We start from the raw sequence: 109455 nt of genomic DNA, 5'->3' as shown, positions 1-109455 counted from the left end.
CGGGCGTCGCTGCGCGACGCGAGGGACAGGCCGACCACCGCCAGCTTTTTGGGTTAGCGCGGCGGTCGGCCTGCCCCTCATCGCGAGCAAAGGATACAGTCTGGCCAGGCGGACCTAACCGCTGCTTCGTCCCCTCGAAGATCGAGAGCGCGGCGGACTTGGCCCCGCTGTTGAGCGTGCCCCCACCGTCGCTGTCGACGATGCGCGTCGCTTCGAGGGCTTCGCGCAGGTTCGCATGGATCACCGCCCAGGCATCGGCATAGACGTCGTAGATGGCGACCTGATCGGGCGTCAGCGCATGTTCGAGGATCTCGTACTCTACGCCCGCGAAGGAAAGGGCGCGCGCGGTGTAGAGACCCAGTGCCTTCAGGTCGCGCGCGACAAGTTCCATGGCCGCGATCCCGCCCTCGCGGATGTCGGCGACGAAGGCCTCGCGGTTGGCGAACGCGGTTTCGGGTCCCCACAGACCCAGCCTTGTTGCATAGGCGAGGTTGTTGACGTCCGAAGCGCCGGTGGCCGAGGCATAGAGCACACGGGCACGCGGCAGGAGATTTTGCAGGCGAACCCCGGCCACGCCCTGTTCCGATCCCTTGACCTTGCCTCGCGAGCCTTCGCCACCGGCCGCGTTGGCCATGGCGTGCGCTTCATCGAAGACCAGCACGCCGGAGAAATCTTCACCCGCCCACGCGAGAATCTGATCAAGTCGCGTCGCATCGTTCCGGCCTGATCGCAGCGTCGGATAGGTGACGAAGAGAATACCATCGCCCATCGCCACCGGGGCGCCCAGTTTCCAGGTGGCCAGAGGCTGGATGTCGATGGGAAGGCCCCCCAACGCGGTCCAGTCCCGCCGCGCATCCTCGAGCAGTGCCTCGTTCTTCGATACCCAGATATGCCTGCGCTCGCCGCTTAGCCAGCGGTCGAGGATGACGCTGGCAACCTGCCTGCCCTTCCCCGCGCCGGTGCCATCGCCCAGAAAGTAGCCCATGCGGTAGGCCGCGCCCTCGGCATCGGAGGCGAGTGCGCAGCCCTTGTCTTCGGGGCGGAACTTGCCCGGCAGATCGCGCGCATGGGCGCTCGCAGCGTAGATCAGCGTTTCGGCCTGTGCTGCGGAGAGCCCTCCATTTTCGATCAGGCCTGCCGGCAGCTGAGGAACCTCGGTCGGAATCGGGGCGGTGATCGAACCCATCGCCACTGATTCCACCAGAGGCGTCGGATGATCGACCGCGCCGTCGATCCGGATACGGCTCGGCCTGTAGGGTAGATAATGACCAACCTGCTCCGCGATCGGGGCGGGTTCATTCAAGGCTTCGAATGCGCAGGGCGCTGCCCCCGCCTTCCCCGCGGTGCGTGCCGGTGGTGGGGCAATTGCCGTCCGGCCAGACTTGGGCAGGATCGGCAATCTCAGCGGCGTTCGCGCCGGCATCGTCCGGCTCGACTCCACGCTCTCGCGCGGGGCAATCGCCTCGACCAGTTCGGCAAGACGGGCAAGATCACCGGCCCTGGCAATGACGGGCCTGCCCTTCCCCACGACCTTGTCGATCACGACAAGGCGCGTCGCGATCGATGTGCCATGCCGGACAAAGGCGCGATCAACCCCAAGGTTGGCCCGCAACGTCGCGCCGATACCCAGGCTCGGCATGAAACGGTGAAGGTCGAACCATTCAGGAAGGATCGCGACCAGACGCCCGCCGGAGGCCAGTCGCTTCCACGCGGAACGAACATGGCGCGCCGCGGTCTGGCCATCGTGCCCGCGCTCGATCCCATGTGAATAGGGCGGATTCATTAGCACGACCGACGGCAGCAGCGCGGGATCGAGGAGATCGTCGATCAGTTCGCCATCGTGCCCGCTGATCGTGGCGTCAGGGAAGATGTACCCAAGGCACTCGCGCCGAAGCGGCGAGATTTCGTTGAGCACAAGCCGCACGCCCGCCTTTACCGCCCAGACCGCCAACATGCCCGTGCCCGCCGAAGGTTCGAGCACGCAGTCCGTCTGCTTTAGCCCCGCGACCCTCGTAGCAAGCCAGGCGAGGCGTGGCGGTGTTGCGAACTGCTGGAGTTCGATCTGCTCCTCGCTGCGCACCGTCTGGTTTGGCACCAGGCCCGCGGCGATCTCAAGCAGGCCTTCGACGACCACCGGGAGCGACGCGACATTAAGGCGCGAATTGTCCCGCAGCCACAGCACCTGCCCCAGTTCGAGCGCAGCATGGGCATCGCGCACCGACCAGCGCCCTTCGGCATCGCTGCCGCCGAACGCCGTCGCCATGATCGAATTGAGGACGCCGCGATCAACCCGCTGGATCGCGGTGAGACGTGCGGCAACCGCGCGGGCGGCGACCAGCACCAGCGGCTCGGCAGGAACATCGAAAGCAAGGGCAAGACTGGAACCGGACATGGGACCTCCTGACAAGGCCCCTGAACCTGCGAGGCCTCAGCCTCCCCTTCCCCCCTCCCCTCCCGAAGCATTGGACGCATCATCGGTTGCTGCCGCCATCAGGACATCGTTCCAGTCCTGGCCGCCAATCGGCGGGCAATGGGTGAAGATTGTCCGCCGGCTTCTGCCATGCGCAGCGCGGGCTCGAGTTTCCGCAAGCCTTCCGCCTTTGTCGGCATCGATGAACAGGTGAAGTTCTGTGACGCTGTTGGGGATCGCAACCTTGCCGAAGCGTTCGTTACCGAGCGTCGCCCAGCAGGGAATGCCGAATATCTGCGTTGCGGAGAGAGCCGTCTCGATGCCTTCCGCCAGTCCCAGCCTACAGGCGACCGTCCCGCCGAGGCGGACGGCCCCTTCCCCGAGATGTCCGAGCGCACGCTTGGGTGTATCGACCTTTGCTACCCGGTCCGTGTCCGAATCGAGGAAGGTTCGATGGATCGCGACCAGCGCGTCGTTCGCGTGCACAGCAGCAACGATCGCCGGATAAAAGACCGTCAGGGGGCGCGGGTAGAGCGGGCAGCGGGGATGAAAGCGCAGCTCTGGCGGCAGGATTGCGAGGTTCCGGGCGACGAGATACCGCTCGCCAATTGTCCCCTGCAGATGTCGCGCCTCCCGCCACAGGCGCAACCAGTTGCCCTCTCGGACCGGTTCGAACTTCAAAGGGGGTGCGTGGGAGGACAGGTGGATGCGCCGCAATTCTCGCATGATCGACCTGCGGTCACATCCCGCGAAACACGTCACAAGGATCGTGCGATCCCCTTGCCGGATCGATAGGCTTGGGGTTCGATCATCATGTGCCGGGCAGCGGCACATGGCGCATTCTCCATGCCATCGCCCATTGAGGGCTCGTACAAGATCGAGAGTGGCCTGCGTTGGTTTGTGTGCGGTCAGCGGCATGATTACGGTTCCTTCCGCTTCACGCCCCCTCCTCTGCTCTGTCCCAGTTCGGTGGAAAACTTTGCCCGCGATTTCGGGCCTTCAGTCGCAAGGGATTAGCATCGCTCGAACGCGAATCGCGCCAATCGATGTCCTGGACAAGGCGCGTCCAATTCGCTGTGTCGGCATTGAACACGGAGATTCCAGCCAAATTTGACTAACCCTCACCAATTTGCCATACCTGTCCGGGATCATAGCCAATTTCATGGCGTTTTTCACGAACCAGCGCAGTTTCTGAGCTCAAAGAGGGACACTCTCATGCTTTCGGGACAGATTCTCGATGCGATGATTACGTCTTGTGAGAATGCCAAGACCGTCTTGCGCCAGGCGGCTATCGATCCGTCTGACCGTAAGATGCTCAACATTGCCATGGGCGCTACAGTCGCGGCCGAATTCCTCGGCCGCACACCTGAAGCTTTGTCAAAAGCAGAAGCGCGCGGTCGCCTGCCTGCACCAAAAACCGCATCAAACGGGCGCCGAATTTACACTGTCGATGACCTCATCGCCATTCGCGAGGCCCTTGGCATCAAGATGGGCAAATTGCCCGACGAACGCGCGGTTGTTATGGCTGTCCAGAACTTCAAGGGCGGTGTCAGCAAGTCGACCACCGCGAAGCATCTGGCGGATTACCTCGCGCTGCGCGGGTACAAGGTGCTGGTCGTTGATTGTGATCCGCAGGCATCGATGAGCGTCATGTTCGACGTCAATCTCGAAGCCTTGGTGGAAGAGGTTCACACCCTTTCGAACTTCCTGTCCCCGCGGATCGACGAAGCGGACTCGCTTCGCAAGACGATCCGTAAGACGGCTTGGCCGAATATCGACATCTGCCCTGCCAACCTGGGTCTGCAAGATACCGAATGGGAACTGACTGCGACGATCGAGGAAGGTCCAACCGCGATTGCAGGTGCGTTCCGCATGCTGCGTGTCGGACTTGAGGAGATTCGCCTGGATTACGACGTTGTGATCCTGGATCCGCCGCCGGCCATGGGCTTTCTGGGCGTCAACACGTTGACCGCGGCGGACGGCCTGCTGATCCCAGTGCCTGCGCGCCAATTGGATTATCTCTCGACGATCCACTTCATGCAGACCTGTCGCGAGGCGATGGAACTGGTTTCGAAGTTCGACACCTCGATCGATTACGGCTTCATCCGGGTGGTCTGCACCATGTTCCAGCCCAGTCGCACCAACGAAGCGCAAATGCTCCAGGTCATGGAAAAGACGTACGCAGGGCAAATGCTCTCGACGCCCATCCTTCTGTCTGAAGAAATCAAGAATGCCGGCCTGGCAATGTCCTCGATCTACGAGGTCAACAAACCCTATGGCTCGCACCAGACCTATGTCCGTTGCCGGGATAACCTGAATATGGTGTTCCGTGAAATCGAGAAGGACATTTGCAAGCAATGGCCTTCTCGCATGGCCCAGGTCGGGACCGATCGTCTGACGGAGGCGGTATGAGCGGCGTGGGCGGCAAGCGTCGGAGCCTTTTGGCCAACGCGATCGAAAGCATTGGCACCTCCCCACCTGCGACGAGTGCATCGGTTGCAAGTGAAGACAAGGCGCCAGTTGCTGCCGACAAGCCGGTAGACGAACCAGTCACGCCGTCATTCCTTGAACGGCGCGGCCTTGCTTTTGATGAGATCGCTCGGACCGTCAAACGCCCCACTCTCCGTCTCAAGCCATCGGAGTGCTCTATCTGGCCAGGCAACGCCCGCGATCATGCTGCGTTGAACTACGACCGTTGCGCAACATTGATTGAATCCATCCGTGAGGAAGGGACCAATCGAGAGCCCGTCGTTGTGCGTCGCACGCCAAACGCCGAACGGCAGTACGAACTGATCGTTGGCACTCGACGCCACTTCTCCGTGAGCTGGTTGAATGCCAACAACCACTCCGAAATCGATCTTATCGCCCGGATCGAGAGCCTCGATGATGAGGCGGCATTTCGCCTCGCCGATCTGGAGAACCGTGAGCGCGAGGACGTCACCGATCTCGAGCGTGCGCGAAATTATCGGCACGCCATCGACGCCTACTACCACGGCGTCCGCACCAAGATGGCTGAGCGTCTGGCCATTCCGAAGCAGAACCTGCATAATCTTCTGCAATTGGCTGAATTGCCTGACGAGGTCGTCGCCGCGTTCGCGGAGCCTGGCGATCTGAAGATCCGACACGGGATGCGTCTTTCCCCCTTGCTGAAAGACGATACGCGTCGTGGGATTATTCTTGAGGAAGCACGCGCGATTTCCGAGGAGCAGCGCGCTCTCAGGGAGGCTGGGGCCGACAAAATCGAAGGCAGCAAGGTATGCGAGCGCCTCTCGAGCGCAACCTCTGCACCACGTGTCAAAGCTTCGCCGAAATCGAAGCCAGCACTCAAGTCCAGCTCCGGACATGAGGTAGGCATCATCCTCGCCGACACGCGGACCAAGGGGATCACCATCAACATCAACCCCAAGGGACGAGTGTCCGTTCAAGAGATTCTCGACAGCCTGCGGACGGCAATCGAGAATGCGAAGTTCGCACGCTGATTTGGTTATTTTCCATATTTTTCATTACCTTAGTTCTAGGTAAAACGCGTTTTACCTGTTGTGGGATGCGAGATGTCACAAGAGCAATGTGACGAAGGCCAGGTCGACCTCTTTCTGCCGCAACTGACGGCCCTTCCCCTGCGCGATCAGCGCGAAACCATGGAACGTCCGTTCTTCTCGCTCTCGAAGCGCAAGCGGCTCAAGCCCATCGATTATGTCAGCCCCGACGGCAAGATCACTGTCCATGTCTCGGCCAACTCCGAATATGGTCTTGCAACGATCTACGACCTCGACATTCTCATCTACTGTGCATCGGTGCTGATCGAGCAAAAGCGCCGTGGTTCGAACGATATTCCTCAAACGCTTCACATCGTGCCCTACGACATGCTCAAGACGCTCAAGCGCGATGTGGGCGGCAGAGCGTACGATCTGCTGGGCAACACGCTTGACCGCCTTCAGTCCACCACCGTGAAAACCAACATTCGCTCCGGAGACGCTGTCGAAACGACCTTTTCGTGGATCGACAGCTACAGCCAGATCCGGGATCGATCCGGCCAGATCCGCGGCATGCGGATCACCCTAGCCAAATGGTTTTACGACGGCGTACTCATGGATGGGGGGGTGCTCGCAATCGACCCCGCCTATTTTACGCTGACTGGTGGCCGTGAACGCTGGCTCTATCGCGTTGCCCGCAAGCACGCAGGCGGTGCGGGTGCCGATGGTTTCGCAATCTCCATGCCGACACTGTTCGAGAAGTCCGGGGCCGAGGGCGATTACCGTCGCTTTAAATTCGAGATCGCGAAGATCGCGAAAGAAAACGGGCTGCCGGGCTATTCGCTCGAACTTGAAACACGAAGCGAAGCAGAGCCCCTGTTGCGCATGACGCGGCGACCACAAGACGCGTCGAAGGAACAGGCCTCCCCCCCTCCCCTGCCCGCTTCCAAGCAGGCGGGTACGGTTGCCCCTGCGCCTGCACCTTCGATCGAATTTCCTCGAACAGGCCACATTGCGCACACCGCCTTTGGTGCAATCGCACGTGCGAACCTGCCCTCGCCTCAACGCGACCATGGCATGATCGGTGACGAATTTCGTGCCTTCTTGCGTCAGCGAGAAATCGCATTTGATGCGCCAAACATCACTCAGATCTTTGCGACCTTCTGCTCGAAGCAGCGCTCAGCGAACTGACTTGCCCCCTACCCTCGGTATTTCAGGAACGAGGGGTTTGAGGGATCTCATTCCCTACCCGAGCTGTTAGGTACGCCCCCTACCACCCGATACGCGGGCAGGGAGTGCTGCGTCGTTGGCAGGCAACAGCAGTGATCGAGACCGTTCCTAATGTACCGGGTTGTATGGCTTGGGCCGCAGCGTTGAGCTTTAGGGCGCCCAGTGCAGCCACTTTCAGCACCGGTCAGGCCGTAGTGACCCGCAATTCGTCGGGTTGAATATCTTCCGAAAGGTCCGGACATCCTGCCTATGCGGCTGCTCACTGCCGATGGCGGTACATTAGGAACGGCACGTCAAAGCGCGTTGCGTTACTTCCAACCAGATCAAACGCAGCACATTCCGTCCACTCCCAGATGAAGCCGGCCTGCGTTCCTAAAATACCGTGCCACACCTCCGCGACATCGGATGTCCTCCATCAGAGTGCCCACGGTTGGCGGTGCCAAACTCCAGAAACCCGGAATATCTAGCACTATGGGGCAGCTTCCTAGCGTTCCTAAAGTCCCGTGAGCGGCAATCTCAATCAGACGGGTGTTCACACTTAGAGAGGGGCAGGGGAGGCGGCAAAGTCCCAGCCACGAGGGGCGCTCCGCCCGTATCTCCATCCGCTAAACTAGCACAATGACGCAGATTTCGGCCAATTCTGCCGTGAGTAAAACGCGTTTTACCCAGCAGAAAGACGCTCGCTCTCGAAGAGGCGGGCACGGGACTTTAGGAACGAGGCACGGGATAATGGGAACGGCGGCACGGTTCATTAGGAACGCCAAGAGGGTACTTCAGGAACGCTTGCCCGGTATTTCAGGAACGGCACACCCTTCCCGACTCGCCAAGAGTCACCGAGTCGGGCGCGTCGCGGTCGACCTTAACTTTTTATCTCTCTGTAAAAGGATTCTAACGGCGCCTGCGGCGCATCCTTCCTTTGAATTTTCATGGGGGATTGCGATACTCGATCTTCGAATCCCAAATCTGACGATGGACCTTCCTGCCACCATCGATCCGATTTCTCGCTGCGACTAAACTACGTCTCCGATATCATGACGACCATGGCACCTATCAGTCAGCGCTGCTGCACAAGACGATGCTCCCACCTCGAACGCAAGCTTTCGACATCCGGGCCCATGGCAAGCACCATGAATCGACCAAGCCATCTGGACGGGATGCAACCGTGGGAAGGTACCCCCGCCTGATATCATCACCACGCAGCGCAATCGACCATACGCCAAAGCGAAGTCAGAAAGCGCATCTGCTTTGGGAGCAGAGGGTCGCAAACGCCATTCCTGATTCACCTACCACGACAGCGCACAACATTCCCTTGCGCAGGACATCAGCAGGGCAGGGGACCTCCGAGACAAATCTCAGCGGCCCTCGGATCGCGACCGGCCACGCAGACCAATGCCCACCCTTTCCCCGCTGAGCCTTCAGCATGCTTGGTCGTCATGGCCTTGAATGCGATCCGCCATGAACCTCGTGCGACGTGGGACATACGGTGCACGAGAGCGAAGGGCTGCATCCAGTAGCGACGTTGCTCAGCGGGCGATCGATCGCCTGGACGCCCAAAGTGAATTTCTTACCGATTTCCGGGGCTCGAAACCCCATGACGCGCCAAAATGCGCCCAAGCGACCCAAAACACCAAATTTTGCCCTCAGAAGCCCCGTGAACGCATTGGCGGCCTCTGCGCTCCCCACCCCTATCGAGGGTGCGTTTTCGCGCTGTGAGGGGCGTTTCCGGTGACGTCAATTTTCCCGCGATAAATCAGTATCTTCCGAATTTTGACCTACCGAGCTCACGCCAAGTCGCGCCAGGCGCGCATCGAGCGCGGCCATTTCGGCATCGAAGGCGGCAAGCACGGGTGCAAGGGCAGGGGAGGGGGGCGCAGGGATCGCCGGGCGGCCGAGCGGCGGAGCGATCAGCCCCAGCGTCAGCGCGACGTCGCGCGCAAGGTAGCTGCGCCAGGTGGCGCGGCCCGATGTCTCGACCAGCAAACCGAGACGGGTCGCGCGCTCGAGCAGCTTGCCCGCACCAGAAATGGTGAGCCCAAGCAAAGGGGCGAGCGTGCGCGCGGCAAGGCAAGGCTGGGCCAGGGTGAGCCGGCCGAGATCGGCGAGCAGGCCGGGCCGGCGTTCGCGCGCGATCGCGGCGGCGGTGCGGCGTGCGTGGTCCTCGAGCCGGTCGAGCCGGATGAGGCCATCCTCGGCGGCGCGACGCAGCTGCTTCAACAGCCGCTTGAGCAGGGCGGGGCGGGGGCCGATCGCAAACCGCTGTCCAGGATCGCCGAGCACGAGGCAGGGCAGGGGGCGCGTGGTCAGCCCCATGCGCGCGAGCACGACCGGGAAGGCGAGCCAGGGCGCGATGGTCTTGTCGCTGCGGACCCAGGCGTCGAGCAGCGTGAGCGCACGGACGAGGGCAGGGGCCTCGGTCCAGCCCTGGGGCGGGTCGAAGCTGAAGGACAGGTCCTCGCGCCAGTGCCGTCCCTGCTTTTCGGAGAAGCCGGCCTGCCAGGGGGCGAGGGCGGCAAAAGGATCCGCCGCTGTTTCGAGGCGGGGCCTTCCGGCCAGCTGGAGACCGCATGCGTGAGCAATAATGTCGATTTCGTCGACCGCGAAGGCTTGCAGCCGCAGCGCGGCGGCGTAGCCCGCCCAGCTGGCCCGCAGGCGCCACGCCGGGGCCAAAGAACTCGCGCAAATCCGCGCGTCGAGCCGCGCCACGGCGGCCGATGCCTCGGCCAGCGCCGCCGCCAGATCGGGCGTCCAGGCGAGCGCACAGAGGGGCAGGGGAGGGGCGTTCATGGCCAATTTATAGACGGAATGTGGTCTTATCGTCCACGTGCTTATCGCCTTAGGCATGATAATAGCTGCTTATCGCGTCTCTATACATATAAGAAGCCTTGGCCTATCCTCGCCCCGATGCCGAAAACGCCCGCCTCGACCGCGATTGTCCGCCTGAGTACCGCGCCCGAGGATCTGGTCGCGGACGTGCGCCGCATGGTTGGGGCGGGTGTTCGCATCGACGAGGCTTTGCTCGACGCGGCGATGCGGGGCTGGTCGGTCAACACGCGCCGCGCCTTCCGCTCGGACCTCGGCCTGTGGGAGCAGTGGTGCCGGAAGCGCGGCGTCTCGCCCGGCGTGGCCGCCCCCGCCGATGTCGCGGCGTGGATCCGCGCGCTCGCCGGGGTCGATCGTTCGGACCAGACTGTGCGCGCGATGGCGACGATCGAGCGCTACCTTGTCCATGTGGGGTGGGCCTATCGCATGGCGGGGCTAGCCGACCCGACCGCCGACCCGCTGGTCAAGTTCGAGCGCAAGGCCGCGCGCAATCATCTCGGCGTGCGTCAGCGGCAGGCCCGCGCGATCCGCTTCAAGGGCGACATCGCCGATCTCGACAGCCCGGCGGCGGGGGTGTGCCTCGCGCACCTGCTCAAGGCGTGCCGGCCCGATGCGCTGGGCTTGCGCGATGCGGCGCTGTTGCGGATTGCCTATGATACCGCGGCGCGGCGCTCCGAGCTGGTGGCGATCGACGTCGCGCATATCGAGGGACCCGACGCGGAAGGGGCGGGCGTGCTGCACATCCCGTCGAGCAAAACCGACCGCAAGCAGGCGGGCGCCGAGGCCTATCTCAGCCCGGCGACGATGACGGCCATCGCGCGTTGGCGCAAAGCGGCCGACATTACCCGTGGGCCGCTGTTGCGCCGGGTGGTCACGCATTTTGACGGGTCGATCGACCGCATCGGGGGCGATCGGCTGCATCCCAACAGCATCACCCCGATTGTCCAGCGGCTGATCCGGCGGGCGTGGGAGAAGGGCCTGCTTGGGACGATGGGCGAGGCCGAATTGGAGCGGTGGCTGAAGGCGGTGTCCTCGCATTCGATCCGCGTCGGCGTGGCGCAGGACAACTTCGCGGCGGGCGAGGGGCTGCCCGCGATCATGCAGGCCTATCGCTGGCGTGATGCGCGCACCGTGCTGCGCTACGGCGCGAAACTCGCCGCCAAAAGCGGCGCCAGCGCACGATTGGCGAAACGGTTTGCGGAGGAGAGTTAGGGTCCGTTGGCATGGGCGAGAGATGAAGCAATTGCGCCGTCCGGCGGCGTTCTGCACAAGGGGCCATGAAAAGGGATATCGCTCTCGCCAGGCTCAAGCCTTTTGAGCGCCGCTTGCGTGAGCGCGGCATCATCGCGCTGTACCTGTTCGGTTCGACCGCGCGCGATGAAGCCGGGAACGCGTCTGATCTCGATTTGCTGTTCGAATACGATCAGAGCCGACCGTTCAGTCTTTTCGACCAGGCGGGCGCGATGCTCGAGCTGTCCGAGGGCCTCGGCACGAGGGTCGACCTGGTGTCGAGGACCGGGTTGCGTCCCCGTGTCAGGGCGCGCGTCGAGGGCGAAATGGTGCGCGTCTTCTGATGGCCGATTTGAGCGATAGACGCCTCTTTATGCTCTCGGTCGGCAGCATCCAAACGTGCCTTGCCGGGCAGATTTCTGAGATCGGCCACAAGATCGGCCATAAATTGCTGCCAGCGTGAGACCGGTTCCTGCAGAAAGCTCGGAAAACAGCGCGAATTAGCGGCCTAAGTCCCTGTTGGAAGTGATCAGAAGATCGGCCAAATGCGTGGCATATCATGCGCTGACTGAGCTCTCCCCGAGCATGCGCACCGGGTCGCGTCAGTAAATTTCGTCGCACCATGGTGCACCCTGCCGAGTCAAAATGACCCCCAAACGGTCAGGTTATCCGGGCAGTTCAGTGATGACATTCATCTTGTCGAGCAGTGCGAGCTTGGTGCCGTTCCTTGTTTGCCGGGCTTAGCGTTGCCAGACGCACAGACCTTTGCGTGCCCCTTGGTTTACAGCCAACCGGGGGAGGGGCATGTTGCTGCCGGCACGATGGCTCAGAAGGCTTTGATGATCGTCTGTGAACATCAACCCTTCTTGATGTAGGCAAAAGCCTGTTTCACGATCATCAAATGGTGTAGCTGTCGATAGACGATCATCAAAATCGGCAGGTGACCCGCGCTCACATGTCGAAGATCGCCGGACGGAGATGCCATTGCCTGTTGCCTATCACGAAGGACGCTTTCCCTCCACCACACTCGACTTGGCCGCGCTGTTCCCGCTGGTCGGGCCAGCAAATGCCGCCATCGCGCGGTATGAGGGAGTCCTCTCCGGTATCCCCAATCCTGATATTTTGCTCTCACCGTTGACGGCCCGCGAAGCGGTACTTTCCAGTAAGATCGAGGGCACGCAAGTTACGCTGGGCGAGGTGTTGGAGTTTGAGGCGCAGGGTCATCTGTTCGATGAAAGCACGCCCAAGAAGGCCGATGCCCGCGAGGTTTTGAACTATCGCGCCGCGTTGCGCGAGGCAGATAGTCTGATGGCGCAGCTTCCGCTGTCGCAACGCCTCATCAAGGCAACCCATCGCGTGTTGATGGATGGAGTGCGCGGTCGCCACAAGGATCCAGGCGAATACCGTCGTATCCCCAACTGGATTGGACCGGAAGGCTGCACCATCGAGCAAGCGCGATTCGTGCCACCTGGCGCCGACCGCATCGAAGGCGCAATGGCGAACTGGGAGGCCTATATCCACGCTGATGCGCCGGACAGGTTGGTGCAACTGGCCATCGTTCATGCCGAGTTTGAGTCGATCCACCCGTTTCTCGATGGCAACGGACGCATTGGGCGGCTGATCATCCCGCTGTTCCTCTACACGCACGGGCTGCTCTCGCGCCCAAATTTCTATCTATCGGAATACCTCGAAGCCAATCGAGACGAATATTACGCGCGGATGCTGGCCGTTTCCCGGGACGACGATTGGAGCGGATGGGTGGCCTTTTTCCTGCGTGGCATCATTGCCCAGGCCGAAGCTAACACCGATAAGGCGCAAGCGATCCTGGCTTTGCATCAGGACAAGCGCGATTGGGTCGTAGAAATCACGCACTCGCAATATGCAGTGCGTGCGCTGGACTGGATCTTTCAGCGCCCGATCTTCCAGACGCCGGACTTCATTGCATCGGCCCAGATCCCGCCAGCGACCGCGCGTAAGATAATCCGCGACTTGCGCGACAATGGCCTGCTCCGCGAATTGGTGCCGCCCTCCGGGCGGGCACCGGCAACATTCGTGTTTGCCGAATTGTTGAACATCGCCGAGGGGCGACAAGCGTTTTGAGAATAGCGTGCCGTTGATGTCGAGCCCGTGCTTGAGGCGGCTCGGCCTTGTCGGCCGTCCACATTGGTGCAACGCTACAAGGTGCGATAATCCGACCGCGTACCCTGACTGTGAAGGGTGTGAAACCATGGTCAGAATTCTCGCCGTTGGCGCAGTAGCGGCCCTCGGTCCGCTGGGCCCCCAAGCCAGTGCACGCGAAGTAGAACTCCAGGCGTTCCCGGCTTCGCTTGACCACGGAGGCGAACAGCAGGCGGTCCGACCACCGATTGGTCCGGATGCTTTGCGCAATGTGGCCATGTCTGCACAGAACGCGGCTGTGCCGATCCTTGCTCCCAATGCGTGCCAAACGGCGCGCTGGGCGCCGCAACCGCGTCTTTCAGCAATGGTGCAGATGCGCCGCTTGGCTCTCTATCCGGCGATCACGCTGGCGGCCTGCGCAGAAGGCGTGCCGCCAGCGCTCCTCGACGCGCTGATCGCGCGCGAAAGCCGCTACAACCCGGCGGCGATCAGCCCCAAGGGCGCCATCGGGCTGACCCAGTTATTGCCCGCCACGGCATCTGCTCTCGGCACGGGCAATCCCTGGTCCACCTATGCAAACCTCAAGGGCGGCGCGCGCTACCTGCGCCAACAGCTCGACACGTTCGGCCGATACGATCTTGCCCTCGCTGCGTATAATGCAGGGCCAGGCAATGTCCGTCGCCACAAGGGCGTGCCGCCTTTTGCGGAAACGCGCGGCTATGTCGATGATGTGCTGGCCACCTTGCTGCGGGGCCGACCTTTGGCGATGCCCATGCCGAGGAGTTCGGGCGCGGCGGGACGCAGGTCGGTTTCCCTCTCCGTCTATCCTGCGCCGGTACTGCTTCCGCGCATGATCGCGCCGTGAGCGCACATGCCGATCAAAGCGATGCGGACCGGGCTTCCTCGATCCGCGCGTGGTGGATCGCGAGCGCCTGACAGATGCGGTCGGCGACGGCGGCACAGAGGGCAGGGCGCATCGGTTCGAACGCGCAGTCGAGCGCTTCGCCGTGTCGGCGCACCGCGCCTTCCAGCGCCCGGCAGACATTGGCCAGGTTGAGGCAGAGCACATCAAAATAGAAATCGGGATCGCCGAAAACCTCGACCGCGATTGCGACCCGCACGGTGTCGATCTGCAGGTGGCGGACGAGCGCCTCGACCTCGGAGGACACGAGTAGCGCGGCCTCGAGCCTTGCCAAAAAGCCCTGCCGCCTCCGGATCACGCCGGCTTCGACAAGGCGCCGTGTGCTCAGGCCCTGCTGGCGGATCTCTGCGGCAATCACGGCGCAAAGCCCCTCGGTGAGCCCCGCCCGGTCTGCCACGGCTGTGATATCGCTGTCGTTGCTGGCGCGCATGACCGGTGCCCCTTGTTGCCCCGTCGACCCTGAGCAGGCTGGGCGACGGCTCAAACGTGCCCGCGCGGCATCCGTCCGGCAATTTCCGGAAAAGGGGTATTGGCGTTGGCGCTACTGTCGCACCGACGCGAAGGGCGGTGCCGAGCGATGCTCCGCCGAGTCGCGCGCGGACCGGTCCGCGATGGATCGATCTGCGCGCACCATGGCACGGTATGTGGGCCAGCCTGGTCGTCCTTGTGGACCGGACCGGGTCTGCGGCGGTCCACCCCGGTTACGGGGCCGACCCATCCCGATACGTACCCAGGTCCAGTGCGCATGCTGCGCAGCATTTTGTTGCCTTTCCCGACCGTCACCCCTGTCGTTCGGCGCTTGCCTGCGGCCTTCTGGGGATGCGGATCAACCGCGATCACTTCCGAAGGGTTTCGCCCATGACCACTGTGAAAAAGCTGCGCGGCCGCGTGCCGCCAACTGCCCAAAGCCTTGCGCTCGCTTGCGGCATTGCCGCGGCGGCCAGCGTGCTCGGCGCCGATGCGGCCTTTGCCGGCACCGACGCCACGTTCAACACCGCGCTGACCAAGTTCACCAATTTCTTGCAAGGCTCGGGCGGCAAGATCATCACCGTGCTCAGCCTTGCCGGTGGCATCGTCGGCCTTGCCTCGGGACGTTTCAGCCTGGGCCAGGTCGCCATCCCCGTCGGCGTGGGCGTCGGCGCCGGCACCGGCATTCCGATCGTCACATCGACCGTCACAGCCACGATCTGAGACGGCAACCAACGGGCCGCGCCCTCCATCCCCCTGCGGCCCGTCAACTGACGGTGGGCAACCATGGACCGCTTCACGATCCCGAGGCATCTCGACGATCCCGAGCTGATCGGAATTTGGACACTCGACGAGTTCCTCGTTATGTTCATTCCGTTCTTCTGGGGCGTCCTGACGCAGCACGTTGTCATTGGCCTGGTAGGTGCGGTCGGAACGTGGTTCGGTTATCGCAAGGCAAGAGCCGGAAGATCGATGTCGTGGATTCTCCACGCGGGCTACTGGCATCTCCCGGGCGCGTTTTTCGGTCTCAGGGTCTGCCCACCGTCCCACTTGCGCGTGATGGCCGGCTGAGATGGACAGCGAACTCGCCCATCTCTCCGCGCAGCGCGTTCTGCGCCAGCGCAATGCCCTCGCGCTCGCTACGCTGACGCTTGCCGTCCTTGCGCTGGGGAGCGTGTCGCTGGCTTTCACCCGCGACCGCGAAGTGATCCTCGAGCCGGTCGCGCGCTCGCCGCTCGTCGTCAGCAGCGCCGGCGTTTCGAAGGAATATCTCGAAATGGTCACCCGCGATGTCGCACAGCTCGTGCTCAACCGCTCTCCGGAAACGCTCGACTACTGGATGAACGGCATCCTCGCGCTCGCCGACGAGGAGGCGCGGGGTCCCTTGAAGCGCGATCTCATGAAGGTCGTGAGCGAGCAGCAGGGCTCGCAGATCACCCAGTTCTTCACGATCGACTGGCTGCGCACCGATCCTGAAGCGCTGACCAGCGAAGTCGGTGGCGTGCTCCACACCGTTGCGGGCTCGAAGGATGTGAGCGCCGAGCATCGCGTGTTCCGCTTCACCTGGCGCTACAATGGCCTGTCGCTGCGCCTCGCCGGTTTCGGCATGGTCGAGAAGACCGCGCCCGAGACAGAAGCGAGCGCATCATGATCGGCGCCGCGCTCACGCTAGGCGCAGGCTCGGTGCTGGCCGTCCCCACCCGCTGCCATGCGCAGCGCTGGGCAGGCATCGGTCTTCTCGGCGCCGCGCTGTTGGCGCTTCCGCGCCCGGCTTTCGCCGACCAGACCTTGCTCGTTGCCGACAACGGTCTTGTCCAGTGTGAGGCCTCCCTCCGGGACCTCACGCGGATTTCGCTGAAAGACGATCAGTTCGCGTCGGTCTCGAAGATCGCCACCGGCATTCCGGCCGAGGACTTCACGGTCGTCAACGAACCGGTTCGCGGCGACATCTACCTGTCGGTCCCCGATGGCTTTGCCAGGCGGACGATCTCGTTCTTCGGGACGACCCGGCGCGGTTACGTCTACAAGTTCGCCTGCACGCTCGCCGGTGACGAGGCGCGGCAGGTCTTCATCGCCAATGCTGACATCGAACATCCAGCTGCTGCTGCCGAGGCGGTACCGGCGAACCTCTCCCAACAGGACGCCGCCACGCGGCTGGTGCGCGCCATGGCCGAGCAATTGCCGGTCGACGGCTTCGACGTCGCCTGGAAGCCGTTGGCGCCGGTCATGGCGGGAACGCTGCGCGTCCAGGCGCTCGGGGAATACCGCGGCGTCACGCTCGTCGGCAAAGTCGTGCGTCTCGAGAACCGCGGGACCAAGGCGGTCACGCTGCGCGAGGATGCGGTGGCGCCCGTCGCTGCGATCGCAGTCAGCATCGCCCATGCCGAGCTCGCGCCGGGACAAGTGACCACCGCTTATATCGTCGAGGCTGCGGGAAGTCCGGGAGGTCGGCCATGATCCGCAATCCCTTCCGGCGCGGCGAGGCGCCGTCCGACGCTGCCGAGAGCGATGCGCAGGATCTGCACCGCAATATCACGGCGGAGCGGCGACAGAAGTTGCTGTTCTACGGCGTGGGCGGCGCGCTCGCGGTGGGCGCGATGGCGTGGATCCTCCAGCCTTCGACCGATGCGACCGGCGCTGCCGACAAGGCCGGCAAGGACGGCGAGGTCAAGGTTTCGACCGACGACATGGTCAACCGCAACATGTCCGAGCGCGAATGGATGGCGCTCGCCGAAGGACAGATGGAGCAGTACGGCAATCAGATCAAAGGTCTGGAAGGCAACGCGCAGCGGATCGAACAGCTCGAGCAGCAGATCCAGTCGCTACAGGGCGAGAAGTCGGCGATGGTCGAGGACGGCACGCGCGTGCTGTCGGCCTACGAGGCCGAGAACCAGCAGTTGCGCGCACAAGTCGCCAGCGCGCAGCAGACGCCCCGTCCCGTCGCCAGCGGACCGACCGCGCTCTACGGGGCGGGATCGCCCGGCACTTATCAGCCGGTGGGAGGTGCGGCGGGGCCAGGCCAGGCCGGCGGTGGCGCGATGATCGACGCTGGCGCCGCGCCCGGACGCGAGATCAAGCTGGTCGCTTTCACCGGCGCCAGCGGTGGCACGGCCGAGCGGATCGTGCCCGGCAAGACGACGAGTTTCACCGACAGCGCCAACTACCTGCCGCCCAATTCGATCGCGCGGGCGCGCGTGGTGGTCGGCGTCGATGCGACGACCAGCGTGCGCAGCCAGGGTGATCCGTTGCCGGTGGTCTTGCGGATCACGGGGCCGGCGCGTTCGGTCTACGCCGAAGGCCGGCTGCTGCGGACGCAGATCGAAGGCTGCATGGTCAACGGTGCGGCGAGCGGGGATCTCTCGTCCGAGAAAGTCTACGTGCGCCTCCAGCGCATGACCTGTCCGCAGCCCGGCGGCCGTTTCGCGGTGAGCGAGGTCAAGGGCTTCATCGCCTTTGGCGGCAAGACCGGGGTGCGCGGGCGCGTGGTCAGCCGTGAGGGTGGGCTGGTCGGACAGGCGTTCCTGGCAGGCCTTGCCGGCGGGTTCGGCCGCGGCTTTTCGTTCAACACCGAATCCGCGCTCAATGGCTCGAACGTCAGCGTCAACGGCGAGCGGCAGAAATTGTCGCTCGGCGAGATCGCGCAAGGCGGGGTGGGTTCGGGCGTCGCGGGCTCGGCCGACCAGGTCTCGAAATACCTGATCGAGCGGGCCGAACAGTACCAGCCCGTGATCGAGATGCCGACCGGCATCGATGTGGAAATCGTCTTTCTCGACGGGGTGTTCATCCGAAACTGAAGGGGTCTTGCGCCATGGACAAACGGTTCGCTCTGACAGTCATGATCGCGTTGGGCGTTGCGGGTGGCAGCGCGATGGCCGCCGCGCTGGCGGCAACGCCCTCGGCCGAAGACCGCGTGGGCCAGGCGCTCAAGGTCCGCCTGCCACGCACGGCGCCGACCCATATTGACTGCGCCGTTGTTGCAGGGCTGTGCGAAGTCCAGGCGGGCGCCAATCTCTTCTACACTGACACCAGCGGCCGCTACCTCGTGGTCGGGCGCGTCTACGACATGGAAACGCGCCAGGACCTGACCGCGGCGCGACTGCTCGCGATCAATCCCGATCTGCTCGCGGGGACCGGAGCGCGTGCCAACCAGATGGCTGATGAGGCCGGTGCACCAGAAGGCGCGTCAGCACCACCGGTGGTACAACGCGCATCGGCTCCAGCCCCTGACAGCAAGGTGTCGCTCGCCGCGCTTGCGCCAACCGGTGCGATCGAGTGGGGCAGGGGGCGCGACCGCCTGACCGTCTTCAGCGATTTTCACTGCGGATACTGCAAGCTGCTCCACCAGCAGTTGCAGATGATGGACGTGCGCGTGACTGAGCGGCCGATTTCGCTGCTCGGCACGCGGATGATTTCCGAGGCGGTGATCTGTGCGCCTGACAGGCGCGCGGCGCTCGAGCGCGCCTATGCCGGCGAGGCACTGCCGGCCGCGCGTTGCGACACCAGCGGGCTCGATGCCAACGAGCGCTTCGCGCGCGAACACGGATTCGACGGAACGCCGGTGATCGTGCGCGGCGATGGCGCAGTGCTCCATGGCTACCGCTCCAAGGAGGTGCTGGCGACATGGCTCGCAGGAGGGAAGGTGTCGTGAGCGCAGGCCCACTTCGATCGATCCCCCTTCGATCGATCCCGCTTCGGCCGATCCCGGTTCGCAGGGCAGCGCACATCGTCGTTCCTCTGATGGCCGCGGCGCTGCTGTCGGGGTGCGCCATGCTGCGCGACAACGTCAAAGGCAGCTTCGCCTGCAAGGCGCCCGACGGGACTTGTGCCCCGTCCTCGGTGATCGATGATGCCGCGATCGCGGCGATCCGCGAAGAACCTGCTGGGGTCGCCGATCCGTCAGACGCGCCGGGGACCGTCTCCCGACGCGGCGCCACGGCGAACCATGGTTCCTGGCATCCGCGCCCGCCGATGGCAGCGGCGGAGAGCGGCACCAACACATTGCCCGGCGCTTTGCGACCGGGGACGCGGGTGCTGAGGGTCGTCTTCCCCGCATACGTGGATCACGAGGGGCAGCTTCACGAAACCGCGGGCGTGCAACTGACGCTCGATGATGGCCTGCCGGGTACGCCCGCGTCATCGGTCGCCGAGCAGGCCGCCGGTGGACAGGTGAGCGCAGATCCTCGCAGTCCTGGTGGACCGCCGGCTCTGCTCGAGCTTGCCGAACAGGCCCCCGACCTGTCGGCGATGGCACCGTCGCCGACGCCCACCGCGGTCCCTGTCCCGCACGCCGAAGCGACCATCACCGCACCGGGCACGGCCAAGCCCCTGGCGCCGTCCCCGATCGACGCGATCAAGGCGGACGTCGCTTCGGCTCTGGCGGCACCGCCGCGCAAGGCTGCCAACTTCCCGGCCACGAGCGAATAGGGAGACACGCCATGCTGGCACGCCTCATCGAACTGGTGACCGGAGATGCCGAGAGGCCCGAGCACAGCTTCACCACAGGAGACGTGCCGATGCTGGCGAACCTTCTCGGCTACCGTGCCTACAACGCCGCGAACGCGCTGTTCTACCAGACCCGCTCGCGCGGTTTCATTCTCGAGCTGGCCCCGCTTATCGGCGCCGATGAGCGCACCGCCGACATCATCGACACGGTGTTTGCGGACGTGCTGCTGCCCGGCACGCAGTTCCAGATCGTCAACTATGCCTCCCCGCGCATTGCCGAAAAGATCCAGGAATGGGTGCTGCCGCGCGTGATCGCGGGCGGCGTGTTCGAGCGCCTCGCGGGCTATCGCCTCGACCTGCTCAAATCGGGCGCCTGGACCTCGCTTGCGAGCGATGGTCCCTTTCTCCTGCGCCGCTTCCGCGTGCTGCTGGCAGTGGGCGCGCCTGAAGGGGCCGGGATCGGCGTCGAGGATCTCCTGATGATGCGCGACGGGATCGTCGCTGCGTTCGATTCGATCGCGATCCCGAGCCGCGTGCTGGGGCCGGTCGATCTCATCCGGTTCATCGACGACGTGCTGTGCCCGTCGACCGGGGCGGGCGACGATGCCGCACACTACAGCCCGCTCGATCCGATCAACGCGCAATGCGTGCGTCGTGATCTCGTCACCCGCGTCGAACGCGACCGCATCGTGCTGCACGCGCCCTCGCTGCGCGCGACGGGCGCCACGGTCGCCGATGTCCCCGAATTTGCCGACTACACGCCTGACCGGTTCGACGTCCGCACGCTGTCGGTGCGCCATTTTCCCGAACGCTGGGCGCCTTGGGACACGCAGAAGATCATCGGCGATGTGTTCAATGCCAAGCTCTGCCTGCCCTGTCCGGTGCTCCAGACGATCTGCGGGATCGTGCCGGCGACCGAGACGTCGGAGACGCGCGCCGGTTTCAAGTTCGCGCGCACGACGCAACTGGCCGACAGCAAAGCCGCGCGGCTCGTGCCCACTCTGAAGCGCCAGTCGCAGGAATGGGAACACGTTCAGGACGAGGTCCGCCACGGCCAGAAGCTGACGCGCGTCTATTACGCCGTGACGATGATCTCGCCCGAGGCCCACGGCGAACGCAACGCGCGCACGATCAAGGCGATCTACAAGGCCGCAGGCTGGGACCTGATCGACGAGACCTACCTGCAGGTTATGGGACTGCTCGCCTCGTTCCCGTTGATGCTTGCCGACGGGCTCTCCTCCGATCTCCAGCGCATGAAGCGGCTGCGCACGGTGCTGTCGGCGAACGTTGCCTCGATGGCGCCGCTCCAGGGCGAATACACCGGAGGGCACATCCCGCACCTTCTGTTCGTCGGGCGGCGCGGCCAGGCGCAGTTCTGGTCGCCATTCCAGAACGCTGCGGGCAACCACAATGTCGCGATCGCGGGCAAGTCTGGTTCGGGCAAATCGGTGCTGCTGCAGGACCTGACCGCGAGCCTTGCCGGCGTCGGCGCGCGCACGATCGTCATCGACGATGGCCGCTCGTTCGAACACATGGCCAAGGCGCTGGGCGGCACGTTCACCGAGTTTCGCCTGTCGTCGGGACTGTCACTCAATCCTTTCCGGATGATCGACCCGGTCCTCGCGCACGAGGACGAGGACTATCGCGTCGATTGCCTGGCGATGCTCAAGGCGATCGTTGCGCAGATGGCGCGATACGAGACCCGGCTCAACGATACCGAACGCGGGCTGATTGATGCCGCGGTCAATGCGGTGTGGGAGGCCGAGGCCAGCGAGGGCACGATCGACGCGGTGATCGCAGCGCTCAAGGCGTCGGGCAATCTTTTCGCCGAGGACCTGGCGACCGCGCTGCTGCCCTATGCAAGCAGCGGCACGTTCGGCCGCTTCTTTACCGGCGCCAACACGCTTGACCTTTCGGCCGAACTCACCGTGTTCGAACTGTCCGATCTCGCCGCGCGCGAGGAACTGCGCAGCGTCGTCCTGACTTCGATCATGTTCGTTGCCTCGCAGACCATGCGCAAGCTCGACCGGTCGATCCCCAAGGCGCTGATCGTCGATGAAGCCTGGCAGATGCTCAAGGGCGGGGCGATGGCCGATTTTATCGAGACCTACTCGCGCACCTGCCGCAAGTATGGCGCCGCGCTCATCACCGCGACGCAGTCGATCAACGACTACTACAAGTCCGAAGGCTCGCGTGCTGCGCTCGAGAACAGCGACTGGTTTCTCGTGCTCCAGCAGAAGGCCGAGACAATCGCGGATTTCCGCAAATCGGCGCGCTTCGAGATGGACAACCACACCGATGCGCTGCTGCGCTCTTTGAAACGCCACGGCACCGAGTATTCGGATCTGCTGATCCGTGGCCCCGAAACGCAGACGGTGTGCCGTCTCGTGCTCGATCGCTTCTCGGCAACGCTCTATTCCTCGAGTCCGGCGACCTTCGCCGAGATCGAGCAGGCGCTCCACCAGGGAAGCGCGATGGCCGATGCGATCGAGGCGGTGGCGTTCCGAACGGGTGCGCCAGTGGGGCAGGCGCGGCGCGCATGACCGGCGCCCCCTCCGACCGCGCGGGACGCTGGGCCGCCAATGGCCTGCGCGTGGTGGGCTGGCTCGCGGTCAACGCGCTGGCCGCGCTGGGCTTGATCGCGAGCCTCGCTGTGGTGCTGGGCAATTTCAGTCTCACGGGCACGCTGCTTCAGCTCGCCAACCTCGCCGCGCACTTCGTCATCGCATCGCCGCAGCGCCAGACGCAATTCGCGCAGCTGCTGCTGGCGATCTGGGCGGCCGGGTTTGTCGGGGTCGGCTTCTTCCGCCGCGCAAGCCTGCTGGACGGCCTCGAATACGAAAGGGCCAACCCATGAGCGATGCTTCCCTCGACTGCGGGGTACCCATTTCGCGAGAACCGGTGTCCGCGCCGCTCGCGCGCCGGCAGCGCCGCAAGGGGCCACCGGTGCTGGCGCTCATGGTCGTTGTCGCAGGGCTCGCCTGGGGCGCCTGGACCACGCGCGCGATCCTCGATCTGCGGCGCGCGCCTGCGCCTTTCGTCAAGGTGCAACTGGGCGGACTTGTCGCCGACTATGTCCGGGCGCAGGCGCGCTCGGCAACGCCGCCCGATCAGATGGGTGCGCAAACGCAAGCCTTCATGAAGCTGCTCGATGCCGCGCTCGCACGCGAAGCGCATGCCGGACGCGTCGTGCTGGTGAGCGAGGCGGTGGCGGGCGGGTCGGTTCCCGACATTACCGAGAGCGTGCGGCGCGAGGTCTATGCAAAAATGCCTGCGCCACGCACTGCGGTGGACGGCGGGACCGAAGCGCGCATGCGCGACTGGCTCATCCGGGACGGGGGATCCGATGGCGCGGGCCACTGACCTTCCCGCACCAGGGCCCGCGCGGTCCCAGTGGATCCGGCATGGCGGTGGCCTCGCGCTGCTGGCAGGCGCCGGACTGGGTCTCGCTGCTATCGCCCAGTGGCGCGATCATCACGTGCTGATGATCAACGTCTCGCAGTCGTTGCCCAATTGGGCGTTCCTGGTGCGCGAGGGGACCTTTCCGCGGCGTGGCGACTATGTCGTGTTTGCACCCGGCCACGCGCTGCTGGTGCGGCGGCACTTTGGCGAACGACCGCAGCCGTTCGTCAAGATCGCCTATGGCGTGCCGGGCGATCGTGTCACGCGCGAGGGCGCCACGGTCGCGGTCAACGGCACGCCGGTGGCACGGCTCAAGCTGGCAACGCGCCAGGGCGAGCCGTTGCATCCGGGGCCCCTGGGGCAAATCCCCGAGGGCTGCGTCTTTGCGGCCAGTCCTCACAAGGACGGCTTCGACAGCCGCTATGCCGAGATCGGCTTTGTCTGCCGAGACCGGCTAATCGGCACCGCGGAGGCGATCCTGTGAGGCGGGTATCGCGCACCATGGTCGCAGGTGGCTGCACCATGACCCTTCTGCTGCTGGTCGGCGCCAGCGCACCGGCCGCATCGAGCGCGGCAGGACACGATCTGGGGCGCTTCGGCGAGACCTGGCCCGTGATCGAACCCGATCTCCTCGCCACGATCGCGGAGCGGCTCGAGCGAGCGCGGGCCAGCGGCGAACTCGACCGCCTCAACCGCCAATTCGCGGCGCGCGCTACCGCGCGCGTGGCGACGCCGATGCCGGTCGCGGGGCTCAGCCCGGCCAGCGAAGATCACAGCTGGCGCTACGATCCCTCGATCGCCCTCGACAACGACGTGCGCGATGCCAAGGGGACACTGATCGCCGCGCGCGGAACCCGGGTCAATCCGCTCGATCTGGTGCAATTGCCGCGCACGCTGGTCTTCGTCGATGGCACCAGGCCTGAGGAAATTGCCTGGGCGCTGCGTCAGGGTGACGATGCGCATGTGTCGATCATCCTCGTGTCGGGTTCGCCGTTCGAGCGCATGCGCGCGCTACACCGCCGCATCTGGTTCGATCAGGGCGGGGTGCTGACCGCCCGCTTCGGCATTGCGCATACCCCGGCCTGGGTGCGCCAGCAGGGCAAGGTGCTACTCGTCGGCGAAGTCGCACTGCCGCGTGCCGGGAACGCCGCATGAGCGCCTGGACTGCACGCCTTGCCCGGCAGATCGCCGCGCTGGTCCCGGCCCCGCTCGCGGCGCCCGAGAGCAGGGCCCTTTGGCGCCAGCGCCGTGCCGTGCTGGTGGCGCTCCTGCTCCTCGCCGGTGTCTCGCTCGCCTGGCAGGGGCTGGTAATCACGCTCGGCATTTTCGCCAGTGCACTGTTCACGGGTCTACTGACCTACCTCGGCGTGCTGGTCCCGCTGTGGCTCTATGCCAAGTGGCGCGCGGACGAGGCGTGGCTGGCAGAACAGCTCGGACGTTCAGAAAAGATCGGGCGGGCCGAACGGATCGATCGGCCGGAGCATGACGATGCCTAGGCCGCTCGCGCTATTCCTCGCGCTGCTCGGCCTTGCGATCACCGGGCCGGTCGCCGCGCAAGTACCGTCGCGCTGTACGGGGAGTTTCATCAATCCCGTCACCGACGTGTGCTGGGGCTGCCTGTTTCCGTTGTCGGTCGGGTCGATGAAGATCTGGGGATCGTCGCGGGCTGACACCGACAACCCGGATTTTCCGCTCTGTGCGTGTGGCTCGCCGATCCCGCGGATCGGCGTGACGATGGGCTTCTGGGAGCCGGTGCGGCTGATCGATGTCACGACAAAGCCGTTCTGTTTTCCGAACCTTGGCGGGACCAGGCTCAATCCCGGTTTCGCTGTGGGCAACGGCTATGTGAGCCAGGGCTCGCAGATCGGCGGGCGTGGGCAGAACACCGCCAAGTACCACGTCCACTACTATGTCTATCCGCTGCTCTATTGGCTCGAGATCCTTACCGATTTCCTGTGCTTTGAAAAATCGAGTTTCGACATCGCCTATGTCACCGAACTCGATCCGACCTGGCAGGACGATGCGCTGACGACAATCCTCAACCCGGAGGCGGCGCTGTTTTCGAGCGCGATCGCGCAGGCGGCCTGCGCGGCCGATTGCGTCGCGGCGACCACGCGCCTGCCGCTCGACCAGCTGTTCTGGTGCGCGGGCTGCAACGGCTCGATGTATCCGATGAACGGCAACATCGGTGCCAATGTCGGGATGGAGCAGTCGGGCCGCCTCGCGGCCGAGCACATGCTCTACAAGATGCACCGCGAAGCCCTGGCCTGGGGCACGATGGGGTCGAAGGGCCTGTGCGGCAAGTACCCGATGCCGGTGCTCAAGAAGCAGCAGTACCGGCTGCAGATGGTCAATCCCGCGCCGATGGTCTCGGGCCGCGAGGCCTGTTCGCCGGTGGGGGCGAGCACGATCCTGCCCCATTCGGGGCGGGTCTATCCCGTGGTCGGCGAGGACATGGGCTTCCTCGTATGGCGCAAGCGCAACTGTTGCGTCATGTGATGGGGAACAGCGCATGAACCGGCATCTCATCGTCGCGCTTGGTTTGCTCACGATCGGCGGCGTCAGCGCAGGGCTTGCCCAGACCGCCCCGGGCGGGATCGATCTCGACCGGATCGAGGTGCAGCGCACAGCCGCGGAAGGCAGCGCCGAGGCCCTGGTTGCCGGCGCACTTGCACGATCGACCACCGAGCAGGATAGAGCCAGCGCGGTCGCCGCAGGGGCCGATGCCAACCTGCGCCAGGCAAGGCTGCCGCAATCAACCGGCTCCAACGGCCCCTTCGACTTCGACGCGATGCTTGCCGGTGCGCAGGGCAACCTGGTTGCTCCGCGCAGCGGGCCGATGCTGGTCGGCTTTGCCAGCCTGTCGATGCCCGAAGCCTCGCTCAAGCGCATGATCGGCGATGTCAGCCAAGCCGGCGGCGTGATTGTGTTTCGCGGCTTTCCCGCGGGCAATCCGATGCGCTTTGCAGGCGCGATGCGCCGTCTTGTCGCGCCGAACCAGGCGGCGAGCGTTCTGATCGATCCCCGGCTGTTCCGGGCGTTCGCGATCGATGCCGTCCCGACCTACGTTGCGGTCGCCAGCGACTACGTGCCCTGCGACAGCCTGACCTGCACTTCGGCGGTGCCGCCCTTCGACCGTCTTTCAGGCAACGTCACCACGCGCTTCGCGCTCGAGACCATGGCCGCGGCCGATGGTCCCGGCGCGCCGGTTGCGCACGCAGCCCTCGCGCGTTTGGAGCAGGCCCCGTGATCCGCCGTGGGCCCATCGGACGCATCGTCGCCGGGGTGGCGTCGCTTGCACTTACCGCGACGATGGGCGCTGCGCTGGCGCAATCGAGCAGGAACGCGACGGCCAGAGCCGATGGCGAGGCGCTCGGCCGGCAGGTTCAGTCCCAGGCCGGCGCCAACGTCGAAAGCGACGCGGCCGCGCGCGGTGTGCCAGGATTTGGCGGCACCGATTTTCCGCAAGGGGCGCTCGTCGACAATCCCGATGCGCTGGCCAGTGAGGGGGCGACCGCGGCCCGAAATTCGAGCGCATACCAGGTCGCCATCGACCCCCGCCGTCCCACCTACGATCCCGCGACGATCGATATGACGCGGGGCAAGGCGATCGAGGCCGCGCCTGACAGCTATGTGGGCGCGGGCGAGGGGATCGATGGCGCCAAGGGCAAGTGCCAGCCCTTGCCAGGTAGCGGCACAAGCAGCGTCACCTATTACGAGAGCTGCAACATGGGCGCCAAGTTGACCACGTCGAGCGCCAGTTGCGATGTTGCGCTCGTTCCAACCACGCAGACGCGTGTCGTCTACGAATACACCTGCGACGATTGGCCCAGCGACGGCTGCGCGCCGTTCGATCAGCCGCTAAGGCAGGGCCAGTGCCGGGTCGTCACGCATACCACCAAGCAGATCTGCCTGCAGGGTGATCCCGACCACTGCGCCGAACCCGAGACCGTCACCACCGAGACGCTCGCCTGCACGACGCCGGTCGCGGGGCTTCCCGCGCCTACGCCGCACACCGTGACCGAAGTCGTGACGACCCGCGATGAAACCGCGTGCGCAGCCCTGACCGCTGACGGCACCTGCACGCTCGAGGCCGAAACCTGCATCGACAGCGATCCGCAAACCCGCATGATCGATGGCGTGTCGATCACGCAGAGCTGCTGGAAGTGGCGGCGCGACTATAGCTGCGGCAGCATCGAGCAGGCCAACGACTGCACCGTGCTGAAGGCCAAATCGGGGTGCAGCTTCGACCACGAGGAATGTCTCGATGATCCCCGGGTCGGCGACTGCCAGGTCAAGGACGAGGTCTACCGCTGCACCGCCGATGCGGGCACGCAGGGTGGTGCGGCATCGCTCTGCGGCTCCGATCTCTACTGCCTCAATGGCGAGTGCAGCACGATCCAGCGCGAAGCATCGACCGAGTTCCGCGATGCGCTCGTAGCGGTTCACGCCATGGGCGACGTGCACGACCAGTTCGATCCTGCAGATCTCTCGCTGTTCAAGGGGGAGAAGACCGGATGCCACCGCCCGATCTTTGGCCTCGTCAACTGCTGCGCGGGGAAGACGTCGGGGCTGCTGACGACGTCGGCGGGCGCGGCAGCGATCGCGGGCGGCCCCGCGGCCATCGCCGCGCTCGCAACGCCCTTCCTCACCCAGTTCCTGTGCTCGTCGGAGGAGAAGCTTCTCGACGTCAAGGACCGCATGGGCCTGTGCCACTATGTCGGCACCTATTGCTCGCAGAAGGTGTTCTTCGTCTGCACGACCAAGCGCAAGTCCTACTGCTGCTTCCCGAGCAAGCTTTCGCGCATCTTGCAGGAACAGGGGCGGACGCAGCTGGGCAAGGGCTGGGGGAGCGCCAAGCACCCCGACTGTTCGGGGTTCAGCGCGACCGAGTTCCAGCGGCTTGATCTCGGCAAGATGGATTTCAGCGAAGTCTACGCCGAGTTCACAGAGGCGGCGAAGCTGCCCGACGAGGTGGCCGCGAGCGCCGCGATCCAGGACCGCATCCGCCAATACTACCAGCTCCACGGCGGGACGCCCCCGCCCAACCCATAGTGAGACCGTCCATGAGGAGACAGCTCATGCACAAAGCGCATCGCCACAGCCTCCGCCTTGTTCTTGCCGGCCTCGTGCTCGCGCATTGCATGGCAGCGCCGGCCGCGCTGGCCCAGTCCGAGGCGCGCGACGCAGAGCCGCATGACACCGAAGCGCGCGCAGGGCCGATCCCGCAAGGCGATGCCTTCTATTGCGCCGAGCGCCGCCTTGGCACCTGGTTCTACTGCGACGCGCCCAGGCCCGATACGGCGGCGACCGCGCCCGATCCGGTCCCGGCAGCCGCCCGGATGCAGGCGATTGCCCACCAGCTCGATGAACTGAAAGCCCGGGCCATTCTTGAGCCGACCAGCGCCAACGTGACCGCCTATATGAAATTCCAGCGCGAGCAGCTGAACCGCGCTTCGCTCTTCGCCGATGTGTGGAGCCGGTCGGTCTGGCAGAACCCCGATCTCGACTACACCCTGCAGCGCCCGATCAACACGCTCGGCAAGAAAACCTGGCTGGAGGGGCGCAAGAACGACCGCGCCGCGACAATGGCGAGCCTCGCGGCCCGCTATGGGGTCTATTACTTCTATTCCTCGTCCTGCGGCGCGTGCGATGTCTTCGCGCCGATCTTGAAAAGCCTGTCCGACCAGTATGCACTCTCGGTGCTGCCGGTCTCGATGGACGGCGGCCGCTCGAGCGCCTTCCCCGACTTCGTGGTCAACACCGGCCAGTATGAGAAAATGGGCCTGACCGGAAACCAGGTGCCGGCGCTCGTGCTGTTCGACACGCTGACGCACCATCCGGTGCCGATCGGCTACGGGGTAATGTCGGCCGACGAGGTCATGCAGCGGATCTTCACGCTGACGCGCATCGAGCCGGGGAGCGATTACTGATGGCGCGCGCGCTCACCCGCGCCATGCGCGGCCTAATGCTGCTGCTCGCGCTCAATCTCGCGCTCGCCGCGCCAGCGCAGGCCGGGGTCAATGCCGAGCTCAACAACTTCTTCAACCAGATGGGCGGTTCCGCCAACGTCACCGGGCCTTCGGCCTACCAGGGCCAGTCGGCGGGTTACTACACCGGCGGAAGCCTGTGGACGCGGTTCCCGCAGGAGTCGGTCAATCCCGTCAACCTGCAACTGCCCAATGTGAAAGCGGGCTGCGGCGGCATCGACCTCTTTGGTGGTAGCTTCTCCTTCATCAATTCGGATGAGCTGATCGCGCTGCTGAAAGCCACGGCGAGCAACGCGCTGGGCTTTGCGTTCATGCTGGCGATCAAGTCGATCAGCCCGCAGATCGCCTCGACGCTTGAAGACCTTTCGCAGAAGGTCCAGCAGCTCAATCAGTTCAACATGAACTCATGCGAGATGGCGCAGAATCTCGTGGCCGGGCTCTGGGGCAAGCAGGCCGGGCGTGAGGCCGAGATCTGCAAGTACATTGGCAATAGCCAGGGGATCTTCTCGGACTGGGCCAAGTCGCGCCACGAGTGCAACGAAGGGGGCGAGCGCAGCTCGACGCTCGCCGCCAACAGCGATCCGACGATCCCGGCCGATTCCTACAACTACACCTGGGACATGCTGAAAAAGAGCTATCCCTCGTTCGACCAGGATTTTCGCGAGTACCTGATGACGCTGGTCGGCACCGTCATCTACGTCAAGGCTGACAGCGATGCGGGCAACCCCTCTTATCGCTACCTGGGACAGGGCGACCGGGCGATACTGACCGCGCTGCTCGATGGCGGCAGTGGCGCAAAGGTCCTGCGCTGCGACAGCGCCGACAAATGCCTCAATCCCAGCCTCGGTACGTTGTCGATCGGTTCGGCGCAGGCGCTGAAGCCGCGTATCCGCGCGCTGATCGAGAGCATGAACGCCAAAGTCCGCAGCAATGCCGCGCTCAATGCGCAGGAAATCGGGTTGTTGGGGGCGACCAGCATCCCGCTCTACAAGATTGTCACCGTCAATGCCGCCGCGCAGCTGGGCGGCATGTCGCCCTCGGACATGGACAACCTTGCCGAGATCGTCGGCGTCGACATGCTCGAGACGCTCATCCGCCAGTTCTACAACCTCGTAAACCAGGGCCAGGCGAGCTTCCACAACGCCGATGCCGAGACGCTGGGGCAGTGGCGCGAGCAGTTGCGCTCCGTTTCGCAAGCAATGGACAGCGAGAGCAACGGGCTCAATGCCCGGTTGACGCGTATGCAGATGGTGCTCGATCGCACCGTGTTCCTTGAGCGCACCTTGCGCAATTCGCTCTCGCCGCAGGTTTCGGCAGCGCTTGATTTTTCGCGCGGCCTGTCGGCGCAGGGGCTTCAGTAGAGGGGCCGCGCCATGCTCGAGATCTTCACCATTGGCGGCGGCGAGAGCATGGTCAACGTGCTCAATGCGGTTGCAGCCTGGTGCGGGGGCGGGGGCTTTCGTTCGCTGATCCAGGTCGTGATGGTGATGGGGCTGGCCTATGCGTTGCTCGTCGTCGCCTTCACGCTCAACTGGCGCGTGTGGTTCAACTGGTTCCTCTCGGCAACCGTCATCTACATGTGCATGATCGTGCCGACGACGAGCGTGAAGGTTACCGACCGCATCAATCCCAGCCTCGCGCCTGCTACGGTCGACAACGTACCGATCGGCCTTGCCGCGCTCGCTTCCCTGTCGAGCCAGATCGGCGACTGGCTTACGCGGCGCGCCGAGACCGTCTTTGTCATGCCGAACCAGTTGCGGCTCTCGACCAACGGCATGCTCTATGGCGCGCGGCTCTACGACAAGACGCGTCAGTTTGCCTTCCGCGACCCGCGCGTGCGCGCCAATGTCGAGGAGTATTTCCGGCAATGCCTGTTCTACGACATCCTGCTCGGCTTCAAGACCACCGACGGAATCGCGAACTCGACCAACCTGCTCGTCGACATGGGCCCGGGCTCGCCCGCGCGCGCCATGAAATGGCTAAAGGCGCCGGCCGACGGCGGTGGCAGTGAAATCCGCACCTGTGCCGCCGCCTACACCACCTTGCGCAACGTCGACATTCCGGCGGCGACCGACAATGCGCTGACGAAGTTCGCGCCGACCGTTTTCCCAAACCTTGCCGCCAGTGCAGCCAAGGCCAAGCTCGTCGCCGACCTGCCGGTGGTATCGCGCGCGTTCCACGGGACAGCGCAGAATGCCAACGTGATCTTCCAGCAGCGCTCGCTGGTCGATGCTTTCCTCGAGGCGCGCGCCAATCTCGATGCGGCGGACGGCGATACCTTCGCGATGCTGCGCGCCGATGCACAGGCGCGCAACACCTATACCTCGATCGGGCAGCAGGCGATGACCTGGGTGCCACTGCTCAATATCGTGCTCACCGTCGTGTTCTACGCGATGTTCCCCGTGATCTTCCCGCTGTTCCTGATGCCGCAGACGGGCCCGTCGGCCTTGCGCGGCTACGTGACAGGGTTCTTCTACCTTGCGGCCTGGGGACCGCTCTACGTCGTGCTGCACATGTTCGTGATGGACCGGACGATCGCGGCGATGAACGCAGCTTCGCCCGGCGGCATGACCATGGCGGGCATGGAGGGGATCGACGCGGTCAGCGCCGATACCGCGACGATCGCGGGGTTCCTGATGATGTCGGTGCCGTTCCTTGCCGCTGGCATGGCGCGCGGCGCGATGGCGGTCGCCACTAACGCGACTTCGATGCTGGCGCCCGCGCAGAACGCCGCCGAGCAGGCCGCGACCGAGCGCACCACCGGCAACTACGCCTATGGCAATGTCAGCTACCAGAACCTGACCTCGAACACGGTGCAGCGCGACCAGTGGAACACCGCGCCCAATTTCACGGGCGGGTTCGGTTATACGAGCTACGTCAACGACAACGGTACGACGAGTGGCTGGACCGCGGACGGCACGCGCATTGAAAACGTGGCGCGCGGAATCAGCGCCTATGGTTTCAAGCCGACGGTCAGCGAGGGCTTTTTGGGCGAACTGCGCAAGTCGGCCTCGGATTACCATAGCCGGGCAAACCAGTTGCGCGAAGCTGCCAGCGAAAGCTGGCGGCAAGGTGAGCGGCTGAGTCATGGCACATCGAGCGGCACGCGCTCGGGCGCGGGCAGCGAGTCATCGAGTGGCAGCCAGCAGGGCACTTCGATTTCTGAATACGACCGGCGCTCGCGCGCGGAAGGTAGTCAGAATTCCAGCAGTCGCACCATCAGCGACACGACCTCGGCCAGCGAGGGGGCTCGCGATAATTATTCAGTGGGTACTGCGACGAACTGGAATTTGGGAACGAGCCTTGGTGGGGGCGGAGGACGCGGGGGATCTGCAAAACGCCTTGGTGGAGGTGCAGCAAACCTGACGGGCGGTTATGGAATCAATGCGCAGGATAGCGTCGTATTTGATAGCGGTTCGAACAGGGCTCGTAGCGATGGTAATTCGGAAAGTCAGAGTGAACATTATCGTGAGGACCATACTGGAGGCCGCGACGTTTCCAGCAGCGATGGTACTTATGCGCGGAGCGGGGATTTCAGCCGGAGCGAAACCTTTACGGAGGCGCGTAATGCATCGGAGCGCTATTACGAACATGCTCGTGCGCTGGAGGACCAGGCATCGCGCATGGATGAGGTCGGCAGGCGCCTCGAGGACATTGCCTCCTACAGCGAAACGCACGGCTACCAGCTAAGCGAGGACATGTCGCAATACGTGGCCAGCCGCTACTACGAACTGGCCAGCGGCCCCTATCGCGGTCTTGGTGCGCCCTCTTTGCTCGACACCACGCCTTCACCGTCCCAACGCGCCGCGCGCGATCTGGTGGTGGGCAAGATTCTCGAGGACTACGTTCGCAGCGAGGTCGAGACCGTGCAGTCACATCTGGTCGATCCGACCGTCGCCATGGGCGCGGTCGATGGTCCGGTCCGGCTGACCATGGAGCGCCCGCGTGCTTTGGTTATGGGGCGTCAGCCGACCTTGCCTGCGCAATCAACGCATCCCGCCGAGCATGGTGTGGCCAGGGAATTGCAGCAGGGCGCGACCGAACTCGATCACGCCCAACGCAACCGACAGAATGAGCACGATCAGGCCTTGCAAGGCACCCAAGGTCTGTATGAGGAACACGCTCATCGAACCAACGCAGAGTGGTTTGAGGACCGCGAGAATTAAGAGCCTGACTTCCAGGTAAGCACCACAACGACGAAGAGCGCTGACGCGCAGAGGAATGTCAGAAGCTGTCCCCAGCCCGGCGTGTCATCGCCGTCTGACGCTTCAAACTGTTCATCGAGATCGTCCATGAGCTTGCGCGCATGGATGCCGCAATCATCGACACCACCGCTTTGTGCAAGTTCACTTTGCCAAGCTGGCGCATGTTTGCGCATTGGTCACCTTCCTCAAGTAGGAAGATACCATGCCTTTGAAAAGCTTGGGAGAGGAAACCACCGGTGTTCGCACTTAGAGCCGGTCGAACACCGATCCCATGCGCGGCGAGAACAGGCGCTCGTAGGTCTTGAGCAGGTGCGTGTCGGTCATCGCCGCGACATAGTCGCAGATGACCCGCACATCGCCATGCGCGGCCTCGAATTTGCGCAATTCCTCGCGCGGCAGGAGGCGTGCTGGATCGGCCTGCATCGCCTCGAACACGGCGACGACCATGCCCTGGCCCTTGAATTCGAGGTGCTGGACCGCGGGCGAGGTGATGACCTCGTCGACCACGAATGCCTGCAGCACATCGAGAAACTGGCGCTCGCCGTCGCGGACCCGCACGCGGTAGCGCAGCAGCGGCTCGGCAAAAGCATCGAGTTCGACATATTCGACCGCGGTCAGGAAATGGTGCACCAGCCGGCCGATGAAGCGCTTGCGCGACGCCTCGCCGCCAAACAGCCCGTCGAGCAGGTGCGAAAACACGTCGTTTGCGCTCTCGCCCGGATATTTGGCTTTGAGCGCATCGAGGAAGGTCGGGCACTTGTCCTGAACTGCGGCGGCAAAGCCCTCGCGCGTGACGAGATCGAGCGCGATCGCGTCCTCGAGGTCGTGGACGCCGTAGGCGATGTCGTCGGCCGCATCCATGATCGCGCAGTCGAGCGACTTGTGCTGCGCCTTGCCATGCTTGCCCGCCTGCGGCGTGAATGCCTGGAAAGCGTCGCGATCCGCATCGCTGAGCGTTTCAAGGATCCAGTCAACCACGTCCTGCTCGCTGTCGTGGTAACACTTGGGCGGCTTGCACGCGCGCCCGTCTAGCACCTTGATCGTGCTGGGGCCTGCGAGCAGGGCAGGGGTGAGTTCAGGGTTCGCCACGCGGGTAAAGGCGACCGGGTACTTGAGCACGCCGAGCATCGTGCGGCGGGTGAGGTTGGCGCCCGCACCGGCGGAAAAGGTCTCGAGGCGGCCCAAGATGCGTAATGTCTGGCCATTGCCTTCGAACCCGTCGGCGTCGCGCATGCAGTAGTTGAGGGCGATTTCGCCGCCGTGGCCGAAGGGCGGGTGCCCGAAATCATGCGTGCAGCCGATCGAATGGATCGTGCCGCGATCGGGTAGTATGGAACTGGCGGGATGGTCGGGGAACGACTTTTCAAGCTGGCGCGCAATTCCTCCCGCGATCTGCGCGACCTCGAGCGAATGGGTGAGGCGGGTGCGGTAGAAATCGCTATCGCCCAGGTTGAGGATCTGGGTCTTGCCCTGGAGGCGGCGGAATGAGGCGGAGTGGATTACGCGCGAATAGTCGACGTCGCCATCGTCGCGAGCGTCCTCGCTCTGCGCGTTCCAGCCTTCGCGGCGTGCATGCCAGTTCATGATTCTTACCTCAGCTTGTCTCTAAGCTAGGCGGCGGCTTGGAGATGTTGGCAAGGGTTGATGGGCCACGAATTGTGGATGGGTCCTCCCGTTCGTGACAGCTGCGATGATTGCGCGAAGGTTGAGGTTCGGGACATATCTCCTTGACGGTAGAGATATTTCCCGGCCGGGAAAATTCCGGGGCATATCGATCACATTGCTCGCAAATATCCCGATGGGGAAAATTGGGGCTTGCAATTGTCAAATGGAGAAAATATTTCCCGATCGGGAAAGTGAATTTCATATGCTCGACACTGCTAAGATTGGCGAGATCGTACGTCAGGAACGCAAGCACCTGGGACTGCGTCAGGATGAACTGGCTGCAGCCAGCGGAGTTGGCCTGCGTTTCATCGTCGAACTTGAGCGTGGAAAGCCGACCGCGCAGATCGGCAAGGTCATTGCCGTTCTTGCTGCGCTCGGCTGTGACCTGCAGATCCGGCGGCCAGGTGCTGATATGATCGCAGGCCAGTCGGCATGACCAGGGACGTTCGCCGCGACATCCTGGATCGCCTAGTCGTCTGGTCGGATCGCCATATTGCTGGCGAATTAGCACTCGACCGCAGCGGTGCGATGCACTTCACCTACGCGCCGGATTGGCTGGCCGATCGCGATGCCGGACCGCTGTCGCACGCCCTGCCAAAGCAAGCGGCCCCGTTCGACGACGCGCTGTGCAGGGCGGTGTTTGGCGGGTTGCTGCCCGAGGAAAGCCAGCGAACCGCCGTCGCTCGTGCGCTCGGCGTCTCGCCGGACAACCCTTTCAGGCTACTCGCCGCGCTGGGGGGCGACGTCGCCGGCGCGCTCGCCTTCCTGCCGTCCGGAGAACCGCCCCCGGACGAGCCGGTCGGGGACGCTGCTCCGGCGCTGGGGGATGCAGGCCTTGCTGCACTGCTCGATCGGCTGCCCGGCGTGCCGATGCTCGCAGGAGAAGGAGGCGCACGCTTGAGCCTTGCCGGTGCGCAGGGCAAGTTGCCGGTCGTGCTGCGGGATGGAGCGATCGCGGTGCCACGGATCGGCGAGCCGTCGACCCATCTCATCAAGCCCGAGCCGGAACGGTTTCCGGGCCTTGCCGCCAACGAAGCCTTTTGCCTTGCCCTGGCGCGTGCGGCCGGACTGGACGCCGCCATGGCGGAATGGCGTATCGTCGCTGGACGGCCCTATCTGCTGGTCAGTCGCTATGATCGGGTGAAGCGGGACGGCCAGACGATCCGCCTGCACCAGGAGGATTTCGCGCAGGCGCTCGGTGTGCCCTCCCACCGAAAGTATGCGAGTGAAGGGGGGCCGACCTTCCGCGACAGCTTTGCGCTGTTACGCGCGGTGACCACTCGCCCGGCGCGCGAGGTTCTCAAGCTCGCCGATGCGGCGCTGTTCAACCTGATCGTCGGCAATGCCGACGCCCACGCCAAGAACTTCAGCCTCCTGCGGCATGGTACCGGAGAGGTCGTGCTGGCGCCGCTTTATGATCTGGTGGCGACCCATCAATGGCCGGAACTTTCGGCCAGGCTTGCCATGCGCTTTGGACGCGCATCTGCACTCGAGGATGTCGACGCTGACAGCTTTGCACGCTTTGCCGAAGAGGGCGGACTAGGTCTGCCTTTTCTGCGTCGCCGCGCGGTAGAACTGGCGGGGCGCATCGCGACGGCGATCGACGGAGGCTTGGCTGTGCCCGGAGTTGACGATCCAGTGCTTCTTGGCGACTTGCCCGGCACCATTCGTGATCGCGCGGAGCGACTGACGCTCAAGGTGCAGCGCTGAGCGGATAAACGATGGGAATGCGCCGAGTTCCATTCACTGTCCGATAATGTCGCTTCACGGACAGTGGAAAGAGGGGTACGTCACAGCGGGATTTGCGGCAGGGAAGGGCGGAAGATGGCCGATGGCAGCGAGGGTTCCACCGCAAGCAGCGCCTTGATCGCGCTGAACTCCACCGCGACGGCACCCTCCCCCGAAATCACGGCAGCAGCGAAGATGTTGGGCGACGAGATTGCGGCCGCCCGATCCTACCGCGGCCAGGCGAAGGCTGCCAACACCATCCGCGCCTACACCAGCGATTGGAACCAGTTCGAGGGCTGGTGCGACGAACGTGGGCTCGAGCCGCTGCCGGCGCGGCCCGAGGCGGTGGCGACATACCTCGCCGCGCTGGCCATGGCGGGCAAGGCTGAGAGCACGATTGGGCGACACCTGGCCGCGATCGGGTGGAAGCACCGGCAGGAGGGGCAGGTCGTGCCGACGCTTCGTGACGAGCGAATGGTCATTGGCGACACGCTCGCGGGTATCCGTCGCGACCAGCGTGCAAGGCCGTCGCGAAAGAAGGCGGCGGTTACGGCCAAGAAATTGGCGGAAATGATTGCGTCGGCCGAAGGCGAGGGGACTCGTTCGATCCGCGACCGCGCGGTGCTGGCGCTGGGGCTGGCAGCGGCACTGCGGCGGTCGGAGCTGGTTGGACTGGAACTGCGCGATGTGGAGTTCGTGCCCGAGGGACTGCGGCTCACCATTCGCCACTCCAAGACCGACCAGGAGGGCAAGGGGCAGGTGATCGCTGTGCCGGTGGGCAAGTCTTTGAAGCCGGTGGCGCGGCTCCAGGCTTGGCTGGCGGTGCGGGGGACAACGCCGGGCCCGCTGTTCTGGCGGATCGATCCGCAGGGGCGCATGGTCGACATGGCGATGTCCGATAGGTCGGTGGCGCGGCTGGTGCAGAAGCACGCGGGCAGAGCGGGGCTCGATCCGGAGAGCGTTGGGGGACATTCGCTCAGGGCGGGGTTTTTGACCGAAGCGGCGCGGGCAGGGGCCTCGCTGGCCAAGATTCAGGAGGTGTCGCGGCACAAGAAGGTCGAGGTGTTGCTGGGCTATGTGCGTTCAGCTGAGCTGTTCGAAGACCATTCGGGTACGAATTTCCTTTAGGACGCGTGCCGAATACTGACTTATTAATTCGTTCGGCAGCTTTGGGTCCCAATCATCATAGTGAAATGCAACTACGCTCGATCAGCGGCCTGTTACGTGTTCCGCTCCAACTCCGTCAGTTTGAGCTAAAGTCGTTCATGAATGTGAGCGATTATCCGCTTCCGGACCGCCCTGTTGGCGCCAGCTCGGTCCAATCGCTGGAAAGGCGCCGACGAGCGCGGTGAGGCTGGCAGCAGCCGTAGGTGCTGCGAATACCGCGAACACTCTTGTCGTACGCGCATTGGGAGAGCTGGACCGTCGGCCGCGCCCACTCGCATCCCTGATCTCCCATGTCATCGGCGCGCCACAGCCATTTCGGTTGTTCTGCCATTTCTTATTTCCAGCTACGTTGCACATCATCGGAACGGGGGGACTGGTCGGATCAGGGCCTGGTGCCGCTGCTTGCGGCGTGAACTTCGAGCAGATGGTCTAACTGCGGTTTGCGGAAGCCCACCGCCACGGCGGACCGTGGGCGAAGCAGCGCGAGCGCGTCGTCTGTTTCGGTGTAACGGGGCCAGTCAGTGATGAGCGGGCAGGCCGGCGCGCCACCCTTCGCGAAAGCTACCCAACAAGCCGAGAGGGAGGTGCCGAATTGCCGGTCTTCGTCATCGATCGGGCCGGCGAGCGATGCGAAATAATCCAGCGTTCCGAACAGATAAGGAATTTCCGACCCATGGCCGGCGCCCTTGGCGCGGTCGCGCCGGGCCGTTGCGACATAATCGAAATGGTAAAGATAGGACGGGGCGCCTCGCGCGGTGCGCGCTGCAAGCCAGCGCGCCGGAGCGACGAACCACGCGTCTCCCAGGACCTGACGGGCAAGTTCGGTTTCAGGGAGTCCTGCACCATAAGCCTTGCGACCCGCGGCCTGATCGGATCCGAGATAGGTCAGAGCTGTGGCAGGCGGCACGCCCATGGCGAGGATCACGCTCGCCTCATTGCTGTTGGCGCCAATGAGCAAGGGAACATCGATCGGTTCCGAGCGCATAAGCGTCCGCCAGGGCGACTCGCGCACCATCCTCCCGTCCAGCACGGGTCCGGCCATCGCGCCCTGACCTCGCGCCTCGCTTGCTGCGACGACCGAAGCAACGGGAAGCGCGCGCAGAGCGCTCGCCGAGGCATCTGCCCCTGCTCCCGCCCGAACCGCCAGCGCGCGGCAGAGCGTCTCTTCAGCGGCCAGCGGCCGCGGATCGAAAAGGTTGACCCCGGACTGGACGATGGCGCGCGCGAAAAGACCCTTCGCGGCCGGCTGTGCGAGGATCGTCGTGACACTGATCGCGCCGGCGGATTCGCCGAAGAGCGTGACCTTGCGCGGATCCCCGCCGAAAGCCGCGATGTTGCGCTGTACCCAGCGCAGCGCGGCAATCTGGTCCATCAGTCCGTAGTTTGCGAGCGCCTCGCCGGGCGAGGCTTCCGCCGTGAGGGCCGGATGCGCAAAATAACCAAGCGCGCCGAGACGATAGTTGATCGTGACGAGAATGACGCCTTGCCGAGCGAAGCCGATCCCGTCGAAGGCGGGAAAGGTTCCCGAGCCGATCACATGGGCGCCGCCGTGGACCCAGACCATGACAGGGAGCCGGCTCGCCCCGGCGGGGCGCCAGATATTGAGCTGGAGGCAGTCCTCGGACTGCCGATCGGCGACGCCGCCCGCGACGAGCGCCGGGCGGACCGTCTGCGGGCAGGCGGGCCCGGGTGAAGTCGCGTCCCGCACGCCCCGCCATCGAAGCGGAGCCTGCGGCGGCCGCCAACGCAGCGCTCCGGTGGGCGCCGCCGCGAACGGAATGTCAAGGAAGCGCTCCACCCCCGCTTCGCGTGCTCCCACGAGGCGTCCCTGCGCGAGTTTGACCGTCGGCTCCGCATCCGCCGCGAAGGCGGAAGCCGATCCAAGGAGTCCGGTTGCGGCAAGCATCCCCAACATCCGAACCCGTCGCATGGGCACTTTCCTTTCTCGGCAGCGGTCTCAAACCTTCTCCGGTGCAGGGGGCTAGAACGTGATGCGCCCCTCGACGCCGATCACGCGCGGCTGGCTGTACCGATTGATCGTCGGCGCCTGCGCCACAAAGTACAGCTTATCGAAGAGATTGTTGGCGAAGGCGCTGATGCTGACCCGGTCGAACTCGACCCCGACACGCAGGTTGACGAGCACATAGTTGTCAAGATCGACCGAGGTTCTGGTCAACTCCTGCTTGCCGCCCCACTGCCCGCTCACGAGAATGTTGCTCGTGAGCGAGACATTGCTTGTGACCGGATAGCGGAGGTTGAGGTTCGCCGACGCGAGCCAGTCCGGCACCTGCGCGAGATCGAGGCCGTCGTAGCGGCCGCTTTTGACCGTGCCACCTTGGCGCGAACCGCTGAGTGCCAAGCGGCCGCTCCCCTCACCAAGGTCGAAACCCTGGCTGTATTCAGCCTCGATGCCCCAGCTTTCCGCGTCGCCAGCATTCGTGAGATAGGCGACCGCCGCGACCGGGCACACAGGATTGGTGAGCGCGCAGCCGTCATCCACCTGGGCAATGAGATTCTCGAGCTTGGTATAATAGCCCGCGATCGCGAAGTAGCCCCGGCGCATCGGACTGCCCTTGAAGCCGACCTCGTAAGAGGTGCTATTCTCGTTGCCGAACAGCACCTGTACGGGGCTCGGCGCGCGTGGATCGGAAAGGCGGGTATTGAAGCCGCCGGCGCGGTAGCTGCTTCCGACCTTCGCATAGGCGAGGAGTTCGCGCGCCAGCTTGTACGACAGTGTTGCGTTGTACGAGAGATTGTCCGCGGTGATGCTGTCGTCGATGATCCTCGACGGTCCGCCTGCCGGTAGCCCGGTGCCGAGATCGTAGAGGCGTGCGGTGATGCTGCGGCTGTCATGGGTATAACGCAATTCGCCGGTGATGTTGAGGCTGTCGGTGAGGTCGAAGCCAAGCGATCCGTAAGCCGCATAGCTTTCGAAATGGAGGCGGGCGGGCGCGATCGTTCCCGTCGAGGGATTGGCCAGCGTCGGCGTGCGGGTGGTTGTCACCGAGAAGTCGCTGTCGAGAAGAAGCATCTCGCCGCCGATCAGCCATGTCAGCCGGTCGCTTGCGCCGCTGACGTGGATGTCCTGCGAGAAGTTGTCGGTCGTGTCGACGACATAGGAGGCAGTGTTGGGATCGAGAGGCGTCAGCTGCCCGATCTGGCCCGCGGCACGGGCGCGGGCCAACTCGGCGGGACTGATCGCGTCGTTGTCGAGATCATATTCCGAGTGTCGCTTGCGGAAGGAAGTCGTCGAGGTGAGATCGGCGCCGCCAAGATCGACGCGGATTACCGCCTGCAGCCCGTCGACATCCTGGCGCGCGCGCGGCGGGGTGCTCCAGGGATAGTTGAAGCGGTCCTGGATGTATCCGCCGGGAAATCCTGGCGTACCGGCCGGAATGTAAATCTGGTAGTGGATGGAAGGCGTCGTCAGTCGCTGTGTTTCCGCCGTAATGACCGCGTCTACGGGGCCGCGTTTGAGGCGGACCTGCCCGCGCAGGCCGTGTCCCTTCTGGCGGTCGAAATAGACGCCGTTGTCGGGGTTGAAGAAAAAGCCCTTATCCTGCTCGACGAGGTCGCCGCTGAGCCGCATCGCGATGCCGTCACCCAGCGGCACATTTGCCGCGCCTTGCATCTGGAAGCTGTTGTTTTCGAAGCCGTAACGCGCGCTGGCCCAGCCGGAGAGGTCGAACTCCGGCTCGGCGGAGATGATGTTGATCGCGCCGCCGACCGCGTTGCGGCCGTAAAGCGCCCCTTGAGTGCCGCGCAACACTCGACGCGGTCGATGTCTAGCAGGTCGAGGCGGGTAAAGTTGCGGCCTCCGACCGGACCGCCCGCGATATAGGCGCCATTGCGATAGAGACCGACGCTCGGGTCGCCGTTTGTGGCGCGTGCTGTAGATGAAGCGCGGATCGAGATTTCCGAGGTGATTGAAGAGTTCAGATTGTTGAAACGGATACTCGGCTGGTCCGCGAGCAGTTCGCCGCTTCCCGTCGCGCCACCGCGATCAACAAGCGAGGTCCCATCGATTACCGACGCGGCGGTTGGAACGTCGGAAAGCCTCTCTTCGCGGCGCCGCGCGGTAACGATGATCGCGCCATCGTCGCCTGTTTCTGCCGCCGTGTCGGACGGAGGGACCGCTTGATTTGCTTCTTGGGCGGATGCGGGCGTCGCCGTTGCGGCCACCCAAATTGCGGCCGTGCACAAAAGCAGGTGCGCCTGACGTCCCATCGATCTCTCCCTTGTTTTTTATTGCATGATATTGTCGATAATATTGCTCAAACGTGCGCACCCGTCAAGGCGGAAAGATCGCATTCCCGTCGATGATGATCAGCGCTGATGCAGTATGATTGCGGCCAGAAAGTCACGGAGCGCACGCGCCGTCGCGGCAAGTGGCTCGGCGGCGACGGCGGACAAATTATCGGTAGCTGCATGATGGTGTCGATGTGCACCAAATATCCCCGCATGGCGCGGATAGCCGGCCTTTACGATCTCGGCGAGTTCACCCGCGGTCCCTTCACCTGAAGGATAAGCCATTTCGAGTCCGGGAAGGCCCTTGAAAATCTGGCGTGCCCGATCGACGAATTCGGTCGACGTCATGAGAAAGCGATAGGGATCGGCGCTCGGGAGCGGCAGCAGGTGGTTGGGCGTTTCGTGGTAGTCGCGGGCGGCGACATTGGCACCGAGGTGGAGCCAGAAGGCGGTTTCCGCCGGTGCCGGGCCGACCTTTTCGGCAATGTGACTGGCGCCGAGATTCTCATATTCGTGACCGCTGTTGCAGACGAACAGCAGACTGTGATCGGCAAAAGCCCGCGGCATCCATTCCGCGAGCGCAAGCCAGATGGCGATTCCCGGACCGCGCTCGCCAGCGCAATCGGTCCAGCCCGACCGCGGCGTCGAGACGACGAGCCAGCGACGAGCGTCGCGGACGTGCCGGCCAATCACATTCTCGGCCGGGCGAGTGCCTCCGTCCCCCGCCAGGATAAGGCGCGCCACCCGATGGTTACGCGCCGCCTCGACGACGGGCTCTGCCCGGCCAGGGGCGAGGAGTGCAAGCGGCTTTGTCGAAAGCGGTCTATCGGACGGCACGTTGAGGAGCAGGGCTTCCCCGGTCGGTCCGGTAGTCACGAGAATGACGGCGCTCGCTCCACGTTCGAGCGCATCGGGGAGCGGTTCGCGCGCAGCCCGGTCGAGCAAGCTGGACCAGCGGCGGTAAGGCAGGCGAACGACTGCGATCGCCCCGTCGAGGCGATCCGACGTCTCGGCGAGTCGTAGCGGAGCTACGAGACCCCGCGCTTCGGTTGCCAATGCGAGCGGCTGCGCCACCAAAGGAACTGCGAGGTCGCCCAGCCACAGTTCGCAATGCGTCGCGTCGAACCACGGAACGTCGAATATCTGGCGTTCGATCGCAAACCCTGCGTTGGCGAGTCGCCTCGCCGTCCAATCTGCCGTCCAGCGATCGCCAACGCCCCCCGACTGCTTGTTGCCTGCCTCGGCATATGCCTTCACATCGGCGAAGAGTTTCGCTGGCCCGAATGTCGACTCGTCCTTCGACGAAGTGGCGGTCGGGGCGGTTTGGAAGGCGAGCGGCGCTGTGAGACTCGCTTTCAGCAGGGACCGGCGATCAGTCCGACCCCGGGTCACTGGGACTTCGCCCGGCGTCGTCCCGCCTTCGGCTTCACATGGCGCGCCTTGTACTCCTCGAGCGCCCGCCCGAAGCTGCTCTGCGTCACGCCAATCAGATCCCTCGCGGCCGCATCGGCAGCATCGCCATTCCGAGCGACGATATGGCCACACAATTGCTCATAGAGCACTGCAGAGCGGCGTCCGGCTTCATTGCCATGGGATTCGATATAGCTGTCGGTGTAGACATTATGCTGCCAGCGCGCGAGCAACGCGACACGGTCGAGCAGCTCGAGAGCAAGCGGGGCATTGCTTCGCTTGGCAATGAAGCGGCCGATCCGGTTCGACACCCTGATGTGCTCGAACGTGTTTTCCGTCCGTTGCGTCACATCCTTGTATTCGACGAGGCGATGCATCAGCTCTCTCCCGTCACGATCGGTCATTTCAGCGGCGGCAAGTCTGCAGACAACGCCGAAGAGCGATTTCCAGAGTTCGTAAACCTCGTTGGCGGCATGCTCGTCGATGTCGATAACATGCGTCCCGCGCCACGGCACCACCTTGACCAGCCCGATCCGAGCGAGGTGGCGGAAGGCTTCGCGAACCGGAGCGTGGCTGACGTTGAAGCGGTCGGCGATCTCCCGTTCGCGCAGCCAAGATCCTGGAGGAATCCGCCAATGGACGATATCGTCGGTCAGCAATCGCGCGATTACGCGATCTTGCGTCGGTGCGCTTTCGTCTTCGGTGTTCGTCGCTGCCATTTTTATCCGTTCGGGTTTCCGGCTCCAGACACCAGCCTAGCCAGGCGCAAGGCGGGAGCAAACGATGATTGCAATTTGCATTATTATCGATAATAACTGCGAAAACAAGCTGCGGAAGATGGGAGCCGGATTTGAAGTCAATCACCGCCATTCTCGTCCTGCTTGCCGGCTGCGCGGGGCCTTCCGCGTCTCATGCCGAGTCCGCGCCCTTTCCCGGCTGCGCTGCGGCGCTTGCATATTCGAACGAACATGACGGCCTGGCGCTGCTCGTTCTTGAGAACGGCGAGGTGCGGTGCCGATCGAAAGATGTAGCGACGCCTCAGGAGCTTTGGTCGGGGACGAAAAGCCTCTTGGGATTGATGGCGGCCGCCGCGGTGCAGGACGGGCTGCTTGCGCTCGACGAGGCCGCTTCCGACACGCTCGCCGAATGGAGGAGCGATCCCGTGAAAGCGAGGATCACGATCCGCGAGCTGCTCGCGATGACGGGCGGGCAGGCATCGACCGTCGGTAGGCCCGCCGGCTATCTCGACTCCTTGAAGGCGCCGCTTACCGCCGCGCCGGGTACGAAGTTCCAATATGGTCCAGCTCCGATGCAGATCTTTGGCGAGATTATGCGCCGAAAGCTCGCCGCCAGAAGCCTCGACAGCGATCCCCGCCAATATATCGAGCGACGCATTCTTGATCCGATCGGCGTCAAAATCGGCGATTGGCGGAGCGGACCTGACGGCTTGCCCCTCATGCCGCAAGGCCTCGCCCTTTCCTCCCAAGAGTGGGCGAAGATCGGAGAATTCGTCCGCCGCGGCGGCGTGCAGGAGGGGAAGCAGCTCATCGACGCGGCAGCGCTCGCCGAACTGTTCAGGGGCAGCGCGGCCAATCCCGCCTATGGCCTCACCTGGTGGTTGCCGCAGGCGACCGCGGCAACCGCCCCCGTTACCCGTTCGACGGACATCGCGGCACACGCCGCCGACCTACCCGCCGACATGGTTGTGGCAGCGGGTGCTGGCGACCAGCGCCTCTATGTCATTCCCTCACTTCGTCTCACCATCGTGAGACAAGCCAGGCTAAACATTCTGGGGCTAGCTGCGGGGAAGAAAAGCGGTTGGTCCGATGCACATTTCCTCGAACTCCTGTTGCCGAAGTAGCGGGAGTACCAGGCACACGTAGCCGACACGTCACTGTTTGGCGCGTGGGTTGTCCGTGAGCTGACGAACGTAATCGTTCCCCGCGACAAGCCGATGCGGACCGCCTTCGTCGATAACTTCAAAACGGCCGCCTGCGGGATGAATGCTTCAATGAGGCGTTATTCATTCTGCTCGCTCGTGCGCGGTTCGTGCTCGCCGCCTGGAGCCACGGCTACAATACAGTGAGGCCACACTCGAAACTGGGCGGGAAGGACCCAACCGAGATTGAATCGTCTCGGGTTTGCGGAAGGCCGGTTGGTTTGAGTTGCGCAGCCATTGGGACGTCGTCCAGTATGGCGTAGAATAGTACTTCGGCTTCAGCTGGCGGGAAATTTCCGATCGGTTGAAGCAGCCGATGTTGCCTGCGATCGACGTAGCCGCTGCCCATCGGCACGAATGCTCGTCCTCGTGGTCAATCATCATCCTCACCGCCCGCTCGCCAACCTCGGGGCGCAAACTTGGTCGTCGTCTCGCTCATGATGGCCCCTTTTCAGGAGTTGGGGCCTCCGGCAAACCCGGGGCGGTTCAGATCGTCGGCCAACGTGTCTAGGGACAGGTCCCCAGACACGTTGCCATCCAAAAAACAGCAATAATTTGGGAGCGAGACTCGACCTGTAGCCGGTATCAATCAGGAGAGAACGTCAGCCAGCTCGACGCACGCGGCAGCGTTGGCGTCCAAGCTAGTTGCAAGACTCTGTTTGGCCTCCTATCGTGGCCATTGAGCCAAGGCTCGCATCTTTCCGAAGGGGGTGGTTCGGACAGCATGTTAATACAGCAGGTTTGCTGGGAATTGCATTGTCTCCTGAAAACGCGGGTGGAAAAATTGGCCATACTAGAATCAAAGAGTGATGAGAAATCGAGTGTCGATACCGAGAATGGCAGTCAGAGGAAGTCCATTCAGTCCGTAGAAATTGGGGCAAGGGTCCTTCTTGCCCTGTTGAAGGCGGACCCAGGTGGTTCGTTTCTTCGAGATGTTGCGTCCAGCTCGGGGCTTTCGCGCAGTCAGGCGCATCGCTATTTGCTTGCCTTCGTCAATACCGGAATGGTCGAACAGAATGCGTCCAGCGGGCGGTATTCGCTTGGCACGCTCGCTGTACGCCTGGGCCTGGCGGCTATGGCCAGGCTAGACCCCGTACGCATCGCTACCGGATACCTCGAGTACCTGCTGGATGAGTTGAAAACGACCGGGCTGCTCAGTGTCTGGGGCGACTATGGACCAACGGTAATTCGCTGGATCGACGGCGGAATCCCCCTGTTCACGTCAATGCATGTTGGTTCCACCTTGCCTTTGCAAGGCTCCTCCACCGGCACCCTTTTCCTGACCTATTGTCCGCCTGCGCAAACGCGCGATCGCGTTGAGCGGGAGAGGGCCGAGGGGATTGTTGTCGACGATGGGGAATTGTCAGAGCAAATCGAGGCCGCTCGGAAACTCGGATATGCAAGAACCTATGGGTCCGTGGTGCCAGGTCTTGCCGCAGTATCGGTGCCGATTTTCGATTCGCAACATCGGCTAGTCGTGACAATGAGCGTTCTTGCCCGTTCACAGGACAAGACCTATTTTAGCAAGGCAAAGATCGGACGAATTTTGGAGCGGGCGCGGCAAGCAAGCGAAGCGATCGGTTGGCCAGGCCCAGCTTGACCCTTTGTATCGATATGCGTAATGCGTTGCACAATAAGGGCGGCGCCTTCCTTAACTCCTGACAGTGTGTTGCGGGTTCGATCCGGCCCTGTGGCAGCTTCAGGAGAGCATGGTTTGGCGAACCTTCAAAGTTCCGCGACGGAATCCGGCTTAGGCCGGCGTGAATTCATCGCCATGATGGCGATGATACAGGCGCTCCAGTCGCTGGCCTTCACCTCGCTGCTGCCGGCTCTCGGACACATCGCTGCCGATTTTGAGGTTGCCCAGTCGAACCAGCGCCAGTTGATCATCAGCGTTTTCCTGGTCAGTTCGGGATTGGGTTCGCTGATACCCGGAACAATCTCCGATCGCTATGGGCGCAAGCCGGTCCTGCTCGGCTACATGGCGTTGTTCGTGGCCGTCAATGCGGTGTCGGCGCTGGTGCGTGACTTCTATGTGCTTCTGGCGCTGCGCGCCATACTGGGTTTCGCGTCGTCCGGGCTGACGGTGCTGCCGCTGGCGATCATCCGCGATCGCTATGAAGGTGCCGGCATGGCCAAGCTGCAGGCAGTGGTGGCGATGCTGTTCATGGCGGTGCCGACCTTCGCGCCCAGCCTTGGCTATGCGATTCTCGAGCTCGCGGGATGGCGGGCGATCTTCCTGGTGATCGGTGCTTTGGCGCTGGCGGTGACGGGCTGGTTCCTGCTCAGAATGGAGGAAACCAATCCGAAGCAGAACCGGCAGTCGGAGCGCTCGGGCAACTTGCTGGGCAATGTTGCAACGGTGCTCGGGAACCGGGCGTCGATCGGCTATGTCATTGGCATGTCGCTAATTTTTGGCGGGCACTTCGGGTTCATCAACAGTTCGCAACAACTGATTGGCGAACATTTCGGCGCAGGCTCGGCCTATCCACTGATCTTCGGCTCGATGGCGGCAACCATGGCGCTGGCCAGCCTGGTCAATTCGGCGATCGTCGAGCGCTTCGGCACCCGGCGGATCGGCCATGCCGCAATTTTCTGCCACCTTGCGGCATCGGTGGGACAATTGCTCCTGGCCTCTGCTCCCGGCGAAACCCTGGTCCAGTTTGTCGTCCTCATGTCTCTCAACATGTGCCTGCTGATTACCGTCTTCGTCAATTTCACTGCAATTGCCTTGCAGGCTTTCGGGCATATTGCCGGTGCGGCGGCATCGGTTCAGGCATTCTTCCGGCTGGTGCTGGGGGCGGGGCTGGGCGGCCTGATCGGGTATGCTTACGATGGCACACCGCGGCCGCTCGCGATTGCGCTGGTCATGGTCGGCTCGCTGACCTTGGCCCTTGTGCTTTATAGCGAACGCGGCAAGCTGTTCCAGCGCCTCAATCCGCCGAGCCGATAGACGCTTGCCTCAGGACGAGGTCAATGGCTCCTCAAGCGTTTCGGGGACGCCGGGCGCTGCAATATCCGAAACCATCCGCACCCCATCGATCACGATCGGACTGGCGACTCCGGTGCGCTGGTCGCGCGCGATCGCCATGCCCCGCGCGATGACCTGCGGGTTGGCGAAGACATCGTCGAGTTCGTTGATCGGACCCGCCGGAACGCCTGCCCCCTCGAGCGCGTCGGCCAGTTCCTGCCGGGTCCAGGTTGCGGTCAGCGCTTCGAGCGCGGCGAGCAAGACCTCGCGGTTGCGGACCCGGCCGGGATTGGTGGCAAAGCGGGCATCATTATCAAGCCCGGTGCCGAGCACCCGGCACAGGCTGGCGAACTGGCCATCGTTGCCCACTGCGATGACCAGATCGCCGTCGCTGGTCGGGAAGGCCTGATAGGGCACCAGATTGGCGTGGCCGTTGCCGACCCGGCGCGGCACGGTGCCCGAGGTCATCCAGTTCAGCGCCTGGTTCGCCATGACGCTTACCTGGGTATCGAGCAGGGCCATGTCGATATGGGCGCCCAGTCCGGTTCCGTGCCGCCGGTTGATTGCGGCCAGGATCGCGACTGCGCTGTAGACCCCGGTGAACAGGTCGGCCACCGCGATCCCGGCCTTCTGCGGCTGGCGCCCGGCTTCTCCGGTCATCGACATCAGGCCGCCCATGGCCTGGGCGATATAGTCATAGCCGGGACGGTGGGCATAGGGCCCGGTCTGGCCGAAGCCGGTGATCGAGCAGGTGATCAGTCGAGGGTTGAGCGCGCTCAACGCGGGATGATCGAGCCCGTATTTCTTCAGCCCGCCGACCTTGTAGTTCTCGATCACGACATCGGCCGAGGCGGCCAGCTCGCGGACGATCCGCTGTCCGGCCGGGCTGGCGATATCGACGGCAATCGATCGTTTGCCGCGGTTGGTGGAGTGGTAATAGGCCGCGCCGAGGTTTTCGCCGCTGTCCGAGATGACAAATGGCGGGCCCCAGTGGCGGGTATCATCGCCGCTGACCGGTCGTTCGATCTTGATCACTTCGGCGCCAAGATCGGCCAGCAGCTGTCCGCACCACGGACCGGCCAGGATCCGGGCCAGCTCCAGCACACGAACCCCGCTCAGCGGCTTGGCCATGCCGTCGGCGGGTAATTGCGTCTGCCATCCGGTTGTCGGCATCGTTTCAGTCCGCTGCTTGCCCGGCGATCCGGGCCGCCCATTCCTTGGCCATGTCGCCGGCCGCCTTGGCCAGCGCGAAGGCATCGATCCCGACCGCGACGAAACGCGCGCCGCCATCGAGGAATTGCTGCACCAGGCGCTGGTCGCGCGACAGGATCCCGCAAGGTTTGCCGGTTGCCCGGATCCGGGCCAGCGCGCCTGCGGTCACTTCGGACAGGGCGGCGAAATTGCTTTCGCCCAGCAGACCCAGCGACGCGGCCAGATCGACCGGGCCGACGAACAGCGCATCGATGCCATCGACGGCGGCGATCGCCTCGATGTTTTCCAGCGCCAGCGCGGTCTCGATCTGGACGATGATGCACAGCTGCCGGTTGGCTTCGGCGACATAGGCCGGGTAGCGCCCCCAGCGCGCGGCCCGGGCGCCGCCGATACCGCGCTCGCCTTGCGGCGGATAGCGCGCGGCCTTGACCAGCGCCGCGGCCTGTTCGGCGGTTTCGACCATCGGCACCATGATCGTCTGGGCGCCGAGATCGAGGATTTGGCGAATGCCGATAGGATCGTCGCTAGGAACGCGCACGATCGCCGAACAGGGCGGATTGGCGTCCACCGCGCGGAGCTGATCGGCGATGCCCGGCAAGGTCTGGGCGCCGTGCTCGGCATCCACCAGCAGCCAGTCGTAGCCAAGCCCGGCGCAGATTTCGGCGATGTTCGGGCTTGCCAGCGCGAGCCAGAAGCCGAGCTGCATTGGGCCTTCGCCCAGGCCTTGCTTGAAGCGGTTCGCAGGAGTCTTCATCGGTGTGGCTGCCTCTCAAACGAACCGGAAACCGATCGCGCCCATCGGCCCGAAATCGGCGTTGAAAACGTCGCCCGGCCGCGCTTCGACCGGACGGGTGAACGAGCCGCCCAGCACGACTTCGCCGGGTTCGAGCGCCTGGCCCCAAGGTGCCAGGCGGTTGGCCAGCCAGGCGATGCCATTGGCGGGGTTGTTAAGCACGCCCGCCGCGATCCCGGTTTCCTCGACCACCGCGTTGCGGCTCAGCATCGCGCCGATCCAGCGCATGTCGACCTTTTCGGGCCGCATCGGCAGGCCGCCAACGATGATGCCGGCGTTGGCCGCATTGTCGCTGATCGTGTCCTGCACCTTGCGGCGGGCGCCGGTCTCGGCATCTACCACTGTCGTGCGGCTGTCGATGATTTCAACCGAAGGGATGACATATTCGGTTGCCCGCAGGACGTCGAACACGGTGACATTCGGGCCTTCGATCCGGCGGGCCAGGACAAAGGCCAGTTCGACCTCGACCTTGGGGGTGATGAAACGGTCGCAAGGGATGTCGCCGCCCTGTTCGAACACCATGTCGTCGAGCAAGGTGCCATAATCCGGCTCGGTGATGCCTGCGACCTGCTGCATGGCGCGCGAGGTGAGGCCGATCTTGTGGCCATGGACCGTCCGCCCGCGCGCGAGCTTGAGATCGACCCATTGCTTACTGATCCGATAGCCATCGGCAATCGTCATGTCCGGATAGCGGGCGGTAAACTGGCGGATTGGCTTGCGGTTCTGCTCGGCGGCATCGAGTTCCCGCGCGAGCTCCGCGACTAGAGCAGGATCAAGCGTTGGTTGCGATTGACCGGATCGAGCGCCGCGATTCGGGCTTGTCATATCCTCTCCCTGATCCTCAAGCATTATGCCAAATGCATTGCACAATAATAAATGGTCGTCTACCACATCCTGCGCTCTCCCAACGACCCCGGCCTTGATCGCAAAGGCGGCGCCATAGGGGCACAAGAGCAAAACGGCGGAGATAGAGGATGACCATCGACACAAGCGTTCGAGAAGAAAAGATTACGGGCCGGGGCCTGACTTCGCATACCCTTCTGGCCGGCGATCCGAGCAAACCGGCGGTGCTGCTGCTGCACGGGGCAGGACCGGGAGCCCACGCCGGATCGAACTGGCTGCACCTGATGCCCGACCTGGCGGAAAACTTCTTCGTGATCGCACCGGACCTGATCGGCTTCGGACAGTCGGTCATCCCCGAACCCTGGCCCGACAATGTCATGGCCTGGATCGGCACCCGGGTGGACCAGTGCTTCGGGCTGCTGGAGACGCTGGGCATCGAGAAGGCCCATGTTGTCGGCAATTCGATGGGCGGTGCGCTGACCCTGCAGATGATGAGCGAGGAGCCTGACCGGATCGACCGGGTGGTGCTGATGGGCTCGATCGGGGCGCCAGGCCCGAAGACGCCCGAACTGGTGCGGCTGCTGTCGTTCTATTCCGATCCGCGGCCCTCGCGCTATCGCCAACTGATGCACAGTTTCGCCTATGACCCCGACAAGTTCGAAGGCATGGAAGAAATCGTCAACAACCGCTACAAGATCGCCACCGATCCCGAGATCATGAAGACCGCGGTCAAGATGATCGATTCGATGAAGCAGGGCGTCGATACGCTCAACATGCCGCCGTCGATCCTGTGCAAGCTGCCGCACAAGGTGCTGATCTTCCATGGCCGGCAGGATCGCATCGTTCCGCTCGATACCAGCCTCTACCTGATCGAACACCTCAAACATGCCGAGCTCTACGTGCTCGATCGCTCCGGCCACTGGTCGCAGCTCGAACGCTGGGACGTGATGCGGCCGATGCTGGAGATTCACTTCGGCGCGCGTTCGTTCTGAGCGCAGCCGGCAGCATAACGCCGTGCGCTTGCTTTGCAGAGCAGGGCTGGGCAACCAAGGAAACGAGGGGGTGGTCGGGCGTCTTGCCTGGCCACCCCTTTTGGTTTGAAGGTGCCACGCATGAATGAATCAGCAACCGATGCCGAGGCCTTCTGGGCGTTTTCGCTCGAGGTCTATGCCGTGCCGCAGGTGGCGGAACTGTGCATTGCCCTGCAGGACGAATACGGTTTCGACGTCAATCTGCTGCTACTGGGCCTGTGGGTGGCGGAGACGCAGCGGAAGGCGCTTGATGCCGAACGGATCTGTGAGCTGCGCGAAGCCGTCGCACCGCTTAACGACAACCTCGTGCAGCCGCTGCGCCGGGCGAGGCGCTGGGTCAAGCCGTCCGATCCCGTTACGGAAACTGCGCGACACAAGATTTACGGGGCACTCAAGCAGGTCGAACTAGAGGCCGAACGTCTTGTCCAGGCGGAGATGGTGGAAACTTTGGCGGCAGGCTTGGAACGGGGCGGCGAAACGCCAACGCCTCAAGCCGCGGCGAGGGCGAGCCTGGAGCGATACCGGCGGTCCATCGAAGCGCCCGATGCAGCCGCCGCGCCGCTTGCGCAGCTTATCGTCAGGGCGCTTCCTTAGCCGGCATTGCCGGGGCCTGGACGGGAGCTTTCGCATCCTTGATGTAGGCGTAGATTTCCGCGATCTCGTCGTCGCTCAGTTCGGTCGGACGGAATGGGGGCATTTCGACGAGGCCATGGCGCACCACCGACTTCAGATAGTCGAGCTCAAGATCCTTGCGGCCGATCAGTGCCGGGACCGGACGCTTCAGTTGGTCAAGCAGCATCGTGCCGGGATGACCGGGCCCCGGGTTATGGCACCCGGCGCACTTGAGGGCGTAATTTTCGGCGCCGTCGGGCTTTTCGGCATTCGGTGCCTTGCTGCAAGCACCGAGAACAGCAACGAGCGACAAGACAGCCAGCTTTTTCATCATCTCTCCAACTCGAATAATTGCGGGACGGCTCAGGCGGATGCGAACAGGGCCGTCGGGTCGAGCGCCTTCTTGACTCGCTCATGCAAGGTTGAAAGCCCCTTGGTTTCGAACGTTTTGCCGACCGTTTCGCGCATTCCGGGTTCGGCGATCGCCTGCCCGAAACCGGCTTCGGCCTGCGCCGCGATCAGCGCAGCGGCGCATTCGCCAGCATGTGCAGAGCTTTCGGACTGCGCGGCGGCAAAAGGCAGAATCTGGCGATGATTGGCCGAACGCCAGATCGCCACGGTTTCGCCGAGATAGTCGAATTCGTGCTTGGCGCAGATGTCGCGCGACAGTTCGTAGAGCCGCATCGCCTCCTCACCGTCTACGGGACTGACCGGATTGACGGCAACCGCCTGATCGCCGTTCCATGCCGGCACGCGCGCCGGCGCATCGGCCACCACGCCGGTCATGGCACCCATGCGCCAGGCCCACAGGCGGGGATCGATGCCCTTGCCATCGGTGATTACCCGCGCACCGGGGATCGAGGAATACGCCCCCTTGACCATATCACACAGGATCGGGACATTGCCTGGCAAGCCATAGAGCGCGCCATAGAGATTCCAGTGGCCCAGGCCCAGCGCCTCGCCCGCAGCGGTTACCGCGCTGGCCGCCATCGGTCCCTTGCCATCATAGTCGCCGCGCTTCTTGCCGAGCAGGGCGGCTTCGTGGAGTGCGTTCCCGACCGCGACGCCGTTGGCCACGACCATGTTGAGTTTCAGCGGGCCAAGCACGTCGAGCAGGTCGGCCAGCTGGTCTTCCTTGGGCACGGTCACCATGAAGGTCTGGTGGGCCGGCGGTTGCGGCATCATCCACATGCCGACCTTAGTCGGCACGGCGAAATCCGATTGCGTGAACAGGCCATCGACCCAGGGGCCGTAGCCGAACTTGAACAGTTGCCAGCAGGTGCTCTTGGGCATGGCGCCCATGCCGGTCCGCACCAGCTTTCCGTCCGCAAGCATGACCTCGAGCCCGCACTGCATCAGGAAGTGGTCGGAATAGGGCGTATAGCCAGGCTGACGCTGGACGAAGCTTGCGGCCACACTGGCGTCGGGATTGCCGCAATGGTCGATCCACAGCTTGATGCCCTTTTCCTTGATATGGGCATCGAGCTGGCGGAAGGTCACCCCCGGTTCGACCAGGCAATAGGCCAGGGCCTCGTTGACCTCGAGAATTTTGTTCATGCGCTGCAGATCAAGGATGATGACCTTGTCCAGCCCGGCCTTTTCGAGGCCGTGGGCGCCGTTGCACACGGGTTGCAGCACACCGCCGGCGGTTCGCGCCGCCTCCAGCGCCTTGGCGAGCTGGGTTTCATCCGCCGGCAGGACGATGCCAAGCGGTGCCGCGCCGCTGATTGCAAAGCGGGCCAGCCCCTGAGGGGTGCGATCGACTCCCGCGGCGCCGATCGCAGCTTCCACCGCGGTCAGCGCGGCCATCTGGCGAGCTTGGTCTGTCATGGGTCCTGTTCCGCCTGTCTATTGCTGGAGAATCTTCACGTAACGATCGAAATTGGCTGCATCGACGGCAAAGTCCGCCGAACGAGTCCCGATGCCGATGGCGCTGGCCGGTTCGCTGTCGCGCCACGAAAAACAGCAAGTCGGGCAGCGGTGGATGGTCCACACCACCTTGCCGCCTTCCTTGCCTTGATAGTCATCGAGGGCGCCGCCGGTCGCGCAGCGCGGACAGACCGTCTTGCTCATTGCACAGCTCCCAGTTGCATGGCCCGGATCTTCTTGCTCAGCTCGTCGATGTCCGGCCCGGTCGGAGGGGTGACCAGATGCGCCTCGCCGACGGGGTCGGGGGGTAGGTAGCTGGTCGCGTCGATGATCAGGCGGTGACCCTTGCCGGGAACGACGGCCGAGGGATCGATCGGCACCGCCGGCATGTTGGGCAGGACGATGATGTCGTCGGCGCGGGTGCGGGTGGAAAGCGCCCACATCACCTGGTTGAGATCGAACGGATCGACATCGGCATCGACCATGATCAGGTTCTTGAGATACATCACCCCGTGCGGAGTGCTCAGCGCGCGCAGCGCGACGGTCTTGGCAAAGCCCGCCATCCGGTTCTTGACCGAAATGATCCCGGTCAGCCCGTGCTGGTACAGCGCGTTGACCGCGGTGACTTCCGGAAAATTCTGGCGGAGCTGGGCATAGATCGGGGCCGAGGTATGAAGGCCGATCAAGGTATCGTGTTCGGTCCAGCCGCGACCGATATAAATGTTCTCGAAGATCGGGTTCTTGCGGTGCGAGATGGCCGTCACCTTGAAGATCGGCGCCTTGCGGACCCCGCTGTAGGAACCGGGAAACTCTCCGAACGGACCTTCCAGGACCCGTTCGCCCAGTTGCATTTCGGCTTCGATCACTATCTCGCTGTCGGCGAGGATGTCGATGCCATTGCCCGACCTGGTCAGCCGGATCGGCGCGCCCATCATCGCCGAGGCATAGGAATATTCCGATTCTTCGTAACCGATCGGTGTCGCCGCGAACACCGCCAGCCCCGGATGGTTGCCCAGCATGACCGCGATCTTGAGCGGCAGGCCGGTACGTTCGGCCGCCATGATCTGCTTGCCCATGTCGTGCGACGGGATGGTCATCAGGGTGAAGCTGTCGGGACCTTGCAGTTGCAGCCGGTAGATGCCGACGTTCTGCTTGCCGAAATTGTCCGGGTCTTCCGGATCGCGCGACGCCACCGACGCCTTGCCGAGGTAGAAGCCGCCATCGAATTCGTTGATGCGGTAGACCGGCAGCACGTCGTAGAGGTTGATCCCGCTTTCGATCCGGCATTCGTGAACCGGCGCCTGGCCTTCGGGAACGGTGCTGATCTGCGCCGCCGCATCGCCCCAGCGCCCGGCGATCTCGAAGAACAGTTCGCGGATTGTCGTTCCCTTGGGGCGGCCGAGCAACAGCGCGATATTGTCCCATGAACCGTGCACGCCGACTGCGGTGCGTTTGCCGGGGTATCCGGCAATGTTGTCAAACACGATCGCAGGCGCGCCGTTGGCGTCGCGCGATGCGGCGACCGCGATGTTGCGCACGTCGGGCTCGGGCATCACCCGCTCGCTCCAGGTGATCGCCTGTCCGGCATCGCCCAGCAATTCGAGGAAGTCCCGCAGCGAGGTGATGGACCGCGATCGCTTGGCCAGATCCTGCATCATCAATTCCCTTCAGTCAGACCAGCTCAATGGCCGCCGTGGCCGGCGGGGGCCGTCTGGACGGTCACCCATTTCCACTCGGTCATGATTTCCAGATCGGCCTCGGTGCCTTCGCGCCCGAACCCCGAAGCCTTGGTGCCGCCGAAGGGAACGTGCGGTTCGTCGTGCAGGGTCGGAGCGTTGATATGGACCATCCCCGCTTCCGCCTGCTGGGCAAAGCGCAGGGCCTTGTCGATATCGCGGGTGAAGATCGACGCGCTCAGGCCGTATTCGGTGTCATTCGCCAGGTCGATCGCTTCCTCGAGCGAGTCGAATGGATAGAGCGAAGTGACCGGGCCGAAGGTTTCCTCGGCAAAGACCGTCATCTCTGGCGTCACGCCGCTCAGCACCGTGGCCGAGCAACAGTTGCCGTTCCATTCGGCCCCCGCAAGAATTGCAGCGCCCTTGGTGCGGGCATCGTCGATATGCCGGCGGACGCGATCGCGTTGGCGTTCCGAAATGATCGGTCCGAGCATGGTGGTGGGCTCGCGCAGGTCGCCGCCCTTGGCCTTGGCCGTCGCGGCGGCGAAGGCCTTGGCAAAGGCGTTGAAGATTGGACGTTCAACGTAGATCCGCGATGCCCCCATGCAGACCTGGCCCTGATACATGAAGATGCTGAACAGCGCGGCACCGACGGCCTTTTCGAGATCGGCATCGGCGCACACGATCAACGGGCTCTTGCCGCCGAGTTCGAGTGTATACTTCTTGAGGTTCCGGGCGGCGATCCCGGCGATGTGCTTGCCGACCCGCGACGACCCGGTGAAGGTTATCGAGGCAACCTTGGGATGGCCGGTCAGGGCATCTCCGATTTCCGCGCCATTGCCGTAGACGATGTTGAACAGCCCATCGGGCACGCCGGCTTCGCGCCACAGGGCGGCGAGCAGATCGGCGACCTTGGGTGCGGCTTCGGACGGCAGGAGAACGAAGGCGTTGCCGGTCGCCAGCGCCATCGCAGATTGCTTGATGCCCTTTATCAGCGGCACGTTGAACGGGGTAATCCCGGCGACTACCCCCACCGGCTGGCGCAGGCTCATGCTGAAGCGGCCCGGCGTGTCGGAGGGAATTGTCTCGCCGCGGACCCGCCGCGGCACCCCGGCGGCGGCGCGCAGGAAGCTCACTGCGAACCGCGTCTCGAACCCGGCCTTGGCAGCGGGCGAACCGATTTCGTCGATCAATACCTCGCTGAACAGCGCGGCGTCGCGCTCCATGATTTCCGCGGCCTTGACCATCCAGCCTTCGCGCACCGCGGCGGGCAGGTCGCGGTGCTGGCGAAACGCCTTGTCGGCGGCCTCGACAGCACGATCGACGTCGGCGGCGGTGCCCGCCGCAACCCTGGCGTAGACGCTGTCGTCGACCGGATTGAGGTCGTCGAAATAGGTGCCACTTCCAGGCGCTACCGCCACGCCGCCAATCCAGTGATCGAGGTTCTTCATCTTGCTGCTTTCCTTGGGTCAGAATCTGGCGCCGTTACGCGCTTGTGCGCATCGCCTTGGGCCAGATGCCCTGCTTGCCCGGAGAGAGAATGCCGTTGGGATCGAGAACATCCTTGAGACGGTGGTGGAGATCCCAGAGTGCGCCGTCGTTGTGTTTGTAGGTCCTGGCGATCTGATCCATGAAGGCGAGGTGCGTGCGGTATTCGCCGAACCCCGCCTCCGCAGCCTCGTCGACCAGCAGGCCGAACAGGTCGTAGGCGCTCTTGCGCATCGTCTCGTCGGCGCGGTCGTACATGATCATCAGGATGTGATGCATGTCGCGCCAGCCGACCAGGAATTCGCCGATGTAGTCGAAGCCGTGATCGTTGCAGCGCTGCTTGATCAGCTTGTATTGGGCAAGTGCTTCGGAACCACTGGGCGCCGAGATCGGCGAAAAGTTGATGTGCCCGCCGCCGCCGATCCAGTTCATGATGCTGAATTCGGTCATGTTCGGCTCGCCGCGCATCAGCCGTACGCGATAGTCCCAGGCCGGATCGTTCTTGCGATCGAAATGGACCTTGGCGCCGGGAATGCTCATCAAGGCATCCTCCACCACCTTCCAGTTGTTCTCGATCACCGGAGGCGGGCCGTACAGCGCACCGTAATAGTTCCACATTCCCAGATCGTGGTCCGAGGCGATCTTGGCACGGATCGACGGCGGCAGCGGGCCCTTGCCATCGTAATAGTGGCGCCGCGTGGTCTTGGCCGAGGCCTCCCACAGCAGATCAACCGCAACCGCCGCATTCGGGATGATCTGGTTGACCTTGAGCGCCCGGGTGACCTCGAAGATCGCCTCAAGATCCTCCTCCTTCTGGTAGGTGATCATGAAGGGCTTGTAGCCCGGCGGTTCCGGCATCAGCCAGATGCCCATCTTGGTCACCACGCCGAAATTGGATTGGGTGAACATGCCGTCGAAATGCGGGCCGGCCACGTGCTTGGTGACTTGCCAATGCTTCGATCCGGCAAGTGCGCCCTGGCCGGTGCGGACGATTTCACCATCGGCCAGAACCACTTCCATGCCGCACTGCATGACAAAATGGTCGCCATAGGGGGTATAGCCGGCGCCATGCTCCAGCGCATTGCCCATCACGCCGCCCCAGGCTGGTGCGGCAGGATCGATCCACAGCTTGCTGCCGATCTGGCGCAGATGGCGATAAAGCTGCATGTAGGACACGCCGGGTTCGACCAGCGCATAGCCGTATTTCTCGTTTACTTCGATCACGCGGTTCATCCGCCGCAGATCGAGCATGACATAGCCGGATTTGCGCGGGGCCGGGCCGCCATAGGCAAAATTGCGGCCGGTCCCGATGGTCCAGACAGGGATCTTGTAGGCGTTTACGACTGCCAGGATCTTCTGGATTTGCTCGACACCGTCGGGCGCAACAGCGGCGGACGGCAGCATTTCGCCATCGGCCAGCGGCGAATAGGCGTCCCGGTACGCCGAAAGCGGAAGCTCGTCGAGGAATACCCATTGCTTGCCGACAACCGCGGCAAGCTCGTCGAGCGCCTTGTTGAAAGTGGATGCGTCGACACCCTGGGGAACAATGCGGCTCAAGACAGGTCTCCCCCGATTTCATAAACCCAGGAGGCCAGCAGTCCGGGGCTGCTGGCCGCGATATCGCACGAACCCGACTGACAGGTGTTCAAGCGAGCTTCGGTTGGCGCGCCGAGCGCGTCGCGAACCAGGTGCGCGACGGCCACCGGCCATGCCGCCGAGGCGCCTTGGAGCAGCTGCGCGGCGCCCTTGGTCCGATGCTGCCAGCGTCCGCCCGTGTAATGGTGCCGCCACAACAACGCCGGGCGGGCGCCGCGCGCGACCAGAACCTGTCCGGCGATCATGGCCGCGGGATCCGACGTCAGGCCAACGATCAGGCCATCGGCATCGTCCAGTTCGTGCAGAAGGACATTGAGCGACCGGTCAAGCCGGATGGTCCGGCCAACCACGCCGCTTTCGGCAAGCGTCGCCGCGAACATCCGGCTTTCCGGCGACGCGCTTTCCTCGATCACCGTCACCCTGCGTGCGCGGGCCGCCGCCGCTCCGGGCAATACGCCAAGCCCGGCCACGGCTGCGCCCAGCGCTCCGGCTCCCAGGAGCTCGCGTCGCTTGATATCCCAAGCCATCATGCTTGCCTTTCGATCTTCAGCGGCGCCGGTTCGGCGACCGCACTCTCGGTGGAAAGTCCCTGCCAGCGGCCCGCTGCGTTGCGATGTATGTCGAAGTGATCCAGCACCCGTGTGCAGCTGTGATCGACGATGTCCTGAAGGCCTGCAGGACGGGCGTAGAATGCCGGGACCGGTGGAAAAATGACCGCGCCCATTTCGGTGCAGGCGACCATGTTGCGCAGGTGAGCCAGGTTGAGCGGCGTCTCGCGGGTCATCAGCACCAGCTTGCGCCGCTCCTTCAGCATCACATCGGCGGCGCGCGTGATCAGATTGTCGGACAGACCGTGGGCCACCGCTGCCAGAGTGCGCATCGAGCAGGGCGCTATCACCATGCCGTCGCACAAGAACGAACCGCTGGCGATGCTGGCACCGACATTGCGGACACTGTGCACCACATCGGCTGCACCTTCGATCAGGCGGCGCCCATCGGGAATTTCTTCGCGGATGTTGAGCAAGGCGGCTTGCGACATGACGAGGTGGGTTTCCCAGCCACCTTGTTCGCGGAGCATCTCGAGCAGGCGCTGCCCGTAAACCGAGCCTGTCGCTCCGGTTATGGCAACGACCACGCGCTTCACTGGCGGACTGCGCCGCCCGCGCGTTTCCTGCGTACTCCCGTCGCAACGTTCATGCCCGAATCCTTCTCCCTCATCCATTATGCAACAAATTGCACTATAAGCAACATTTAAGAGCACCTTGAAGCTATGACCTTTGGGGATTCTCCGCTTCAATTGCGGGCTGCGGCGGCAAGCCGAGACTTATGGCCTTGAGTTCCAGGAATTCGTCGATCCCGTGACGCGATCCCTCGCGCCCCAGTCCCGATTCCTTGACCCCGCCGAAAGGCATGGTTTCCGAAGAAATGATGCCGTTGTTGACGCCGACCATGCCGACCTCGAGACCTTCGGCAAGGCGCCAGAACCGGTCCATGTCGCGGGTGAATGCGTAGGCGGCCAGGCCCGAGCGGGTGCTGTTGGCCAGGGTCAGGGCTTCGGCCTCGGTTTCGAAACGGAAGAGGGGAGCGACCGGTCCGAAGGTCTCTTCCAGCGCCAGCCGCATGTCCGGGTTGGCGCCGGTCAGGACCGTGGGCTGGTGGAACAGCTCGCCGGCTTCATGGCCTTCGCCTCCCGTGACGATCCGGGCACCGCGCCCGACGGCATCGCCGACATGTTCGCGCACCTTCTGCAATGCCGCGGCGGTGATCAGCGGGCCCTGATCGGTCTCGCCTTCCAGGCCGTTGCCGACGCGGAAAGCCGCGACTCTGGCGGCCAGCGCTTCGGCGAACCGGTCATGGATGCCGTTCTGCACCAGGATGCGGTTGGCGCAGACGCAGGTCTGGCCGGTGTTTCGGAACTTTGAAGCGATCGTGCCCGCCACGGCGACGTCGATATCGGCATCGTCGAACACGATCAGCGGAGCGTTGCCGCCCAGCTCCATCGACACCCGCTTGAGCGTCGTCGCGCACTGCGCGGTCAGCAGCTTGCCAACCGTGGTGGAGCCGGTGAAGGTGAATTTGGCAACGCCGGGATGGCTGGTCAGGACCGATCCGATCGCCGGCGCATCGCCTGCGATGACGTTGAAAGTGCCCGCCGGAACACCGGCTTCGAGTGCCAGCCGGGCCAGCGCGAAGGCCGTGAGCGGGGTCAGTTCGGCGGGTTTGAGTGTAACGGTGCATCCTGCGGCCAGGGCGGGCGCGACCTTGCGCGTGATCATCGCTGCGGGAAAATTCCATGGCGTAATCGCGCCGACCAGGCCCACCGGCTGCTTGAGAACCAGGACCCGGCGATCGCGTTGGGCGGGGATGATCTCGCCATTGATGCGCCGGGCTTCTTCCGCGAACCATTGGATGAAACTGGCCGCATAGTCGATCTCGCCCAGCGCTTCGGCGAGCGGCTTGCCCTGTTCGGCCGTGAGCAGTATTGCCAGATCGTTGCGGTTTTCGCGAACAAGCGCGAACCAAGCGTGCAGAATGGCGGCGCGTTCGGCGGCCGAATGGGCCCGCCATTCCCCGAAGGCTCTGGCGTTGCTTTCGACGGCGCGGTTCGCCTCGACCGCACCTAGGAGGGGGATTTCCGTCAGCGCCATCCCCGTCGCAGGATTGATCACGGCAATCGCCCGCTCGGTAGTGGCTATGGCCTCGCCATCGACGATCGGCAGGCCTGCAGCGAATTCGGGCCGGGACAAGGATGGCTGGGAAACAGGCATGGAGCGAAACCTTGGCAGTCGGTTGGGAAGTTCAAGGGATGCAAACGAAACGGGGCGGAACCGCCGGAGCGGATCCCCCCCAATCGATGGGGTGACCTTTCGGTCACCCCAGGCAGAGCCGTCAGTACTTGTAGGCGACCTTGAGGAACCATTCGCGCGGCCGCGAATAGGTGGCTTCCGCAACGCCGCCGACGTTCAGATCGACATAACCGCCCTGAATGTAGCGCTTGTCACCGATGTTGGTGACACCGGCAGTAACGGTTACATGATTGCTGGGATCGGTGTACGAGGCGCCGGCCCCGAACACGCTATAGGCAGGTTGATAGAGTTGCGGGCTGTTCACGGCATCCTTGAAGGTGCCGCTCTGGTGGTACCAGTCGCCGCGAAGCACGACCTTGCCCTTGTCGCCTTCGTAAACAGTTGCGTTAGCAGCGACTGTCGCAGTCCATTCGGGAACAAAGGCAAATTTCGAGTTAAGGTTCACCGGAAAGGCTGTAGGACTGACTGTCCGGTAATAGGCGTCGAGATAGCCGACGCCGTAATCGATCCGCAGCCAGTCGGTCGGGGCGGCCTGGCCTTCGATTTCGAAGCCCTTGATGCGCCCTTCACCAGCATTGCGAACCTTAGGCGCAATGCCTTCGTTCACTACGATCTGGATATCGCTGTAATCGGACTGGAAGACAGCGAGGTTCATGCGAAGCCTTCGGTCGAACAGTTCGGTCTTCAGGCCAACTTCGTAAGATTCCACAAATTCGGGCGTAAATGCCGGAGTTACCAGTTCACCAGGGAAAATACGCTGGCTGAAGCCGCCGTTCTTGAAGCCCTTCGAATAAGACGCATAGCCCATGATGTCGTTGGTGAACTGATAGTTCACCGAGACCGCGGGGGTCCATTCCTTGGCTTTGGCGGACACCTCAACCGCAGGTAGATTATGGTTGCCGCCAGGATTGGTCGCCGACGGAACACATGCCGGGTCGGGGAACCCGTTCGGCAGCAACTGCGGCGCGGGTTGACCCACAAGGCAGCGGCTGTACTGGATGAATACGCCATCGGGATAGGGCGGAAGCAGCCCGGCGGTGTAATCGCGGTAGATCACCTGCGCCGAAGGATCGAAACGCTTGGTTTCGTTAGTGTAGCGGATGCCCGGCGTAATCGAGAGACGGTCGGTGACCTTGTAGGTGAACTGGAGATAGGCCGCATAGCTGTCGTTATCGATTGCCCCGCCGCTGAAGAAATTTGCGAAGCCGAACCGCAGCGGTTCGATGTCGTCGCCCTTTTCCTTCAGGTAATAGGCGCCCAGAGCGAATTTGAGCTTGTCGTCGAACAGGTTGCCATTGAGCTGCAGTTCTTGCGAGGCCTGCCACAAGTTGATATTGTTGGTCAGCTGCAGCACCTCGTGGGGGGTCACGTCAAAGTCGTATTCGATGACCGATTTCTGGTCGCGATAGGCGCTGATAGACTTCAGTGTCACATCCCCGAAGTCATATTCGAGGGTCAGGTTGACACCCCATAGGTCGAAGTCCGAACGGTTTGGACCTCCGGCCCAAGTCGTATCGATATCGCCTGTAACCCATCGGGAAGAAACGCAGTTCGGATTGCTGACCGGTGCCAGTTCACCCGGGGCGCCACATTGTCCAGCGCCACCGCCCAGCTTGTTGTAACCGAAGTTTGAGCTAGGGAAGGCAACTTGACGGCCATCAGGCAGATTCACGATTTGCAGAAGATCGGGTGAGTCCCGGTTTTCGATGAGATAGATGGCTGCCTGCTCCTCGCGGCGAATGTTGACGTCGCCGGCGAGAGTTGCGGTGAAGGCATCAGAGGGCGTCCACTTGAACGCCACGCGGCCGGCGAAGCTGTCCTTGTTGCCCTGCCGTCCGCCATCGAACAGGCGGCGCTGATAGCCGTCGCGGGTTTCGTAGGACGCGACCGCCCGCATGGCGAGCGTTTCGCTGATCGGGATGTTGACGATGCCTTTGAAGTCGGCGCGGTTGAAGCTGCCGGTGGCGGCCTCAAGCTTTAGTTCGAAATCGTTGCTCGGCTGGTTCGTGTTGACGATGATCGCACCACCGATGGTGTTCTTGCCGAACAGCGTGCCTTGCGGACCGCGCAGGATCTGAACGCTGCCAATGTCCGCCATGTCCAGCAGTCCACCGACCGACCGCGCCACGTAGACGCCATCGACATAGATGCCGACGCCAGGATCGACGGTAATGTTGAAGTCGGTCTGGCCGACGCCGCGAATGAACGCGGTGAGCGAGGCGCTCGAGCCCGAAATATTGCCGACTGGCTGAATGTTGACGTTGGGCGCATAGGACGCGACCTGCGCCACGTTGGCAATCTGCCGATCCTCGATCATCGTGCCGCTCATCGCGGTAATCGCAACCGGGGTTTCCTGGGCGTTCTCCTCGCGCTTACGGGCCGTGACCAAGATCTCGTCGAGGCCGCCCTGGCGTTCGGCATCCTGGCCGACCGCGCTATTGGTCGTAGCGTCCTGCGCGAAAGCGTTGGTCGGAGCAACGGCAAGGCAAGCAAGCACAAGGCTGCTGCCAGTAAGCAGCCATTGCTTGCCGCTGCCCGTGTTGTACATCATTGACATGCATCTTCTCCCTAGAGTTTGATTTGGACCGCGGTTCCGATCCATTTTTCCACCTCGTTTTAAAACCTGACTTCAACCGTCGCACCGATCTTGCGCGGCTGCTCGTAGAAACCATCGGTCGATAGCGCGCCAGGGCGCATCGTCTGGAACACTTTTTCGTTGGTCAGGTTGGTGGCCCACAGGGAAACTTTCCATTTCTCGCTCTCGGGCGTCCAGCCAATCGACATGTTCGACAAGGTATAGGCACCTTGCGAGAAGTTGTTGGCGAAGTCGTAGTAGAGGCGCGAACTGAAAGAGAGGTTGCCGTTGATGCTCAACCGACCGCCGCCCAGATCATGCCCCCAGTCAAAGCCGACGTTGCCTGACCATTTCGGTGCACGAGTCATGACGTTGCCCGAAGCATCCAGCGTTACGACGGTATTTCCGCCGTCAGTCTGCGGGAGAAAGCCCTGGGCGGCCGTGAAATCCTTGTAGCGCGCGTAGGTGTAGGCTAGCGCCCCGCGCAACTTCAAATCCCTGGTGGGTGCAACGGTCAATTCCAGTTCGCCGCCATAGATTTCCGCATTGGCGGCATTCTGGAGAATGTATCCCGCGCCAAGCGAATCCTTCGACTGCAGTTGAAGGTTTTTGTAGTCGTAGTAATAGGTCGCAAGGTTGACCCGCAGCCAATTGAGCGGATCCGACTTGATGCCGAATTCGGCGGCCTTGATTTCCTCCGGTTCGACCGGCACGCTGCGGGTGCTCGCCATATTGTAGACACCACTCTTGAAGGCGGTGCTCCAACTTGCGTAGACGTTCGTGGTGTTGCTAATTTCGTAACGAAGGCCGACTTTGTAGTTGAACTTATTGAACGTCTTATCGACGTCGTTGACGACTAGGGTGCCATTCGCCGTTTGCGAGAACTCGCGTTTTTCCGTGGTGTAACGGCCACCGAGATTCACGAACAGGCCGGGCGTGGCCTCATAGGTCGCATCCGCAAAGCCCGCGAAGGACCGACCGCCGAGGTGCGGCTCAAGAGTCGGCCCGGCTAGGGGGAGGGTAGGATTCGCGGCCGTCCAGGGCTGGAGGAAGGAACTGCCACCGAACTGGTAGAAATAGCCGCCTACGAGCCATTGGAACGGCCCGGGGTTCGACGAGCTGAGCTTGATTTCCTGGCTGCCGGATTCCGCGTTGAAGATGGCCAGAAAGTTTCCAAGGCGCAGGTTCGATGCATCCGAATCGGTGTTCTGGGTCCAGCGCAAGTTCAGGAAACCGCTGGTGGTTTCCAGGTTGACTGCGCCCAGTTCGAGTTTGGTGTGCAGGGCGAAGGTCCACCGCCGAAGGTTCAGCATGGGCACCTCGGTCAACGACGCCTGCCAGGGGCCCGTTGGCAGGATGACGCCAGGAAACCGCCGTCCAGCAGTGTTGCCGTCGACCGGCTGGGGCGAATTGGTGGTGCTCTGCTGATCGAAGAATTCGCCGGTCAGGACAACCTTGAAATTGTCCGCAGGCTTGAACAGAACCTTGCTGCGCAGGTCGATGACCCGCTGATCGCCAAGCGTTCCACCACGCACCAGATCGTCAATATAGCCATCGTTCTTGCGGAAGAGGCCAGATAGATCGATCGCGGCCTTTTCGCTGATCGGGCCGGTCACATAGAGCCGCGCGTCATAGTCGCCCGCTTCGCGCCGCATCCTACCGACCCGCAAGGAAGCCTTGCCCCGGAAATCGAAGCTGGGGTCCGGCGTGATCACATTGATCAGCCCGCCCGTCGCATTGCGACCAAAAGTGGTGCCTTGCGGACCGCGCAGCACCTCAACCCGCTCGACCTCGACCAGATCGATCCAGTTTGCGGCAGATTCGGGCTGATAGACACCGTCGATGTAGGTGGCGATATTGGGTTCGTCGCCAATCGAGATGCCGGTTGAGCCGACACCGCGAACCACGGGCTGGAAGACACCCATGTTGCGGCTGCCTACAAAGCCAGGCACCAGCTGGGTCAGCGTCCTTACTGTTGAGACGTCGGCCGATTGCAGGGCATCTCCGCCCAGCGCTGTGACGGCCACGGGCACCTGCTGCAATCTTGCTTCGCGGCGGGTCGCAGTGACGACGATATCTTCGATACCGGTCGTTGCTTGTTCCTCCTCGGATTGCGTGGCGGCCGAATCCTGGGCCAGTGCGACGTTAGAAAAAAGCGATTGCGTAAGAATGGTGGTCGCAGTCACGAACAGGCGCAGCTTAAGCCCCCTCATTTTCTCTCTCCCTATGTTGTTTAACTTGCTTTATTACGTAAAGTTCTATTTCTGTCGCGAGAGATACTCTTCCAGAAAGTCGAGACGATCATTTCCCCAGAATACTTCATCATCGACAAACATTAATGGTGCGCCGAAGACTCCCCGCTTATAGGCTTGGCTGCGAACCTTGCGGTATTCGTTCTGACCGAGTGGCGAGTCGACGAAGGTAATCAGCCCATCTGGATCGAGCCCGGCTTCTTTTGCGCAGGCGCGCAGCTCTTCGCGGTCGCTTGGATCGATTCCCTGCCCCCAGATGCGATTGTATGCGGCGGCGACGAAAGCTTTCGCCTTGCCCTGTTCGCGCGCGTAGAGCGTGGCGCAGTTCCAGTCGGAACAGGTAAAGCTAGCCGGGAACCGCAAGGGGATGTCGTACTTGCGGGCCCACCGGTTGAGGTCCGCCATCATCACCTTGATTTTTGGAGCCACTTCGCGATTGGACGGGCCGTAGTTCCCCGCCGCGATCTTCGCCTCGGGGATGTCGATCGGCCAATATTCAAGGTCGCAACCAGTCTTGCGGGCGATTTCGGGGAGCTTCAGCTGTGCGAGGTAGCTGAAGGGACTGATGAAGTCGAAATAGAAGTCGATCGTTCGGGTCATTGGGAGGTCCCAAAGCCGACGAGCTTCTCGTAATTGTCCCAGAAGCCGACAATGGCGCCTTCGGTGACAAGGTGGTCGGCATCTTCGGCGCGGCCACCGCCCATCGCGATGAACGAGGTTGCCTGCTGTTCGCCGACAATGGCGTTCTGGACGATTTCCACCGCTTCGCCGTCTTCCATCGAGATCAGGCCGGCCGGACCGATCAGGTTGGTCTGCTTGCGCCGGATTGCCTGCATTTCTGCATCGTCGTCGGCGTAACCGAAGTGGGTCCAGACCAGCTCGAACGCTTCCTGTCCCTTTGGCACGATTTGCCGCACGGCGAGCGTGTTCTGAATCTGCTGGAGGACCAGGTTCGGGAAAACCGCGAGGATAACCAGGGTAATGCCGTCATCGAATTCCTGGCGGCCCTTGAGCAGCGACATGTCCTGAAGCTTGAACTCGGTATCGAATGTCCTGGAATCGCCATAGGCCTGTTTGTCGGCGGCATCGTCGTTGCTGGCGGCGATGGAATAAAGGAGCGAATGCCGCTTCTCGCTGTCCATCAGTGACTTGCCGGTCTGGGTCGATCGGTAGAGCCCGAACGTATTGTGGAACAGGTGCAGAAGGCTGGCGTGATAGGGATCGCGGGTATTCTCGGCATAGAGCTTCCAGTTGCCGTGAACATATTGCCGCTGATCGCCCAGAACCTTGATCGGCTTGTGCATGATCCGTTTGATATGCTCGACAACCAGCGGGCCGAGGAAATCGTTCAGTGGCACCACGCTTTGAGAAAAGCTGGCGAAGACAAGCCCGCCGACGATCCCGACGCGCAACTGCTTGAGGCCATGCTGTTTCATGTCGAAATCGCCGGGCATTCCGCCCTGGCCCTTGAGACCGCGGCGGAACGGCACCCCGATCAGATTGCCGGCGAGGTCATAGGCCCATTGGTGGTAAACACATTCGAGATTGGGGCGATTGCCGCGCAGTTCGCGGCATACCAGGGCCCCGCGATGAGCGCAGCGATTGACCACGACATGAACGGCGCCATCAGCGGCCCTGGTGACGATGACCGGGGTTTCTCCGATGAAGGTTGATTTGAAATCGCCAGCCTCGGGCACTTCTGCCTCGAGCGCGACGAAGGACCAAGTCTCGCCCTGGAAGATCTTTTCCTGCTCGCGCGCGTGATACTCCGGATCGGTGAAAACCCGGTAGGGAACCCGGCGACCAGTTCCGTTTGCGGTTGTCGAGGGATTTTCGTCTAGCAGAGCTGTGTCGGTCATGATCAAAATCCTGGTCGCGAACTAAATCGGGCGAACCATCATCGTGTCGATGAGGTTGGTATCGAAAACGGCGATCTTCGAACGAAACAAGGGGCGCTCGCCCGACAAGTCGATCTCGTCTATATACTTGCCCGAATTGTAGATTGTGGTGTGTCCGTCGGTACGGGTCATAAGGACCGCATAGTTGGTTTGCGTCTTTGCGAGTGCTCCCGTTGTGGAAACCATCCGGGTCGGACCGAGAATATGACGGTAGGCATGCACCGGGAAGATATTGGCTTTGCGCAGTGAAACAATGCGATCCACAAGCATTCCGCGGCTGTCGCAATAGATCGCCGCTGAATCCAAGTTTCGCTCGAAGTTCTCGCGCGAGATCACGGTATAAACGCAGTCCGAAACAAAGAGTTCGGGCCACTCTTCCAAGCGATCATCGTCAATGAGTTCGGCGTAGAGCGCGTTGAGCTCGGAAGTGAGCTGCTGCAGCTCATAGCGGGAAGGGGTGTCGAGGAGCATTCAGGCGCTCTCTTTCGGTTGATCGATGCACACCCAGCCGTCTTCGATCGTGACGGGGTATGTCTTGATGGGGATCTGGCAGGGAAAGGCCTTGGCAGCTCCGGTCGCGATGTCGAACGAACCACCGTGAAACGGGCACTCGATAATTGTGCCGTCCTGGTAGCCATCGGTGAGCATGGCATTGCCATGGGTGCACAGATTGTCGGTGACGAACACTTCGCCATCGACGTTGTAGACTGCAAGCGCAGGCATTTTGTCTTGGTAGACCGCGACCGGTTCACCGTCCTTGACGGCCGCTACTTGGCAAAGGCGCAATTTGTTCGACATGGCGTCTGGCAATTCCAATCTAGGTTATGGACCGGCGATCAAATGGATGATCAGCCGAGGGGAATATCCATTCCGTACCCCGCGGCTTCGTTGCCGTGACCGAATATATCGCGGGTGTAGTATTCCTGCTGGCTCGGGGCCTTGCGGGCACCCCAGCCGAACTCCCACAGCCAGCCCGACGGGTTGGCGCAGTAGAAGGTCAGCGCCTGGTCGTTCGCGTGCTTGCCGAGTTGCAGGGCGACGTCGATCTTGCGCGCCCGCACAATATCATGCGCGAGGCCGAGATCGTCGAGGTCGGTATATTCGAACATCAGGTGGTTGATGCGCTTTTCCATCGGGCCAAGCCCGAAAGCGACCGAATGCTGCCGCTCGTTGCAGTGCATGAAGTACGGCTGGGCCACCATCCCGTTGGGCAGCTGCAGGTGATACTCGACCGATCCGCGCAGCCCCAGCAGTCCGTAGAACGCCGCCGCCGCGGGAACATCGTCCTGACGCAGGATGCAATGCCCGATTCCTTCCGAGCCGGTCACGAACTTGCCGTACATCGGGCGTCCGGGATGGAAGGGCTTGTGAGTGTCGACTTGCGGGCCGTAAAAGATTTCGGTGGGGTTCCCGCCTGGATCGGCGAGCTTGGCGAGGCCAAGCACGCGCCGCTCACGAGCTTCGGTGTCGCTCGCCACTTCCACCGCGATTCCGGCGGCGGCCAGCTTTGCCACCATGGCGTCGAATTCGACCGGACCGGCAACGCGCCAGCCAAGATAGGCAAGATCGTCGGAATCGGCGGCGTGCAGAACGATGCGATGATGCCATTGGTCCATGCGCAGGTAGAGGCGGTCGCCTTCGCCCTCGTCGACAATCTCCATGCCGGCCACTTCGGCAGCATAACTGCGCCATGCATCAAGGCTTGAGACGGTCAAACCGAGGTAACCGAGTTCCGTGACAGCTGCCATTTGCCTTCTCTCCCAGAGGACGCGGCTCGCATCTCGCGGGACCGTCATCGCCGATTGTCTTGCCGCCGGTCTTGCCGGCTGAGTCGAGGCAATAACCGATAGTTCCCCATAGTGCAATACGTTGCACAGGGTAATTTGTTGGCGTAGGAAATGCGCAGCAGAACGTCAAACCAGTGATTCGTTCGCGATGGGCGAACGGCGCGGGGCAGCGTTCGGGAGCACCGCCAAGGTGCCCGGTCATCCAGCGACAGCCGACCGATCCGGCTTTCGCATATTGGGAGTGGAGCGTTATGGAAGTCGCAGAAAAGCGCGTCGGTCGGATTGCCGATTTGCAAGCGATCAAACGGCGACTGAAGTCGTGGCTCGTGAAAGACCAGGCGAGGGGAATCTTCCAGATCGACCGCGCCGCCTTCACCGATGCCGAGCTGTTCGATATTGAGATGAAGTATATTTTCGAGCGCAACTGGATTTTTCTCGCGCATGAAAGCCAGGTCGCCAAGCCCCACGATTTCCTGACGACCAAGATCGGACGGACGCCCGTCATCATCACCCGGGACAGGACGGGCACTGTCCGCGGACTGGTCAACGCCTGCGCCCACCGCGGTGCCAAGGTCTGCCGCGAAAAGGCCGGCAACAAGAAGAACTTCATGTGCCCCTTCCACGGCTGGACCTACTCGTCGGCGGGCGATCTTCTCGACGTCACTGAGGAAGGGGCAGGGGGCTATGCGCCCGGCTTCGACCGCGCCGATTTCGGGCTTCCCCAAATCGCCCGTCTCGAAATTTACCGCGGCTTCATTTTTGGAAGCCTGTCGGCCGATGTCTTGCCGCTCGAAGAGTATCTCGCCGGTTCCAAGGCGTTCGTCGACCTGTTGGTGGACCAATCGCAACATGGTGAAATGGAAGTGCTGCCGGGTGCAACCCGGTACCGCTATCGCGGCAACTGGAAGATGCAGGTTGAGAACGGGTTGGACGGTTATCACGTCAGTACCGTTCACGCGAACTATTTCCTGACGGTGCAGCGCCGGGTGGAAGGGCAATCCAATAACGATACCAGGGCGATCGATTTCGCGAACTTCAATCAACAAGATGGAGGTTCGTTTTCCTTCCACAACGGGCATTCGGTGCTGTGGGCCGACTATGCCAATTTCAGGGATCGGCCCAATTTCGAGGTCCTCGACTGGATAGTGGACGCCCATGGCGAGGAAAAGGCGCTGTGGATGAACAAGCGCATCCGCAACCTGCAGCTCTTCCCGAATGTCTTCCTGATGGATCAGACCAGCACCCAGATCAGGATCATCCAGCCGGTCTCCGTCGATGAGACCGAAGTCACGACCTATTGCATCGCTCCGGTGGGTGAAAGCCCCGCGGCCCGGGCCCTGAGGATCCGGCAGTACGAGGACTTCTTCAATGCCAGCGGCATGGCGACTCCCGACGACCTGACCGAATTCAACAACTGCCAGGCCGGATTTGGTGCCGGCGAAGGCCGGATGAACGACATGTCGCGCGGTGCGACCCGGTGGGAGAAAGGCGCCGGTCAATTCGGCGCGGGCCTCGCGGTGGATGCCGTGATGAGCAGCCCGGCTGTGGCCGACGAGGGACTTTATGTTGCCATCCACGACGAATGGATCAGCCGGATGAACACCGCAATCGACCAGGAGACCGCCGAACTGCTTGCCAAGGGCGATTTGGAGTTGGCGCGATGACGGCTACCGATACGCAATGGCTTGCCGTTCACCGCTTTCTTGGCCGTGAGGCAGTTGCGCTCGACGACAAGGACTGGGACACTTGGCTGTCGCTCTATGCCGAAGACGCGGAATACTGGGCGCCGGCCTGGGATGACCGCGAGCGCCTGACCGTCGATCCGCAGCGCGAAATCTCGCTGATCTACTACCACAATCGCGGCGGCCTGGAGGATCGGGTTTTCCGCATTCGCACCGGGCGGTCCTCGGCAAGTACGCCCGGGCCGCGCACTTCGCACGTGTTCACGCTGCTATCGACGGAAGAAGGCGATGGCCTGGTGCGGGCGCGCACATCGTGGACGGTGACATCCGTGCTCGATGGGGCGGTAACCGTCTACAGCGGATCGGCCTTCTACGATCTCGAGCCTGTCGGCGCGAGTTTTGTGATCAAGCGCAAGAAGACCGTGATCATCAACGACCTCGCGCAGACCATGCTCGATGTCTACAGCATCTGACCGGCCCATGGCAGCAACAGCAGACCGGCCCGTCGTCGGGACCATGATCGGCGATCCTGCGGGAATCGGACCCGAAGTGACGGTCAAGGCGCTCGCGGACGGGGCGGTACACGAGGTGTCGATTCCGGTGCTGCTTGGCTCGGCAGCCGCGGTGGAGCGTGCGCTCGACATGACCGGGGTCAGGGCCCGGGTGCGCCGGATGCGTTCGTTCGAACGGCCCAGCGACGATGTCGGGGTGATCGACGTGATCGACACCGGTGCCTTGCCGGACGGCGTTTTGCCGCTGGGCGAGGATACCGAAGTGGCCGGCCATGCCTCGGCGCAATGGCTGGACGAACTCGACGCGCTGGCCCGGGACGGATCCTTTGCCGCGACAATCATGGGACCGATCAGCACCGGTTCGCTCAAGATGGCCGGAAAACTCGACAAGGTCATCAGTCCGACCCCTGGCGAAAGCTATCTGGTTTTGCTGACCGGACCCTTGCGGGTCGCGCATCTTACCGATCACATGTCTCTGCGCCAGGTGATCGACGTGATAACCGCGGACCTCGTGGCCAAGGCGATCGGGCAGGTCAACGATGCCATGCGGTCGTGGGGAATCGCCCGTCCGCGGATCGCCGTGGCCGGGCTGAACCCGCACGCCATGGGCGACGAGGAGCGGTTTGCGATTGCCCCCGGGGTCGAGCGGGCGCGGGCAGCGGGCATTGCCGTCGAAGGCCCGATTGCGCCCGATTCGGTGTTCCGTCAGTGCATCGAGGGGCGCTACGACATGGTCCTCGCGATGTTCCACGATCAGGGACACATTGCCGTCAAGACCTGGGGCTTTTCGGGCAACTGCGTGATCATGATGGGGCCGCCCTATCTACACATGTCGGTAGCCCACGGCACCGCCTATGACATCGTCGGCACGGGACAGGCGGACGCGGCAATGATGCTCAGCGCGATGCGCACCTGCGGCCAGCTCGCGTCGGGCCAGGGCTTTGTGGGAGACGCACAATGAATGACATGGTCTCGGTGGGGGCGCCGTCGCTCCCTACGGCGGTGGACTACAAGGTCTACCACGATACGCAGATTTTCGCCGCCGAGCAGCGCAGTGTCTTCAAGGGTCGCACCTGGTGCTACCTTGGGCTTGAGGCCGAGGTTCCCAACGCCGGAGATTTTCGCGCGACCCATGTCGGCGAAACGCCGGTGGTCCTTGTGCGCGGGCAGGAAGGCAAGATCCATGCCTGGGTCAACCGGTGCGCGCACAAAGGCGCAACGGTATGCCGTTCGCTGCGCGGCAACCAGGCCGACGGCGCGTTTGTCTGCGTCTACCATCAGTGGGCCTACGATTCGGAAGGCACACTGGTCGGCGTGCCGTTCCGGCGCGGCCTCAAGGGAGTAGGGGGGTATGACAAGGATTTCGATCCGGCCAATCACTCGCTCGAAAAGCTCCGGGTGGAGAGTTACAAAGGCATGGTTTTCGGCACCTTTTCAGCCGAGATCGAGCCGCTTGAAGATTTTCTCGGCCCGGTGATGCGCAAGTACATCGACCGCGTTTTTCACCGCCCGATCAGGGTGCTCGGTTATTCCCGGCAATATATGGCGGGCAACTGGAAGCTCTATTCCGAAAACAGCCGTGACAGCTACCACGGCGCCTTGCTCCACCTGTTCTACCCGACCTTCGGCATTTACCGGCAAAGCCAGGACAGCGCCGGAGAACTGGCCGAGCAGGGTTTTCACAACGTCTTTACCGTCTCCAAGCCCAAGGGCGACATCGATTACGGCTCGTTCGGCGATGAAGCCAATCGCGAAATGCAAGGCGCTGCCAAATTGCAGGACGGAAGCCTGTTGCAGTTCCGGCCCGAGATCGAGGACGATGTCGGCCTGCACATCCAGTCGCTGTTTCCCTCGGTCGTTCTGCAACAGATCCAGAACACGCTGGCGACACGCCAGATCGTGACTCACGGCGTCGACAAGACCGAATTGGTTTGGACCTATTTCGGCTATGCCGACGACGATGAAGAGACCACGCGTCACCGCCTACGCAACCTGAACCTTGTCGGCCCCTCCGGCCTGATCTCGATGGAAGACGGCGAAGCGGTCGAGCTTTGCCAGCAAGGGACGATTGGGGCCGAAGGCAAGCACAGTTTCATCGAAATGGGCGGCGACGACGTGCGCGGCTATTACGCACCGATGGGCATGGACGAGAACGCAGTGCGCGGCTTCTGGAAAGGCTATCTGAGCCTGATGGGCGATGCCCTTGCCGTCAGCGCAGAGGCATCGGCATGACCGTGGTTGATCCTCTATTGCAAGGCCTAGTCGATTCTCTGAACGCCGCTTACGGACTGTGTCTGGATGACGGCCGGCTTGAGGAGTGGCCCGAGTTTTTCGTGGACGATTGCCTCTATCAGGTGATCGCCCGCGAAAATGTCGACAACGGGCTGCCGGCCGCGGTGATGTATTGTGACAGCAAGGGCATGCTGGTCGATCGGGTGGTGGCGATGCGCCGTGCCAACGTTTTTCCGGAGCATTTCAGCCGTCACCTGATTTCGCGAGCGGTCTTGACCGGGATCGACGGGGACACCGTGTCAGCCGAAGCAAGCTACGCCCTGCTGCAGACCCGCAACGACGGTGAGACCCGCATCTACAACGTCGGGAAATATGTCGATCGGCTGCTGATCAAGGACGGGGCGGCCAAGCTGGTGAGCCGAATGTGCGTCTATGACACCCACAGGATCGCAACGCTGCTGGCGACTCCGATTTGATGGCCGAACATCGATTTGGCGTCGACAAGGAACCTAGAGGAGAAACACAATGAAACTGTTCATCAGCCCGGGCGCATGCTCGCTTGCCCCGCACATTGCCCTGCGCGAAACCGGAGCCGATTTCGAAGCCGTCAAGGTCGATCTGGCCGTGCGCAAGACCGAAGCGGGCGAGGATTTCCTCACCGTCAATCCGTCCGGCAAGGTCCCGGCCCTGACCCTGGACAGCGGCGAGACCCTGACCGAGAACCCCGCCATCCTGCTTTACATTGCCGACCAGAACCCCGCGTCCGGCCTGGCGCCGGCCGAAGGCAGCCTCGATCGTTACCGACTGCTGAGCCGTCTCAGCTTCCTCGGTTCCGAATTCCACAAGGCATTCGTGCCGTTGTTCGCCCCCGGCACTTCCGACGAAGCGAAGGCGGCGGCCGCGGAATCGGTCAAGAACCATCTCGCCGCGCTCGACAAGGAAATGGCCGGGCGGGACCACTTTGCCGGCAGTGCTTTCAGTGTCGCCGACATCTACCTGTTCGTGATGCTGGGTTGGCCAGCCTACGTCGGTATCGACATGGTCGCCTATCCCGCACTTGGCGCCTATGCCGGCAAGATCGCGCAGCGTCCCGCCGTGGGTGCGGCGCTCAAGGCGGAAGGCTTGGCGTGAGCCGGACCGACCGAATTCCGGCGTGATGCGATGGAGTTGAATCATTCTCCATTTGCAAATGCATTCTGTTTAGTGCAACAGTAACGCGAAGCCGGATGAACGCGAGAGCCGGTAGCGTTGGCTGTCGCGATGAGAGGCAATGCTACCCGCAAAAAAGCGGTTGAAAATCGATTGGGAGAACCATGACTGCTGTTGCCAATGACATCGCACGCCCGGAGGTTGGCAAGTCCATCTCGGTTGACGGAAGCGTCACGAACTACCACGATGTGGGCGATGGCGCACCGGTCCTGCTGATCCACGGATCGGGACCCGGGGTGACTGCCTGGGCCAACTGGCGGCTCAACATGCCCGAGCTCGCGAAGCGCTTCCGCGTCATCGCGCCCGACATGTTCGGGTTCGGCTATTCGGATTCGAAGGGCCGAATCGAAGACAAGCGGGTGTGGGTCGATCAGGTCGCATCCCTGCTCGATAGCCTCGGGATCGACAAGGTCTCGATGGTCGGCAATTCCTTCGGCGGCGGCATAACCCTGGCGTTCATGATCGCGCATCCCGATCGGGTCGAAAGGGCGGTGCTGATGGGCCCGGCCGGGCTCGATTTCCCGATCACGCCTGCGCTCGACCTGGTCTGGGGCTACCAGCCTTCGCTGGAAGAAATGCGCGCCTCGCTCAAGTACCTCGCCTGGGATCACAGCCGACTGACCGAAGACCTGATCCAGTCGCGCTACGAAGCGAGTGCGCGTCCGGAAGCGCACGAGCCGTATCACGCGACGTTCGGCGGGGCTGACCGGCAGCGCAACATCGCGATGCTGGCAAGCCGCGAGGAAGACGTGGCGGCGCTAAAGCACGAAACGCTGATCCTGCATGGCCTGTTCGACCAGGTGATTCCGCTGGAGTCCACCGTTCGCCTGGCCAGCCTGTTGCCACGCGCCGACCTGCACGTGTTCGCGGAATGCGGCCACTGGGTGCAGATCGAACGGATGGCGAGCTTCAACCGCATGGTGACCGAATTTTTCGAGAACGGCCTCAAGGCCTGAAGGGACAAGGAGAACTGAAATGGCGCTGACCGGTGTACTTCGCCCCGGCTATGTCCAGTTGCGCGTCCTCGATCTGGATGAAGCAATCCAGCACTATCGTGACCGTATCGGCCTCAACCTGGTGAGCGTCGAGGGCGGCAGGGCTTTCTTCCAGGCCTTCGACGAGTTCGATCGCCACAGCATCATTTTGCGCGAGGCCGATTCCGCCGGGCTCGACCGGATGGCATTCAAGGTCGCCAAGGATGCCGATCTCGACCACTTTGCCGAACGGCTGCTCGACATGGGGGTCCACGTCGAAATCATTCCGGCGGGCGAGGATCCCGGCGTTGGCCGCAAGATCCGGTTCAATACGCCAACCGCCCACGTGTTCGATCTCTATGCCGAGATGGAGCTGTCCGAGACTGGACCGGCCGTGCGCAATCCGGATGTCTGGATCGCCGAGCCGCGCGGCATGCGCGCGACCCGGTTCGATCATTGCGCCCTCAATGGTGTCGATATTTCGGCGAGTGCGAAGATTTTTGTCGAAGCACTCGATTTCTCGGTTACCGAGGAATTGCTGGACGAGGCTTCGGGCACTCGTCTGGGTATCTTCCTTTCGTGCAGCAACAAGGCGCATGACGTGGCATTCCTGGGCTATCCCGAGGACGGACGGATCCATCACACCTCGTTCAACCTTGAATCCTGGCACGACGTCGGCCATGCGGCGGACATCATCAGCCGCTACGACATTTCGCTCGATATCGGCCCGACCCGCCATGGGATCACGCGCGGGCAGACGATCTATTTCTTCGACCCGTCGGGCAACCGCAACGAGACGTTCAGCGGCGGCTATACCTACTATCCCGACAATCCGCGCCGGATGTGGCAGGCCGAGAATGCCGGCAAGGCGATCTTCTATTACGAGAAGGCGCTCAACGACCGCTTCATGACGGTGAATACCTGAGCATGAACGGAGTGGCGACAATCCGGTCGATGGGACACGATCTTGCCGCCAAGGCGGTGCAGGTCGCCGTGGCCAAAGGCGGCGAGGCGGGCTGTCCCCTCGTCGCCGCAGTGGTTGGCGCCACCGGGGAGCTGGTCGCCCTGTTGCGCGCAACCGGGGCCCCGTTGCCCTCGTCCCAAATCGCGCAGGACAAGGCCTATACCGCGGCCAGCTTCAAGGTTCCGTCGCCTGACGTTTACAAGATGGTCGCGGGCAATCCCGCGCTAAGCGGAGGTATCGCCGCGAAGCCGGGAATCGCCATGTTCGGCGGCGGGCTGCCGATTGCGATCGCCGGCGAAATCGTCGGCGCAATCGGCGTGTCCGGCGGAACCGAAGAACTGGATACGCAGTGTGCCAATGCAGCCCTCATCGCGATCGGGGCGGCCCAATATTGACGCCTGGCCATAGCGGCATTGAAGCACGACGTTACGGAGAGACAAAAGCCCATGGCAACCGAAAGTACCCCTGCTGTTACCGATACCATCCTGAATTTCATCGCAGGAGCTTATCGCCGTGGAAGCACTGGCAAGACCTTCGACAATTTCGCTCCTGCGACCGGCCTTCGGATCGGTACTGTCCACGAAGCGAGCGAAGCCGATGTGGCCGATGCGGTTGCCGCGGCCAAGGCGGCGCTCAACGGCCCCTGGGGCAAGATGACCACGGCGGAACGGGTCAAGCTCATCTCCGCGGTCGCCACCGAGATCGAGCGCCGCGCGGACGATTTCCTCGCAGCCGAAGTGGCGGATACCGGCAAGCCGCGCCATGTCGCCTCGCACATCGACATTCCGCGCGGTGCCGCGAACTTCCGGATGTTTGCCGACGTCATTTCGACGACCCCGACTGAATCGTTTGCAACGGCAACGCCCGACGGCGGGAAGGCGCTCAACTACGTGGTGCGCAAACCCAAGGGCGTGATCGCGGTGATCTGCCCGTGGAACTTTCCCCTGCTGCTGATGACCTGGAAGGTCGGCCCGGCGCTGGCTTGCGGCAACACGGTTGTGGTCAAGCCCTCGGAAGAAACGCCGCGGACCGCAGCGCTGCTGGGTGAGGTCATGAACGCGGTCGGGATGCCCGAGGGTGTCTACAACGTGGTGCACGGTTTCGGGGGCGGCTCGGCCGGCGAATTCCTGACCGCGAACCCCGATGTCGACGCGATTACCTTCACCGGCGAAACCGGCACCGGCCAGGCGATCATGCAGAAGGCCGCGGTCGGGGTGCGCGATATTTCGTTCGAGCTTGGCGGCAAGAATCCGGCAGTCGTTTTCGCCGACGCCGATCTCGACAAGGTGGTCGAAGGGCTGTCGCGCTCGGTGTTTCTCAACACCGGGCAGGTCTGCCTCGGAACCGAGCGGGTCTATGTCGAGCGGCCGGTTTTCGATGAATTCGTCAAGCGGATGACGGCGGCGGCCAAGGCGTTCAAGCCCGGCGCGACCGGCGATAAGGCCTATCTGGGGCCGCTGATCAGCGCCGAGCACAAGGAAAAGGTGCTGGGATATTACGCCCGCGCGGTGGCCGAAGGTGCCACTGTCGTCACCGGCGGCGGGGTTCCCGCGCTGTCGGGTGACGCAGCGGGCGGCTTCTATGTCGAGCCGACGCTGTGGACGGGCCTGGCGCACGACAGTTCGGTGATGCGCGAAGAGATCTTCGGCCCGTGCTGCGGGGTCATTCCCTTCGACAGCGAAGACGAGGTGATCGGCCTGGCCAACGACACCGACTACGGGTTGTGTGCGACGATCTGGACCGAAAACCTCTCGCGGGCGCACCGCGTCGCCGCCGCGATGCAGGTTGGCGTGTGCTGGGTCAATTGCTGGTTCCTGCGCGATCTGCGCACCGCCTTCGGCGGTTCCGGACATTCCGGGATCGGCCGCGAAGGCGGGGTGCACAGCCTCGAATTCTATACCGAAACCGAAAACATCTGCGTGAAGCTTTGACACCATGACGACTGAAACCAAGATCGATCCCAAGGCGATTCAACAGGCGGCCGAGCAATTGCGGGGCGCGGCTGCCAGCGGCAAGCCGGTAGCGCCGATCCGCGATCTCATTTCGGCCGGCGGGGTGGATGCCGCCTACGCCGTGCAGGAAATCAACACCCGGCACGCCCTTGACAGCGGGCGGCGCCTGGTCGGCCGCAAGATCGGGCTGACCTCGCTGGCGGTGCAGCGCCAGCTCGGCGTTGACCAGCCCGATTACGGCATGCTGTTCTCCGACATGGACGTGCCCGAAGGGATTCCTATCTCGCTCGATCAGGTCATCCAGCCCAAGGTCGAGGCGGAAATCGCGATCGTGGTCGGCCGTGATCTGCCTCATCCCGATCTCACCACCGCCGAGATGATCCGCGCGGTCGAATATGTCGTGCCCGCGATCGAGATCGTCGACAGCCGGGTCGCCAACTGGGACATTCGGATCTGGGACACCGTCGCCGACAACGCCTCGAGCGGGTTGTTCGTGCTTGGCGCGGTGCCGCGCAAGCTCGAGGCGCTCGACCTGCGCGAATGCGGCATGGTGATGGAAGTGAAGGGCGAGCCGATCTCGGTAGGTGCGGGGATTGCCTGCCTCGGCAGCCCGATCACCGCAGCGCTGTGGCTGGCGCGGGTGATGGCCAAGGTGGGGCGTCCGCTGCTTGAAGGCGACGTGATCCTGTCCGGCGCGCTCGGGCCGATGGCGGGGGTCGCACGCGGCGATGTCGTGGAAGCAAGGATCAATGGCGTTGGAACGGTGCGGGCGGCTTTCGCCGCCGATGCCGGCTGACGCAAGTTAACGGGAAGATCGAAGCATGACCAAGATGAAGTGCGCCATCATCGGCTCCGGGAATATCGGTACCGACCTGATGATCAAGCTGCTCAAAGGGTCCGATAGTCTTGAACTAGCGGCAGTGGTCGGGATCGACCCGGCCTCGGAAGGGCTCGCCATGGCCCGCGAACGCGGCGTGATGACGACCCACGAGGGAATCGACGGGCTGCGCAAGCTGCCGGTCTACCCCGAAATCGGCATCGCCTTCGATGCGACGTCGGCCTACGCCCACAAGGAACACGATGCCGCCCTGCAGGCCGATGGCAAGCTGGTGGTCGACCTGACCCCGGCCGCGATCGGGCCGTTCTTCGTCCCGCCGGTCGGCGGGGTGCTTGAAGACAACATTCGCAACGTCAACATGGTCACCTGCGGCGGCCAGGCGACCATTCCCATGGTCGCCGCCGTTTCGCGGGTGACTCCGGTTCATTACGCCGAAATCGTCGCGTCGGTGTCGTCGCGTTCGGCGGGTCCGGGGACGCGCGCGAACATCGACGAGTTCACCCGCACCACCGCGAAGGCGATCGAAACGGTGGGCGGAGCCGGCCGCGGCCGGGCGATCATCATCCTCAACCCCGCCGAGCCGCCGATGATCATGCGCGACACGATCTTCACGCTGACCGATCAGGTCGACGAGGACGCCATCCGCGCCTCGATCAAGGAAATGGTCGAAACCGTCCAATCCTATGTGCCCGGCTATCACCTCAAGCAGGAAGTGCAGTTCGAACGGTTCGGCTCGAACCGGCCGCTGAAGATCCCCGGATACGGGGAATTCGTCGGCCTGAAGACCAGCGTGTTCCTCGAAGTCGAGGGCGCTGGCGACTATCTTCCCAAGTATTCCGGGAACCTCGACATCATGACCGCCGCCGCCAAGGCAGCCGGCGAACGCATGGCCCAACAACGCCTCGCAAAGGTGGCAGCATGACCTTCAACCCCGAAACCGGCAAGCTCTACATCCAGGACGTCACCCTGCGTGACGGGATGCATGCCATTCTTCACATGTACGGCACCGACAGTGTCCGCACCATCGCCAAGGCGCTGGACGATGCCGGCGTCGATGCGATCGAGGTGTCGCACGGTGACGGCCTCAACGGCAGCTCGTTCAACTACGGCTTCGGCGCCCATACCGACTGGGAATGGATCGAAGCCGCAGCCGACGTGATCAAGAACGCCGTGCTGACCACCTTGCTGGTGCCGGGCATCGGCACGGTCGAGGAACTGCGCCGCGCCTACGCGCTCGGCGTGCGCTCGGTCCGCGTCGCCACCCATTGCACCGAAGCCGATGTCGCCAAGCAGCATATCGGCATTGCCCGCGATCTCGGCATGGATGTCTCGGGCTTCCTGATGATGAGCCACATGATCGATCCCGAGGCGCTGGCGCAGCAGGCCATTCTGATGGAAAGCTATGGGGCGCACTGTGTCTATGTGACCGACAGCGGCGGCGCGCTCGACATGGACGGGGTGCGCGATCGCCTGCGCGCCTATGACCGCGTGCTCAAGCCGGAGACCCAGCGCGGCATCCACGCCCACCACAACCTTTCGCTTGGCGTCGCCAACTCGATCGTCGCAGCCCAGGAAGGCGCGGTCCGGATCGACGCCAGCCTGGCCGGAATGGGGGCAGGGGCCGGCAATGCGCCGCTTGAGGTGTTCGTCGCTGCCGCCGACCGCAAGGGCTGGAACCACGGCTGCAACGTGATGGCGCTGATGGACGCGGCGGAAGACATCATCCGGCCGCTTCAGGACCGCCCGGTGCGGGTCGATCGCGAGACGCTGAGCCTGGGCTATGCCGGGGTCTATTCAAGTTTCCTGCGCCACGCGGAAAAGGCCGCCGAACAGTATGGGCTGGATACGCGCGAAATCCTGATCGAGCTGGGCAAGCGCCGGATGGTTGGCGGGCAGGAAGACATGATCGTCGATGTCGCGCTCGATCTCGTTTCCGCTCGCGCTGCATAGGCACATGGCGATGGACAAGCTTGAGCGATACGCCGAAATCCTCGACAGCGCCGCCCTGCACGCGCGCGCCACGCCGCAGCTCACCCATTCCGACCCCGATCTGAGCGTGGCGGATGCCTATCGCATCCAGAAGCTGTCGGTCGATCGCCGGCTGGCGCGCGGTGAGCGCCGGATCGGAGTCAAGATGGGGCTGACAAGCCGCGCCAAGATGCTGCAGGTCGGGGTCGATGAGGTCGCCTGGGGGCGGTTGACCGACGCCATGCTGGTCGAGGAAGGGACGGCCATGTCGCGGGCGCGCTTCGTCCATCCGCGGGTCGAGCCGGAGGTGGCCTTCCTGATGAAGGCACCGCTGGCCGGCAAGGTGACGGCGGCCGCTGCGCTGGCGGCGGTTGAGGCGATTGCCCCGGCGATGGAGATCATCGACAGCCGCTATGAGAACTTCAAGTTCGCGCTGTCCGATGTCATCGCCGACAACACTTCGTCGTCGGGGCTGGTGATCGGTTCCTGGCACGACCCGGCGATGGATTTCTCCAACCTCGGCGTTTACCTCGAAATCGACGGGGAAGTGACGCAGGTCGGCTCGACTGCCGCGATTCTCGGCCACCCCCTGCGCTCGCTGGTTGCGGCCGCCAGGCTGGTCGCCGAAGCCGGTGAGGAAATTGCGGCCGGGGACATCGTGATGGCGGGCGGGATCACCGCCGCGCCCAACCTGGCGCCCGGGCAGACGGTGCGCACGACCGTCCAGGGGCTGGGCTCGGTCATGTTCCAGGTGGAGGCGTAAATGCCGATCATCGAGGTCAACATGCTCGAAGGGAGGACTCCCGACGACAAGGAGCGGTTGATCCAGGCTTTGACCGATGCCGCCATCGAAGCGATCGGTGCGCCGCGCTCATCGGTCCGCATCATCCTGCGCGAGATGCCGCCAGGCCATTTCGCGGTGGGCGGAGAGTCCTTCGCGGCCAAAGCGGCGGCGAAGGCAGCCGGACAAGGCTAATACCGTGAGCGGCCCCTATCGAATCCGGGTGCTGGACGGCGGTGAGTTCACCTGCGGCGGGGACGAGCGGGTTCTTCTCGCGATGGAGCGTTGTGGCGCAGGCGATATCGGGGTTGGCTGCCGGGGCGGGGGATGCGGAATCTGCCGGGTGAAGGTAGTCGAAGGCGAATACCGAACCGGCAAGATGAGTGCGGCGAAGGTGCCGGACAGTGATCGCCAGGCCGGCTATGCCCTGGCCTGCCGTCTGTTTCCTGCCGGAGACCTGGTCATTGCAGTTGAATGAGATTGGAAGGAGATTTGAAATGGCTACCCAACTGAAGAGCACTGAAAACGAATACGGCATCAAGTCGGAATACGGCCACTTCATCGGCGGCGAGTGGGTTTCGGGCGACAGCGGCAAGACGATCGACCTGATCAACCCGGCAACCGGGGCGGTGCTCACCAAGATCCAGGCCGGCAACGCCAAGGATATCGAGCGCGCGGTTGCCGCAGCCAAGGCCGCCTTCCCGAAGTGGGCCGAAAGCTCGGCAGCCCAGCGCCAGGAAATCCTGATCGAAGTCGCCCGCCGGCTCAAGGCGCGCCACCAGCACTACGCCACGCTCGAAACCCTGAACAACGGCAAGCCGATCCGCGAATCGATGTACTTCGACATGCCGCAGGCAATCGGCCAGTTCGAAGTGTTCGCCGGCGCGGCCTATGGCCTGCATGGCCAGACGCTGGACTATCCCGACGCGATCGGCATCGTCCACCGCGAGCCGCTGGGCGTCTGTGCGCAGATCATCCCGTGGAACGTCCCGATCCTGATGATGGCCTGCAAGATCGCCCCGGCGCTGGCTTCGGGCAACACGGTCGTGCTCAAGCCCGCGGAAACCGTGTGCCTGTCGGTAATCGAATTCTTTGTCGAAATGGCCGACCTGCTGCCCCCGGGCGTCATCAACGTCGTGACCGGCTACGGCGCCGACGTCGGTGAGGCGCTGGTGACCCACGAAGACGTCCGCAAGGTCGCCTTCACCGGTTCGGTGGCGACGGCTCGCCGGATCATCCAGTACGCTTCGTCCAACATCATCCCCCAGACGCTCGAACTGGGTGGCAAGTCGGCGCACATCGTCTGCGCCGATGCCGACATCGATGCCGCCGTCGAAAGCGCGACGATGTCGACCGTGCTCAACAAGGGCGAGGTCTGTCTGGCCGGTTCGCGCCTGTTCCTGCACGAATCGATCCAGGACGAGTTCCTCGCCAAGTTCAAGGTGGCGCTCGAAGGCATCCGCCAGGGCGATCCGCTCGACTTTGCCACCCAGATTGGTGCGCAGGCCTCGCAGATGCAGATGGACAAGGTCCAGAGCTATCTGCAGCTGGCCACCGACGAAGGCGCGACCGTCCTCACCGGCGGCAGCCGCAACGAAAGCCTGGCCGACGGGCATTTCATCAAGCCGACGGTCTTCACCAACGTCAACAATTCGATGCGGATCGCCCGCGAGGAAATCTTTGGCCCGGTTACCAGCGTGCTGACCTGGAACGACGAGGACGCGATGATGGCGCTGGCCAATGACACGACCTATGGCCTGGCCGGCGGCGTCTGGACCAAGGACATCGCCCGCGCGCACCGGTTTGCCCGCAAGCTCGAAACCGGGACGGTGTGGGTCAACCGCTACTACAACCTCAAGCCCAACATGCCGCTCGGCGGTTACAAGCAGAGCGGTTTCGGCCGTGAGTTCAGCCATGAAGTCCTGCACCACTACACGCAGACCAAGTCGGTTGTGATCAATCTGCAGGAAGGGCGCATGGGGATGTTCGACCAGTAAGGTCACCCAACGCAAAAAAACGGCTTGAATGGGAGATTGGCATTGTCTGCAAGACTTGACGGACAGGTTGCGCTGCTGACCGGCGGCGCAACCGGAATTGGTGCGGCGGTGGTCGCCCGCTACATCGAGGAAGGGGCCAGGGTCGGCGTGCTCGTCCGCGACGACGAGCAGGCCCAGCTGGTGCGTTCGCGCCACGGTGACAACGTCACCGTGGTCGTGGGCGACGTCCGTTCCTATGCAGACAATGCCCGGGCCGTCGCCGAAACCGTCGCGGCATTCGGCAAACTGGATGTCTTTGTCGGCAATGTCGGGATCTGGGATTTCATGGTGCCGCTCGAGCAGCAGGATCCCGATCAGCTCGAAAAGACCTTCGACGAAATCTTCGACGTCAACCTGAAGGGCTATTTCTTCGGGGCGCGCGCCGCGATTCCCGAACTGCGCAAGACCAAGGGCAGCATCGTCTTCACCGCCTCGACCTCGAGCTATTACACGGGCGGCGGTGGGACCCTGTATGTCGCATCGAAGCACGCGGTGCTCGGTCTGATCCGGCAGCTGGCCTGGGAGCTGACACCCGACATCCGGGTCAATGGCGTCGCCCCGGGCGGCACCCGGACCCCGCTCAGCGGGACCGAGAGCGGCGGCTTCTCCGAAACCCGGATGGAGGAGATGCCTGGCCTGGACGACCTCATTTCCGGAATGACGCCGCTTGCGCGGATCGCCGAACCGGAAGACCATGCCGGCCTCTACGCGCTTCTCGCCTCCCGCCGCGATTCCGCGTACATGACCGGAACGGTGCTGCTGAGCGACGGCGGCATCGGCATCGGCAAGCGCCCCGAGGCCTGATCCGCCACCTCGCTCGGGGCCCATTGGTCACCGGGCTGGAATGCCTGAACATCACAAGAAAAGGATCGAGAGCAATGGCTGAAAGATTCGATTTCAAGGAATTGCTGGCTGTTCCCGGTGTGCTCGGGGCGGCGCGGTGGAAGCCGACCCATCCGGGCGGTTCGGTGGCGCCGCCGGAATTGGTCGAATTCGGCGGGCAAATCACCCGGGATCGGGCCGAACGCATGATGGGCCACGCCGAAGCAGGCGGGCTTGCGATCTATGGCATCGGGCAGCTCAGCTACCAGCGGGCACCGGTCGACAAGACGGTCGTCTACCCGATCGACGCCTATTATGCCCATGGCCAGTATACCTCGGTGATCGCGACCATCAACCGGGTTGCCGTGCTGCTGGACAACAAGGAAAAGGTTGACGTTCAGGACCTGGTGCGGAAAATGGTCCTGGTCGACAACTGAGCGCCCGGCGCGCCGGACCGGCCTGGGGCCGGTTCCGGCGTGTCGAACCGCCTGATCGGAAACCGGGCCGGAGCGACTCCAGGCCCGGACCAGACGTCCATGCTCAGGGCTTCGTGCTCTTGTCGAGAAAGCGATCTGCGGCGATCAGCTCAGGCAATAGGCTGTGCCGGACAAGCTGGGCTTCGGCGGCGTCGATCATGGCTGGAGGTCCGCACAGGTAGGCTTCGGTGCTGGCCAGGTCAGCCAGCCGTGCGATCGGCTCGGTAACCAGCCCCCGGGCCCCGGTCCAGCCGCTGCCCGCATCCTCTTCCGACAGCACCGGAACAAATTCGAAGGGCGCATTCCAGGCCCTGCGGAGCGCTTCGATCTCGTTCAGGCAATAGAGGTGTTGCCGGGTCCGGGCCCCGTAAAGCAGGGTAACCGGCCGGCTCGCCCCCAAGGATCGAGCCTGCTGCAAGATCGCCATGATCGGGGCAAGGCCGCTGCCGCCTGCCAGGCAGAGCATCGGCGCGGCGCTGTCCTTGAGGCGGAATTGACCGTAGGGGCCCGAGAGGTCGAGGGTCTGGCCGATGCGCTCCGCACCGAACAGCCAGTCGGTGAAAAGGCCGCCAGGAACGTGCCGGACATGGAATTCGAGGCGGGTTGCCTCCCCCGCTTCGGGAGCGAAAGCGAACGAGTAGCTGCGCGGTTCGGCGATGCCCGGTGCCGTAAGGTCGGCATATTGTCCGGGAATGAATCCCATCGGGCGATCGAGTTCGACCACCAGATTGATGATGTCCGGGCACAGCCGAGGCGTGGCAACGATGGTCGCGGTGTAATGTTCCACCGCCTGCTGGCGGGACAGGGGAGCATCGAGGGCGATGACCAGATCCGAGCGCGGCATCGCCTGGCAGGCCAGCCGATAGCCTTGTGAAAGTGCATCGCGTTCGAGAACCAGGGCGGACGGGCTCAGCTCCCCGATCTTGCCTTCGACCAGCTTGAACCGGCAAGTGCCGCACGAGCCGACCTTGCAATCGTGCGGCATGGCAAGGCCTTCAGACAGCATCGCCTCGAGCAGGGTCTTGCCGCGCGGAACTTCCAGGGTTGCCGCTTCTCCGGCAACGGTGACCTTGGTTGCTTGCTGTTTTTTGAAGAACGAGAACATTGATCAGGCTGCCTTGAAAGGACATGATGTCGTTGAAAGAAAGAAGCGGCATCCCCGCAAGGGGATGCCGCCAAGGTTACATGGGGCAATCGGAGAGAAAGGTCCCCATGCGGGTGGAACTGTCAATCGGTCAATCGGTGGTGGCCCAGGCTGGCCAGCCCGCCCGTGCGTTCGCCGCCATCGCCAGCTGGCGCTCGGTCGGCGAGGCGAAATGCATATCCCAGTCCTTCAGCCGCGGCTGCGCGATGAACCGATGCCAGACGGGCGGAACCAGACCGCACAGGAAGCACAGGAACAGCGAGGGCATCTGCGGCGCCTTCGGCTCGGGCTGAAGTTCGTAGAAGGGAATGTGGCCATCGAGATGGTGGTTGATGTGGTTGGTGATTTCCACGCCGATCGGACGCACGATCATGCCCAGATGGTTCCAGGCATGGTGTTTGGCGATGGGATCGCCTTCAACGCGCAGCAGGCCGTAGTGCTGGAAATAGTTGAACCCTTCGACGAACATCTTGGCGAAGAACATCGCGCCAACGGTAGCGAAGCCGGCGATCGGCCCCGCCGCCGCCGCGACCCCCAGGATGATCGCGCCGACCAGCACCAGCTGGAGCCACATGGCATTGCGCCAGCTCCACGGCGAATAACCGAGCCGCGTGAGGATTTCGCCCTGCTTTTCCCAGGTGTCCTTGTACGAACCCCAGGTGGCCTGGAACACGAAGCTGTAGATCGTCTGGCCGCGGAGCGGCGTGTCGCTGTCCTTTGCGGTGTCGAGATGGACATGATGGGTGACGATATGGGCGACATCGCGGTTGGGATCGCCATAGAAGGCGCTCAGCCCCTTGGCCACGGCCCGCGGAAACCAGTGGCGGCGATGCATCAGCTCGTGCGCCACCGGCAGGGTCGGGACAGCCGAAAGCCAGGCCAGGCTGGCGATCGAACCGATCAGTTGCCAGGCCGAACCATCGGTTCCCCAGATCGGGTTGGTGCCGCTCGCCACCGAATTGGCGAAGGCCAGATAGAGCGCCACGATCAGCGGCAATTGCAGGTAGATGGCGATATCGGCAAGCGGCGCGATCCCGCGCGAGCGCACCTTGTGATCGCTTGGCAGGACGATATCCAGCAGCATCAGCACCGCGAAGGTGGCGATGCCGAGCCAGACGAACGGGCCGCCGAGGATGAAGCCGGCAACGCCGGTAAGGGTCATCGCCGGGACCAGATAATAGCGTAGTGCGTCCATCGCTTCTCTCCGATTTGGGTATCTTCCCCCGATCCGGGGAGCGTCCCATTGTCTGTTGTTTGAACGGCGCGGCATCGGGGCCTGCCCGATGTCGCGCCGGGATGTCCTAAAGGTAGATGTTCAGGTTCTTGCTGAGCATGATGTTGTGCTTGAGGATGATCCGCCGCCTGACGAGCTGATAGGCCCCGCCGGTTTCGCGCCAGATGTCGATCCGGTTGCCGATCAGCGAATCCTCGTCGCGTTCGTTGCGATTGCGATAGGCGTAGAAGTTCGAGAACACCCGGAATTCATCCGCCTTGTCGGTGTTTTCCACTTCGACATTGGTGATGATATGGGTGTAGCGCGTGGCCGGATCTTCCGACCAGGCCGTGCCCGTCTCCAGGCGCGTCAGGCGCTTTTTGATCTCGTCGAGGCTGTCGTTGTAATAGGCCATCCGCGTCAGGTCGGTGACCTGATCGGTCGTGTCGCGGCGATAGCGGGTTTCGATTCCCGGCATGTGGTAATGCAGGTCGTCGGCGAGCATCGCCACCCAGCCGGCATAGTCTTCATCGTCGAGGCGGCGCGCTTCGCGATAGAGGGTCTGGGTCAGCGCGTGGCTCACTTCCAGCGAAGCGGCAGCGCCGGCGCGGGGGCGTTCGAGAGTGGTGGTCTGGTTCATGGTCTGATATCCTCTCTCAAAGCGCGAACAGGCCGGGAAGGTCGCGCGTTTCGGCGATTCCGGTCAGGCGCGGTTCGGGCCGTGGCGGCATCGCGCCGAGGTCGGTGGCCTCCATCATGTCCAGCCACCGCTGGTAGAAGCCGCGCTGGTTGGCGTCGTTGTACTGGCCGCGATAGACGATCCCGGGCAGGGTATCGTGATCAATCTGGCGCCCGATCCCGCAGCGGTAGTGCAGCCGTTCGTGACGGGTGACGACGCCGCGGTTGACCGTGGTGCAGTTTTCCCAGTTTTCGCCATCGTCCATCTCGAAGGTGCCGCCCGGGCCGAAGGTCTGCATCACGCCCTTGGTCACTTCGTCCTTGATGTCGTCGGGCATGGCCTTGTTGACGATCACCCAGGTCTTGAGCTCGAACTGCATCGGGCCCTTGGGCTGCCACTGCCGGAAGGTGGAAATCCCGGGCAGGAACGAGACGTTCGGGAAGATCGAGGCCGAGGCCACCGAGCCGAAGATCTGCGAGCGCATCGTGCCCAGCCGATCCGCCATCTTCGGGCGCATCTTCTCGTAATATTCCATCACCTTGGGGCGGCCCAGGAGGAACAGGTCGCCGACCCCCTCGGTGCCGAATTCCCAGCCATGCCCATTGACGCTGGCATGGTAGGAATTTTCCATGTCGATCGGCGGGAAGGGCTGGCCGTTGTTCATCGACCGGCAGCCCGAATCGTGGGTCCAGCCGGCGTGGTAGGCATCGCCGATGAAGTTTTCGACCCCGAACTTCCAGTTGGCGCTGATCACCGACTTGATGCAGCCGCCGATCAGTTCGGTGCCGCCTTCCTCGTTGTCGAGCAGCATGTCGAGATACCAGCGGAAATCGCCGAGCCAGGCATCGAGGCTGGGTCCATCCTCGGCGAAGGTGGCGAACACCAGTCCCTTGTAGCTGCCGACCCGGGCGACCTGCCGCAGGCCGTTCTTCTTGCGGTCGATATCGCCTTCGTCGTAGCAGTATTCCTCGTGCATGCCCTGCAGTTCACCGGCGGTGTTGAAGGCCCAGCCGTGATAGTTGCAGACGAACCGGCGGGTGTTGCCGGCATCGGCGAAACAGACCTTGTTGCCGCGATGCGGGCAGGAATTGAGGTAGACCTTGATCGAGCCGTCGGGCTGGCGGGTGACGATGACCGCGTCCTCGCCCATGTGCGTGGTCAGGAAATCGCCGGCCCTGGGCAGCTGGCTTTCATGGGCGACGAACAGCCACGAACGCGCGAAGATGCGGTACAGCTCTTCCTCGTAGATGTCGGCATCGCTGAAGATGCGGCGATCGAGCCAGCCTTCCTTCAGGTCCATGTAACGCGAAAATTCCGGTTCGCGGCCGAGTCGTTCCATACGCATGGTCATCGTCTCCCGATGTGTTGATCTGGTTGTGTTGATCTAGAAAAATACGTTCACGTTGCTGTCGGGCAGCACCGCATGGTCGAGCGCGATTTCGCGCGCGGCGAGAAACCAGCTTTCGCCGCCCTTGCGCCAGCGATCCGTGCGTCCGGCGGTGAGCAGGCGGGTCTGCCCGTCGATCCGGTTGCGATGGATCACGACGACCGAATGGACCAGCGCTTCGTCCGGCTTGTCGGCGGGCAGAACCTCGACGTTCGAGACCACCCGGCGCACGAAGTTCGGCGGATCCTCCGCCCAGACGAAGCCGGAGCGCAGGCGGTCGATCCGCAGTTTCAGCCGGGCGAAATTGTCGTTGAAGACATTCCCCGCGCCGACCGCGATCGGGGCCGACCGGTCGGCCCGGAAGCGCCGGCTCTTGAGCGCCATGTGGTAGGACACGTCCTCGCACAGCAGCTCCAGCCAATCCTCGAAGCGTTCTTCGTCGAGCAGCCGCGCCTCGTGGTAGAGGCGCTGGGTCAGGGCGGTTACCGCGTCGTGCAGCGCGGGTTCCTGGCGCAGGTCAAGCATCGACAGCCTCCCGCGAGGCCAACGGATTGAGATTGTAGGTGGGAACCTCGCTCCAGCTCGACGCCTGCATGTGTTCCTGCCAGCGGCGGTAGAAGTAGCGCTGGTTGTGTTCGCTGACGAGGCCCGCGGCAATGTCGCCGGGAAAGCCCTCGCGCGGACCGGAGCGGCCCAGCGCCATGTTGGTGTAGACATCCATCTGCGCGGTGCGCCAGCCGCGCGACTGCTCGGTGCAGGCGGCGAGGTTGTCGCCATCGTCGTTGTCGAACAGGCCCGCCAGCCCGAAGGTCAGGCACTGGTTGTCGAGGATCGTCGCCTTGACCTGTTCGGGCATGTCGTTTTCGACCATCGCCCAGGTCCATTGCTCGATCTGCCCCGGCCCCTTGGGGTGATAGACCCGGAACCAGTTGAGCCCGGGCAGGAACTGGAGGTTGGGAAAGATGGTGATGTTGATCTGCGAGCCCCACAGCTGTTCGCCGCGGGTCTTGCCGAGGCGCTCGATCGCGACCGGCCGGTTGGCCTCGAGATAATCGAGCATCGGCTTGGGCTCGGGATAGAAGGCATAGCCCGAAACGCCGTCGAGCGAAGTCAGCGCCATGTGGCCGTTGAGCCCGGCCACCGACAGGCCGCCTTCGAGGTTGGCGCTCGAATTGCCGACGCTGAGGCCGGACAGGTCCATCGACTGCACCGCCATCATCGCCCCGGCATGGGCCCAGCCCAGGTGATAGCCATCGCCGCAGACATTTTCGACCGGCAGCTTCCAGTTGGTGTTCAGGACCATCTTCTGGGTTTCGCCGACCAGCGAGGTGCCGCCGGGCAGGGCATCGAGCCAGACATCGAGATAGAATTTGGCATCGCCGAGGTAGTCCTCGAGCGACGGCGCGGCGGGATCGAAGCAGCCGAAGATCAGCCCCTTGTATTCGGCGACCTGCGCCACCGGGACCAGCCCGAACTTGCTGCGGTCGAGTTCGCCGAAATAGGCTTCGTTTTCGAGCGGGACACCCGCCAGCGCGCCATCGGGGGCGAACGACCAGCCGTGATAGTTGCAGGTGAAGGACCGGGCATTGCCGCGGTCGGCGCGGCAGATACGGTTGCCGCGATGGGTGCAGGTGTTGAGGAAGGCCTTTACCGAGCCGTCCTTCTGCCGGACGACGATGACGTCGTCTTCGCCCATGTAGGTGCGGAAGAAATCGTTGGGCTTCGGAATCTGGCTGGTGTGGGCCAGGAACAGCCAGCACCGGCCGAACACCCGTTCGAGTTCCTGACGATAGACTGCTTCGTCCGAATAGATCGCGCGCGATTGGCGGCCCGTGCTTGTGTCGATCAGACCTGCGACATCCATTCTGCCTTCTCCTCTCCTCCGTTGGACCTCCCTGCTGGTTGCGGGCGGTTCCACGTAGCCACGGTGAAAGCAAAGCTCATGCCAAGTTGAAAAAGAGCGCCTTGTCGCGCGATTGGTCGCGTCGCGACTTGGCTCGACTGGTTGCGGCGATTGCCATTTTCGTCAAATTTTCGGATGATCTTGGCACAAGAATGACATTTTGGTAAGAACGCAACAATGAAGCTCCTTCCCGGCTACGCCGACCTTACCAATCGTCTGCGCTTTTCGCCCGAGCACGGCCGCATCTGGCGCGACAGCGAACGGTGCGTGCTGATGAGCCAATCGGCTCTGACCACGCTGCGCAGCCAGCTGGTGGCGCAGATCGGCCAGGCCAGGGCCCGGCAGCTGTTCTGGGATATGGGCTTTGCCGAGGGTGCGCGCTGCGCGGTAGAGGCCAAGGAACTGCGGCCCGACCGGGACTTTCTCGAAGCCTTCGCCTTCGGACCGCAGGCCCACGCCCTGACCGGGTTCGGCTGGACCGAGATCGAGACGCTCGACAGCGATTCCGCCAGCGGCCACTTCCGCGGCAGTTTCCTGGTCCACGATTCGATCGAGGCGGCGGTCCACCTGGCGACCGACGGGGTCAGCGCCGATCCGGTCTGCTGGCTGCAGACCGGCTTTGCCAGCGGATTTGCCAGCACCTTCGCCGGCCAGCCGATCGTGATGCGCGAGATCGAGTGCCAGGGCATGGGCGATGCCGCCTGCCTGCTGCACGCCAGGCCCGAAGCCGAATGGCCCGAGCTTGACGATGTCGAGAATTCGGTGGGGCCGCTGGCGGCGCCATGCCGGCGGTCCGATCCGCAGGAAATCGTTCCGGGCGTGTCGGCCGGCTACCATGCCGTGCGCAACATGATCGAGCGCGCGGCGGGGACCGATGCCAGCCTGCTGTTTCTGGGCGAAACCGGCGTAGGCAAGGAAGTGTTCGCCAAATTGGCGCACCGCATGAGTCTCAGGAAGGATGCGCCCTTCGTCGCGCTCAATTGTGCGGCGATACCCGAGGGGCTGATCGAGGCGGAATTGTTCGGAGTGGCCAAGGGGGCCTACACGAGCGCGGTCGCGAGCCGACCGGGCCGGTTCGAACTGGCACATGGCGGGACGCTGTTTCTCGACGAAATCTCGATGCTTTCGCCCTTGGCCCAGAGCAAGGTCCTGCGCGCCATTCAGGAAGGGGAGTTCGAACGGGTCGGCGACACCAGGACAACCAAGGTCGATGTGCGGTTGCTTGCGGCATCCAATGTCGATCTTGAACAGGCGGTGGACGAAGGGAATTTTCGCGCCGACCTGTTCTTCCGCCTTGCGACCCTGCCGATCCGGGTTCCACCGCTGCGGCAGCGCCGCGAGGACATTCCCGGCCTGATGGAACATTTTCGGGCGAAATACGCCCAGCGCCACAATCGCACGGCGGCCGGCTTCACCGCTCGCTCGATCAATGCCCTGCTGATGCACGATTTCCCCGGCAATGTCAGAGAGCTGGAACGCATGGTCGAGCGCGCGGTATTGCTGGTGAACGAAGGTGAGGCGATCGATATCCGGCACCTGTTCCTCGGCTCGGATCGCGCGCGAATCAGGGCAGGACTGGCCCTGACCGACGACGGGCGGGTGGCAGGCGCCGAAACCGGTCCGGACCAGACCCAGTCGATCGGCCATTTGGTCGGACTGTTGCGGGAAAAAGGGGAAGGGCTGAAGACAGTCGAGAGCATGATGGTTCGCGCAGCGCTGGAAGCTGCGCGCGGCAATGTGGCGCAGGCGGCGCGGGATCTTGGCCTGACCCGCCGGCAACTTGCTTCGCGGCTGGAAAAAATGGGACTATAGGAGGCAGACCCCGATTCCTCCTCCTTGCAATGAATTGTATAATATGCAACGATTGGCGGTTCATGGCCAGGCCGTGAGCAGCCCGGATGAGGCAAACAGAATTATGGGAGAGAACCCGGTGCGATCGATTGCGATAGTTGGTGCGAATTTGGCCGGTGGACGGGCCGTCGAAGCCTTGCGGCAGTCCGGGTTCGACGGACGGATCACCCTGATCGGCGAGGAACCGTGGCGTCCCTACGAACGGCCGCCGCTGTCCAAGGAAGTGCTGTGGGATCCGGCCAATGTTCCGGACAACTTCTTCCTGCAGGACGAAGCCTGGTACGACGACAACCGGATCGACATGCGGCTGGGCACGCGCGCCGAAGCGCTCGACCTTGCCGGCGGCGGTGTGCGCCTGGCGGGCGGCGAACTGGTGCAGGCGGACCGGATCCTGCTCGCCACCGGCGGTCATGCCCGCAAGCTCAACCTTGCCGGGGCCGATTGCGCCAACGTCCACTACCTGCGCACCCGCGACGATGCGACCCGCATGGCGCTTGACCTGCGCGAAGGAGCCAGCATTGTCATCGTCGGCATGGGCGTGATCGGCGCCGAAGTCGCTGCCAGCGCGGTGAAGCTCGGCTGCAAGGTCACCGTGGTCGAGCCGATGCCGGTGCCGATGGAGCGCGCGCTCGGCCGGCGCTTCGGGCAATGGCTGGGCGATGAACATCGCAAGCGGGGCGTGACGGCCCACTTCAACTGCGGCGTGACCGGCTTCAGGTTTGCCGACAACCGCGTCAGCGCGGTCGAGGCGGACGATGGCACCGTGATCCCCTGCGATGCCGTCATCGTCGGGGTGGGGATCGTGCCGGCCACTTCGCTGGCCCGCGATGCCGGGATCGAGGTCAACAACGGGATCATCGTCGACCGCCGCTGCCAGACCAGCAATCCGGCGGTGTTCGCGGCCGGCGACGTGGCCGAGCAGGACGGGTTCTTCGGCGGGCGGTTCCGTCAGGAAACCTACCAGAACGCGGCGGACCAGGCGCAGGCGGCTGCCCTGGCGATGCTGGGGCAGGAGGTCTCCTACTGCAAGCCGATGTGGTACTGGAGCGACCAGTTCGATCTCAACATCCAGTTCTGCGGGCAGATCCCGGTCGAAGCCGAGGTGGCGATCCGCGGCGAGATGGACAGCAACGCCTTCGTCGCCTTCTTCCTGGCCGGCGAGACGATCGAAGGTGTGCTGACCGTCAACCGCGCCCCTGACATGGGGGTCGGCAAGCGGCTGGTCGAACGCCGGGCCCGCGCCAGCGCGGCCAGCCTGGCCGACGCCGGTGTGTCCTTGCGGGATCTGCTCAAGCAGGCTGGCTGATTTCCGGCGCCGGGGTCAGCCGATGCCGCCTCCGGCCACGAAAAGCGTCTGGCCCGTGACATAGGACGCATCGTCGGAGGCAAAAAAGCAGATCGCCGCGGCCAGCTCTTCGGGTTCGCCAAACCGGGCCATCGGCGTATCGCGCAAGGTCTGCTCCATCACCTGGCCGAACCCCAGGCGATCGGCTTCGGTCGGCGGAGCCGGATTGCGCGGGGTGACCCTGGTCACGTTCACCCCGCCCGGCGCGACGCAGTTGATCCGGATGCCGCTGGCTTCGAGCTCAAGCGAAAGGGCTGCGGTCAACGCGGCGACCCCGCCCTTTGAGGCGGCATAGGGGACCCGGTTGACGCCGCGTGTCGCAACCGACCCGATATTGACGATCGCGCCGCGCCCTGCCGCCCGCATGTGGGGCAGCACCGCGTGGCAGCACCACAGCGTCGGCCACAGCGAACGGTTGATTTCCGCGGTAATTTCATGCGGGGCGTAGTCCCAGTAGGGCTTGGCCCAGATCGTGCCGCCGACGTTGTGAACGGCGACGTCGATTCGCCCGAAGCGGTCAATGACCGTCTGATACAGTTCGACCGCGCCTGCGCAGTGCTCCAGGTCCACCGCGACTGCCATGGCCTCACGGCCCTCGGCCTTGAGCAGACCCACGGCAGCTTCGGCCGCTTCGCTCGCCCGGTCAGCAATGACGACCACCGCGCCTTCCTCGGCCAGGCGTTTTGCAGTCGCGAGACCGATTCCCTGCGCCCCGCCTGTCACCACGGCTACCTTGTCATGAAATCGCTTGAGCATAGTCACGTCCAGTCGCTCCCCCAAGATTGTGTCCCGGGCGAAACCGGACTGGGTCGATTTTTCGCCAAGTCCGGCCGCCAGCGGCGAGATTCCGATAATAGGACTTGAAGTGGCATAAGGAAAAGCATTACACAATGGGGAACGGCCCGCTTTTGGTGGGGGCATTTTTATTGGGAGAGCAGAAGCCGTGGCCAAGACTCTGTTGAGCACCGCCGATGTCAAGGGCGCCTGGGCAATCATTCCGACCCCGTCCAAGGATAACGCTTCGGATTGGCGGGCCACCAAGACGGTCGATCTCGACGAAACCGCCCGCGTGGTCAACGGCTTGATCGACGCCGGGATCAACGGCATCCTGAGCATGGGAACGCTGGGCGAAGCGGCAACCATGACCCATGACGAAAAGCTCGATTTCATGAAGGCGCTGGTCGATGCGGCGGCGGGCCGGGTGCCGGTCTTCGTCGGCACGACCTGCGTCAACACCCGCGATACGGTGGCACTGACACGCGAAGCGCTTGCGCTCGGCGCCGACGGGACGATGCTTGGCGTGCCGATGTGGTGCGCACCGAGCCTCGACGTTGCTGTCCAGTTCTACAAGGACGTTGCCGAGGCCGTGCCGGACATCAACATCGCGATCTATGCGAACCCGGAAGCCTTCAAGTTCGATTTCCCGCGCTCGTTCTGGGCGCAAGTCGCGGAAATCCCGCAGGTGGTGACGGCCAAGTACATCGGCGTCGGCAACCTGCTGCCGGATCTGGCCGCGATCCGTGGCCGGATCAAGCTACTGCCGATCGACTTCGACTATTACGGCGCGGCGCGGATGGATGATTCGATCGATGCGTTCTGGTCGAGCGGGGCGGTCTGCCATCCCCTGGTGACCACGACCCTGCGCGATCTGGTCATCAAGGCCCGCGCCAGCGGCGACTGGAGCGCGGCCAAGGCGTTCATGGGCCGCCTCGGCCCGACGGCGGCTCCGCTGTTCCCGAACGGCAGCTTCAAGGAATTCTCGACCTACAACATTCCGTTGGAAAAGGCGCGGATGGATGCCGGCGGCTGGATGAAGGCGGGGCCGGTGCGCCCGCCCTATCATCTCTGCCCCGAGCCCTATCTGGCTGGCGCGCGCCAATCCGGTCAGATGTGGGCCGAACTGGGCAAGGCGCTCGAAGCCGAAGCCTTGGGGGCTGCCGCCTAGGAGGATTGCAATGACCGAGACTGGTTTGACCTGGCCCAAGAACGTCAACGAGATTCCCAAGGCGGCGTTCACGCGCAAGGACATCTATGCGGAAGAGATGAAGCGCATCTTTTTCGGACAGGAATGGCACCCCGTCGCGCATGAAAGCGAGTTGCCCAATCCGGGCGATTTCAAGACCTTCCGCCTGGCCGGCGTGCCGCTGCTGATCGCCCGCGACATGGAAGGCATGGTGCGGGTGTTCTACAACGCCTGTTCGCACCGCGGCAACCAGCTTGAAACCGCGGTAATGGGGAACAAGACCGAATTCGAATGCCCCTATCACCGCTGGCTGTTCGATGCGAAGGGCGATCTGGTCGGTTGCCCCAACCATCGCGATTTCCTGCCCGGCTTCGACAAATCGGACTATCCCCTGGCGCAGCCGCGGTTCGACAGCTTCTACGGCCTGTTCTTCGTGACGCTTTCGGCGGAAACCGAGTCGTTGCCCGAATTCCTCGGCGATTCGCAGAACACCTTGCGCGAACTGCTCGGCGGGGACGGCAGGCTCAAGCTGCTGGGCTATCAGAAGGTGCGATACGACAGCAACTGGAAGTCCTATACCGATAACGACGGCTATCATGCGCCATTGCTCCACCAGGCCTTCAAGCTGCTCAACTGGCAAGGCGGCAAGGGGCGCCAGTTCACCGCGACGAAACACGGACACATCTGTTTCGAATCGGCGCTGTCGGTGGTCAGTGGGCCGACGGTGCTCAAGGACGATTCGTTGATCGCCTTCAAGGGGCAGGATCCGGCGGTCGGATCGCGCATCGTTTCGCTCTTCCCGACCTTCGTTTCGACCAAGCATCTCGACGTGATCAACCTGCGCTTCGCGACCCCGGTCGACGAAGAGACGGTGGAAGTTCACTATGCCTATTTCGCGCACCAGGACGACGACGAGGACATGGTCCGCCACCGTCTGCGGCAAAGCTCCAACCTGCTGGGGCCATGCGGTCTGATCAGCATGGAGGACGCGTCGATCTTCCATCGCATCCATATCGGCAACCACACGCCCGGCAATGCGATTTTCCAGAAGGGGGTGCACGACCAATCGAAGCTGGAGTCGGAGTTCCTCCAGAACGACGAGAGCGGCAATCTTCCCCGCTGGGAATATTACCGATCGGTGATGGGTTTCGAAAGGGCCGAGGCATGATGCAGACCGACACCGCGCTCGAAGCCGCGCTCGATGCCCTCTTGCTGGCCGATGCCAGCGCGCTCGACGGCAAGGACATGCAGGGCTGGCTGGCCAACTATTCCGAAGAAGACGAGGCTTCCTACATCTGCCGTTCGGCCGAAAATTCGGAAAACGGTCTCGCCCTGGGGTTCATGTTCGACGATTGCCGATCCCGGCTCGAGGATCGCGTCACCTTCGTCAACGATATCTGGGTCGGGACGTTTCAGGACTATCGCACCCGCCACTTTGTCCAGCGCGTCAAGTACTGGCGCGTCGATGCCGCGACCATTTCGGTGCGATCGAATTTCTCGGTGTTCATGACGCCCACCGACAGCGGCATCACCCAGGTTCTGGCTGCGGGTCAATATCTGGATACCGTCCGTTTGGACAAGGCCGGCGGGTTGAAGTTGCTGTCCAGACGGGCCGAACTCGATACGTCCGTGCTTCCCCGGTACCTGGTCTATCCAATTTGACATTGGCTTTGAGCATCTCTGGCATTGACGGGCCGGGCCAGAATTTCTGAAAGATCACAAATAAATGATAATCGACGCCCATGCTCACCTTGTCGCGCCCGCAGCGCTTTATTCGCACAGGAGCAACCTCGTGGTTTCGGGGGGGCAATATGGCGCCAGCTATCGTGCGCAGGTGCCCGATCGTCTGCTGGAAGAGAGCGCGGACCAGAATGTCAGGATTATGGATGCAGTGGGGACCGACCTGCAGTTACTTTCCCCGCGACCTTTTCTGACCTTGAATGGTAGCGCCAGGTGGAATGATATCGTCGACTGGACATGTGACACAAACGACATGATTGCCCGGACGATTCGGATGCATCCGAACCGCTTCCGGGGAGTGGGAGCCTTGCCACAGCAAGTAGGGCGGCCAGTCACTTCGTTGTTCGATGAAATCGAGCGGGTGGTGGACGAGCTTGGTTTCGTGGGCGTCTTGCTGAACCCTGACCCGAGTGAGGGGATGAACGGATCGCCTCCGCTCGGCGATCCCTATTGGTACCCGTTGTACGAGAAATTGTGTGAGTTGGATCTTCCCGCTCATATTCATTCGGGACAATGCTGCAACGGGCGCGAGACCTATGATGAGCATTTCATTGCAGAAGAGGGACTTGCGATTTCCTCGATCTACCGGGCCGACGTGTTCAACCGGTTTCCCGATCTCAAGTTGATGATTAGCCATGGCGGCGGTCCCATTCCCTATCAGATCGGACGATGGCGCTCGCATCGGGAAATGGCTAGGGCTCAAGGACGCATCGCTGCCGATGCGCCTCAATTCGATGAAATTCTGCGAAAATTCTGGTTTGACACGGTCCTTCATAACCCGGATTCGCTCGCGCTTCTGTTCAAAACCGTCGGACACGACCGATGCTGTTTCGGGACGGAAAGGCCCGGATCGGGAGACGGCATAGATCCTGTTTCAGGGCGTCACTACGATGATCTCAAACCCGTGATCGAGGCGCTTCCTTCACTTGACGAGGCTGCGCTAAACGGCGTTTTCGCAGGCAATGCTCGTCGATTGTTTTCCCGACTCGACGTTTGAATACCTGTTTGCAGACGATGCTGACTCTTCGCGACCTCGGGAAATTCGACAGGTCGCTTTCAAGGATTGGGAATTGTGAGACGACGCAGCATCGAAGTTGACAGCCTTCATCATTCCGGCAGTCCGATACCGGCTGCCAGCCGGGTGGACCGACTTGTCGTTACAGGTGGGGTCTACGGCATGGATCCGGCAACCGGTGAAGTGGCGGTGGAGGCTGCCGATCAAGTCCGACTGACGTTCTGGCAACTGGGCCGGATTTTGGCAGCCGCAGGTGCGTGTTTCGACGATGTCGCCAAATTGACCTTCTATGTGAAGACGAAAGAACTTCGGCCGACAATCAACGAATTGTGGCTCACGCACTTTCCCGACCCTTCCTCGCGGCCGGCCCGGCATATGCTGGTTTATGAAGACTTCCCGGGCAACATCCTGATCCAGTGCGAAGCTATGGCGATTGTGCCGGACGATGCCTGAAGACAACCCCCTTTCGTCTTGTTCGGTTGCTGCCCAGCGGATCGCCGCCTTTGACACTTGCACCATTTCAGACGCGCTCGACAAACTCGGTTTCCGTGGCGGCGTCGCGGGAATCGTCCGGTTGACCACAAACAGACAACGAATTGCCGGCAGGGTTGTCACCGTGAAACTCGGACCCGCGATGGAAGGACTGCCCAAACGGCACTTGGGTGCCTCTGCCATAATGGCGGCAAAACCGGGCGAGATAGTGGTGGTCGAGAATCGCGGCAGGACCGATGCCTCGGGCTGGGGTGGCTTGCTGAGCCGGGGAGCTGTTCTGAAAGGCATTGCGGGGGTGATCGTCGACGGAGCCTGTCGCGATCTGGATGAAAGCAGTGAGCTTGGTTTCCCAGTCTTCGGCCGCGCAGTTGTTCCCCTTACAGCGCGCGGACGGGTCGCGGAGCATGACTGGGGCTGCCCCGTCACAATCGGTAGCATTGTGGTCAACCCCGGCGATTGGGTTGTCGCGGATGGAAGCGGAGTCGTGTTCGTCGAGCAGCAGCACCTGGACAAAGTGCTGGCGGAGGCGGAGCGCATTCAGGGCCGCGAAACAGCCATGATCGCCGCGCTTGAGCAAGGCGCTCCAATCGATCAGGTGATGGGCGCGAACTACGAAGATATGTTGAAATAGGCGGGGCAAGCTATGATCGAGGAAGCACTTGTTGCGCGACTGAATGCAGTGGGGGTAACCGCTTTGTCCGATGCGCTGGATCGCCTGGCGATCAGCGGCCAGGCGATTGGCATCCTGCCGGTAGCACGGGGGATGAAGTTTGCGGGACCAGCCTTCACGGTTCAGATGCTTCCAGTCGGACTGACGCGGGGAATAGTCGGAGACTATATCGACGACGTACCCGAAGGCGCAGTGGTTGCAATCAACAACGGCGGTAAGCTTGATCAGACCGTCTGGGGCGATATCTTGACCCGTGTCGCGCACAGGAAGGGCGTCGCGGCCACGGTGATCGATGGGGTCTGTCGTGACAGTGATTGCTGTGTTTCGCTGGATTACCCGGTATTTTCCCGCAGCGTCACAATGCGGACGGCCAAGGACAGATCCACAGCGCACGCCTATGATGTGCCCATTCAACTTGCCGACGTTCGAATCGAGCCCGGCGATTGGCTGGTGGGCGATTCCGATGGTGTCGTCGCAATTCCAGCCGGCCGGGTCGAGGAAGTCGTCGCGATCGCCGAAGAAGTGGAAGCAGCCGAACAGGCAATCCTTGCCGCCGTTGATGCGGGAATGCGCCTGGACGAAGCCCGGCGCGTCGGTGGGTATCACGCGCTTCAGTCTCGTGCGGTTTGATGCGGTCCGAACGGGGGCCATTCGAGATCGAATGGCGAGAGTTGCTCCGGTCGCGAGAAATGGCTCAATAGGATAATATTTGCACATTATGCAATGATGCGATAAGGTGCCACGAGGCAGAAGCCGTTCTGCTGCGTCTAGGCCGTTTGCACGAAGCCAGAGGGTGGCTGCGAAGATTACACCCGTGGCATGAACAAATCTGTAGAGGGGTATTGCCGGTGGCTACGAGCGCTTTCCCGACGACCAAAGAAGAGTATTTCGAACAGCTAAGGCAGCCGCCGCTGCTGGCGTGGCCAACGGCGCTCCTGTTTGTGGTGTCGATGCTGGGGATCGGGACCGTATGGTATCTGGCGCTGACCGGGCAAATCGCGCTTTGGCAAGGCGCAATCGCCAACGGCCTGCTCACCTATTTGCTGTTCAGCGTTATCCACGATGCATCGCATTGCTCGTTGTCGCGGATCGGCTGGCTGAACGAATCGATCGGGGCGATCGGTCTTTTCTTTCTCTTTCCCTATGCGCCGATGGTCCTGTTGCGGTGGGTTCACAACAAGCATCACAGCTTCGCCAACGGCCCGATGGATCCTGATCGGTTCGAGCACGAAGCGCCGTGGTGGCAGGTGCCCTTCCGCTGGACGTTCTTCGATGGCGCCTACATCCATTATTTCATCAAGCATGGGCAATCGGTGCGCAAGCGGCACGGCACGCAGCTGATCGTCTTCTACTCCTTCCTGGCGGCGCTGTTCGCCGGAGCGATCTATTTCGGCTACGGGCTGGAGCTGTTGATGCTGTGGTTCGTCCCGTCGCGCATCTCGCTGTTCATGATCGCGGTGGTGTTCGTGATTCTGCCGCACTATCCGGCCGTGGTCGCCCAGGACGAAGATCCCTACATGGCGACGACGATGCGGTTCGGGTTCGAATGGCTGCTGACCCCGGTACTGGTCTATCAGAACTACCACCTGATCCATCACCTCTATCCGGAGATCCCCTTCTACCGGATGCACAAGGCCTATTATCTGCGCTACAACGAGATCAACGCGCAGGATATTCCGCGGCAGACCGCCTTCGGGCTGGCACCTGAAAATATCGAATCGCACCGGGCTTTCCGGCAGATGAAGGACTCGATGGCGGTTCCTGCCGAGTAGGGAAGATACCAGGTGGCCGCGTTGTTCTGAAGCGCGGGCCATCGCCTTTGTCGGTCGCATGGCGCCGTCGGCCGCAAGTCCCCAATCACGTCGTAGATAAATCACGGGGGCGTGCCCAGCGCGTCACCGTGACAATGGCCGGGGAACTCTCTGACCCCTGGAGGTCCGCAGGACGGTGTCGGATCAATGTCAAACAAGGCAGGTGATCGAACGACAATTCTGGGTGGCATGACATCCCGAGCCGCAAGGATCCGCTGGAGTTCGGCGCATCCGCTGGAAGACGTGACCAGAACGTCGAGGACTCTCGGGAAATCCGGAATCCATTGTGACGTGATGGTGTGGACTGCCCCCGCGGTGCAAGAGGTTTTTGGCATTGATGAGCACCGGTCGGGTGCATCCATGTGTCCGACCTGTTCGCGCAGCACCGCATGGCTGCTGGCCCTGATGAAGTCCGCGGATCGTTTCCCTGATCACGTCAACGCGCTTGGTTAGCGCCTGCTCCCCTTGGGTTTCCACGATCCCCGGTCTGACCGGTTGTCATCACCACTCATTCACCCCGCACCATCTCGTGGTCGCGGCCTTTTGCTCCCTAGAGCTTAGGCCGCTACCGATCGATATACCTCTCCTCGGCTCATGATAACCTAGGCGATCCGGGCAGTCTTGTTGGCCAGAGCCACGCTGGCGATCTTTGAATAGCCCCTAGTTTTCTAGACGCCTTCTGCTTTCACAATCTGCTGCCGTTCGAACTCGGCGGGCGACAGCATCCCGTTCCTGACCTGCTTGCGCACCGGGTTGTAGAACATCTCGACGTAATCGAACACGTCCTGCCGGGCTTCCTCGCGGGTTTTGTAGGTGCGGCGCCGGATGCGCTCACTCTTGCGCGAGCAGAAGAAGCTCTCGGCGACGGCATTGTCATGGCAGTTGCCGCGTCGGCTCATCGAGTGCTCAAGATTGTGAGCCCGGATGAAAGCCGCCCAGTCCATGCTGGTGAACTGCGAGCCCTGGTCCGAGTGGATCAGCACCCGCTGCTTCGGCTTGCGCCGCCATACCGCCATGTGCAGCGCCTGCAGCACCACATCGGTGGTCTGCCGGCTCTGCATCGACCAGCCCACCACACGGCGGGAATAGAGGTCGATCACGACCGCCAGATAGGCAAAACCTTCCAGGGTGCGAATGTAAGTGATGTCGGTCACCCAGGCGCGATCCGGCGCAGCAACATCGAACTGCCGATCCAGCGTGTTGTCGACCACCAGGGACGGCTTGCCACCGTAGCTGCCGGGCCTGCGCTTGTAGCCGACCTGCGCCCTGATGCCCGCCAGTCTGGTCAACCGGGCAACGCGGTTGGGGCAGCAGGTCTCACCGTGATCCAGAAGGTCATCGTGCAGCTTGCGGTAGCCATAGACCTTGCCGCTGTCGTTCCAGGCTCTGCGGATCAGATCGGTCTGCCGGGCATCTTCCCGAGCCCGCTGGCTCAGCGGGCTCTTCTGCCAGGCATAGAAGCCGCTGGGCTGCACGGCGAGGCGGCGGCACATCGCCCGCACGCCAAAACGATCGCGATGCTCGGCAATGAACGCGTATCTCACTTTGCATCTCGAGCGAAACACGCGGTGGCTTTCCTAAGAAACAACTGTCTCGGGGCCTTCCGGCAATTCCTGCAAGGCGAAGCCAAAGGCCTTGGCCCTGCGCTGAAGGTTGGAGATGCGCTCTTCGTACTGAGTTGCGCCAGGGTCTTGGTAGGTCATCCCGTATCGCAGGCTGTTATAGAACAGCACGGCAAGTTTGCGCGCCGTGGCGGTCACGGCCTTGGCCTTGCCGGCCCTGGCGGACAGTCGGCGGTAGAAGGCGCCAAGGGCCGTATCGGTCCGGCCGATCGTTGTCGCCGCCAGGCGCAACAGCGCTGCCGCCCGGCTCGAAGATCGCCGTGTTTTCGATGACAGCAGCTTGCCACCCGATATCTTGTTGCCCGGCGCCAGGCACAGCCATGATGTGAAGTGCTTCGAGCTTGGCCACGCAGCAAGGTCCGTGCCGCATTCACCGACCAGCTTGAGGGCCAGCGACAGGCCAATGCCGTGGAGCTGGGTCAGGTCTACGCCCAGCACGCGATACAACGCCGAGCGAACTTCAAAGTCCGGCGCATTCACTTGTCTCGTCTTGTTCCGAGCCTTTGGCAGGCTTGCCGTATCGTGTCCGTTGCCGCCTTCGAGGTCTCGGAGCGCGTTCTCCAGCTTCCGATCGCACTCGACGATCTTGGCCTGATAAAAGTCGAACAGCGCAAGCGATTGGCACAAAGCGAAAACGTGCTCGTCGCGCCAGTTGCCGGTCAGTGCCGAACAGATTGTCTCCACGCTCAAATGGCAGCGAACATCGCGCATCTCGGCCAGCGTGATCGGGTTCCGCTCGCCGGCCGCAATGGCCCGGATGATCCGCATGCCGGTAGCGCCGATGATGTCGGAGACAACGTGTTGCAGTTGCACATTCATCTCCATCAGCGCCCTTTGCATATGCTGGATATGCGAGGCCGAATATTCGATCAGACGTTCCCGTTGCCGCATATAGGCGCGCAACGTGGCAACCCCGGCCGTGGGCGGAAACTTCCGCGCAAAAGGCCATAGCTGTGCAAGCGCTGCAGCCATGCCGCGTCATTCACATCAGTTTTGCGACCGGGCACGTTCTTGGCATACCGCGCATTGACCAGGATGACGTGGAAGCCGTGCTCATCCAGAACCTCGAAGGCTGGGATCCAATAGACGCCGGTGGATTCCATCGCGACGCTTGTGACGCCGCATGCCTTGAACCATCTGCCCATGTCGTGAAGGTCGCCGGTGAATGTGCCAAACTCCCGAACGGGACGATCATCGGCATCGGGGCTGACCGCCGCCATATGCATGGTCGAACCAATATCGATGGCGGCCGCGCCGGGAGAAACCATCGTCAGGCCATCCGATTGACCAGATTTTGATCTGTTCATTCCACTCCTCCTTCGAAGACAGGAGGGCATGGGCGATGCAAACCGTCATTTTCCTAACCGGGGTCGCCGCGGTACGGCGCCACCACTCTCAAGTGCGCAACAGCCCACGGGCCACGTTTTTTAACGGGGTATCATGCCACCAATAAGCGAACGGCCGCAGCCCCCCGTTCGCTACCATATCACGGCCCGTTTCTACCGCGCACAGGCGGGCAAAAACCCGCGACCGTTTTTTTGAATGTCGCGCTCCTCGGTCACCCGGGCCAGCTCGCGCTTCAGCTGGCGGATCTCGGCATCCTTGTCGGCATCGCCGGATACAACCTTCGCCAGCTGCCGCTTCCACGCATACAGCGAGTGCGCGCTGCCCCCGAGCCGCTGCGAGACCTCCGCGACCGGATACCCGCGTTCGGTGATCTGGGCCACCGCATCGCGCTTGAACTCATCACTGAAATTGGGCTTCCCCATCGTCGCCTCCTGTCCTCAAAATTAGGATCCAAGGCGTCCAGAAATCTAGGGGCTATTCACTTTGCCGGTTTGGTCGCCAGCAGTCTGGCCAGCCACGGCTGCTTCGCTCGGTCCTTGCGGGTCATTCGCATCACGACCGTGGCCCCAACGACAAGCAGGCGTCGAAGGTAGCCATCACCCTGTTTGGTGATGCCGTCAAGCCGTTCCTTGCCGCCCGAACTGTGCGGTCGCGGTGTCAGGCCCAACCAGGCCGCGAACTGGCGGCCTGATCGGAAGATCGAGGCATCTGGTACTGTTGCCGCAATGACCGACGCTGTAATCGGTCCGATGCCGGGAACCGTCGCCAAGCGCTGGCTGACCTCGTCGTGGCGATACCAGTCGAGGATCTGCTTCTCGAGATGTCCGATCTCGCGAACAAGCGCATGGAACTGAGCCACGATGCTACGCAGAGCCGACTGCGCATGAACCGGCACGGCATCTTGCGCTTCCTGCACCAGCGCCAGCAGCGAGTTGACGCCGGCAGGGCCTTGGGCCTTCACGATCCCGTATTCGCCAAGGTGCGCACGCAATGCGTTGATCAGCATGGTCCGCTGCCGGACCAGAAGGTCCCGGGTCTTGTGCAGCATGAGTTCAGCTTGCTGCTCTTCCGACTTCACCGCCACGAACCGCATGGTTGGTCTGGTCACTGCTTCGCAGATCGCCTCGGCATCGGCGGCATCAGTCTTGCCGCGCTTCGCGCATGGCTTCACGTAGGCTGGCGGCATCAGCCGCACCCGGTGACCACGAGCGCCGATCTCTCGGCCCCAATAGTGGGCCGAGGCACAGGCCTCCATCCCGACAAGACACGGCGGCAGCTTGGCGAAGAACTTCAGGACCTCTGTTCGGCGAAGCTGCCGGCGTACGACGGGCTGTACTTGCGCATCGATGGCGTGGATCCGGAACACGTTCTTGGCCAGATCGAGGCCGATAACAACGATCTCCTGGGACATGGACGACTCCTCTAGAGCGTTTTTCGATCATTCCGGGTCATATCCGCATGAGGTGAAGTAGTTGGCGCATTCGCCGGGCTGGAAGATATCGACGAGCCTGCCGATCAGGTCCCACAGCCCATTGACGGTTCGCTCACCG

The 109455-nt window shown here is 63.1% G+C and carries 102 protein-coding genes and 5 pseudogenes; 64 read left to right on the top strand and 43 right to left on the bottom strand.

The annotated features are described in order from the left end of the window. Both K3A84_RS19015 and K3A84_RS19010 read right to left on the bottom strand, forming a co-directional pair. Nucleotides 1-2392, bottom strand: a 2392-nt coding sequence (locus K3A84_RS19015; RefSeq protein ID WP_225011106.1) for a strawberry notch-like NTP hydrolase domain-containing protein, incomplete at its 3' end; no start/stop codon positions are given. A gap of 36 nt (nucleotides 2393-2428) precedes the next feature. Beyond that, nucleotides 2429-3091, bottom strand: coding sequence for a DUF7146 domain-containing protein (locus K3A84_RS19010; RefSeq protein ID WP_225011105.1), 663 nt, complete (start codon nucleotides 3089-3091; stop codon nucleotides 2429-2431). Nucleotides 3092-3625: 534 nt separating this feature from the next. Here K3A84_RS19010 and K3A84_RS19005 point away from each other — a divergent pair. The 3 genes from K3A84_RS19005 to K3A84_RS18995 all read left to right on the top strand — a co-directional run bounded on the left by K3A84_RS19005 (nucleotide 3626) and on the right by K3A84_RS18995 (nucleotide 7074). Further along, nucleotides 3626-4822 (top strand): AAA family ATPase, encoded by a 1197-nt coding sequence (locus tag K3A84_RS19005; RefSeq protein WP_225011104.1) that lies wholly within the window; start codon nucleotides 3626-3628, stop codon nucleotides 4820-4822. Next, nucleotides 4819-5889, top strand: a complete 1071-nt coding sequence (locus K3A84_RS19000) for a ParB/RepB/Spo0J family partition protein (RefSeq protein WP_225011103.1) — start codon at nucleotides 4819-4821, stop codon at nucleotides 5887-5889. The genes K3A84_RS19005 and K3A84_RS19000 overlap by 4 nt, the downstream gene beginning before the upstream one ends. 72 nt (nucleotides 5890-5961) lie before the next feature. After that, nucleotides 5962-7074 carry a replication initiator protein A gene (locus K3A84_RS18995; RefSeq protein WP_225011102.1) on the top strand — a complete coding sequence of 371 codons (1113 nt, stop codon included), beginning with the start codon at nucleotides 5962-5964 and terminating at the stop codon, nucleotides 7072-7074. 1770 nt (nucleotides 7075-8844) lie between these two features. Here the strand turns inward: K3A84_RS18995 and K3A84_RS18990 are convergent. Beyond that, a complete protein-coding gene (locus K3A84_RS18990; RefSeq protein WP_225011101.1) occupies nucleotides 8845-9897 on the bottom strand; it encodes a hypothetical protein in 1053 nt (350 codons plus the stop codon). Nucleotides 9898-10014: 117 nt separating this feature from the next. Between K3A84_RS18990 and K3A84_RS18985 the strand changes: the two genes are divergently transcribed. The 4 genes from K3A84_RS18985 to K3A84_RS18970 all read left to right on the top strand — a co-directional run bounded on the left by K3A84_RS18985 (nucleotide 10015) and on the right by K3A84_RS18970 (nucleotide 14146). Next, complete coding sequence (locus tag K3A84_RS18985) at nucleotides 10015-11145, top strand: tyrosine-type recombinase/integrase (RefSeq protein ID WP_225011100.1); 1131 nt, start codon at nucleotides 10015-10017, stop codon at nucleotides 11143-11145. Between the two features lie 65 nt (nucleotides 11146-11210). After that, nucleotides 11211-11507, top strand: a complete 297-nt coding sequence (locus K3A84_RS18980; RefSeq protein WP_225011099.1) for a nucleotidyltransferase family protein — start codon at nucleotides 11211-11213, stop codon at nucleotides 11505-11507. Between the two features lie 640 nt (nucleotides 11508-12147). Continuing rightward, complete coding sequence (locus tag K3A84_RS18975) at nucleotides 12148-13263, top strand: Fic family protein (protein ID WP_225011098.1); 1116 nt, start codon at nucleotides 12148-12150, stop codon at nucleotides 13261-13263. Between the two features lie 127 nt (nucleotides 13264-13390). Continuing rightward, nucleotides 13391-14146 carry a lytic transglycosylase domain-containing protein gene (locus tag K3A84_RS18970; protein WP_225011097.1) on the top strand — a complete coding sequence of 252 codons (756 nt, stop codon included), beginning with the start codon at nucleotides 13391-13393 and terminating at the stop codon, nucleotides 14144-14146. 13 nt (nucleotides 14147-14159) lie between these two features. Here K3A84_RS18970 and K3A84_RS18965 read toward each other — a convergent pair whose 3' ends face one another. Further along, entirely contained in the window at nucleotides 14160-14633 is a 474-nt protein-coding gene (locus K3A84_RS18965; protein ID WP_225011096.1) for a hypothetical protein, read from the bottom strand. 428 nt (nucleotides 14634-15061) lie between these two features. Between K3A84_RS18965 and K3A84_RS18960 the strand changes: the two genes are divergently transcribed. From K3A84_RS18960 to K3A84_RS18870, 19 genes are all read left to right on the top strand, one after another. Then, a complete protein-coding gene (locus tag K3A84_RS18960) occupies nucleotides 15062-15394 on the top strand; it encodes a TrbC/VirB2 family protein (protein WP_225011087.1) in 333 nt (110 codons plus the stop codon). A 63-nt stretch (nucleotides 15395-15457) separates the two neighbouring features. Then, nucleotides 15458-15742, top strand: a complete 285-nt coding sequence (gene traL / locus K3A84_RS18955) for a type IV conjugative transfer system protein TraL (RefSeq protein ID WP_225011085.1) — start codon at nucleotides 15458-15460, stop codon at nucleotides 15740-15742. A gap of 1 nt (nucleotide 15743) precedes the next feature. Further along, the gene (locus K3A84_RS18950) at nucleotides 15744-16322 is read left to right on the top strand and encodes a type IV conjugative transfer system protein TraE (protein WP_225011083.1); all 579 of its coding nucleotides are present in this window, start codon (nucleotides 15744-15746) and stop codon (nucleotides 16320-16322) included. Beyond that, nucleotides 16319-17128, top strand: a complete 810-nt coding sequence (locus K3A84_RS18945) for a type-F conjugative transfer system secretin TraK (RefSeq protein ID WP_225011081.1) — start codon at nucleotides 16319-16321, stop codon at nucleotides 17126-17128. The genes K3A84_RS18950 and K3A84_RS18945 overlap by 4 nt, the downstream gene beginning before the upstream one ends. Beyond that, on the top strand, nucleotides 17125-18465 hold the full coding sequence (locus K3A84_RS18940) for a TrbI/VirB10 family protein (RefSeq protein WP_225011079.1): 1341 nt from the start codon (nucleotides 17125-17127) through the stop codon (nucleotides 18463-18465). Before K3A84_RS18945 ends, K3A84_RS18940 begins: the two co-directional genes overlap by 4 nt. Before the next feature lie 14 nt (nucleotides 18466-18479). Beyond that, nucleotides 18480-19319 (top strand): DsbC family protein, encoded by an 840-nt coding sequence (locus K3A84_RS18935; protein ID WP_225011077.1) that lies wholly within the window; start codon nucleotides 18480-18482, stop codon nucleotides 19317-19319. A gap of 89 nt (nucleotides 19320-19408) precedes the next feature. After that, on the top strand, nucleotides 19409-20095 hold the full coding sequence (locus K3A84_RS18930; RefSeq protein ID WP_225011075.1) for a hypothetical protein: 687 nt from the start codon (nucleotides 19409-19411) through the stop codon (nucleotides 20093-20095). Nucleotides 20096-20106: 11 nt separating this feature from the next. Further along, the gene (traC, locus tag K3A84_RS18925) at nucleotides 20107-22656 is read left to right on the top strand and encodes a type IV secretion system protein TraC (RefSeq protein ID WP_225011073.1); all 2550 of its coding nucleotides are present in this window, start codon (nucleotides 20107-20109) and stop codon (nucleotides 22654-22656) included. After that, on the top strand, nucleotides 22653-22970 hold the full coding sequence (locus K3A84_RS18920) for a hypothetical protein (RefSeq protein WP_225011072.1): 318 nt from the start codon (nucleotides 22653-22655) through the stop codon (nucleotides 22968-22970). The genes traC and K3A84_RS18920 overlap by 4 nt, the downstream gene beginning before the upstream one ends. Beyond that, nucleotides 22967-23476 (top strand): TrbI F-type domain-containing protein, encoded by a 510-nt coding sequence (locus K3A84_RS18915; RefSeq protein ID WP_225011071.1) that lies wholly within the window; start codon nucleotides 22967-22969, stop codon nucleotides 23474-23476. The genes K3A84_RS18920 and K3A84_RS18915 overlap by 4 nt, the downstream gene beginning before the upstream one ends. Further along, nucleotides 23460-23999 carry a S26 family signal peptidase gene (locus K3A84_RS18910; protein WP_225011069.1) on the top strand — a complete coding sequence of 180 codons (540 nt, stop codon included), beginning with the start codon at nucleotides 23460-23462 and terminating at the stop codon, nucleotides 23997-23999. The genes K3A84_RS18915 and K3A84_RS18910 overlap by 17 nt, the downstream gene beginning before the upstream one ends. Before the next feature lie 38 nt (nucleotides 24000-24037). Next, the gene (traW, locus tag K3A84_RS18905) at nucleotides 24038-24670 is read left to right on the top strand and encodes a type-F conjugative transfer system protein TraW (protein WP_225011068.1); all 633 of its coding nucleotides are present in this window, start codon (nucleotides 24038-24040) and stop codon (nucleotides 24668-24670) included. Then, nucleotides 24667-25011 carry a hypothetical protein gene (locus K3A84_RS18900; protein ID WP_225011066.1) on the top strand — a complete coding sequence of 115 codons (345 nt, stop codon included), beginning with the start codon at nucleotides 24667-24669 and terminating at the stop codon, nucleotides 25009-25011. The genes traW and K3A84_RS18900 overlap by 4 nt, the downstream gene beginning before the upstream one ends. After that, nucleotides 25004-26014: a conjugal transfer pilus assembly protein TraU gene (traU, locus tag K3A84_RS18895; RefSeq protein WP_404823186.1), complete on the top strand. Its 1011-nt coding sequence runs from the start codon at nucleotides 25004-25006 to the stop codon at nucleotides 26012-26014. Before K3A84_RS18900 ends, traU begins: the two co-directional genes overlap by 8 nt. A gap of 13 nt (nucleotides 26015-26027) precedes the next feature. Further along, entirely contained in the window at nucleotides 26028-26765 is a 738-nt protein-coding gene (gene trbC / locus K3A84_RS18890; RefSeq protein WP_225011063.1) for a type-F conjugative transfer system pilin assembly protein TrbC, read from the top strand. Further along, complete coding sequence (locus K3A84_RS18885) at nucleotides 26762-28570, top strand: conjugal transfer protein TraN (RefSeq protein WP_225011062.1); 1809 nt, start codon at nucleotides 26762-26764, stop codon at nucleotides 28568-28570. The genes trbC and K3A84_RS18885 overlap by 4 nt, the downstream gene beginning before the upstream one ends. 26 nt (nucleotides 28571-28596) lie before the next feature. Continuing rightward, entirely contained in the window at nucleotides 28597-29448 is an 852-nt protein-coding gene (gene traF, locus K3A84_RS18880; protein ID WP_225011061.1) for a conjugal transfer protein TraF, read from the top strand. Next, nucleotides 29448-30866 (top strand): conjugal transfer protein TraH, encoded by a 1419-nt coding sequence (locus K3A84_RS18875; protein WP_225011060.1) that lies wholly within the window; start codon nucleotides 29448-29450, stop codon nucleotides 30864-30866. Before traF ends, K3A84_RS18875 begins: the two co-directional genes overlap by 1 nt. A 12-nt stretch (nucleotides 30867-30878) precedes the next feature. After that, complete coding sequence (locus K3A84_RS18870; RefSeq protein ID WP_225011059.1) at nucleotides 30879-33671, top strand: conjugal transfer protein TraG N-terminal domain-containing protein; 2793 nt, start codon at nucleotides 30879-30881, stop codon at nucleotides 33669-33671. On the opposite strand, the gene K3A84_RS18865 is transcribed toward K3A84_RS18870, so the two are convergent. Continuing rightward, nucleotides 33668-33883, bottom strand: a complete 216-nt coding sequence (locus K3A84_RS18865; RefSeq protein WP_225011058.1) for a hypothetical protein — start codon at nucleotides 33881-33883, stop codon at nucleotides 33668-33670. The genes K3A84_RS18870 and K3A84_RS18865 overlap by 4 nt on opposite strands. 73 nt (nucleotides 33884-33956) lie before the next feature. Beyond that, a complete protein-coding gene (locus K3A84_RS18860; RefSeq protein ID WP_225011057.1) occupies nucleotides 33957-35294 on the bottom strand; it encodes an anti-phage deoxyguanosine triphosphatase in 1338 nt (445 codons plus the stop codon). 196 nt (nucleotides 35295-35490) lie between these two features. On the opposite strand from K3A84_RS18860, the gene K3A84_RS18855 reads away from it, so the two are divergent. From K3A84_RS18855 to K3A84_RS18845, 3 genes are all read left to right on the top strand, one after another. Further along, nucleotides 35491-35811 (top strand): helix-turn-helix transcriptional regulator, encoded by a 321-nt coding sequence (locus K3A84_RS18855; protein WP_225011056.1) that lies wholly within the window; start codon nucleotides 35491-35493, stop codon nucleotides 35809-35811. Continuing rightward, the gene (locus K3A84_RS18850; protein WP_225011052.1) at nucleotides 35808-37085 is read left to right on the top strand and encodes a type II toxin-antitoxin system HipA family toxin; all 1278 of its coding nucleotides are present in this window, start codon (nucleotides 35808-35810) and stop codon (nucleotides 37083-37085) included. Before K3A84_RS18855 ends, K3A84_RS18850 begins: the two co-directional genes overlap by 4 nt. A gap of 114 nt (nucleotides 37086-37199) precedes the next feature. Continuing rightward, on the top strand, nucleotides 37200-38231 hold the full coding sequence (locus K3A84_RS18845) for a tyrosine-type recombinase/integrase (RefSeq protein WP_225011051.1): 1032 nt from the start codon (nucleotides 37200-37202) through the stop codon (nucleotides 38229-38231). Nucleotides 38232-38652: 421 nt separating this feature from the next. On the opposite strand, the gene K3A84_RS18840 is transcribed toward K3A84_RS18845, so the two are convergent. The 5 genes and pseudogenes from K3A84_RS18840 to K3A84_RS18820 form a co-directional block, all read right to left on the bottom strand. Continuing rightward, nucleotides 38653-40200, bottom strand: coding sequence for a carboxylesterase/lipase family protein (locus tag K3A84_RS18840; protein ID WP_225011049.1), 1548 nt, complete (start codon nucleotides 40198-40200; stop codon nucleotides 38653-38655). A 51-nt stretch (nucleotides 40201-40251) separates the two neighbouring features. Then, entirely contained in the window at nucleotides 40252-42039 is a 1788-nt protein-coding gene (locus K3A84_RS18835; protein WP_292924228.1) for a TonB-dependent receptor, read from the bottom strand. Nucleotides 42040-42095: 56 nt separating this feature from the next. Further along, a pseudogene (locus tag K3A84_RS20665) lies at nucleotides 42096-42497 on the bottom strand (TonB-dependent receptor); the annotation flags it as partial. A 99-nt stretch (nucleotides 42498-42596) separates the two neighbouring features. Then, nucleotides 42597-43910, bottom strand: coding sequence for a hypothetical protein (locus K3A84_RS18825; protein ID WP_225011048.1), 1314 nt, complete (start codon nucleotides 43908-43910; stop codon nucleotides 42597-42599). After that, nucleotides 43907-44647, bottom strand: coding sequence for a GntR family transcriptional regulator (locus tag K3A84_RS18820; protein ID WP_225011045.1), 741 nt, complete (start codon nucleotides 44645-44647; stop codon nucleotides 43907-43909). The genes K3A84_RS18825 and K3A84_RS18820 overlap by 4 nt, the downstream gene beginning before the upstream one ends. 131 nt (nucleotides 44648-44778) lie before the next feature. Here K3A84_RS18820 and K3A84_RS18815 point away from each other — a divergent pair, with 131 nt between their 5' ends. From K3A84_RS18815 to K3A84_RS18795, 4 genes are all read left to right on the top strand, one after another. After that, entirely contained in the window at nucleotides 44779-45789 is a 1011-nt protein-coding gene (locus K3A84_RS18815) for a serine hydrolase domain-containing protein (RefSeq protein WP_225011044.1), read from the top strand. Nucleotides 45790-45920: 131 nt separating this feature from the next. Further along, nucleotides 45921-46130, top strand: coding sequence for a transposase (locus K3A84_RS20660; RefSeq protein ID WP_225011111.1), 210 nt, complete (start codon nucleotides 45921-45923; stop codon nucleotides 46128-46130). 416 nt (nucleotides 46131-46546) lie between these two features. Next, complete coding sequence (locus K3A84_RS18800) at nucleotides 46547-47467, top strand: IclR family transcriptional regulator (RefSeq protein ID WP_225011043.1); 921 nt, start codon at nucleotides 46547-46549, stop codon at nucleotides 47465-47467. Nucleotides 47468-47641: 174 nt separating this feature from the next. Further along, a complete protein-coding gene (locus tag K3A84_RS18795; RefSeq protein ID WP_225011110.1) occupies nucleotides 47642-48820 on the top strand; it encodes an MFS transporter in 1179 nt (392 codons plus the stop codon). A 9-nt stretch (nucleotides 48821-48829) separates the two neighbouring features. Here K3A84_RS18795 and K3A84_RS18790 read toward each other — a convergent pair whose 3' ends face one another. Genes K3A84_RS18790 through hpaH form a run of 3 tightly spaced genes read right to left on the bottom strand, consistent with a single transcriptional unit; the run spans nucleotide 48830 to nucleotide 51668 of the window. Continuing rightward, a complete protein-coding gene (locus K3A84_RS18790) occupies nucleotides 48830-49969 on the bottom strand; it encodes a CaiB/BaiF CoA transferase family protein (RefSeq protein WP_225011109.1) in 1140 nt (379 codons plus the stop codon). Nucleotides 49970-50015: 46 nt separating this feature from the next. Beyond that, nucleotides 50016-50804 carry an HpcH/HpaI aldolase family protein gene (locus tag K3A84_RS18785; protein ID WP_225011042.1) on the bottom strand — a complete coding sequence of 263 codons (789 nt, stop codon included), beginning with the start codon at nucleotides 50802-50804 and terminating at the stop codon, nucleotides 50016-50018. Between the two features lie 15 nt (nucleotides 50805-50819). Continuing rightward, nucleotides 50820-51668, bottom strand: coding sequence for a 2-oxo-hept-4-ene-1,7-dioate hydratase (gene hpaH / locus K3A84_RS18780; RefSeq protein WP_225011041.1), 849 nt, complete (start codon nucleotides 51666-51668; stop codon nucleotides 50820-50822). A 149-nt stretch (nucleotides 51669-51817) separates the two neighbouring features. Between hpaH and K3A84_RS18775 the strand changes: the two genes are divergently transcribed. Both K3A84_RS18775 and K3A84_RS18770 read left to right on the top strand, forming a co-directional pair. Next, the gene (locus K3A84_RS18775; protein ID WP_225011039.1) at nucleotides 51818-52678 is read left to right on the top strand and encodes an alpha/beta fold hydrolase; all 861 of its coding nucleotides are present in this window, start codon (nucleotides 51818-51820) and stop codon (nucleotides 52676-52678) included. A 120-nt stretch (nucleotides 52679-52798) separates the two neighbouring features. After that, nucleotides 52799-53311 carry a TIGR02444 family protein gene (locus tag K3A84_RS18770; RefSeq protein ID WP_225011037.1) on the top strand — a complete coding sequence of 171 codons (513 nt, stop codon included), beginning with the start codon at nucleotides 52799-52801 and terminating at the stop codon, nucleotides 53309-53311. Here K3A84_RS18770 and K3A84_RS18765 read toward each other — a convergent pair. The 16 genes from K3A84_RS18765 to bphC all read right to left on the bottom strand — a co-directional run bounded on the left by K3A84_RS18765 (nucleotide 53295) and on the right by bphC (nucleotide 71238). Then, nucleotides 53295-53663 carry a c-type cytochrome gene (locus K3A84_RS18765; RefSeq protein WP_225011029.1) on the bottom strand — a complete coding sequence of 123 codons (369 nt, stop codon included), beginning with the start codon at nucleotides 53661-53663 and terminating at the stop codon, nucleotides 53295-53297. The genes K3A84_RS18770 and K3A84_RS18765 overlap by 17 nt on opposite strands. Before the next feature lie 29 nt (nucleotides 53664-53692). Then, the gene (locus tag K3A84_RS18760; RefSeq protein ID WP_225011027.1) at nucleotides 53693-55159 is read right to left on the bottom strand and encodes an FAD-binding oxidoreductase; all 1467 of its coding nucleotides are present in this window, start codon (nucleotides 55157-55159) and stop codon (nucleotides 53693-53695) included. A gap of 18 nt (nucleotides 55160-55177) precedes the next feature. After that, nucleotides 55178-55402, bottom strand: a complete 225-nt coding sequence (locus K3A84_RS18755) for a non-oxidative hydroxyarylic acid decarboxylases subunit D (protein WP_225011026.1) — start codon at nucleotides 55400-55402, stop codon at nucleotides 55178-55180. Further along, nucleotides 55399-56856 (bottom strand): non-oxidative hydroxyarylic acid decarboxylases subunit C, encoded by a 1458-nt coding sequence (locus K3A84_RS18750; RefSeq protein WP_225011025.1) that lies wholly within the window; start codon nucleotides 56854-56856, stop codon nucleotides 55399-55401. Before K3A84_RS18750 ends, K3A84_RS18755 begins: the two co-directional genes overlap by 4 nt. Before the next feature lie 23 nt (nucleotides 56857-56879). Continuing rightward, nucleotides 56880-58325, bottom strand: coding sequence for an aldehyde dehydrogenase family protein (locus tag K3A84_RS18745; RefSeq protein WP_013832793.1), 1446 nt, complete (start codon nucleotides 58323-58325; stop codon nucleotides 56880-56882). A gap of 34 nt (nucleotides 58326-58359) precedes the next feature. Then, the gene (locus K3A84_RS18740; protein ID WP_225011021.1) at nucleotides 58360-59919 is read right to left on the bottom strand and encodes an FAD-binding oxidoreductase; all 1560 of its coding nucleotides are present in this window, start codon (nucleotides 59917-59919) and stop codon (nucleotides 58360-58362) included. Then, nucleotides 59916-60377 (bottom strand): hypothetical protein, encoded by a 462-nt coding sequence (locus K3A84_RS18735; RefSeq protein ID WP_225011019.1) that lies wholly within the window; start codon nucleotides 60375-60377, stop codon nucleotides 59916-59918. The genes K3A84_RS18740 and K3A84_RS18735 overlap by 4 nt, the downstream gene beginning before the upstream one ends. Nucleotides 60378-60484: 107 nt before the next feature. After that, nucleotides 60485-61102: a UbiX family flavin prenyltransferase gene (locus tag K3A84_RS18730; protein ID WP_025548158.1), complete on the bottom strand. Its 618-nt coding sequence runs from the start codon at nucleotides 61100-61102 to the stop codon at nucleotides 60485-60487. A 124-nt stretch (nucleotides 61103-61226) separates the two neighbouring features. Further along, a complete protein-coding gene (locus K3A84_RS18725) occupies nucleotides 61227-62726 on the bottom strand; it encodes an NAD-dependent succinate-semialdehyde dehydrogenase (protein ID WP_225011017.1) in 1500 nt (499 codons plus the stop codon). Between the two features lie 121 nt (nucleotides 62727-62847). Further along, the gene (locus K3A84_RS18720) at nucleotides 62848-65322 is read right to left on the bottom strand and encodes a TonB-dependent receptor (RefSeq protein WP_225011016.1); all 2475 of its coding nucleotides are present in this window, start codon (nucleotides 65320-65322) and stop codon (nucleotides 62848-62850) included. A gap of 59 nt (nucleotides 65323-65381) precedes the next feature. Beyond that, nucleotides 65382-67553 (bottom strand): TonB-dependent receptor, encoded by a 2172-nt coding sequence (locus tag K3A84_RS18715; RefSeq protein WP_225011014.1) that lies wholly within the window; start codon nucleotides 67551-67553, stop codon nucleotides 65382-65384. A 45-nt stretch (nucleotides 67554-67598) separates the two neighbouring features. Then, a complete protein-coding gene (locus tag K3A84_RS18710) occupies nucleotides 67599-68192 on the bottom strand; it encodes a 2-hydroxychromene-2-carboxylate isomerase (RefSeq protein ID WP_225011013.1) in 594 nt (197 codons plus the stop codon). Then, nucleotides 68189-69451 carry an aromatic ring-hydroxylating dioxygenase subunit alpha gene (locus K3A84_RS18705; protein ID WP_225011012.1) on the bottom strand — a complete coding sequence of 421 codons (1263 nt, stop codon included), beginning with the start codon at nucleotides 69449-69451 and terminating at the stop codon, nucleotides 68189-68191. The genes K3A84_RS18710 and K3A84_RS18705 overlap by 4 nt, the downstream gene beginning before the upstream one ends. A 21-nt stretch (nucleotides 69452-69472) precedes the next feature. Further along, on the bottom strand, nucleotides 69473-69961 hold the full coding sequence (locus tag K3A84_RS18700; RefSeq protein WP_211150170.1) for an aromatic-ring-hydroxylating dioxygenase subunit beta: 489 nt from the start codon (nucleotides 69959-69961) through the stop codon (nucleotides 69473-69475). Next, nucleotides 69962-70288 carry a non-heme iron oxygenase ferredoxin subunit gene (locus K3A84_RS18695; RefSeq protein ID WP_225011008.1) on the bottom strand — a complete coding sequence of 109 codons (327 nt, stop codon included), beginning with the start codon at nucleotides 70286-70288 and terminating at the stop codon, nucleotides 69962-69964. Nucleotides 70289-70338: 50 nt separating this feature from the next. Then, nucleotides 70339-71238 (bottom strand): biphenyl-2,3-diol 1,2-dioxygenase, encoded by a 900-nt coding sequence (bphC, locus tag K3A84_RS18690; RefSeq protein ID WP_225011007.1) that lies wholly within the window; start codon nucleotides 71236-71238, stop codon nucleotides 70339-70341. A gap of 290 nt (nucleotides 71239-71528) precedes the next feature. Between bphC and K3A84_RS18685 the strand changes: the two genes are divergently transcribed. The 19 genes from K3A84_RS18685 (at nucleotide 71529) to K3A84_RS18595 (ending at nucleotide 87684) form a co-directional block, all read left to right on the top strand. Then, nucleotides 71529-72941, top strand: coding sequence for an SRPBCC family protein (locus K3A84_RS18685; RefSeq protein WP_225011005.1), 1413 nt, complete (start codon nucleotides 71529-71531; stop codon nucleotides 72939-72941). Next, on the top strand, nucleotides 72938-73432 hold the full coding sequence (locus K3A84_RS18680) for an aromatic-ring-hydroxylating dioxygenase subunit beta (protein WP_225011003.1): 495 nt from the start codon (nucleotides 72938-72940) through the stop codon (nucleotides 73430-73432). The genes K3A84_RS18685 and K3A84_RS18680 overlap by 4 nt, the downstream gene beginning before the upstream one ends. Nucleotides 73433-73439: 7 nt before the next feature. Next, the gene (locus K3A84_RS18675; protein WP_225011001.1) at nucleotides 73440-74432 is read left to right on the top strand and encodes a PdxA family dehydrogenase; all 993 of its coding nucleotides are present in this window, start codon (nucleotides 73440-73442) and stop codon (nucleotides 74430-74432) included. After that, complete coding sequence (locus K3A84_RS18670) at nucleotides 74429-75703, top strand: aromatic ring-hydroxylating dioxygenase subunit alpha (RefSeq protein ID WP_225011000.1); 1275 nt, start codon at nucleotides 74429-74431, stop codon at nucleotides 75701-75703. The genes K3A84_RS18675 and K3A84_RS18670 overlap by 4 nt, the downstream gene beginning before the upstream one ends. Beyond that, a complete protein-coding gene (locus K3A84_RS18665) occupies nucleotides 75700-76179 on the top strand; it encodes an aromatic-ring-hydroxylating dioxygenase subunit beta (protein WP_225010999.1) in 480 nt (159 codons plus the stop codon). The genes K3A84_RS18670 and K3A84_RS18665 overlap by 4 nt, the downstream gene beginning before the upstream one ends. A gap of 49 nt (nucleotides 76180-76228) precedes the next feature. Next, complete coding sequence (gstA, locus tag K3A84_RS18660) at nucleotides 76229-76834, top strand: glutathione transferase GstA (protein ID WP_225010997.1); 606 nt, start codon at nucleotides 76229-76231, stop codon at nucleotides 76832-76834. A 182-nt stretch (nucleotides 76835-77016) separates the two neighbouring features. After that, entirely contained in the window at nucleotides 77017-77868 is an 852-nt protein-coding gene (locus K3A84_RS18655; protein ID WP_225010996.1) for an alpha/beta fold hydrolase, read from the top strand. Between the two features lie 19 nt (nucleotides 77869-77887). Continuing rightward, entirely contained in the window at nucleotides 77888-78811 is a 924-nt protein-coding gene (locus tag K3A84_RS18650) for a catechol 2,3-dioxygenase (protein ID WP_225010992.1), read from the top strand. A 29-nt stretch (nucleotides 78812-78840) separates the two neighbouring features. Continuing rightward, on the top strand, nucleotides 78841-79245 hold the full coding sequence (locus tag K3A84_RS18645; protein ID WP_225010991.1) for a GlcG/HbpS family heme-binding protein: 405 nt from the start codon (nucleotides 78841-78843) through the stop codon (nucleotides 79243-79245). Nucleotides 79246-79296: 51 nt separating this feature from the next. Next, nucleotides 79297-80781 (top strand): 2-hydroxymuconic semialdehyde dehydrogenase, encoded by a 1485-nt coding sequence (locus tag K3A84_RS18640; protein ID WP_225010990.1) that lies wholly within the window; start codon nucleotides 79297-79299, stop codon nucleotides 80779-80781. A gap of 4 nt (nucleotides 80782-80785) precedes the next feature. After that, nucleotides 80786-81598: a 2-keto-4-pentenoate hydratase gene (locus tag K3A84_RS18635; RefSeq protein ID WP_225010989.1), complete on the top strand. Its 813-nt coding sequence runs from the start codon at nucleotides 80786-80788 to the stop codon at nucleotides 81596-81598. A 25-nt stretch (nucleotides 81599-81623) separates the two neighbouring features. Then, nucleotides 81624-82562, top strand: a complete 939-nt coding sequence (locus K3A84_RS18630; RefSeq protein WP_225010986.1) for an acetaldehyde dehydrogenase (acetylating) — start codon at nucleotides 81624-81626, stop codon at nucleotides 82560-82562. Continuing rightward, the gene (gene dmpG, locus K3A84_RS18625; protein ID WP_225010985.1) at nucleotides 82559-83590 is read left to right on the top strand and encodes a 4-hydroxy-2-oxovalerate aldolase; all 1032 of its coding nucleotides are present in this window, start codon (nucleotides 82559-82561) and stop codon (nucleotides 83588-83590) included. Before K3A84_RS18630 ends, dmpG begins: the two co-directional genes overlap by 4 nt. A 10-nt stretch (nucleotides 83591-83600) precedes the next feature. Further along, nucleotides 83601-84371 (top strand): 2-keto-4-pentenoate hydratase, encoded by a 771-nt coding sequence (locus K3A84_RS18620; RefSeq protein WP_225011108.1) that lies wholly within the window; start codon nucleotides 83601-83603, stop codon nucleotides 84369-84371. Beyond that, nucleotides 84372-84584 carry a 2-hydroxymuconate tautomerase gene (locus K3A84_RS18615; RefSeq protein WP_225010983.1) on the top strand — a complete coding sequence of 71 codons (213 nt, stop codon included), beginning with the start codon at nucleotides 84372-84374 and terminating at the stop codon, nucleotides 84582-84584. A gap of 4 nt (nucleotides 84585-84588) precedes the next feature. Further along, on the top strand, nucleotides 84589-84867 hold the full coding sequence (locus tag K3A84_RS18610; RefSeq protein WP_225010982.1) for a 2Fe-2S iron-sulfur cluster-binding protein: 279 nt from the start codon (nucleotides 84589-84591) through the stop codon (nucleotides 84865-84867). A gap of 19 nt (nucleotides 84868-84886) precedes the next feature. Then, the gene (locus tag K3A84_RS18605) at nucleotides 84887-86386 is read left to right on the top strand and encodes an aldehyde dehydrogenase family protein (protein ID WP_225010981.1); all 1500 of its coding nucleotides are present in this window, start codon (nucleotides 84887-84889) and stop codon (nucleotides 86384-86386) included. 42 nt (nucleotides 86387-86428) lie between these two features. Beyond that, complete coding sequence (hcaB, locus tag K3A84_RS18600; protein WP_225010980.1) at nucleotides 86429-87229, top strand: 3-(cis-5,6-dihydroxycyclohexa-1,3-dien-1-yl)propanoate dehydrogenase; 801 nt, start codon at nucleotides 86429-86431, stop codon at nucleotides 87227-87229. Between the two features lie 74 nt (nucleotides 87230-87303). Then, nucleotides 87304-87684, top strand: a complete 381-nt coding sequence (locus K3A84_RS18595; protein ID WP_013832822.1) for a hypothetical protein — start codon at nucleotides 87304-87306, stop codon at nucleotides 87682-87684. A 103-nt stretch (nucleotides 87685-87787) separates the two neighbouring features. Here K3A84_RS18595 and K3A84_RS18590 read toward each other — a convergent pair whose 3' ends face one another. From K3A84_RS18590 to K3A84_RS18565, 6 genes are all read right to left on the bottom strand, one after another. Further along, nucleotides 87788-88828, bottom strand: coding sequence for a 2Fe-2S iron-sulfur cluster-binding protein (locus K3A84_RS18590; protein ID WP_225010979.1), 1041 nt, complete (start codon nucleotides 88826-88828; stop codon nucleotides 87788-87790). A 130-nt stretch (nucleotides 88829-88958) separates the two neighbouring features. Further along, complete coding sequence (locus tag K3A84_RS18585) at nucleotides 88959-90062, bottom strand: alkane 1-monooxygenase (protein WP_225010978.1); 1104 nt, start codon at nucleotides 90060-90062, stop codon at nucleotides 88959-88961. Nucleotides 90063-90168: 106 nt separating this feature from the next. After that, nucleotides 90169-90720, bottom strand: coding sequence for a 3-phenylpropionate/cinnamic acid dioxygenase subunit beta (locus K3A84_RS18580; RefSeq protein WP_225010977.1), 552 nt, complete (start codon nucleotides 90718-90720; stop codon nucleotides 90169-90171). Between the two features lie 16 nt (nucleotides 90721-90736). Next, the gene (locus K3A84_RS18575; RefSeq protein ID WP_225010976.1) at nucleotides 90737-92104 is read right to left on the bottom strand and encodes an aromatic ring-hydroxylating oxygenase subunit alpha; all 1368 of its coding nucleotides are present in this window, start codon (nucleotides 92102-92104) and stop codon (nucleotides 90737-90739) included. Between the two features lie 39 nt (nucleotides 92105-92143). Then, nucleotides 92144-92671 (bottom strand): aromatic-ring-hydroxylating dioxygenase subunit beta, encoded by a 528-nt coding sequence (locus tag K3A84_RS18570; protein ID WP_225010975.1) that lies wholly within the window; start codon nucleotides 92669-92671, stop codon nucleotides 92144-92146. Then, entirely contained in the window at nucleotides 92664-94010 is a 1347-nt protein-coding gene (locus K3A84_RS18565; RefSeq protein ID WP_225010974.1) for an aromatic ring-hydroxylating oxygenase subunit alpha, read from the bottom strand. Before K3A84_RS18565 ends, K3A84_RS18570 begins: the two co-directional genes overlap by 8 nt. Before the next feature lie 216 nt (nucleotides 94011-94226). Here K3A84_RS18565 and K3A84_RS18560 point away from each other — a divergent pair, with 216 nt between their 5' ends. Both K3A84_RS18560 and K3A84_RS18555 read left to right on the top strand, forming a co-directional pair. Continuing rightward, a complete protein-coding gene (locus K3A84_RS18560) occupies nucleotides 94227-95861 on the top strand; it encodes a sigma-54-dependent Fis family transcriptional regulator (RefSeq protein WP_225010973.1) in 1635 nt (544 codons plus the stop codon). Nucleotides 95862-95904: 43 nt separating this feature from the next. Beyond that, nucleotides 95905-97206, top strand: a complete 1302-nt coding sequence (locus K3A84_RS18555) for an NAD(P)/FAD-dependent oxidoreductase (RefSeq protein ID WP_318248333.1) — start codon at nucleotides 95905-95907, stop codon at nucleotides 97204-97206. A gap of 15 nt (nucleotides 97207-97221) precedes the next feature. On the opposite strand, the gene K3A84_RS18550 is transcribed toward K3A84_RS18555, so the two are convergent. Further along, a complete protein-coding gene (locus K3A84_RS18550) occupies nucleotides 97222-98001 on the bottom strand; it encodes a 1,6-dihydroxycyclohexa-2,4-diene-1-carboxylate dehydrogenase (RefSeq protein ID WP_225011107.1) in 780 nt (259 codons plus the stop codon). A 187-nt stretch (nucleotides 98002-98188) separates the two neighbouring features. On the opposite strand from K3A84_RS18550, the gene K3A84_RS18545 reads away from it, so the two are divergent. The 8 genes from K3A84_RS18545 to K3A84_RS18510 all read left to right on the top strand — a co-directional run bounded on the left by K3A84_RS18545 (nucleotide 98189) and on the right by K3A84_RS18510 (nucleotide 104897). Then, nucleotides 98189-99190 (top strand): dihydrodipicolinate synthase family protein, encoded by a 1002-nt coding sequence (locus tag K3A84_RS18545; protein ID WP_225010971.1) that lies wholly within the window; start codon nucleotides 98189-98191, stop codon nucleotides 99188-99190. Between the two features lie 10 nt (nucleotides 99191-99200). Beyond that, nucleotides 99201-100376, top strand: a complete 1176-nt coding sequence (locus K3A84_RS18540; RefSeq protein WP_225010970.1) for an aromatic ring-hydroxylating oxygenase subunit alpha — start codon at nucleotides 99201-99203, stop codon at nucleotides 100374-100376. After that, a complete protein-coding gene (locus tag K3A84_RS18535) occupies nucleotides 100373-100870 on the top strand; it encodes an aromatic-ring-hydroxylating dioxygenase subunit beta (RefSeq protein WP_225010969.1) in 498 nt (165 codons plus the stop codon). The genes K3A84_RS18540 and K3A84_RS18535 overlap by 4 nt, the downstream gene beginning before the upstream one ends. A gap of 64 nt (nucleotides 100871-100934) precedes the next feature. Then, the gene (locus K3A84_RS18530) at nucleotides 100935-101945 is read left to right on the top strand and encodes an amidohydrolase family protein (RefSeq protein ID WP_225010968.1); all 1011 of its coding nucleotides are present in this window, start codon (nucleotides 100935-100937) and stop codon (nucleotides 101943-101945) included. Nucleotides 101946-102020: 75 nt separating this feature from the next. After that, on the top strand, nucleotides 102021-102416 hold the full coding sequence (locus K3A84_RS18525) for a RidA family protein (protein WP_225010967.1): 396 nt from the start codon (nucleotides 102021-102023) through the stop codon (nucleotides 102414-102416). Beyond that, nucleotides 102409-103086 carry an RraA family protein gene (locus tag K3A84_RS18520; protein ID WP_225010966.1) on the top strand — a complete coding sequence of 226 codons (678 nt, stop codon included), beginning with the start codon at nucleotides 102409-102411 and terminating at the stop codon, nucleotides 103084-103086. The genes K3A84_RS18525 and K3A84_RS18520 overlap by 8 nt, the downstream gene beginning before the upstream one ends. 12 nt (nucleotides 103087-103098) lie before the next feature. Further along, nucleotides 103099-103755: an RraA family protein gene (locus K3A84_RS18515; protein WP_225010965.1), complete on the top strand. Its 657-nt coding sequence runs from the start codon at nucleotides 103099-103101 to the stop codon at nucleotides 103753-103755. Nucleotides 103756-103973: 218 nt separating this feature from the next. Then, complete coding sequence (locus K3A84_RS18510; RefSeq protein ID WP_225010964.1) at nucleotides 103974-104897, top strand: fatty acid desaturase; 924 nt, start codon at nucleotides 103974-103976, stop codon at nucleotides 104895-104897. Nucleotides 104898-105604: 707 nt separating this feature from the next. On the opposite strand, the pseudogene K3A84_RS18505 reads toward K3A84_RS18510, so the two are convergent. The 6 genes and pseudogenes from K3A84_RS18505 to K3A84_RS18480 all read right to left on the bottom strand — a co-directional run. Then, nucleotides 105605-106513: pseudogene (locus K3A84_RS18505) on the bottom strand (IS3 family transposase); the annotation flags it as partial. Beyond that, the gene (locus tag K3A84_RS18500) at nucleotides 106514-107461 is read right to left on the bottom strand and encodes a transposase (protein WP_225010963.1); all 948 of its coding nucleotides are present in this window, start codon (nucleotides 107459-107461) and stop codon (nucleotides 106514-106516) included. Next, the gene (locus K3A84_RS18495) at nucleotides 107428-107865 is read right to left on the bottom strand and encodes an IS110 family transposase (RefSeq protein WP_225010962.1); all 438 of its coding nucleotides are present in this window, start codon (nucleotides 107863-107865) and stop codon (nucleotides 107428-107430) included. Before K3A84_RS18495 ends, K3A84_RS18500 begins: the two co-directional genes overlap by 34 nt. Before the next feature lie 201 nt (nucleotides 107866-108066). After that, a pseudogene (locus K3A84_RS18490) lies at nucleotides 108067-108327 on the bottom strand (transposase); the annotation flags it as partial. 59 nt (nucleotides 108328-108386) lie between these two features. After that, nucleotides 108387-109316: pseudogene (locus K3A84_RS18485) on the bottom strand (IS110 family transposase); the annotation flags it as partial. A gap of 27 nt (nucleotides 109317-109343) precedes the next feature. After that, nucleotides 109344-109455 (bottom strand): annotated as a pseudogene (locus K3A84_RS18480) (IS630 family transposase); the annotation flags it as partial.

Origin of the sequence: Novosphingobium percolationis (assembly GCF_020179425.1) — a bacterium.
Lineage (GTDB): Bacteria > Pseudomonadota > Alphaproteobacteria > Sphingomonadales > Sphingomonadaceae > Novosphingobium > Novosphingobium percolationis.
Note: the sequence above shows the minus strand (reverse complement) of the source record. Positions and strands in the feature narration are given on the sequence as shown.

Bases quoted from the DNA above. Each gene is read 5' to 3' on its own strand.
- K3A84_RS19005 (WP_225011104.1), top strand. From the start codon at position 3,626: ATGCTTTCGGGACAGATTCTCGATGCGATGATTACGTCTTGTGAGAAT.
- K3A84_RS19000 (WP_225011103.1), top strand. From the start codon at position 4,819: ATGAGCGGCGTGGGCGGCAAGCGTCGGAGCCTTTTGGCCAACGCGATC.
- K3A84_RS18995 (WP_225011102.1), top strand. From the start codon at position 5,962: ATGTCACAAGAGCAATGTGACGAAGGCCAGGTCGACCTCTTTCTGCCG.
- K3A84_RS18990 (WP_225011101.1), bottom strand. From the start codon at position 9,897: ATGAACGCCCCTCCCCTGCCCCTCTGTGCGCTCGCCTGGACGCCCGAT.
- K3A84_RS18985 (WP_225011100.1), top strand. From the start codon at position 10,015: ATGCCGAAAACGCCCGCCTCGACCGCGATTGTCCGCCTGAGTACCGCG.
- K3A84_RS18980 (WP_225011099.1), top strand. From the start codon at position 11,211: ATGAAAAGGGATATCGCTCTCGCCAGGCTCAAGCCTTTTGAGCGCCGC.
- K3A84_RS18970 (WP_225011097.1), top strand. From the start codon at position 13,391: ATGGTCAGAATTCTCGCCGTTGGCGCAGTAGCGGCCCTCGGTCCGCTG.
- K3A84_RS18965 (WP_225011096.1), bottom strand. From the start codon at position 14,633: ATGCGCGCCAGCAACGACAGCGATATCACAGCCGTGGCAGACCGGGCG.
- K3A84_RS18960 (WP_225011087.1), top strand. From the start codon at position 15,062: ATGACCACTGTGAAAAAGCTGCGCGGCCGCGTGCCGCCAACTGCCCAA.
- traL (WP_225011085.1), top strand. From the start codon at position 15,458: ATGGACCGCTTCACGATCCCGAGGCATCTCGACGATCCCGAGCTGATC.
- K3A84_RS18950 (WP_225011083.1), top strand. From the start codon at position 15,744: ATGGACAGCGAACTCGCCCATCTCTCCGCGCAGCGCGTTCTGCGCCAG.
- K3A84_RS18945 (WP_225011081.1), top strand. From the start codon at position 16,319: ATGATCGGCGCCGCGCTCACGCTAGGCGCAGGCTCGGTGCTGGCCGTC.
- K3A84_RS18940 (WP_225011079.1), top strand. From the start codon at position 17,125: ATGATCCGCAATCCCTTCCGGCGCGGCGAGGCGCCGTCCGACGCTGCC.
- K3A84_RS18935 (WP_225011077.1), top strand. From the start codon at position 18,480: ATGGACAAACGGTTCGCTCTGACAGTCATGATCGCGTTGGGCGTTGCG.
- K3A84_RS18930 (WP_225011075.1), top strand. From the start codon at position 19,409: ATGGCCGCGGCGCTGCTGTCGGGGTGCGCCATGCTGCGCGACAACGTC.
- traC (WP_225011073.1), top strand. From the start codon at position 20,107: ATGCTGGCACGCCTCATCGAACTGGTGACCGGAGATGCCGAGAGGCCC.
- K3A84_RS18920 (WP_225011072.1), top strand. From the start codon at position 22,653: ATGACCGGCGCCCCCTCCGACCGCGCGGGACGCTGGGCCGCCAATGGC.
- K3A84_RS18915 (WP_225011071.1), top strand. From the start codon at position 22,967: ATGAGCGATGCTTCCCTCGACTGCGGGGTACCCATTTCGCGAGAACCG.
- K3A84_RS18910 (WP_225011069.1), top strand. From the start codon at position 23,460: ATGGCGCGGGCCACTGACCTTCCCGCACCAGGGCCCGCGCGGTCCCAG.
- traW (WP_225011068.1), top strand. From the start codon at position 24,038: ATGACCCTTCTGCTGCTGGTCGGCGCCAGCGCACCGGCCGCATCGAGC.
- K3A84_RS18900 (WP_225011066.1), top strand. From the start codon at position 24,667: ATGAGCGCCTGGACTGCACGCCTTGCCCGGCAGATCGCCGCGCTGGTC.
- traU (WP_404823186.1), top strand. From the start codon at position 25,004: ATGCCTAGGCCGCTCGCGCTATTCCTCGCGCTGCTCGGCCTTGCGATC.
- trbC (WP_225011063.1), top strand. From the start codon at position 26,028: ATGAACCGGCATCTCATCGTCGCGCTTGGTTTGCTCACGATCGGCGGC.
- traF (WP_225011061.1), top strand. From the start codon at position 28,597: ATGCACAAAGCGCATCGCCACAGCCTCCGCCTTGTTCTTGCCGGCCTC.
- K3A84_RS18875 (WP_225011060.1), top strand. From the start codon at position 29,448: ATGGCGCGCGCGCTCACCCGCGCCATGCGCGGCCTAATGCTGCTGCTC.
- K3A84_RS18870 (WP_225011059.1), top strand. From the start codon at position 30,879: ATGCTCGAGATCTTCACCATTGGCGGCGGCGAGAGCATGGTCAACGTG.
- K3A84_RS18865 (WP_225011058.1), bottom strand. From the start codon at position 33,883: ATGCGCAAACATGCGCCAGCTTGGCAAAGTGAACTTGCACAAAGCGGT.
- K3A84_RS18860 (WP_225011057.1), bottom strand. From the start codon at position 35,294: ATGAACTGGCATGCACGCCGCGAAGGCTGGAACGCGCAGAGCGAGGAC.
- K3A84_RS18850 (WP_225011052.1), top strand. From the start codon at position 35,808: ATGACCAGGGACGTTCGCCGCGACATCCTGGATCGCCTAGTCGTCTGG.
- K3A84_RS18845 (WP_225011051.1), top strand. From the start codon at position 37,200: ATGGCCGATGGCAGCGAGGGTTCCACCGCAAGCAGCGCCTTGATCGCG.
- K3A84_RS18840 (WP_225011049.1), bottom strand. From the start codon at position 40,200: ATGCGACGGGTTCGGATGTTGGGGATGCTTGCCGCAACCGGACTCCTT.
- K3A84_RS18820 (WP_225011045.1), bottom strand. From the start codon at position 44,647: ATGGCAGCGACGAACACCGAAGACGAAAGCGCACCGACGCAAGATCGC.
- K3A84_RS18795 (WP_225011110.1), top strand. From the start codon at position 47,642: ATGATGGCGATGATACAGGCGCTCCAGTCGCTGGCCTTCACCTCGCTG.
- K3A84_RS18790 (WP_225011109.1), bottom strand. From the start codon at position 49,969: ATGGCCAAGCCGCTGAGCGGGGTTCGTGTGCTGGAGCTGGCCCGGATC.
- K3A84_RS18785 (WP_225011042.1), bottom strand. From the start codon at position 50,804: ATGAAGACTCCTGCGAACCGCTTCAAGCAAGGCCTGGGCGAAGGCCCA.
- hpaH (WP_225011041.1), bottom strand. From the start codon at position 51,668: ATGACAAGCCCGAATCGCGGCGCTCGATCCGGTCAATCGCAACCAACG.
- K3A84_RS18775 (WP_225011039.1), top strand. From the start codon at position 51,818: ATGACCATCGACACAAGCGTTCGAGAAGAAAAGATTACGGGCCGGGGC.
- K3A84_RS18770 (WP_225011037.1), top strand. From the start codon at position 52,799: ATGAATGAATCAGCAACCGATGCCGAGGCCTTCTGGGCGTTTTCGCTC.
- K3A84_RS18765 (WP_225011029.1), bottom strand. From the start codon at position 53,663: ATGATGAAAAAGCTGGCTGTCTTGTCGCTCGTTGCTGTTCTCGGTGCT.
- K3A84_RS18760 (WP_225011027.1), bottom strand. From the start codon at position 55,159: ATGACAGACCAAGCTCGCCAGATGGCCGCGCTGACCGCGGTGGAAGCT.
- K3A84_RS18755 (WP_225011026.1), bottom strand. From the start codon at position 55,402: ATGAGCAAGACGGTCTGTCCGCGCTGCGCGACCGGCGGCGCCCTCGAT.
- K3A84_RS18750 (WP_225011025.1), bottom strand. From the start codon at position 56,856: ATGATGCAGGATCTGGCCAAGCGATCGCGGTCCATCACCTCGCTGCGG.
- K3A84_RS18745 (WP_013832793.1), bottom strand. From the start codon at position 58,325: ATGAAGAACCTCGATCACTGGATTGGCGGCGTGGCGGTAGCGCCTGGA.
- K3A84_RS18725 (WP_225011017.1), bottom strand. From the start codon at position 62,726: ATGCCTGTTTCCCAGCCATCCTTGTCCCGGCCCGAATTCGCTGCAGGC.
- K3A84_RS18720 (WP_225011016.1), bottom strand. From the start codon at position 65,322: ATGTCAATGATGTACAACACGGGCAGCGGCAAGCAATGGCTGCTTACT.
- K3A84_RS18715 (WP_225011014.1), bottom strand. From the start codon at position 67,553: ATGAGGGGGCTTAAGCTGCGCCTGTTCGTGACTGCGACCACCATTCTT.
- K3A84_RS18710 (WP_225011013.1), bottom strand. From the start codon at position 68,192: ATGACCCGAACGATCGACTTCTATTTCGACTTCATCAGTCCCTTCAGC.
- K3A84_RS18705 (WP_225011012.1), bottom strand. From the start codon at position 69,451: ATGACCGACACAGCTCTGCTAGACGAAAATCCCTCGACAACCGCAAAC.
- K3A84_RS18700 (WP_211150170.1), bottom strand. From the start codon at position 69,961: ATGCTCCTCGACACCCCTTCCCGCTATGAGCTGCAGCAGCTCACTTCC.
- K3A84_RS18695 (WP_225011008.1), bottom strand. From the start codon at position 70,288: ATGTCGAACAAATTGCGCCTTTGCCAAGTAGCGGCCGTCAAGGACGGT.
- bphC (WP_225011007.1), bottom strand. From the start codon at position 71,238: ATGGCAGCTGTCACGGAACTCGGTTACCTCGGTTTGACCGTCTCAAGC.
- K3A84_RS18685 (WP_225011005.1), top strand. From the start codon at position 71,529: ATGGAAGTCGCAGAAAAGCGCGTCGGTCGGATTGCCGATTTGCAAGCG.
- K3A84_RS18680 (WP_225011003.1), top strand. From the start codon at position 72,938: ATGACGGCTACCGATACGCAATGGCTTGCCGTTCACCGCTTTCTTGGC.
- K3A84_RS18675 (WP_225011001.1), top strand. From the start codon at position 73,440: ATGGCAGCAACAGCAGACCGGCCCGTCGTCGGGACCATGATCGGCGAT.
- K3A84_RS18670 (WP_225011000.1), top strand. From the start codon at position 74,429: ATGAATGACATGGTCTCGGTGGGGGCGCCGTCGCTCCCTACGGCGGTG.
- K3A84_RS18665 (WP_225010999.1), top strand. From the start codon at position 75,700: ATGACCGTGGTTGATCCTCTATTGCAAGGCCTAGTCGATTCTCTGAAC.
- gstA (WP_225010997.1), top strand. From the start codon at position 76,229: ATGAAACTGTTCATCAGCCCGGGCGCATGCTCGCTTGCCCCGCACATT.
- K3A84_RS18655 (WP_225010996.1), top strand. From the start codon at position 77,017: ATGACTGCTGTTGCCAATGACATCGCACGCCCGGAGGTTGGCAAGTCC.
- K3A84_RS18650 (WP_225010992.1), top strand. From the start codon at position 77,888: ATGGCGCTGACCGGTGTACTTCGCCCCGGCTATGTCCAGTTGCGCGTC.
- K3A84_RS18645 (WP_225010991.1), top strand. From the start codon at position 78,841: ATGGGACACGATCTTGCCGCCAAGGCGGTGCAGGTCGCCGTGGCCAAA.
- K3A84_RS18640 (WP_225010990.1), top strand. From the start codon at position 79,297: ATGGCAACCGAAAGTACCCCTGCTGTTACCGATACCATCCTGAATTTC.
- K3A84_RS18635 (WP_225010989.1), top strand. From the start codon at position 80,786: ATGACGACTGAAACCAAGATCGATCCCAAGGCGATTCAACAGGCGGCC.
- K3A84_RS18630 (WP_225010986.1), top strand. From the start codon at position 81,624: ATGACCAAGATGAAGTGCGCCATCATCGGCTCCGGGAATATCGGTACC.
- dmpG (WP_225010985.1), top strand. From the start codon at position 82,559: ATGACCTTCAACCCCGAAACCGGCAAGCTCTACATCCAGGACGTCACC.
- K3A84_RS18620 (WP_225011108.1), top strand. From the start codon at position 83,601: ATGGACAAGCTTGAGCGATACGCCGAAATCCTCGACAGCGCCGCCCTG.
- K3A84_RS18615 (WP_225010983.1), top strand. From the start codon at position 84,372: ATGCCGATCATCGAGGTCAACATGCTCGAAGGGAGGACTCCCGACGAC.
- K3A84_RS18605 (WP_225010981.1), top strand. From the start codon at position 84,887: ATGGCTACCCAACTGAAGAGCACTGAAAACGAATACGGCATCAAGTCG.
- K3A84_RS18595 (WP_013832822.1), top strand. From the start codon at position 87,304: ATGGCTGAAAGATTCGATTTCAAGGAATTGCTGGCTGTTCCCGGTGTG.
- K3A84_RS18590 (WP_225010979.1), bottom strand. From the start codon at position 88,828: ATGTTCTCGTTCTTCAAAAAACAGCAAGCAACCAAGGTCACCGTTGCC.
- K3A84_RS18585 (WP_225010978.1), bottom strand. From the start codon at position 90,062: ATGGACGCACTACGCTATTATCTGGTCCCGGCGATGACCCTTACCGGC.
- K3A84_RS18580 (WP_225010977.1), bottom strand. From the start codon at position 90,720: ATGAACCAGACCACCACTCTCGAACGCCCCCGCGCCGGCGCTGCCGCT.
- K3A84_RS18575 (WP_225010976.1), bottom strand. From the start codon at position 92,104: ATGCGTATGGAACGACTCGGCCGCGAACCGGAATTTTCGCGTTACATG.
- K3A84_RS18570 (WP_225010975.1), bottom strand. From the start codon at position 92,671: ATGCTTGACCTGCGCCAGGAACCCGCGCTGCACGACGCGGTAACCGCC.
- K3A84_RS18565 (WP_225010974.1), bottom strand. From the start codon at position 94,010: ATGGATGTCGCAGGTCTGATCGACACAAGCACGGGCCGCCAATCGCGC.
- K3A84_RS18560 (WP_225010973.1), top strand. From the start codon at position 94,227: ATGAAGCTCCTTCCCGGCTACGCCGACCTTACCAATCGTCTGCGCTTT.
- K3A84_RS18555 (WP_318248333.1), top strand. From the start codon at position 95,905: ATGCAACGATTGGCGGTTCATGGCCAGGCCGTGAGCAGCCCGGATGAG.
- K3A84_RS18550 (WP_225011107.1), bottom strand. From the start codon at position 98,001: ATGCTCAAGCGATTTCATGACAAGGTAGCCGTGGTGACAGGCGGGGCG.
- K3A84_RS18540 (WP_225010970.1), top strand. From the start codon at position 99,201: ATGACCGAGACTGGTTTGACCTGGCCCAAGAACGTCAACGAGATTCCC.
- K3A84_RS18535 (WP_225010969.1), top strand. From the start codon at position 100,373: ATGATGCAGACCGACACCGCGCTCGAAGCCGCGCTCGATGCCCTCTTG.
- K3A84_RS18530 (WP_225010968.1), top strand. From the start codon at position 100,935: ATGATAATCGACGCCCATGCTCACCTTGTCGCGCCCGCAGCGCTTTAT.
- K3A84_RS18520 (WP_225010966.1), top strand. From the start codon at position 102,409: ATGCCTGAAGACAACCCCCTTTCGTCTTGTTCGGTTGCTGCCCAGCGG.
- K3A84_RS18515 (WP_225010965.1), top strand. From the start codon at position 103,099: ATGATCGAGGAAGCACTTGTTGCGCGACTGAATGCAGTGGGGGTAACC.
- K3A84_RS18495 (WP_225010962.1), bottom strand. From the start codon at position 107,865: ATGAACAGATCAAAATCTGGTCAATCGGATGGCCTGACGATGGTTTCT.